This is a genomic window from Mycobacteroides sp. LB1 (assembly GCF_013449725.1).
Taxonomy (GTDB): domain Bacteria; phylum Actinomycetota; class Actinomycetes; order Mycobacteriales; family Mycobacteriaceae; genus Mycobacterium.
The window spans coordinates 1,421,390-1,536,732 of sequence record NZ_JACCFF010000001.1 but is presented as its reverse complement, the minus strand read 5'-3'; the positions used below and the strand labels follow the sequence as shown (position 1 = coordinate 1,536,732).

Genomic DNA, 115,343 nt, shown 5'->3' with positions numbered 1-115,343 from the left:
CAATACCCTGCCAACGGATCGATACCCGAAGGTCACACCTGTGATCGCTCCCATCGAGCCGGATCGGGTGGTGTGCCAGGCGTGGGAGAAGGACAACCCTGCTCCCGAATCCACGATGAGGCTGCTGATCGGTCACCGGCTGCCCATCCCGGAAGACGCGGCACCCGTGCAGTTGGCCACCGCCGATGGGAACGGGCCCGGACTGGACCAGGTCTACCTCAAACCGGGGACCGGCGAGTACATCGAGGCCATCGGAGGCGAGAAGGATTCACGCGCCAACGGTCCGATGTTCTATGTGGCCGACACCGGTCAGGCGTATCACATCAAGGACTTCCCCTCGGCCGACGCACTCGGTGTGACCGGTTGGATACCCACAGACAAGAAGGACCGGCAGCACCCTCAATCGGCTCCTTGGCCGATCATCAAACTGTTGCCGCCGGGCCCCGAACTATCGCAACAGGCCGCGCTCATCGCGCATGACGGGATGGCAGCAGATCCCAAGGGGCTGAAGATAACCCCGCCCAAGTAGTTCTGCCCGCTAGATCCGCATGTCCCGGGCGAATGAGTACAGCCGTACGATCCAGAAGCACAGCGGGAACACCAAGGCGATCGCCAGGTACTCCAGCAGCTCCACCCACCGGCGCATGACCGGTGAGAACTCCAGCAGGGGAGCCACCACACCGCAGGCAACCGCCAGCACGGCCACGATCACCAGGCCGAGGAGGGCGGTGACTTCCCAGCCGGGTAGGTACGCGGCCGTCTTGACCATCGCCGCCAATCCGATGAACAAGCCCGAACCGATCAGCGTGGCCGACTGCGTCAGATTGTGATGGCTCCGACCCCGCAGGCACAGCACGGTTGCCACTGCTATCGCGAAAACTGTTCCTTGCCAGAAGAACCCGTTGGACACGTCGACCGCCAGGTAGGCGCCGACAGCGGCGGCCACGGCTGCGGCGGCGAGAATCCCACTGAGATACTGGTTTGCGCGCGTGACGCGAACAACCATGCCTTCCTCGGTCGGGATGATCTGCTTGCCAATCGCGTTGACGCCCTCGACTGTTGTCCCACCCTGCGTTTCGATATCGTCGAGCGGCTCTCCGGCAGTGGGGACCCGGGGAATCGGGAGTTTGGACAGCACAATGGTCATCCGTGGCGAGAGATACACGGCGAGGACCGAGACCGTGGCGAGAACGGCGCCGACCGCCCGCGAGGGAGGTGCCAGGAGCACATTGGCCAGGGAAGCGCCGCCTGCCAGCACTGCCAGTGCGATGACGAAGGTGTGAAACGTTCGACCCTCCCGGCTGATTTGCAATGCCAGCAGTGACGCAAGAGCGGTCAGCGCGCACGCCATGGGCAGGGATATCGCCCCGAATCCGTCAGGAATGAGATAGAGGGCGCCGGCGAAAATCAGCGGCGTGGCGACCACCGACAGCCCGACCTCTACTCGCGGATCGACCTTGCGATGGGCCAGCACGGACCCGGTGACGAGCAGGGCGATCCCGCAGAGCACCGTTGCCAATCCGGCGATCATGTTGCCGGAGTACCGGTGCAGCAGCACGGCTGCTGAGAGCGATGCCGCCAGCCCCACCCCGAAGTACGTGAAGTATCGGCGATTACGTTCCCACAGGGTGGGGTCGGCCGCCCCCGGACGTCCTGTGCCGTCGAGCGCCTCCACATCGTCGAACAGCAGCGGTGCGGCGCTCTCTGCTATCTCCCGCAAAACCAGGACATCGCCGTCGTAGATATCCGCTTCGGAGAGTGATTTGGCCAGATCCACCGGCGCAGCGCCCAGCTTGGCCAGGCTCCAGCGGCCCTCGGTGTTGTCGAACGCGGTATCGCCGGGATCGGAACCGCTCCCGGCGTACTGCACCTGTAGTTGTTTATTTGCAATGTCAATGACGTCATCGATGAACGCGGCGATACCGACGTTCGCGGGCAGGCCTACATCCAGCTGCATCCCGCCGACCAGCAGCGTCAGCCGGCTGAGCTCCGGCTCCGATCCGGCATCGGGCTCGAGATCGGCAAGTGACGGCGGTAGCGTCATCGTCGAAATGCCTCCTTAATATGTTCTCGACTGTTTCATAAGTCTGGTATCCAGCCGGTAAGCGTTGCTGGATGGTGTGAGAATACCGACCAGGGCAGATCTACAGGGCATGTCGGGAGTGGGATTGGGAACACAGGGTTTCGTGCGGCGATCGCGGGTGGCGCCGCCACGTATGCCGGGTGGAGAAGTCAGCCTGCAGCCGCCGCCAGAGGTGCCGCGGATGATTCCGGGCAACCTCTTTATGAAGCTCATGCCGTTCGTGATGATCGTTGCGGTGGTCGGCATGATCGCGCTGATGTTCACCGTGGGTGGGCGCAGTATGGCCACCAACCCGATGTTCATGATGTTCCCGATGATGATGATCATGTCGATGGTCGGCATGTTCATGGGCGGCGGGGGACGGACCGGTAAGGCTGCTTCCGAACTCAACGAGGAACGCAAGGACTACTTCCGGTACCTCGCCAACCTTCGTGACGATTCCGATGTCACCGGGGACGCACAGCGCACCGCGCTGGAGTGGAGCCATCCCGATCCACGTGCGCTCGCGGATGTGGTGGGAACGCGCCGCATGTGGGAGCGACGGCCCTCTGATCCCGACTTCTGCCACGTCCGTGTCGGTATTGGCACCCATCGCCTCGCTTCGCGGCTGTTGGCACCGGAAACCGGTCCTCCCGAAGATTTGGAACCGGTATCGACGGTCGCGTTGCGCCGCTTCGTGAAAACGCACTCGGTGGTGCACGCCTTACCCACCGCGGTATCGCTACGCGCGTTTCCCGCCATCAATCTCGAAGGCGACCGCAAGCTCACCCAGCAGTTGGTGCGCTCGATGCTTCTGGAGCTCTGTGTGTTCCATGGGCCTGACCACGTTCAGATCGCCGTCGTGACGGCCAACCCCGACGGTGAGAACTGGGGTTGGGTCAAATGGCTTCCGCATGCCCAACATTCAACAGCTCGCGACGGTTTGGGTGCGGTCCGGTTGGTATTTCCGACACTGGAGCTGTTGGAGAATTCACTGGCGGCCGAGCTGGGAGAGCGGGGTCGCTTCACACGCAATGCCCAACCGGTACAAGGCATGAAGCATCTCGTCGTGGTGATCGACGACGGTTACACCTCTGGGGACGAGCGGCTGGTCACCGAGGCGGGGCTGGATAGCGTGACGGTTTTGGATCTCAACGCGCCGACCGACGGGGTGGCTGCACGACGTGGTCTGCAATTGGTTGTCGAACCCGGCGATATCGGGGCGAGGACCGCGGTGGGTGCGGAACGGTTTGCTACGCCCGATGCGCTTGCGGTTGCGGAGGCCGAGGCCACCGCGCGTCGGGTCGGGCGGTTCCGGCCCGCGAATGCGGCACACATCGTTAGCCTCGAATCCGAGTCGCGTGCCGTCGATCCGGGTTTGATGGCGCTACTGAAGATTCCCGATGCCACCGAGATCGACCCCGATCAGGTGTGGCGTCCCCGCTCGCCCCGGGAGCGCCTGCGGGTGCCGATCGGTATCACGCCCAACGGGCAGCCGTTGGAGCTGGATATCAAGGAGTCGGCGGAGAACGGTATGGGGCCGCACGGCCTGTGCATCGGTGCCACCGGATCCGGGAAGTCGGAGTTCCTGCGGACCCTGGTGTTGGCGATGATCACCTCGCACTCGCCGGATGCTCTGAACCTCGTCCTGGTCGACTTCAAAGGTGGCGCAACATTTCTGGGTCTGGATGGGGCACCACATGTGTCAGCCATCATCACCAACCTGGAGGACGAACTCATCCTTGTGGACCGCATGCGTGACGCGCTGGCCGGCGAGATGAATCGGCGCCAGGAGTTGCTACGTTCCGCCGGGAACTTCCCGAATGTCACGGAGTACGAACGTGCTCGCGTCAACGGCGCAGACTTGGACCCCCTCCCCGCGCTGTTCATCGTGGTGGACGAGTTCTCCGAATTGCTTTCGCAAAAACCTGATTTCGCGGAATTGTTCGTGATGATCGGACGCCTGGGCCGCTCTCTGCATGTTCACCTTTTGTTGGCTTCGCAGCGTCTGGAGGAAGGGAAGCTGCGCGGTCTCGACTCCCACTTGTCGTACCGGATTGGCCTCAAGACGTTTTCCGCCGGAGAATCTCGCAGTGTTCTCGGCGTTCCGGATGCCTACCACTTGCCCAGCGTTCCCGGCTCGGCCTACCTTAAGACCGATGCGTCCGAGCCGACTCGGTTCAACGCGTCCTATGTATCCGGCGAGTATGTGAAGCCCAGGGGAGCGTCGCGCTCTGGTCGCGTGTCACAGCTGGGTGCACTGGCGCCGAAGCTCTTCACCGCGTCGCCGGTCGCCAAGGATCCCAAGCCGGCGACCTCGGTGCAGAAGGCTCAGGAAGAAGCGGTAGCGGTCGTGCAGTCGCCGACGAAGACGACCCTGCTCGATGTCGTGGTGGGTCGAATCAGGGGGCATGGGCGTCCCGCGCACGAGGTGTGGCTGCCGCCGCTCGATGAGAGCCCCGCAGTCAATCAGCTTCTGCCCGAGCCCGAATGGAATGCCCCGGAGAACGTCAACGGCCGCCTCGTCATGCCGATGGGCGTTATCGATCGACCGTATGACCAGCGCCGCGACGTGATGATGGTCGATCTGGCCGGCGCCAACGGCAACGTGGTCGTGGTGGGTGGCCCGCAGTCGGGCAAGTCCACGGCCCTGCGAACGCTCATCGTCGCCGGTGCCGCCACACACACTCCCGAACAGCTGCAGTTCGTGTGTCTCGACTTCGGTGGTGGCACGCTGACGAGTCTGACCAATCTTCCGCACGTGAGTTCCGTGGCCGGCCGTATGGATGCCGATCGGATCCGACGGACCGTCGCCGAGGTATCGGGTCTGCTACGGGCACGTGAGCTTCGCTTCCGCGACCTGGGTATCGAGTCGATGCGTGATTTCCGGCAACGCAAGGCCCATCTGGCGACGCTACCCCCCGCGGAAGCGGCTCAGGACCCGTTGAGCCAAGACAAGTTCGGTGACCTGGTGCTCGTCATCGATGGCTGGGCCTCGATCCGCAGCGATTTCGAGATCCTTGAGCCTGTCCTGCAATCCATTGCGATCCAGGGACTTTCATACGGTATCCACCTGGCAATCTCGGCGTCACGCTGGATGGAGATCAGGCCCGCCGTGAAAGACATGCTGGGCACCCGCATCGAATTGCGCCTCGGCGATCCGATCGACAGCGAGATGGGGCGCAAGTTCGCCGAGCTGGTCCCCGTCGGCAGACCGGGCCGCGGTATCAACGCTGAGAAGCTGCATGTTCTGATGGCGTTGCCACGCCTGGACTCGAGCTCGGACGTCGAGGATCTGCCTCAGGGCGTCGCGGCGACCGTGGAGATGATGCGGGACCACTACCTCGGGCGGGGCGCGCAACAGGTACGGATGCTGCCCCTGGACCTGGATCGAAACCTGGTCATCGATTCGGCGCGTCGGACCGGTCGACTGTCCAAATCGAAGATCCCGATCGGTATCGACGAAGCGGAATTGGCGCCTGTTGTAGTCGATTTCGATGCCCAACCGCATTTCGTCGCCTTCGCCGACATCGAATGCGGCAAGACCTCATTCCTGCGCAATATTGCGCAGGGCGTTATGGAGAATGCGACGCCGGAGGAAGCCAAGCTGGTCCTGGTGGACTTCCGCAGGTCCATGCTCGGTGCGGTGGACGGCGACCACCTGGGTGGGTACGCCACCGCTGCTCAATCATGTGGTGAGCTCATGACGAGTCTCGCGAGCTCGCTACGGGACCGGCTGCCCGCCAACGACATCACGCAACAGCAGCTCAAGGACAGGTCATGGTGGAGCGGTCCTGAGATCTTCGTGTTGATCGACGACTACGACCTGGTGGCGATCAACAACATGAACAACCCACTCGCGCCGATTGCCGAATTCCTGCCGCAGGCGCGCGATATCGGCTTACGCGTGGTGGTCACACGGCGCAGCGGTGGTGCGGGGAAGGCGATGTTCGACCCGTTCATCGGCCGCATGCGCGACTTGTCCTGCAACGCGTTAGTCATGAGTGGATCCAAGGAAGAGGGCGCATTGTTCGGCGGTTACAAGGCGATGCAGATGCCGCCGGGGCGTGGCATGTTGATCTCGCGCACGATGTCGAGCGGGGTCATCCAACTTTCCCGGATGCCCGACCTGTGACCGGTATCAGGGAACTGGCCCAGTCCCAGATACTGACCGCGGCCGCCGAGCACGTCCGTGTCTCGGTCTTCGGCGGTAGGACTCAGCTGGATATCGCTCTGCCCCTGGATCTTCCGATCGCCGCATTCGTACCCGAGTTGGCCAAGCTGGTTTCCTCGCGTGATGTGAAACGTGACGAGGACGTGACGCCGCGCGAGGACCGTAAGAATCACTGGGTGCTGCGGCGCGTGGAGTCGGATATCCCGCTCACACCTGAATCGACCCTGCGTGACGCCGGGATCGGGCATGGGGACTTGTTGTATCTGTCCTCGGAACGAACACTTGATGCTCCGACGCTGTATGACGATGTCGTCGATGCCGCAGCCAAACTCAACCGATCCTCGTACGCGCCTTGGGATGCCGCATCGGCACGGATCATGGGTGTAGCGGGCCTGTACCTCGTCTCGGCAGCGTTCGTCTATTTCCTGGTCGACCTCTCCTTCCGTCCGCAGTGGGCGGTGGTGGCCGCGCTGTCGGTCATCATGGTCGGGGTGCTGCTCGCCGGGGCGACCGTCGCGTACCGCTCATATGAGCGCACCGATATCGCGTCCGCACTCACCTGGGCCAGTATCCCCATCGCGGCGGGAACCTGTTGGGCGTTCCTGCATGTGTTCGGGCATCTCGGGGTGGCAGGCGGTTGCCTGGCGATGCTGGTGTTCAACTTTGCCGCGTACCGGCTCGTCGGCACCGGAAACTGGGGATTCCTTTGTAGCTCTGTGGTTTTTGCCTTGTGCGGATTGGCATTGATCGCACAGGGGGCCTGGTCTCCAGACGCTTCCGTCACCGGCGCCGCCCTCGCGGTGACTGCCACATTGCTGACTCTCACCGTGCCCTGGTTGACGGCCTCGCTGGGCAGATTTGACCCGCCGACCGCGGATGCACCCGTTGATGGGGAGCTGTTCGAGAATCCGTTCAACAGATCATCGGACAAGGACTCTCCGAACGATTCGACCTCGGCCGAGTCCATTCCGACCGCCGAGAACGCCAGGGAGCGAGTGAAGATGGCCGTGGCCACGCGGTCGGCTCTGTTCAGTGGTCTGGGAATCGCAGCGGGTTCGGGAATCGTCGTAAGCCTCTCCCCCGCGAGCCAGGTGGCATGGGCGCCAATGGTTTTGGCGGCGTTGGTGGCCGGGGTGCTTGGCCTGCGCGCACGCCCCCGTCTCGCCGGGTTTGAGAAGGCATCTCTCGGGGTTCCCGCCGTGGCAATCACGATCTTGACCTGTGTGCTTGCCCAGTCCGGCTCCACCTTGATCGGGGTTGTGGCATTCGGGGTGCTACTTGGGCTGGGTGTCGTAGCCGCGCTGGTCGGCGTCCTTTTCGCGGGAGGGCGCAGAATGGGCCGCCTCACCGCAGGATTGGCGTATGTCGAGTATCTGATGGTGGCTTCGCTCATACCCGTCGGGTTATGGGTGGCGGGGGCCTACCGTCATTTCAGCGGGGTTCCATGGTGAACCCGGCGCTGCGGGGGGCCGCCGTGCTGGCCACGGTCGGCTTGGTGGCGCTGCTGGCACCGCCACCGGCGCAAGCCATCGGACCACCGATCGTCGAACCGGGCCCGCCTCCCGCCGGCAGTGTCGGCCCGACGGAGCCCACCGAACAGAAGCAGGTGTGTGCCGTCACCGGCCTCTTACCGGGTACCGACGCCAGGCTGCAAACGGCCGCCGACATGATGCTGAATTATGAAGGAGCGCGGCAGTTCTCCCGGGGATTTGGGCAGAAGGTTGCGGTCATCGACACCGGTGTCAGTCCCCACCCACGACTACGGGTGGAGCCCGGCGGCGACTATGTGTCGAACTCCGACGGGCTCCAGGACTGCGATGCGCACGGCACCCTGGTCGCCGGCATCATCGCCGCCGCTCCGTCAGATACCGACAATTTCGCGGGTGTCGCACCCGAGGCGACGATCCTGTCGATCCGTCAGAACAGCAGTTCATTTGCCATCAAGGGCAGCGGATCGAATAAGGACGATCCCAATTCCAACTCAGCGGGCTATGGCAACACGACAACCCTGGCGTTCGCGATTACCCGCGCCGTCGAGCTGGGTGCCACGGTCATCAACCTTTCCGAAGTCGCGTGTGCCCCAGAAGGTGTACACATCGACGACAACGCGGTGGGCAGAGCGGTGCGCTACGCGTACGAGCGCAATGTGGTGGTGGTGGCGGCGGCTGGGAACGTCGGTAAGGACGGCGCCTGTAAGACGCAGAACGACATGACCGATCCCAACCGTTCCATGGAGACCGCCTGGCCGACCGTCAAAACTGTTGCCTCACCGGCCTACTTCTCTCAGTATGTGCTGACGGTCGCCGCCTTGGACAAGGAAGCCGAACCTGCCGAATTCAGCCTGCGGGGGCCGTGGATCGGTGTCGCCGCGCCGGGTGAGGGCATTCTGTCGCTAGACCCATTTGGGCCCGGTGTTATCAACGGCATCATGGGGCAACAGGGCCTGGCGCCGATCAACGGCACCAGCTTCGCCGCACCGTTCGTTTCCGGGCTGGTGGCTCTCGTGCGTTCGCAACGACCGGATCTCAACGCGGGTCAGGTGATCGAATTGATTAAACGCACCGCGCGCACACCGGGTAACGGCCCCAACATTGCGTCCGGTTACGGCATGATCGACCCGGTGGCGGCGCTGTCCGCCGAAGTGCCCCCCGCCGATCAGATGCCGGACCCCGATATGAACAAGGCGGTCGTGGAACTGCCGAAAACGGGTCATGCGGCGACCCTGGCGCGCAACGTCATGCTGATCGCCACCGCAACGTGCATCGCCGCAATGGTCGCCGTCTGGGCGCTGTTCTTACCCAGCCGGCGACGCGAGGAAGCTACGGCGCCGGTCAACGATATCGACGCCGTCACCTCCGTCGATATCAAGCGTTAGCCGACCGATAGCCAGAACTCCAGGATCGCGGCCGCCTGCTGCTCTGGATTGCCTTCATGGGGGCGCAGCACCAGGTCGGCCCTCTCGGGAGCCTCGTAGGGAGCATTGACTCCGGTGAAATCGCTGATCTCGCCGGCACGGGCCTTGGCGTACATGCCCTTCGGATCGCGCTGCTCGCAGATCTCCACCGGGGTGTCGACGAATATCTCGACGAACGGCAGCCCGGCCTTCTCGTGCTGGTCCCGGATCTTGTCACGATCGGCTCGATACGGACTGATGAGCGCGGCCACCGCGACAACGCCCGAGTCGGAGAGGATCTGGGCGACGGCACCGACACGGCGCACGTTCTCGGCGCGGTCGGTCGCGGAGAATCCGAGATCGGCGTTGAGGCCGTGTCGCAGATTGTCGCCGTCGAGTCGATAGGCGGGAATGCCCATCGCAACCAAGCGTCGCTCCAATTCTACTGCCACGGTGGATTTTCCGGAGGCCGAAAGCCCGGTGATCCAGATCGTCCCACCCTTGGTGGAGCGTTCCTCCCGCGAAACCGCGGACGAGTGCCAAACCACCTTGGACTGGTGCAGCGTGGGTCCGGAAATCATGCCCGCCGCAACGGTGTTGTTGGTCGCCTCGTCGATCAGGATGAAGCTGCCGGTGGTCCGGTTGCGTCGGTACGGGTCGAACATGATCGGTCGCTGCAGTCGTAGCTGCACACGACCGATCTCGTTGAGCTTCAGCTCTTTTGCTTCCTGGTCGCGGTGCAGGCTGTTGACATCGAGACGGTAGTCGAGCCCTGCGATGGCGACCTTCACCGTCGAATTCGCGTGCTGCATCACGAACCGTGACCCCTCGGACAGCGTGGACACATCGGTGAACCAGCACACCATGGCATCGATCTGCGCACCGACCAGCGGCCGGTTGTTCGGACGGCAGAGCATGTCACCGCGGCCCAGGTCCAGCTGATCGGCGAGTTGCACACTGACCGCGCTCCCGGCGAAGGCCTCGTCCACGACCGAACCGCCCGGCCCCCAGATCGCCGATACGGTTGAGGTGAAACCGGAAGGCAGCGCCACGATCTCGTCACCAGGTTTGAACACGCCGCTGGCGACGGTTCCGGCGACGGCACGGAAATCGTGCAGGTCGGTGATCTGCTCGGCACCGTGTGCTGCCGCACCACCCTGGGGACGGATGACGTACTGGATGGGGAAGCGAGCGTCGATCAGGTTGCGGTCCGACGAAATGTGTACCTGCTCAATATGATGCAGCAGCGACGGGCCCTCGTACCACGGGGTATTGGTAGACCGGGTGACGATGTTATCGCCGAGAAGCGCCGATACCGGAATGACGGTGAGGTCGTGCAGTTCTAGCTTCGTTGCGAATCGCCGGAACTCCTCCTTGATTTCGTCGAATCGCTGAGGGGACCAGTCGACCAGGTCCATTTTGTTGATGCACAGCACCACATGCTCGACACCGAGCAACGAGGTGATGAACGCATGCCGACGGGTCTGCTGGGTCAGGCCGTTACGCGCGTCGACCAGAATGATCGCCAGGTCTGCGGTGGAGGCGCCGGTCACCATATTGCGCGTGTACTGCTCGTGGCCTGGGGTATCGGCGATGATGAATTTACGCACGGGCGTGGAGAAATAGCGGTGCGCGACGTCGATGGTGATGCCCTGCTCGCGCTCGGCCCGTAGGCCGTCGGTGAGCAGCGCGAGGTTGGTATGCGTTTCGCCCTTGGCCTTGCTGGTGGCTTCCACGGCGGCCAGCTGATCGGCGAAGATCGACTTCGAGTCATAGAGCAGGCGGCCGATGAGGGTGGACTTGCCGTCGTCGACGCTGCCCGCGGTGGCGACGCGGATGAGCTCCTGAGCCGGCTCGGCGGTTTCTATCACGGTGCCCATCAGAAGTACCCTTCCTTCTTGCGGTCTTCCATACCGGCCTCGGAGATCCGGTCGTCGGCTCGGGTGGCTCCCCGCTCCGTGATGCGTGTGGCGGCAATCTCTTCCACCACCGCGCTGGGCGTCGACGCGACGGACTCAACAGCGCCCGTGCAGGTGGCGTCGCCGATGGTTCTAAAGCGCACCGACTTCTCGACAAGTTCCTCACCCGGTTGCAGGGTAAGGAACCTGGTGTCTGACAAGAGCATTCCGTCGCGCTCCACTACACGGCGAGTGTGCGCGTAATAGAGAGGGGGCAGCGCCAGGCCATTGCGGCTCTCCGATTCGATGTACTGCCAGATGTCCAGCTCGGTCCAGTTGGACAGCGGGAACACACGGATGTGCTCACCCTTGCGGTGGCGGCCGTTGTAGATGTTCCAGAGTTCGGGGCGCTGCGCGCGTGGATCCCACTGACCGAACTCATCGCGGAAGCTGAACACCCGCTCCTTGGCACGGGCCTTCTCCTCGTCGCGGCGGGCCCCACCAAACACCGCGTCGAAGCGGTGCTCGGTGATGCTGCGCAACAGAGTCGCGGTCTGCAGACGGTTACGGGTGGCGCCCGGCCCGGTTTCCTCGACCACCGCGCCGGAGTCGATGTCGTCCTGCACGCTGCCAACTTCCAGGCGCAGGTTGTACCGGCTCACGGTCTCGTCGCGAAAGGCGATGACCTCGTCGAAGTTGTGCCCGGTATCGATGTGCATGACCGGGAAGGGCAGCGGCGATGGCCAGAACGCCTTGGCCGCGACATGCAGCATGACGACGGAATCCTTGCCGCCGGAGAACAGCAGTACGGGCCTTTCGAAGGTTGCTGCAACCTCTCGGAATATGTAGACCGCCTCAGCCTCCAGGGCGTTCAAGTGCGACAACTCATACGAATCGGCCCGTGATGAGGCCCCCGCAAGCGGGAGGGACCCCCAGCTTGCGCGAAGAGCATCGGTATCTGCCGCCATCCTCGACTCCTTTAGTGGTCCAAATATGTACCGCATCGGTTCGTATTCGGTCCAGCCCAGATTAGAACGCGTTCTCGTCGGGTGTCAATGGCGAGTCGCCGGACGTCGAGTGTGAGTGTCAGCGCGCGAAAACCACCGAGTGTGGGCGCTGGTGCGCACACTCGGCAGAAAAGGTGCAGCTAGGCGGGCTTGATGCCGCCGATGTGTTCGGTGATCCCGTGCGCGGTGCGAACCAGCGCCTTGGCCCGCGCGGTGATCTCCGCGTCCGTGAGGTCGGCGGCGATATAGAGGCTCGCGACCATGGCTTGCTTGCCGTTGTGGTCGTAGACCGGTGCCGACATGACATTTACCCGGTGGCGCGCCTTCGCCCCCGAGCCGACGGTGTAGTTCTCACTGCGCAGGTAGACCCGCTCGCCGATTCCCGAGACGATCTCCCCGAGTAGGGCGCGTAGCTCATTGGGTATGTCGCCGGGCACCCCGGCCATGAGGGAGTACAGCTGCCGGCCGGCGGGGGTCAACAGCTCGACGAGGTAGCCGTCGGTGCGACATTCCTCGATCACCTTGCGGAGACGATCATCTGCGGTGCGGCCGGGTGCGGTGGGGTCCTTGGCCAGCCAGGAGGTGATGGTCTCGTCGGTATCCCAGAGGACGAACATGAGGCCCACCGGAGGGGTGAACGGATAGCTCTGGCCGACCTCGACACGGACGGGGTGATCGGGGTCGCTGACCACTTCCAGCACAGTGACCCGGTCGCTGACCACTGCGGACAATGCCGCAGTATGGCCGAATTCGCGTGTCAGCGCCAACAATTGATCGCGGCTCGCGGGCTTGGCGCGCAGTGACTCCTGGGCGGCTCTGCCGATGCGGATGAGCGCCGGGCCCAGGCTGTACGTCTTATCGCGGTCGTCCCGGATGAGGTACCCCGACTCGGCGAGGGTGGTGACGATGCCCAGGCAGGTGGGCTTGCTCAGGCCGAGTCGACGCGCCAACTCGGAGAGTCCGAATCGTTCGGTGCGATGCCGCGCCATGAAGTCGAGTACGGCCATCACGCGTTCGGTGGGAGGGGACGTCCTGCCGGCCCCATTGTCCCGATCCTCGACCACTGGTGAAACCTCCTGTGCCCCTCCGTAGTTCCTGGCATTCTTGACGTACCTGTGCATGGCGCTCTAGTGTCGGAGGAATTCTACCACTGCGGTACAAATTTGTACCAGTCAGGAGCGCCATGTACAGCGAGGCATTCACTTCTGCGATCGCGGAAGCGGAGGAGCTGATTGTCGCGGCACCCCATATCGAAACCGAAGCCGACCTGCTTGAGGGGTTGCAATATCTGGCCCAGGGGATTGCGGCCTGCACTCATGTGGCGTTCCACACCGACCGCGATCATCCGTTTCTGCTCTCCGGCACAGGGCCATTCACGAAAATGGGGTTGGACAACCCGGACACTCTGTACTTTGGCGCCCGTGTCAACGGCGAGCACGAGTATGTCGTCACCGGAAAGCGCGGCACCACTGCCGATTTGAGCTTCCAGGTGCTCGGGGGCGGTGACTACACCGACAAGAATGTGCCGGGCAGCGCCATCGCTTTCGATGACCGTGAGATCCATATCGAGAGCGACGGCAGCTTCGAGGTCCGTTTCGGGCCCGGGCCGGCGAGCGAATCGCGGCCCAACTACTTCGCCCTCGGGCCGGGTCCGGCGCAGCTGGTCATGCGTGAGGTGTACAGCGACTGGCGCGCGCAGCGCGGCACCCTTGCCATCGCACGGGTGGACACTGCAGGCACGGCGCCAGCCCCATTGACGAAAGAACAGATCGAAAAGCGTTATGCCAGTGCAGGTAAGCAACTGGTGAACCGTGTCAAGACATGGCTGCAGTTCCCCAAATGGTTCTACGACAATCTGCCTGTCAACACCATGACCGAGCCTCGACTCACCCCAGGCGGCCTCGCCACCCAGTTCTCCTCGGTGGGGCACTACGACCTCGCCGACGATCAGGCGATGATCATCACCGTTCCCAAGTCCGATGCGCCGTACCAGGGTTTCCAGCTGGGCAGCCTCTGGTACATCTCGTTGGATTACGTCAACCATCAGACTTCGCTGAACTCCAGCCAGGCCCAAGTCGACCCGGATGGCAATATCCGGATGGTAGTGAGCAATGCCAATCCCAGTGTTACCAACTGGATTGAGACGTTGGGTCATCGGCGTGCGTATCTCCAGTTCCGGTGGCAACGGGCGGACAGGAAGCTCACCGCTAGCGATGGGCCGACGGTCGAGGTGGTCGGCATCGACGAAATCGCCACCGCGTTACCGCATTACCCGCTCAATCAGATCAGCGCGGAGGGCTGGCGCAGTCGTATCGCGGAGCGCCAGACTGCCATCGGGGCAAGGATGTTGGGCTGATGAGTCTCTCGGGCGAAGAAGCGACAACTGGTATGGGTCTCCTCAACTTTCACGGCAAGGTTGCCGTGGTATCTGGTATCGGTCCGGGTCTCGGCGCCACGTTGGCCGTCAAGTTCGCCGAGGCGGGCGCGGATGTGGTTCTCGCCGCACGTACTCAATCGCGCCTCGACGAGGTGGCCAAACAGGTCACCGCCACTGGGCGCAAGGCGCTCACCGTGGCGACGGATATCACCGACGAGGCCAGCGTCGCCAATCTTGTCGAACGTGCGAGGGAAACCTTCGGCAGCATTGACGTTCTCGTCAACAACGCCTTCAGCATTCCCTCGATGAAGTCGTTGGAGAAGACGGACTATCAGCAGATTCGCGATAGCGTCGAGCTCACTGTGGTCGGCACGCTGCGTTTGACGCAGGGGCTCTCGGGCGCGCTGGCCCAATCGAAGGGTTCGGTGGTCAACATCAACTCAATGGTCATCCGGCACTCGCAGATCCGCTATGGCAGCTACAAGATTGCCAAGGCCGCACTGCTGGCCATGTCCCAATCGTTGGCCACGGAATTGGGTCCGCAAGGGGTTCGGGTGAATTCGGTTGTACCCGGATACATGTGGGGTGAGAACCTCAAGGGGTACTTCGAACACCAGGCCAAGAAATACGGCGGCACCGTCGAGCAGATCTACGAGTACACAGCCGCAAACTCGGATCTCAAGCGCCTGCCGACCACCGACGAGGTGGCCAATGCCGTGTTGTTCCTTGCCTCCGACCTGGCGAGCGGGATCACCGGGCAGGCTCTCGATGTCAACTGCGGCGAGTTCCACGCCTAGCCACAAGGAGGATCCAATGAGTACAGAGCGCACCAGCGTCGGCACCGTCGACGATCTACACGAGTCGGCCACCCGGCTGATCGGCCTCGAGGACTTCGGGGACGGGTCGGTTGACAACTACCGCGAAGCACTCGGCGTCCTACTGGACTCCTATCAGCGTGAGGCCGGGCTGACTCCGCTGGGCTCCAAGATGTCTCGGGTATTCCTGCGGGGCGCGCTGGGCGCGCGGCTGCTCAGTGAGGCCGCATTCAAGGCGCATCCCGACTACGCGCAGGTGGCCATCGATCGGCCGATCTTCGTCACCGGCCTACCGCGTACCGGCACCACCGCGCTGCATCGTCTCCTCAATGCCGATCCGATGCACCAGGGCCTGGAGATGTGGCTGGCTGATTTCCCGCAGCCGCGGCCTGCGCGCGACTCCTGGGATACCAATCCGGTGTACCAACAGCTGGAAACGCAGTTTTCGCAGCACCATGTGGCGAACCCGGAGTTCATGGGCCTGCATTACATGTCAGCCAGCGAGGTGGAGGAATGCTGGCAGCTGCTGCGTCAGTCGGTGCACTCCGTGTCGTATGAATGTCTTGCCCATGTGCCGTCATACGCACAGTGGCTGGATCAACAGGACTGGACACCGGCATACCGTCGCTACAAGGCCAATCTGCAGCTGATCGGTCTCAATGACATCGAAAAGCGCTGGGTGCTCAAGAATCCGAGCCATCTGTTTGCCCTCGACGCGCTCATGGAGGTGTACCCGGACGCGTTGGTTATTCAGACTCATCGCCCCGCCGAGACCATAATCGCGTCGGTATGCTCGCTCAACGAACATGCAACGGCGGGTTGGTCGGAGACATTTGTCGGTGCCACCCTTGGCGCCGATCAGCTGGACACCTGGGCCCGCGGCCTGGAGTCGTTCAAGGCGGCTCGCACCAAGTACGACGAGGCCCAATTCTGCGATATCGACTACTTCGACTTCATCTCCGACCCGATCGGCACCGTCGAATCCATCTACCGGCATTTTGGACTGGAGCTCTCGGCGTCTGCGCTGGTGGAGATGCAGAAGATGAATGACGAAAGCCAAAAGGGCCCGCGCGCACCGAAGCACGTCTACTCGCTCGCCGACTATGGGCTGAGCAAGGAAGCGGTGACGGAGCGCTTCTCCGGGCTGTGATGTTGGTCTTCGCGCAAGCGGCTCATCCGGTGTTATTGGTCTTCGCGCAAGCGGCTCATCTGTGACACACGTTGCCGTCGTGGGTGCAGGTGCCGCCGGAACAATGGCGGCGCTGCACTTGCTGCGGCGCAAAGACTCACGGGCATTGCGTCTCAGCCTGATCGATCCCGAGACAGGTACCGGACCCGGAGTTCCGTACCGTACGGCAGATCCGCGGCATCTCCTCAACGTTCCGGCGGGAAAGCTCAGTGCTGATGTGACTGTGCCGCTGGAGTTCGTGAAGTGGTTGGGGAACAACGGCCTACCGGGCGCAGGCCCCGAGGATTTCGTTCCGAGGGGACTGTTCGGGCGTTATCTCTCAGGTGAATTCGAGGGAGCGCGGGATGATCGCGTGACCCGTATCCATCGTCGAGCCGTCGCGGTGACGCGGCAGGGTGACGGGCTCTCGGTAGCCTTGGGTAACGGCGATAACGTGCAGGCAGACGCCGTGATCCTGGCCGCGGGCCCCAACATTCCCGGAACATCCTGGGCCCCAACCTGGTTGCGTGACAGCACAGTATTCGTCGACGACCCCTGGCGTCCGGGTGCGCTCGACGATATTCCCGAGGGCGGGGATCTGCTGCTGGTGGGAACCGGTCTGACGATGGCCGATATGGCGTGCACGCTACGAAGCCCCGGTCGCGTCGTGCACGCCATATCCCGCAGCGGACTGCTACCCAGAGCGCATCGACCGCGACCGTCATCGCCGGTGTCTGCCCCTACGTTCACCATGGATCGCGGCCACGTGTTGGAGCGTTCCGTGCGCTACATCCAGGACGTGATCGCCGAGGGCGGCGATGCGTGTGCGGCCGTGGATGCGCTGCGCCCCCGTGCCGGCGTGCTCTGGGCCGGTATGACCGTCGATGAGCACGAGCAGTTCCTGCGAAAGTATCGCAGGCTGTGGGATATTCACCGGCACCGGATGGCCCCGCAGACCGCTGCTCGGATCGACGATGACATCGCCGACGGTGCGCTGCGTATCCATCGTGCGGAGTTGCGGGATTCCGCGGCCTCCGGCGTGGGAGCCAGGGTGACGTTGTCGACGGGGCAGGTTCTCGATGTATGCAGGGTGATCAATTGCACGGGCCCGCAATATGACATCACGACAGGTACCGATCCACTGTGGAGCCGGCTGCTTGCCAGTGGCTTGGTGCGACCCGGCCCGCTCAACCTCGGACTGGATACCGACCCGGACGGGAAGCTTGCCCCGGGGGACGCACCGATGTGGACGCTCGGGCCGCTTCGGCGCGGAAATCTATGGGAAACAACAGCATTCGTTGAGATCAGGGCGCAGGCGGAGGGGCTTGCGGCGCTGATAGGCTCGTAGCGTGCGTGTTCTGGTGCAGCGGGTCGCGTCCGCAACCGTATCCGTGGACGGGGAAGTGGTCGGGGAGATCCGGCCCGAAGGTCAGGGGCTGCTGGCACTGGTGGGCGTCACCCACGACGACGATGCGGCGAAGGCGGCACAGCTCGCCGAGAAGCTATGGCAACTAAGGATTCTCGACGACGAGAAGTCCGCGGCTGACCTCTGTGCGCCGATATTGGTGGTCAGTCAGTTCACCCTATACGCCAATACGAAGAAGGGGCGTCGTCCGGCGTGGAACGCGGCGGCACCCGGAAGTGTCGCCGAACCCATCGTGACGGCATTCGCCGACGCCTTACGGCTGCTTGGTGCACAGGTGGAAACCGGAGTGTTCGGCGCGCATATGCGGGTTGAGCTGATCAACGACGGTCCGGTGACCGTACTGTTGGAGCTCTAGTTCAGCCGTCTCCGGGCGGGGGAGCCGTGCAGATCGGGTCGAGGCAGCCCTCAGCGACGGCGTGGGAGATGCTGTCGGAGAGGCGCGGGCACCCACGCACCCTCGCGGTGTTGGTACCTTCCTCACGCATTTGCGCGAAGAAGGCGCATCTCCCGGCCGCTGCGGTATTCCATTGCACGGCAGTTTGATTGATGCCCAGCTTCTTTACCATCACCGAGCCATGGCAGAACCGGCAGTCGACCTCCTGCAAGCCCGAGGTCAAATACCGCTGCTTGTCGCCCTCGGTTGCCTCGTGTAGCCGGGCGGCCCGTTCTGGATCGTGCTCGAATGCGGGCGCTTTCGACCATTGGCCGTTCGGCCGACCGGATTCAGCGGAGTCATGAGCGGCGTCTCCCTCGTGGGCACCATGCAATGCCAGCATCGACTGAGCCAGCTCCTCCACAGAGGGAGGACCGGTGTTTTTCCCAGTCACGGAAGACGCCGCCGAAACTTCGGTCATGGCACTAGCTTTGCGTCGCCTCGGCATGAGATTCGGCCTCGGCCGCAGCCTTCTCTTCTGCTTGGCGTTTGAGGTTTTCGTCGACTTCTCCGTGCCAGAATTCGTTGGCTTTGGTGGTGTCGATTTCCAGCTCGAACCGGTCGGTCATTTCCGGGGTGACATCGGCCTTATCGACGTAGAACTGCGAGTACCAGCGACGCATCTGATAGACGGCACCGTCCTCCTCGACAAGCAGGGGATTGTCGATGCGGGTCTTGTTCTTCCAGATCACGACGTCCTGTAAAAAGCCTTGTCCCACACCCTTGGTCATCGCCCGCGAGAGCTTGCCGGTCATCTTCTCGTCCATGCCCTCGGGCTTTTGGACCATGACGCCGTATTGGAGCACAAAGGAATTCTGGTCGATGGGGTAGTGGCAGTTGATCAGGATCGACTCGGCTTTGTAGCCGGCGTAGTTGTTGTGCAGCCAGTTGATCATGAACGAGGGCCCGAAGTAGGAGGCCTCCGAATCGAGGATCTGCTCACCGGTGTACTGCGAGGAGCCGCCCAGCGTGACGTCCGGGCGCCCGACGGTACGCAGATATTGCGAGGCGATATGGCCCTCGAAGACGTTCTTGAAGAACGTCGGGAAGCCGAAGTGGATGTAGTAGAAGTGCGCCATATCGGTGACGTTGTCCACGATTTCGCGGCAGTTGGAACCCTCGATGACGATGGTGTTCCAGTCCCAGGTGGTCCAGCCGTCGTCGTGATACTCCGGGACTTCCGGAATCGCAACGTCATCCGTGGGGCCATTGCCCTCGGCGTCGTGCCAGACGAACAGCAGGCCGCTCTTGACGTCGGTGGTCCAGCTGCGGGTACGGGCCAGCTTCGGGGTGCGCTTGGCGTAAGGCACCAGCTTGCATTTGCCGTCGCCGCCCCAGCGCCAATCGTGGAACGGGCACGCGACGTTATCGCCCTTGACGGAGCCCTGGGAGAGGTCGCCGCCCATGTGGCGGCAGTATCCGTCCAGCACCTTGATATCGCCGTGGGAATCGGCGAACACCACCAGCTTGGTGCCGAAGGCATCGATCGCATGGGGTTCGCCGTCCCTGAAGCTCTCGGCGACGCCCAGGCAGTGCCAACCGCGGGCATAGCGCGTTGGTAGCTCGCCGACGTCGATCTCGCGGACAGTGTTTCCTTCGGAAACGGGCCGAGTATCTGTGCTCATGGCGGGGCTGCCTCCAGTGTTTCGATGCTGGCCGCCCTAGCGGCCATCTCCAACTAGAACATGTTACAGTTTTGCCACCCTCGGGCGCAAGAATTATGCCTGCCACAAGCAGAAATAGATGCTTTGGCTAGGGTCTGCGCATGCCTTTGTACTCACTCGACGGAAAAAGCCCGAGCGTCCACCCCGAGGCGTTTGTCGCGCCGACCGCCTGTCTTATCGGCGATGTCACGGTGGAGGCCGGTGCATCGATCTGGTTCAACACGGTCCTCCGCGCCGATTACGCGCCGATTGTCATCCGCGCGGGTGCCAACATTCAGGACGGGTCGGTGCTGCACAGCGACCCGGGGATGCCGGTCGATATCGGCGAGGGAGCCACTGTGGCTCATATGTGCCTGGTGCACAGCTGCACCGTCGGCGACGGTGCTTTGATCGGAAATCACGCGACGGTGCTCGACGGGGCCTCCATCGGTTCCCGCAGCATGGTGGCCGCAGGATCGCTGGTCCTCGGCGGCGCTCAGATCCCCGAGGACGTGCTGGTCATGGGCTCGCCCGCCAAGGTCAAGGGGCCCGTCGCGGGAACCCCGGCGGAGTTCCTGACTAAGGGCGTTCCAGCCGCGTACCAGGCGCTGGGCAAGCGCTACCTGGCCGGTTTGGACACGTAGTCCAGCACCGTCAGGTCCTCGTCAGTTGTAGGCATTCGGGGACGTTGAACAGCCGCAGCATTCGCAGCTCCTTGGCCGGGAGCTGTGACCGCACCCCGGCGGTGGGGACCACCCTCGGGTTGGTCAGACCGAGATGCTCGCCGGCCCGGAGTAGCTCGGCGCCGCCGTGGGCGGTCACGTTGCGTACCCAGTCGGCCGTCTGCCCGTAAGGCAGGAGTATCACCACGGTGCCGTCGGCGGCATCGAAGACCTCGACCGGGGTCTCGTACGCATGGCCGCTACGCCCACCGGTGTGCCGGATGATGGCGGGCGAGCTGGCGGTGGTCCCGGCGGTGGCCATGATCCTCGGGTTGGTCACGGCGTGATTGAACCGGCGGATTGCATTGAGAATCGGGCGGATCTGCAGCCGGATGCCCGCCACGAGAAGCGTGAACAGGACGAGCGGCACCAACACGATGGCGCCGACGACGATTAATGCAATTGCCACGTGATCAGGCTACTGAGATCCGATGGCGGTGTGACGGGGATCTCGGGACGTGCGTCCCACTTCCTGAGGAATTATATTTAGGCTTGCCTTACCTAAGCGATTTCCTAAATCAAAGAGGATGGGCATGAGGAAGATTCGAGTTGCGGTCGTTGGCGCAGGTCCGGCAGGCATTTATGCCGCCGATATCCTCACCAAGGAGTACGAGCAGGCACAGGTCGATGTCTTCGACCGGCTGCCGGCGCCGTACGGCCTGGTGCGCTACGGTGTGGCTCCCGATCATCCGCGGATCAAGGAGATCATCAAGGCCCTGCGCCGCGTACTTTCGCGTGACGAGATTCGGTTCATCGGCAACGTCCACTACGGCACCGATATCAAGCTGTCCGACTTGCGGCGCTTCTATGACGCGGTGATCTTCTCCACCGGTGCGCGCGCCGACCGTGAACTCGATATCCCGGGTGTAGACCTCCCAGAGAGTTATGGCGCCGCCGACTTCGTCTCCTGGTACGACGGTCACCCCGATGTCCCGCGCGAGTGGCCGCTGACAGCCAAGAGCGTCGCGGTTCTGGGCGTAGGGAATGTCGCGCTGGATATCGCGCGCATGCTCGCCAAGCCGGCGGACGAGCAGCTCACTACCGAGATCCCGGCCAACGTCTACCAAGGATTGGCGCTCAACCAGGCAACGGACATTCACGTGTTCGCGCGGCGTGGTCCGGCGCAGATCAAGTTCAGTCCCATGGAGTTTCGCGAGCTCTCGCACTCGCCGAGTGTGGATGTCATCGTGCACCCGGAAGGATTCGAGATCGACGAGGGCAGTCAGCAGGCCATCAACTCCAGCAAGGCCACCAAGCTTGTCGTCGACACCATGATGAAGTACCTCGATCAGGAGCCCACCGGTGCACCGCATCGCATTCACATCCACCTCTGCCAGTCACCGGCCGAGGTGCTGGGAACAGACTGTGTGGAGGGCCTGCGGACCGAGCGGACCGAGCTGATTGGCGACGGAACCGTCAGGGGTACCGGAGAATTCACCGATTGGCCGGTTCAGGCGGTGTACCGCGCGGTCGGGTACATATCCTCGCATCTGGCGGACCTGCCGTTCGATCATCACGCCGGGGTTGTCCCGCATGATGCCGGGCGGGTGCTCGATATCGATAGCATCCCGATTGAATCCACCTATGTCACCGGGTGGGTTAAGCGCGGGCCCGTCGGATTGATTGGGCACACCAAATCCGATGCCGCCGAGACGATTGCGAGCCTGCTCGCGGACCTCCCGGGTATTCAACCCGCTGAAATCTCCGACCCCGATGCGATCTTCGCGCATCTACAGGGAAGCGGGATTGACTACACCACCTGGGAGGAGTGGGAACGGCTCGATGCCCATGAGGTCGCATTGGGTGAGGAACAGGGCCGCGAACGCATCAAAGTGGTGCCCCGCGAGGAGATGATCAGCGCCGGACGCCAGGCCTCCTAGCGGGAAGACATAAAGGCCCCCGACGCTCCGGGCGTGGGGGCCTTTATGTGTGTCCGGCGGGCGGGTTAGACCTTCTTCGCGGTCCCGGCGACTTTGTCGAACTCCCAGTAGGCGCGCAGCACTACGAGCTTGCCCTCGTCGTTGGCCTGGTAAGTGAACACACCCTCGGCGGTCATCTGGTAGCCGTTCATGGTCGTCACGATCCGGCCCACATTGGCCTGATGGGTGCCACAGTCGTAGGTGGCGTCGAAGATAAAGTCCAGCTTCTCGGTGGGCGCAATGATGTTGTCCCAGAAGGCTGCAATGGCCTCCTTGCCGCGATGTCCGTTGCCTTCGGTATCGAACGGCGACGGACCCACCGGATCCTGGACCACGCCGTCCTCGGCGAAGTTGTCGACCCACGCCTGCTTGTCGCGGGCGTCTACGGCCTCCCGGGACCGACGTCCGGCTTCATCGGCAAGGCTCATGCTGGCTGCACCTCCGGTTTTTCGCTTCCAACGACCCACATCGAGTAGTACTGCGAGCCACCTCCGTAGGCGTGGCCCAATGCCTTCTTCGCGCCCGGTACCTGATGGTCACCGGCCTTGCCCATCACCTGGATGGCCGCCTCGGCAAACCGGATAAGACCCGAGGCCCCAATCGGATTCGAGGAGAGCACGCCACCGGAGGCGTTGACGGGGATCTTGCCGCCGATCGCGGTCTCACCGGCCTGGGTCAGTTTCCAACCCTCGCCCTCGGCCGCAAATCCCAGGTTCTCCAGCCACATCGGCTCGAACCAGGAGAACGGTACATAGATCTCCGCAGCGTCGATCTCGTCGATCGGGCTGGTGATACCCGCATCACGCCACAGTGCCGCCGCGGCGTCGCGTCCGGCTTGCGGGTTCACGCGGTCACGTCCGGTGTAGTCGAGGGGCTCGGTGCGCAGCGCGGTGGCGTGCACCCAGGCGACCGTATGGCCCTCGGCAATACGGCGATCCGCAGTCTCTTCGTTCGCCACGACGATTGCGCAAGCGCCGTCTGAGGACGGGCAGGTCTCGTCGAACCGGATCGGATCCCACAGCATCGGCGAGGCCATCACCTTCTCCACGGTGATATCGGGCTGATGCAGGTGTGCCAGCGGATTCTTGGCCGCATTGAGCCGGTCCTTCACCGCGACGATGGCTCCGGTGTCCAACGGCGCCTTGGAGCGTTCGATGTACGCACGCACGTGCGGGGCGAAGTAGCCGCCCGCACCTGCACCCACGGGGACCGAGAACGGCACCGGAATCGACAACGCCCACATGGCATTCGACTCGGACTGCTTCTCCCAAGCCAGCGCCAGCACTCGCCGATACTTGCCCGACTGCACCAGGCTGGCTGCAACCACACCGGTGGAGCCGCCGACCGAACCAGCGGTATGCACCCGGATCATCGGCTTGCCGGTCGCACCGATCGCATCCGCCATGAATAGCTCGGGCATCATGACGCCCTCGAAGAAGTCGGGGGCCTTGCCCACGACGACGGCGTCGATATCGTCCCAGCCGACACCCGCGTCGGCCATCGCGCGGTCAATCGACTCGCGCACCAGACCGTTCATGGAAACGTCGTGGCGCTTGGCAACGTACTTGGTCTGCCCAGTGCCGATAACGGCAGCGAGGTTCTTAGATGTACCCACTGTTATTTGCCTTCCAGCACGGCGACAAGGTTCTGCTGAAGCACCGGCCCACTGGTCGCGTGAGCCAGCACCCGCTGTGCCGAACCGTTCCAGATATGTTGTGCTGCAAAGCCGATCCGTTCCAGCCCGGCCGAGAACATTGGATTGGCCACCAGTGCACCACCCGACGGGTTGATCGTCGTGGTCTCTTTGAGGCCGATGGCCTCGGCGAGAATCAGCTGCTGATGGCTGAACGGGGCATGCAGTTCGGCGATGTCGATGGAACCGGTATCGCCACCGGTTGCAGCCGCGGCGGAGGCCGCCGTGGACGGTGACACGGTGATATCCCGGCCGCCGATCGCGGGAGAGTCGATGCGATGTTCAAACCCGGTAATCCAGGCCGGGTTTTCGCGCAGCTCGCGTGCGCGGTCGCCCGCGGCCAGCACCATGATCGAAGCGCCGTCGGAAATGGGCGCGATGTCGTGTTTATGCAGCGGATCGGCGAAGTAGTCCCGAGTCAGCAGCTCCTCGACGCTGGCTGCTGTGGGTTCGGTGTCGACGCGTTGCGCCCGGCTGAAGGCGTCGAGGGCAACCTGTGCCATCTGTTCCTTGGTCCACTTGCCCGAATCCAGGCCGAGCCGCGCCTGTAGCGCGGCCATCGATACCGAATCGGGCCACAGCGGGGCGACGGTGTACGGATCTGTTTGCAGAGCAAGGGCTCTGCGGAGAATTCCGGCGGAGGACTTTCCGAATCCGTAGACGAGAGCGGTCTCGACCTGCCCGCTCAGGATCTTGATGTAGGCCTCGTACAGCGCCCAGGCGGCGTCCATCTCGACATGGGATTCGTTGATCGGCGGCACCGCACCGATCGAATCGATGGCAGAGATGAAGGAGAACGCGCGCCCGGCCAGGTAATCCGATGAGCCGGAGCACCAGAAGCCGATGTCCGACTTGGTGATTCCGAGATCACCGTAGATCTGACGGAAACAGGGGACCAGCATCTCGACGCCATTGGTGGTGGCATCGGTGGACCGCACATGGGGTGCATGGGCGAAGCCCACTACTGCGATGTCTGTCATTACATCCGGTCCTTGTAGGTCTCGTAGTCGGCGTCGGGTTCACCGGTTGGGCGGAAGTACTGGATGTTGTCGATCCCGTATCCCCACTCTTCCTTAGGTTTCCACACAGCCTGGACCCGCATGCCCATGCGGACATCCGCCGCGTCGATGTCATAGACCAGATGCAGGAACGGAATATCGGCGCCGTCGAGCAGCACGTAGGCGGCCACATAGGGTGGTTTGATGCGCTGCCCGGGGAACGGGATGTTGATGATTGCGAAGGTGGTGACGAGGCCCTTGTCGGACACCTGCACCAGATCGGAGGTTGGCTCGCCGGTAAGCGGATCGGCACCGCGTGCCGGGAAGTAAACCCGCCCACCGGAACCCGTACGCCCGCCGAGCAGCTTGCCCTCTGCCAGCGCGCGCAGATAGGCGCTCTCTTCGGGGGAGGTGATGTGCTGAACCTCAAGACGGATCGGAGTGACCTGCATGGTCACCGGCTCCTGATCCGAAACGGGTGCCGGAACATCCACCGGTCGATCCCCGAGCGCGAAGTAGGCGATATCGGTGATGGCGCCGACGGTCTCGTCCGCCCACACCGCATGCACGCGGGCGCCGGTCTCGATCGCGCCGGGTTCCCCCGCATTGACAGCGTGTAGCAGCGAGGTGTCCGCTCCGTCGAGCTTGATCAATGCCCAGGCGAAAGGCTTCGCGAGCGGCTGGCCCTCCAGCGGTTCGGGCTGCCATGACCACGACTGAACGGTGCCGACGCTCGATACCGAGACCACTTCGGTCAGCGGTGCGTAGGTCACCGGGTCGTACTCGGCTGCCGGTACATGCACCCGGCCGTCGCTGCCGCGGGTGCCGACGATGTGTCGATCGCGCAGGGCGGTGAAGAACTTCGACAGGGTCGGGCCCACCGAACGGGTGTAATCAAAAGACAGTTCGAGGGGGGCGGTCAGGAGGGGTAATTGCCCCGATGTGCTGCTTTGGCTTGCTGTCACACCTCCGAGTAGAACAAGTTCTAGTTTTTTTCGCAAGGGCGGTGGTCATGGCATATCCCGCCGGTTACAGTCGGGCCATGAAATTCGGATTGCAGCTGGGGTACTGGGCGGCCTCACCGCCGGACAATGCGGCCGAACTGGTGACTGCGGCAGAGGAGGGCGGGTTTGACGCCGTCTTCACCGCCGAGGCCTGGGGTTCGGACGCGTACACCCCGCTGGCCTGGTGGGGATCCGATACCAGCCGAATTCGCCTGGGCACCTCGGTGGTTCAGCTCTCGGCGCGCACACCCACCGCCTGTGCGATGGCGGCGCTGACGTTGGATCATCTGTCCGGCGGCCGGCACATTCTGGGCCTGGGTGTCTCGGGCCCGCAGGTAGTGGAGGGCTGGTACGGGCAGTCGTTCCCCAAGCCCCTGGCCCGCACGCGTGAATACATCGACATCATCCGGCAGGTACTGGCCCGTGAGGCCCCCGTGCGCAGCGACGGGCCGCACTATCCGCTGCCGCTGACTGGGGGCAGCGCCACCGGGCTGGGTAAGCCGCTCAAGCCGATCGTGCACCCGCTGCGGTCTGATCTGCCCATCTTCCTCGGCGCCGAGGGACCCAAGAATGTGGCCTTGACGGCGGAGATCGCCGACGGCTGGCTGCCCATGTTCTATGCGCCGCGGCTGGCCGATATGTACAACGAATGGCTTGACGAGGGCTTCGCGCGCCCCGGCGCGCGGCGCAGCCGCGAGGATTTCGAGATCGCCGCCACCGCGCAGGTGATCGTCACCGACGACCGCCGCTCGGTGCTCGATCAACTGAAGCCGTTCTCCGCCTTGTACATCGGCGGCATGGGGGCCGTCGAGCTGAACTTCCACGCAGAGGTGTACCGACGCATGGGATACGGCGAAGTGGTCGATGCGGTCACCGAGCTCTTCCGCACCAACCGCAAGGACAAAGCCGCCGAAGTGATTCCGGACGAGCTGGTGCTCGACACCACGATCGTCGGAACCGAGGCCGAGGTGCGCGAGCAGATCAAGGCGTGGGAGGCCGCCGGGGTCACCATGCTGGTGGTCGGCTGCCGCAGTGTCGAACACGTCAAGCAGCTGGCGGCGCTGACCTAGCCGTTAGCGCTCCGATTCGCGGAAGTCGAGCATCGCGTTGACGGTATCCACCGCTTCGTTCAGGGCGGCCACCCGGGCTGTCAGTGTTGAGGCGGCGACCACGGCGTACCGGTCGGCCTGACCCATCGGTACGCGAGATGCCAACGCGTACAGTCGCTTTTCCGCGCCGCTCGGCAGGCCGGTAGCGATCGACCATCGGCGGGGGAGGCGCACCTGCTGCACGGTCGCGACGCGCCGTAACAGATCCTCGATACGTGCCTGCAGCTCGTTGAGGGCACTCAAGGGCAGTACACGGTCGTCGGGCTCATCGGGCCAGGGTTCGATATCGGCCCGCGGGTAGGGGTCGTCCTCTAGCCACTTGTTGATGCGGATCCGATACGCACCCTCACAGCGCACCGCGAAGCGTTCGGCCCCGAGTGACTCGCAGTCGAGGACACGGGCGGCAGTCCCGATGTCATGGCGGACGTCTCCGCCCCCGACCTCCCGGCCGCGCGCGATCAGCACGACACCGAAGATGCGGTCCGTGGCCATGACGTCGCGGACGAGGGCGACATAGCGCGGCTCGAAGATGCGCAGCGGTAGGGGCTCACCGGGCAGCAGTACCGACTGCAGCGGGAACATGGGCGTCACCCGCCCACACTATGCGTGGTGTCTTATGTCCCGGTGAAGTTGGGGGCGCGCTTCTCGGCAAAGGCGCGTGGACCTTCCTTGGCGTCGTTACTGGTGAAGACGCCGATGCCGACCTTGGTGTCCGCCTTGAATGCCTCGTTCTCGTGCAGGCCCTCCGAATCGCGGATCGTCTTGAGCACGGCCTGTACCGCGACAGGTCCATTTGCGGCGATCATCGCCGCGAGCTCCAGGGCCTTCTCCAGCGCCTGACCATCGGGAACCACATGTCCAATGAGCCCGATCTCCTTGGCCTCCAGGGCCTTGATGTGACGTCCGGTGAGCAGAATGTCGGCGGCCACGGTGTACGGGATCTGTCGGGGAAGGCGCACTGCCGACCCGCCCATCGGGTACAGGCTCCACTTCACCTCGGAGACGCCGAACTTGGCGCTCTCACCCGCGACACGGATATCGGTGGCCTGCAGGATCTCGGTGCCACCGGCGATCGCGGGGCCCTCCACCGCCGCAATCAGAGGCTTGGTAAGGCGCCGCCCCTTGAGTAGTCCGGGGATGACCGAGGGGTCGTAGCTGCCGTCGGCGAACTGGTCACCGGGGGCGCGCTTGTTCATGGCCTTGAGGTCGGCGCCAGCGCAGAAGTACCCGCCCGCGCCGGTCAGGATGCAGACGCGAACATCGGGATCGTTATCGACGCGGTCCCAGGCCTGCGTCATGATCTCCAGCATTTCGCCCGAGAGGGCATTGCGCGCGTGCGGACGGTTCATCGTCACGATCAGCACGTGGTCGCGAAGCTCGACGAGGGCGTGTGGGGCGTCCTGTGCGGTCGCTGTCTCAGTCATGGTTTTCCTCCACCAGGATGCCCCTGAACGGGGGCGGGGCTTGTCTAACAGTGCTTGCCAAAAAATGTAACACGTTCTAATTTATGGACATGGCCCTTAACATTGCCGACCTCACCGAGCATGCAATCGACACTATGCCCGATCGTGTCGCCATCATTTCTGGCGATCGGAAGCTGACATACGCCGAGCTTGAGGAGCAGGCCAACCGTCTAGGTCATTTCCTGCAGAGCCAGGGTGTCGGCCCCGGCGACAAGGTAGGCCTGTATTGCCGAAACGGTATCGAGATCGTCGTCGCGCTCGTTGCGCTTGTGAAGATCCGCGCGATCTCGGTCAACGTCAACTATCGCTACGTCGAGTCCGAGCTGCATTACCTCTTCGAGAACTCCGACATGGTCGCGTTGGTGCACGAGCGGCGGTACAGCGACAAGGTCGCCAACGTGCTGCCGAGCACGCCGAACGTCAAGACGGCGGTCGTTGTGGAAGACGGGACCGAGGGCGACTCCGCGTCCTATGGCGGGGTCGCGTTCGCCGACGCGCTCGCCCAGGGCTCCCCGGAGCGTGACTTCGGCGAGCGCAGCCCCGATGACATCTTCCTCATTTACACCGGCGGCACCACCGGCTTCCCCAAGGGCGTGATGTGGCGGCACGAGGACATCTACCGATCCCTGTTCGGCGGTATCAACTACGTCACCGGGGAGGTTGTGGAGGGTGAATGGGATCTGGCCAAGCAGGGTGCCGAGGCCGCGCCGTTCATCGGGTTCCCGATCCCGCCGATGATCCACGGCGCCACCCAGGCCGCCACCTTCATGGCCTTGTTCAGCGGCCGGACCACGGTGCTGGCACCGGAATTCGATCCCGACGGTGTGTGGGACACCATCGAGAAGAACAAGGTCAACATGCTGTTCTTCGCCGGGGATGCCATCGCCCGCCCGCTCATCGATGCGCTGGACACCGATAAGGGCCGGGCGCGTGATCTGTCCTCGCTGTGGGTGCTGGCCAGCAGCGCCGCGCTCTTCTCGCAGACGGTCAAGGAGCGCTACCTTGAGCTGCTGCCCAACCGGATGATCACCGATGCCATCGGTTCCTCGGAGACGGGCACCGGCGGCCTGAGCAGCGTGGCGAAGGGGCAGATGCATCCGGGCGGCCCGACGGTCAAGATCAGCTCCACCACAACGGTTCTCGACGAGGAAGGCAACCCGATCGAACCGGGTTCAGGGGTGCGGGGCCTTATCGCCAAGAGCGGCCACATCCCGGTCGGATACCTCAAGGATGAGAAGAAGACCGCCGAGACATTCAAGACATTCAATGGGGTCCGGTACGCGATTCCGGGTGACTGGGCGACCGTCGAGGCCGACGGCACCGTCACGATGCTCGGCCGTGGGTCCGTCTCCATCAACACCGGTGGCGAGAAGGTGTTCCCCGAGGAGGTCGAGAGCGTTCTCAAGGGCCACCCCGCGGTGTTCGACGCGATTGTCGTCGGTGTTCCGGACGAGAAGTGGGGCCAGCACGTAGGCGCGGTCGTCTCTGTCCGGGACGGCGTGGAACTCACTTTTGAGGGTCTGGATGCGCACGCGCGCAAGGAGATCGCCGGATACAAGGTGCCGCGCAGCGTGTGGATCGTGGACACGGTTAAGCGGAACCCCGCGGGCAAGGCCGACTACCGCTGGGCGAAGGAAGTCTCGGAGACCGAGAAGGTAGACCTGGTCAACACCAAACACGTCAACACCGGGGCCTGAGTCATGCACACCGACCTCTGTGAACGGTTTGGGATCCGTTACCCCATATTCGGTTTCACGCCGTCGGAGAAGGTTGCCGCCGCAATTACCCGCGCGGGAGGCATGGGCGTGCTCGGCTGTGTCCGCTTCAACGACCCAGACGAGCTTGACGCCGTGCTGAGCTGGATGGACGAGAACACCGACGGTAAGCCGTATGGCGTCGACATCGTGATGCCGGCCAAGGTGCCCACTGAGGGTTCCGCGGTCGATATCGAAAAGCTGATCCCGCAGGGGCACAAGGACTTCGTCCAGAAGACGCTCGCCGATCTGGGTGTGCCGCCGCTGCCGGGTGAACGCGAGTCGGCCGGTGTGCTTGGCTGGCTGCATTCGGTGGCCCGATCACATGTGGAGGTCGCGCTCAAGCACCCCATCAAGCTGATCGCCAACGCGTTGGGCTCGCCGCCGAAAGATGTCATCGACCAGGCCCATGAGCATGGCGTGCCGGTGGCGGCGTTGGCGGGCAAGGCCGAACACGCCAAGCGGCATGTCGAGAACGGCGTGGATATCGTGGTGGCCCAGGGGTATGAGGCCGGTGGACACACCGGCGACGTGGCATCCATGGTGCTGTGGCCGGAGATCGTGGATGCGCTCGACGGCAGCGCCCCAGTGCTGGCGGCCGGCGGTATCGGTAGCGGCAGGCAGGCTGCGGCGGCCCTGGCGTTGGGCGCCTCCGGGGTGTGGACCGGGTCGATCTGGTTGACCGCGGCCGAGTACGACCTGGGAACTGTTACGTCGGGCGGGGATTCGGTGGTGCAGCAGGCGCTGCTCAAGGCGACCTCCAGTGACACCGTGCGCACCCGCATCTACACCGGTAAGCCCGCGCGGCTGCTGAAGACCAAATGGACGCAGGCCTGGGACGCCGAGGACGCGCCGACCCCGCTGCCGATGCCGCTGCAGAACATTCTGGTGAGCGAGGCGCATGAACGGATGAACCGCGCGCACGACCCGGAAACAGTCTGCTTCCCGGCAGGGCAGATCGTCGGGCGGATGAACGAGATCCGGCCCGCCGCCGAGATCGTGGCCGATCTGGTGTCCGGTTTCGAGAGCACGGTCGACAGGCTGAATCAGATCCGCGGCTAGCTGCGGACCTCGCTACCGTTACCGCCGAGTGTGCGGACTGTGTCGATTTTCGGCGAGATTTCGACCGGATCCGCACACTCGACTTACGCGGCCAGGGTGGTGCGGAATGCCTCCGCGACTCGCGAGACGATCGTTCCTGCGCGATGGCGGACCATGTCGGAGCTCACCCGAATGACACGCCACCCTTCGTCCGCGAGCTCCGTGGCGCGATCAATATCCCTGGTCCGTTGAGCCGCACTCGTCCAATGCTGCGCCCCGTCGAATTCGATGCCCACCTTGCGGTTTTTCCACCCCATATCAAGACGGGCGATGAAGTCGCCGAAGCGGTTACGGACGACAAGTTGTGTCTGGGTCGGAGGAAATCCCGCGCGCACCACGATGAGTCGGGTGCGTGTCTCCCACGGTGACTCGGCGCCGCCGTCGACGAAGCCCAGCACCTTGGCGAGTTGGTTGAGACCCCGCGCTCCGCGGTGTCGTGCCGCTATGGTCTCGATATCGGCGACCGCGATTCCCGTGGTGTTCATCAGCGCATCCAGGCGTTCCACTGCTAGGTCAATTCCCGTGCGCCGTCCGATGTCGAACGCGGTCCGTGCGGGGGTTGTGACGGGGAGACCGTCGGCTATCTCCCACTCGCCCGAGCCCAGGGTGTCGCTCCATAGCGATATGCCTTGCGGAGCGCGACGATTGGTATGGATGAGTTGCGCGGGAGCATCCTGCGGTAGCCACTTGGTGCCGTGGATGGCAGTGGCAGATATGCCGGCAAGACGCCTCGTCGCCGGGACCATAGCCACGCTGCCTCTGCTCGCTTGAGCGGTGTGACATCCACACCTGTCGGTACGTAGACGGTGGGGTACAGCGCGCTGAATCGCCGGAGGGCGTATCCGGTGACGAGACCGCTAGCCAGTGCCTCATCCCTAACGAACGGCCACGGTACGTCCCCCATGGTCGCAGCCTTGCACCGACCACCGACAGTCCTCGAGTGTGCGGATTGTGTCGATTTTCGGAGAGATTTCGACCGGATCCACACACTCGGCGGAAGGAAAGTGGGCTAGTGGGGCGTGTAGGTGCCGTTCGTCAACGTCCAGACGGGATCGCCGGTCTCCAGCGCCTGGGCGGACAGCTGTCGTTTGATCACCTTGAAGGTCGCGGTTCGTGGCAGTGACTCGGCAACTCGCACATAAGACGGCCATTGCTTGGGCCCGAGATCCTCTTGGGCGGCTAGGAATTCACCGAGCGAGCCAGGGTTGAAATCCGAATCGACGACAAGCGCCGCCATCACCTGATCCCCGACGGTCGGATCCGGTATGCCGTAGACGGCGACCTCGGTGATGCCGGGATGGCGCAGGAGCACCCGCTCGATAGGAGCGGTGCCCAGGTTCTCGCCATCGACACGCAACCAATCGCCCAGTCGTCCGGCGAAATACACGTAGCCGTTCTCATCGGCATACGCCAGGTCACCGCTGCGGTACTTGCCGTCGACCATGCGCTCGGCGTCGGCTTCGGGATTCTTGTAGTAGCCGGTGAACCGCCCGGGCCCCGTAACGTTCACCAGCTCGCCGGTCGCCTCGGCGGCATTCATCAACTTGCCGCTGTCATCGAAAATCGCAGGGGGGCAGGATTTTCCGTTGTTGATGTCAAGAATCTGGACGTCTGGCGTGAGTGGCCCGATCGCGCCGCTCGGAGTGCCGGGTGCCCAACCGAGGGCCACCCCGCCCTCGGTCGATCCGAATCCGTCGACGACAAATGCGCCGAACCGCTTGGCGAATCGGTCGGTATCTCCGGATGCCGCCTCGTTGCCGTACATGATCTTTAGAGTGTTTTCGGCGTCGTCGGGCTGTTCCGGTGTCGCCAGCACATACGACATCGGCTTGCCGACGTAGTTGGCATACGTTGCACCGTATTTGCGCACATCATCGAGGAAGCCGGATGCGGAGAACCTGCGTCGCAAAGTAATCGACGCGCCCGCCGCGACCGCTACCGACCAGCCCGCGAGTACCGCATTGGAGTGGAACATCGGCATCGACAGATAGCAGACGTCTGCGGGACCGAGGCCGAACCGCGAGGACAGCATGATTCCCGCGGAGGCCACCTTGGAGTGCGTGATCTGGACGGCCTTGGGATCGCCGCTGGTGCCCGAGGTGAAGATGAGCATGAACAGATCACCCGGGAGCACATCAGGGATCTCCAAGGGCGCCGTGGATGCCCGGAATTCTGTAGCGAGGGAATCGATATCGACGTAGTCGACGCCGTCCAGCAGGTCCGAGCTCGCGGAGTCGGTGAGTATCAATTGACAGTCGGCCAGGTCAACATCCCGCTGCAGTGCCGTGCCGCGCCGGGTGGGATTGAGCCCCACCAACACCAGGCCGCCGAGTGCGGCGGCGCCCAACAGATACGAGAAGGTCGGGGTGTTCTCCAGCAGGACAGCGATATGCGGCGGCTTCTCCGGATCCAGACGTGCACGCAGTACGGATGCGAGACGGCGGCTTTCGGCCACATGATCACGCCACGACGTGAACGAACCCTCGAAGTGCAACCCCCGGTCCTCGACATCGGCCAAGCCCAACAGCAGCTGAGTGACCGTCGTTTCTGGGTCCCCCGGGGGAAGGCTCACCACTGGAATACTAGGCAGGGGTGTCGGCGAGCTCACGCCCGATGCGGCGCAGCTGCTCCGTCGCGCTACCAGACGCGAACTCGCCGTGCTTCGCGGCCAGGAAGTAGCGATGTATCGGATGGTCTTCGTCGATGCCGACACCGCCGTGTACATGTACCGCGGTGTGCGCGACACGGTGCCCGGCATCGGAAGCCCAGAACTTCGCCGTCGCAACGTCGACATCGGCGGGCAGGTCCTCGGACACCCGCCATGCGGCCTGCCACAAGGTCAGTCGCAGCCCCTTGACGTCGATGTACCCGTCGGCCAGTCGCTGTGCCACCGCCTGGAAGCCACCGATCGGCTTACCGAACTGCTCGCGGGTACGCGCGTAGTCGGCTGTCAGCTCCAGGGCCCGCTCCAGCACGCCGAGCTGGTAAGCGCTGTGGCCCAAGGACTCCCGCTGTCGCAGCCACGTAACCACTGCCTCTCCGCCGACCCTGCGATCGGCCGAGACGGGGACCTCGGACAGGATGAGTTCCGCGGAGCTGTCCTTACCGGTGGTGTCCAGGGTCTCCTGGGTGACGCCGGCGTCGTCGGCGGCCACAAGAAAGACCGCGGTACCGGTCTCGGTCTCGGCGGACACCAGATAAGCATCGGCCTCCACCCCAAACGGCACCAAGGTGCGATTGCCGGTCAGGACGTAGCCTGCGCCCTCGGTACGCGCGGCCACCGGGCCCTCGCCCGGCTCGCCGTCGAGCGCGATCGTCAGTACTTTCTTGCCGGCGACAGCCGGTGCGGCCCAATCATTCTGTAGCGCCTCGGACCCGAAGGCGGCGAGTGCGCCTGCAGCCAGCACCACCGACTCCAGGTACGGCACGGCAGCCAGTTCGCGGCCCAGTTCGACAAGAATCGACGACTGCTCCAGAACACCGAAACCGCCACCGCCCACAGGCTCGGGGGCCGCGGTGGACAGGATGTCCGCCTCGGCGAGCTTGGCCCAGAGCTGCCAGTCAAACCGGCTGTCCTGCTTGTCGAGTTCCTTCTGCCGCTCCGGCGTACTAACCGCCGACGCGATGGTGCGAGTCAGGCCGGCGAGGTCGGTCTGTGCCTCGGTAAGGGAGAAATCCATAGTGTGTGGAGCCCTTCTAGTTTGTAAGAGCTAGCGTGTCGCGGCAGGCTGGCCGAGTGCGGTCATCGCGATGATGTCGCGCTGAACCTCATTGGTGCCACCGCCGAATGTGAGGATCAAGCAGGCCCGGTGCATCCGCTCGACGCGGCCGCGCAGCTGCGCGCCCGGGGAGCCCTGACGGAGCGTTGCGGCCGTTCCGAGAACCTCCATGAGAAGGCGGTAGGCCTCGGTGGCAAGTTCGGTACCGAAGACCTTGGTAGCCGAGGCGTCGGCGGGGGAGGGGGCGGCGGTGGTGGACGCCAGTTCCCAGTTGATGAGCTTGAGGTATTCGACCTTGGCATGCACCTTGGCCAGGTTCAGCTGAACCCATTCCGAATCGATGATTCGGCCACCCGGGCCCTTGGTGTTCTGGGCCCACTCGCGGACCTCGCGCAGCGCGGTGACGATTGGTGCCGACGACACCAGTGCGACACGCTCGTGGTTCAGCTGGTTGGTCACCAGCTTCCAGCCCGCGTTCTCCTCACCAACCCGGCTCGTCGCCGGTACGCGCACATCCTGGTAGTAGGTGGCGCTGGTGCCGGGTCCGGCCATGGTGCGCACCTTGGTGTACGAGAAGCCCTCGGCGGTAGTGGGCACGATGAGCATCGAGATACCACGGTGCTTCTTCACTTCGGTGTTGGTACGCACCGCCAGCCAGATGTAGTCGGCGTACTCGATGAGGCTGGTCCACATCTTCTGGCCGTTGATGACGTAGTCGTCACCGTCGCGGACCGCCGATGTACGCAGTGAGGCGAGGTCGGTGCCCGCGCCAGGCTCGGAGTAACCGATGGAGAAGTGCAGCTGTCCCGCAGCGATCTTGGGCAGGAAGAACTTCTTCTGCTCTTCGCTGCCGAAGTGCATGATGGTCGGCGCGACGCTGTTGATCGTCAGGAACGGCACCGGGGCACCGGCGACGGCGGCCTCATCGGTGAAGATCAGCTGATCCATCACCGAACGGCCTTGGCCGCCAAACTCCTTGGGCCAGCCCAGGGCCAGCCAGCCATCGGCGCCCATCTGCTCAACGGTCTCGCGGTAGACGTTTCCGCTGCCGTACTCACCTTGATTCGACGCGAGGGCCTCGCGACGCTCCGGGGTCAGCAGTTTGTCGAAGTACGCGCGCAGTTCGCGGCGCAGCTCTTCCTGCTCGGGCGTGTAAGCGATGTGCATGTGTGACCTCCGCTGCCGTGGCTCTCAGGTGTGACCCACGTTGACACAAGATTTGTAACACGTTCTAGTCTAGGGAGTCCAGACGCGACTTCACTGCACAAACCCTGCCCAGCGATCCTGGCGTCACGGGGGTTGTGTCGACGGTCACGTGTCGTAGTCTGGCGATACAGCCCAGTTTGAACGATGGCGTCGGCTCGGAGAGTCGGAAAGCGTCGGAATGCCCCAATGAGGAGGTTTCCTATGCGTGTCGGTGCAGTTCCTGACCGGTGTGAAGGCAACTTGGTATGCCTTGGGATCGCTCCGGAGGTATTCGACGTCGATGACGACGACTATGTCGTCATCCTGCAGGAGGAAGTACCGGCCGATCAGGAAGATTTGGTCGAGCAGGCGATCGCGGAGTGCCCGCGCGCCGCATTGATTCGCAAAGACTAGAGGCATTCGTAAACCACCCGGTCCGTTGAGTTCGAACGAACGGAGCCGGCGTGGTCGGGTGCGTCCGGAAAGCATGGACTGAAGGGATATATCTATGAGCGCGATTGCTGATGCCGATCTAAGTGGTCGGGTCGCCATTGTCACCGGAGCGGCCGCTGGTCTCGGCCGCGCCGAGGCGATCGGTCTGGCCCGGTCCGGAGCGACGGTCGTCGTCAACGACATCGCGCCCGCCCTAGAGAAGAGCGATGTGCTCGACGAGATCGCGGCGGTGGGATCCAAGGGAGTGACCGTCGCGGGCGATATCGGTGAGCGCACCACGGCCGACGAGCTGATCTCCACCGCCGAATCACTTGGTGGAGTGCATGTTGTGGTCAACAACGCGGGTATCACCCGTGACCGGATGCTCTTCAACATGTCGGACGAGGAGTTCGACGCCGTTATCCGTGTGCACCTTCGTGGCCACTTCCTGCTGACCCGTAACGCGGCCACCTACTGGCGCAATGCAGCGAAGGCCGCGGGCGCCCCCGTATACGGACGCCTAATTAATACGTCTTCGGAGGCAGGCCTGTTGGGGCCGGAGGGTCAGGCCAACTACGGCGCCGCCAAGGCGGGTATCACCGCGCTGACGTTGTCGGCGGCGCGTGCCCTCGGCCGCTCCGGAGTGCGCGCCAATGCCATCGCCCCGCGTGCCCGTACGGCGATGACCGCCGACGTCTTCGGTGAGGCACCGGAGGGTTCTGTCGACCCGTTGTCACCCGAGCATGTGGTGTCCCTGGTGCGGTACCTCGCCTCGCCCGCCGCCGAAGCCGTGAACGGTCAGCTGTTCATCGTGTACGGGCCGACCGTGACGCTGCTGGCTGCGCCTACAGTGGAAGCGAAGTTCACCGCAGAGTCGGACGCATGGGATCCGTCGGCACTCAATTCGGCCCTGGCTGATTTCTTTGCTGGACATGATCCCAAGAGGACATTTTCGGCGACCGCACTGATGGTCGAAGATTAAGGAACGATGAGGGTGGCGGTGCGATCCGGAATAGAACCAGTTCTAGATATCGCATCAAAATCCCAGCGCAAAGTGGACGCGGTGTGCGATTTGCCCGCCCATAGATGAATTGACACTAAGAATTTTTTCTCGTTAATATGATGCGCCTCACAGCGTGGTAGGTACACGTCGATCGTTAACCGAGTTGTCGGGCGAGGCAGCGATGTGTGAGACAGGAGCAAAGGTTGAAGCAGCAGCTCGCGGCGCCAGCGCGTGCCGTCGGCGGCTTCGTCTCCATGTCGTTGGCCACGTTTCGGAACATGTTCCGCCGCCCGTTCCAGGGGCAGGAGTTCCTGGACCAGACATGGTTCATCGCACGGGTCTCGTTGGTGCCGACGCTTTTGGTCGCCATCCCCTTCACCGTGCTGGTCGCCTTCACGCTCAACATCCTGCTGCGCGAGATCGGTGCCGCAGACCTGTCCGGTGCGGCCACGGCCTTCGGCACCGTGACGCAGCTTGGCCCGGTGGTGACGGTGCTCGTCGTCGCGGGCGCCGGTGCCACGGCGATCTGCGCCGACCTGGGTGCCCGCACCATCCGCGAGGAGATCGACGCGATGCAGGTGCTGGGCATCGATCCGATCCAGCGGCTCGTGGTGCCGCGGGTGCTGGCGTCGACGTTCGTCGCACTGCTGCTGAACGGCCTGGTGTGTGCCATCGGCATGGTCGGCGGCTATGTGTTCTCGGTCTTTCTGCAGGGCGTCAACCCGGGAGCCTTCATCAACGGCCTGACGGTGCTCACCGGTCTGGGCGAGCTGATGATCTCGGAGGTAAAGGCGTTCCTGTTCGGCGTCTTCGCCGGTCTTGTCGGCTGTTATCGCGGACTTACCGTCAAGGGTGGGCCTAAGGGCGTGGGCGATGCGGTCAACGAGACCGTCGTCTACTCCTTTATTTGTTTGTTCGTCATCAATGTGGTCATGACGGCCATCGGCGTCCGGGTCCTGGTGAAGCACTGATGAGCGACTTGCGCGAAGAAGCAAGTTCGCTGATGAGCGACTTGCGCAAAGAGGCGACTATCTAGTGGCCGGACCGTATCTTTCGACGCACACGCTTACCTCCTATACCGTTCGGTATATGCGTGGTCTGGGGCGCTCATTCGACAAGTTCGGTGCGCAGGCTCTCTTCTATGCGGAGTCCCTGAGCTACATCCCCGCGGCGTTGACGAAGTACCGCAAGGAAACCATCCGGGTGCTTGCCGAGATCACCATGGGCACGGGCGCCCTGGTGATGATCGGCGGCACCGTGGGCGTCGCGGTGTTCCTGACGCTGGCCTCCGGTGGCGTTATCGCGGTGCAGGGCTACTCCTCACTCGGCAACATCGGTATCGAGGCGCTCACCGGCTTCCTATCGGCCTTCCTCAACGTGCGCATCATCGCGCCGGTGGTGGCAGGTATCGCGATGGCGGCGACGATCGGTGCCGGAACGACCGCTCAGCTCGGTGCCATGCGGGTTGCCGAAGAGATCGATGCGCTGGAAACCATGGCGGTGCATGCGATTTCGTATCTGGTGTCCACCCGCTTGGTAGCCGGGCTAATCGCCATCGTTCCGCTGTATTCGCTGTCGGTGCTGGCGGCGTTCTTCGCGTCCCGCGCGACCACAGTGGTGATCAACGGCCAGTCCCCGGGTGTGTACGACCACTACTTCAACACCTTCCTGGTACCCACCGACCTGCTGTGGTCATTCCTGCAGGCGATCGTCATGTCGGTGGTGGTGATGCTGGTGCACACCAACTACGGATTCAACGCCTCCGGCGGACCGGTCGGTGTGGGCGTTGCTGTCGGTCAGGCCGTACGTACCTCTCTCATCGTGGTCGTGCTCGTCACCCTGTTCATCTCGCTCGCCGTGTACGGCGGGTCCGGCCACTTCAACCTTTCGGGCTAGGGACCAGATGTCATCCGCAGACTCATCGCGTCGATCCGTCCGGCTTGCCGGCACGGTGTTGGCTGCGCTGCTGGTGGGGTTCACCGCGCTGACCTATTTCGCTTACAACGACGCCTTTTCGGATACCAAGTCCATCACCGTCGTCTCGCCGCGGGCCGGTCTGGTGATGGAGGAGGGCGGCAAGGTCAAGTTCCATGGCCTGCAGATCGGCAAGGTCAAGTCGATCACCTATGCCAGCGAGCAGGCGAAGCTGGAACTCGCCGTCAACACCAAAGACCTCAGGTTGATTCCGTCGAACGCCACTGTCCGCATCGCGGGTACCACGGTGTTCGGCGCCAAGTCGGTGGAATTCCTCGCTCCGCAACAGCCTTCGGATTCATCGCTGCGACCGGGTGCGACGGTGACCGCCGAGTCGGTGGCCCTCGAAGTCAACACCGTGTTCGAGAACCTCGCCCGATTGCTCGGCAAGATCGACCCGGTCAACCTCAACGCCACCCTGACCGCCGTCGGTGAAGGATTGCGCGGGAACGGGGACAACTTCGGGCAGGGCCTTGTTGAGCTCGATCAATACCTGGATCAGCTGAATCCGAAACTTCCTGTGCTGCAGCAAGATTTCCAGAAGGCCGCGCAGGTGGGACAGATCTACGGCGACTCCGCGCAGGACATCGTGCGCATCCTCGACAATGTGCCTACCCTGAGCCGCACGATCGTCGACCAGCAGCAGGACCTCAAGCAGACGCTGCTGGCCGCCATCGGGTTGGGCAATAACGGATACGAAACCCTTGCCCCCGCAGAGAAAGACCTCACGGCGGCGCTGCAGCGGTTACGGGCCCCCACCACACTGCTCGGCAGGTACTCGCCGGAAATTCCCTGCACGCTGCAGGCGATCTCCAAAGCGCTGGTGACCTTCACACCGCTGATCGGTGGCGTTCGGCCAGGTCTGTTCCTGAGCAACAGTTTTCCGTTGGGTGCGCCGGTATACACGTATCCGGACAGCCTGCCCATCGTGAACGGCTCAGGCGGACCCAATTGCCGTGGCCTACCGAATATTCCGACGAAGGCGCAGAACGGTTCCTGGTACCGATCGCCCTTCCTGGTGACCGATAACGCCTACATCCCGTACAAGCCGGTGGAAGAACTGCAAGTCAACGCTCCCGACACCCTGCAGTACCTCTACAACGGCTCCTTCGCGAAGCGAAGTGAGTTCTAAATGAGGAACAGAAGCACACAGGTCAAGGTCATCGTCTTCACCGTGGTCATGCTGCTGGTGGCGGCGGGTCTGATCATCACCTTCGGTGAGTTTCGGTTCGGTGCGGGCAAGCGCTATCACGCAATCTTCACCACGGCATCCGATTTGAGATCCGGGCAGAAGGTCCGCATTGCCGGCGTCCCGGTGGGGCGCGTCAAGGATGTGTCTCTCAGCCGGGACAACAATGTCGACGTCACCTTCGACGTCGATTCGAAATACCAGCTCTACAGCTCTAGCCGGGCGATCATCAGGTACGAGAACCTGGTCGGCGACCGGTATCTGGAGATCTCCTCAGGTCCTGGAGAGCTGCGCAAGCTGCCCGACGGCGGAACGCTCGACAAGGAGCACACCCAGCCCGCCCTCGATCTGGATGCGCTACTCGGCGGACTTCGGCCGGTGGTCAAGGGATTCGACGCCGCGAAGGTCAACGAGATCAGCAACGCGTTCATTCAGATCCTGCAGGGCCAGGGTGGGACGCTTTCCCAATTGCTGGGCGACACCTCCTCATTCACCTCAGGACTGGCCGAACGCGATCAGCTGATCGGCGATGTGATCAACCATTTGAACGAAGTGCTTGCCACCCTCGATTCGAAGAGCAGCCAGTTCTCATCGAGCGTCGATCAGCTGCAGCAGCTGGTCTCCGGCTTGGCACAACAACGCGACGTGATTGCCGGCGCCTTGCCGCCGCTTGCTTCGACGGCCTCATCGCTGGAATCGGTGCTCAAGGACACCCGCCCGTATATCAAGGGCACCATCGAACAAACGCGCCAGCTGGCCACCCGGATGGACGAGCGTAAGGCCGATATCAACGTCGTCGTCGAGAACTTGGCCGAGAACTACCTGCGGCTCAACGCTCTTGGCGCCTACGGATCCTTCTTCAACATCTTTTACTGCTCCATCCGGATCAAGGTCAACGGACCCGTCGGAACCGATTGGTTGATCCCGTTTGGTGGACCGCCCGACCCATCGAAGGGCAGGTGTTCCTTCAAGAATGAGTGACATAGGGGAGAAAGATCCGGTACGGACCGGCATCTTCGGTATCGCCGCGGTGACGATGGTGGTGCTCGTCGCCTTCGGCTACACGGGCCTGCCCTTCTGGCCGCAAGGCAGGGAGTACACCGGGTATTTCGCGGACTCCGGAGGCATCGAGGCGGGCGGCAACGTCTTCGTCTCGGGCATCAAGGTGGGTCAAGTTAAGAATGTGTCCTTGACGGGCAACAAGGTTCGTGTGACCTTCACGGTGGATCGTTCCATCCATCTCGGCGACCAGTCACTGGCCGCGATCAGGACCAGCACCGTGCTGGGCGAGAAATCGGTTTCGGTCACCCCGCTTGGGTCGGGTCGCATCACCGAGATCCCGCTTGGTCGCACCACGACTCCGTACACGCTCAACACCGCGCTGAGCGACCTGGGCGGAGCCGCTGGGGGGATAGACAAGGCGCAGCTGGACCAGTCGCTGCAGGTCCTTACCGACGCGATGCGTGATGCCACACCGCAATTGCGTGGCGCTCTGGACGGTGTCGCTTCCCTGTCGCGCACGCTGAACGCCCGCGATGCCGCGCTCGAACAACTATTGGCGCGCGCCAAATCGGTCAGTGGGATCCTGTCCGAACGTGCCGGGCAGGTGAACAAGCTTGTCACCGACGGCAATCAACTGTTCGCCGCGCTCGATGAGCGACGTCTGGCCATCAGTGAGCTGATCAACCGAGTCCAGGGACTCTCGCAGCAGATCAGCGGATTCGTGGCCGATAACCGCCAAGAGTTCCGGCCCACCATGGAGAAGCTGGGCGTGGTGCTGGACGATCTGCTCCAGCGGAAGGCGCACATCAGCGAGGCACTCAAACGCCTACCCGGATACGGCACAGCCCTTGGTGAGGTTGTGTCCTCTGGACCGGGCTTCCATGTCAACGTTTACGGCTTCCCGCCCGCCACGCTGACCGCCGTCATGTTCGACACCTACTTCCAGCCCGGCAAGCTGCCTGCCAGCCTCTCGGACTACCTGAACGGTCTGATCGGTGAACGCCAAGTGATGAGGCCGAAATCGCCATGACAGCATCAAAGACTTGGCTCAAGCGGAGCGCCTTCGCGATGCTTGCCGTCGCTCTGGTGGGCGGCCTGCTGTATTGGGTGTGGCCCAGCCGCGGGACGCACAAACTCGTCGGTCACTTCACCTCTGCCATCGCGCTGTACCCGGGCGATGATGTTCGGATTCTCGGCGTGAAGGCCGGGCGCATTAGCGCCGTCGAGCCGCGTGAAGGTGACGTGAAGGTCACCATGGAGATCCCCGACGAGTTCAAGGTGCCTCAGGGGGCTCAAGCGATCATCATGGCCCCGAACCTGGTGAGTGCCAGGTTTGTTCAGCTGACCCCTGCCTACACCGAGGGGCCGGCGCTGGGCGACGGGGCGTCGTTGGGGCTGGATAAGACCGCGGTCCCGATCGAGTGGGACGAGGTCAAGACCGAACTGGCCAAGCTCAGCGATAGCTTGGGGCCACAAGGCGAATCTAAAGGTCCGGTAAGCGATTTCATCAACCAGGCGGCCAGCACTTTCGACGGCAACGGTGACTCGTTCCGCAATTCGGTCCGTGAGCTCTCACAAGCGGCCGGGCGGCTGGGGGACTCGCGCACGGATCTGTTCGGCACCATCAAGAACCTTCAGGTGCTGGTAGATGCATTGGCGAACTCCAACGAGCAAGTCGTACAGTTCAGCACCCATCTGGCGTCGGTCTCCAAGGTGCTGGCGGCCAGCACCGAGAACCTCGGTCCCACCCTTGGCGCGCTCAACCAGGCACTCACCGATGTGCGAGGTTTCCTGGGAGACACCAACTCCGCGCTCATTGACTCGGTGAACAAACTGAGCGATTTCGTGAAGATCTTCTCCGACCAGAGCGACGACGTCGAGCAGATCCTCCACGTCGCACCGAACGGCCTCGCCAACTTCTACAACATCTACAACCCGGCAGCCGGCACGTTGAACGGAATGCTCTCGATTCCGAACCTGGCCAATCCGGTTCAGTTCATCTGCGGTGGTGTGTTCGAAACAGGTACCAAGACCGAGTATCTGAAGCGGGCCGAGATCTGCCGTGAACGGATGGGTCCCGTGCTGCGCCGCGCGACCTTCAACTACGCCCCGATCCTGCTGCACCCGATCAACCAGATCTCGGCGTACAAGGGACAGATCATCTACGACACCCCCGAGACCGAAGCGAAGTCCGAGGCGCCGCGTGAGGACCTGGTCTGGGTTCGCCCCAACGGCGCGCCGCCGCCGCCCAAGCCGTCACCCCAGGACCTCAGCGCACTGATGCTCGGGCCCGATGAGGTCAACGCACCGCCGCCTCCCGGTACAGAACTGCGTCCCGCTGAGCCGGGGCCGGTGCCACCGGGATTCCCCGCAGCTCCAGCGGCGGATCAGGCAACGCCCATGATTCCGGGAGCGCCACGATGAGCCGAAACATATTGCGTGGCATGGCGCTCAGTGTTGGTGTCGCCGTAGTCGCGAGCGGATGTCAGTTCAATGGGCTCAACTCGCTGACTCTTCCGGGAACTGCAGGACACGGCTCACACTCCTACACGATCACCGTCGAACTACCCGATGTCACCACGTTGCCGCAGAACTCCCCGGTCATGGTGGACGACGTCACTGTGGGCAGTGTCTCCGGTATCGATGCCGCCCAAAAACCCGATGGGTCTTGGTATGCGGCGGTCAAGGTGGCATTGGGCCCGCAAGTCCAGCTGCCTGCCAATGCTGTTGCGAAGGTCGCCCAGACCAGTCTTCTCGGCTCGCAGCACATCGAGCTGGCCGCCCCCACTGCGGAGCCCGCGGAGGGGCGGTTGAAGGGTGGCGCGACCATTCCGCTGAGTCGGACCGGTAAGTACCCCAGCACCGAAGAGGTGCTGTCTGCATTGTCCGTCGTGGTGAACAAGGGCAATCTCGGTGCGATACAAGACATCACGGACGAGGCCTACAACATGTTCAAGGGGCGCACCGGGAACCTGACCCAGGTGCTGCCCAAGCTTGCCACGCTGATCTCCTCGCTGAACGCTCAGCGCGGTGACATCGTTTCGGCGATCGAGGGCATCGACAAGTTCTCGCGAGTCCTGGCTGAGCACAAGGAAAGCCTTGGGCGTGCAATCGATTCGATCGAGCCCGCGCTGAAGGTGCTCAACGAGAACCGCGCCAATATCGTGGAGGCGTTCCGTTCGGTAGGAAACCTCGCGAAGGTCACCGACCGGGTGCTCCGGACCGCAAAAGAAGATCTCGTCGCCGATCTCAAGGGGCTGTACCCGGTGGTTCGGGCATTGGCAGAGAACCGCGACGTATTGATCGACTCCCTCGACCTGCTGCCCACGTTCCCGTTCAGCACCAAGTACCTGAGGAACGCGGTGCGCGGCGACTATCTCAACGTGTTCGTGACGTTCGATCTGACCGCACGGCGCCTGGGTGAAACGCTTTTCACCACATCGTTCTTCGATCCGAACATGCAGCATTTCAACGACGTTGTGAACCCGCCGGAATGGCTGATCGGATCGATGGCCAACCTGAACGGCAAGGAGACCAGCCCGTTCGATTTGCCTGCACCGGCCGCTCCGCAGGGAGGTGGTCGCTGATGGAGAAACTGATCAAGACGCAGTTGGTGATCTTCGCCGTGGTAACGGTGATCAGCGTGGCCCTGATGGCCATCTTCTATCTGCGGTTGCCGTCGGCCCTCGGTATCGGCAATCACGAGGTAAAGGCAAAATTCGTCGCGACGGGCGGCTTGTACGAGAACGCGAACGTCACCTACCGCGGTGTGCAGATCGGCCGCGTGACCAACGTTGAGCTGACTCCTGAGGGCGTTACCGCCAACATGCGGCTCAACGACAATGTGAAGGTGCCGGGCAATGTCCTGGCCGCTGTCAAGAGCGTGTCCGCCATCGGTGAGCAGTACGTGGATCTGACCCCGCCTCCCACGGGTGCGGCCGGGAGTCTCCGTCACGGCGATGTCATCGGTACCGACCGCACCTCCATTCCCACCGACGTCTCCACCTTGTTGCGTCAGGCGGACGGCCTGGTGAACACCGTGGCCGATACCCGGCTGCGCGAGGTGCTGGCCGAGGCATTCAAGGCGTTCAACGGATCCGGTCAGGAGCTTTCCCGGCTGATCGATTCATCACGGCTGCTGATCCAAGAGGCCAACACCAACTACGACAGCACCACCAAATTGATCGATCAGGTGGGGCCGCTGCTGGACGCCCAGATCCGCAGCGGTGACAACATCCGCGGTGGCGTGTCCAGTCTGGCGGCGTTGACTGATCATTTCGTCAAGGCCGATCCGCAGCTGCGGCAGTTCCTCAAGGTGGCGCCGGGCGCTGCCGAGCAAGCCTCCGAACTGTTCGCGGGTATCCGTCCGTCGTTCCCGGTCCTCGCGGCGAGCCTGGCCAATTTGGGTCGTGTCGGCGTTATCTACAACAAGTCGATCGAGCAGTCACTGGTGATTCTCCCGGCGCTGTTCTCGGCGCTGTTGACCGTGGCGGGTGGTGCGCCGATGGACGAGGGCGCGAAGTTGGACTTCCGGCTGAACCTGGGTGATCCGCCGCCGTGCCTGACCGGTTTCGTGCCGCCGCCGCTGATGCGCACCCCGGCCGATGAGACGCTGCGCGAACTGCCCAACGACATGTACTGCAAGACCGCACAGAACGATCCGAGCGCGGTGCGCGGTGCCAGGAACTACCCGTGCCAGGAATTCCCCGGTAAGCGGGCACCGACCATTCAGCTGTGCCGCGATCCGCGCGGATACGTGCCGATCGGCACTAACCCGTGGCGTGGCCCGCCGGTACCGTACGGCACCCCGGTGGAGGATCCTCGGAACATCCTGCCGCCCAATAAGTTCCCGAACATCCCGCCGGATGCCGAGCCGGACCCGGGTACACCGACACTGCTGCCGCCGCCGGCACCGGCACCGCCGCAGGTGGCGGGCGATGCGACGCCGGTGGCAGCGAAATCGGAGCCGATGGTCGCCCGTGCCTATGATCCGAAGAGCGGCGTCTTTCTCGACGGCAATAATCAGCCAAGCGTCTATGCGCCCGCGCTGGACCGTGGCAGTGAGGCGGAGACGTGGGCGGATCTGATGTTGGGGCCGAAGCCGGTATGACCCAAGAAGATATGACCCAAGAAGATATGACGGAGCCACCGCAGCCTGATGGTCTTCGCGCAAGTGGCTCATCATCGGTGACCCGGCGCCGGGCGGCTCGACCTGCCGGCCCGACGGGTGAGATCGGTGCCGAGCCCATCAGTGTTTCGTTGGGCCGCACCGAGGCCCGGTCGAAACCCGAGCCCTCCGTTGCGGCTTCACGGCGTACCGGTAACGCGCGCGCGGTGGCCCGGGTCGCGGCGGTGGCCGCGGTAGTGCTCATCGGTGCCTTAGGGGTGGCGGTAGCGCTCATGGGCCGCGCTCAGCATCGCGATGACCTTCAGGCCGCGCGCGATCAGCGCTTCGTAGACACCGCCGTGCAGACGGTGACGAACATGATGACTTACGGCCAGGACAGCATTGACAAGAATGTCGACCAGTTCGTTAACAGCACCAGCGGACCGTTGCGGGGCACGTTCAACCCCGACAACACTGCCAATCTCAAAGCGCTGTACCACCAAACCGGGTCCAGCTCGGAGGTGGTGATCAAGAAGGCGAGCCTGGAGAGTGTCGACGAGGTGAGCAAGAAGGCCTCGATACTCATCTCCGCGCGCGTGACCCTCACCAACGCCGACTCGGGGGTCAACGAGCCCTCCAAGTCGTACCGCATGCGGATGATCGTCGCCGAGGATCAGCAGGGCAACATGACGGCGTATGACCTGCGGTGGCCGGACGGGCAGAGCTGATGCGCTGGTTGACAAGAGTATTCGTCGCGACCGTGGTGCTCGCCGTGATCGGGTTGTCGGCCGTCGCAGGCGGAATGTACTGGCACAGGGTCGACACGAAGGCCAGTCGGGCCGCCGGTGAAACACTGATCAAGCAGGCCGGCAAGCAGGTTGGAAGTATCTTCGGATACGACTACCAGACCGTCGAACGCAGTCTCGACCAACAGTACGCGGGGCTGACTCCTGAGTACCGGCGCGAGTTCCAAGACAAGGCCAACAGGGAGATCATCCCGCAGGCCAAACAGCGCAAGATCGTCAGCCAGACAAGCATCGTAGGTACCGGAATCATTGCCGCACATAGAGACTCGGCGCAGGTGGTGGTGTACATGAACCGCACCATCACCGACCAGTCGCGCACTCCGGTGTATGACTCGTCGTCGATTCAGGTGAACTATGAGCGTGTCGGCGACAAGTGGTTGATCGCCTACATCACGCCACTCTAGAGAGGCTCGCCGCCCAATACCGCGGGCTGCTCCGGTGCGATCGAGTCACCGGTGGCGGGAGTCGCCAGCGCCTCGAGAAATGCGCGCGCCCACCGATCCACGTCGTGAGCGAGTACCTGGCGGCGTAGCGCCCGCATCCGGCGCCGCCCTTCCTCCGGGGCCTGGTTGAGCGCAGACTCGATACCGTCCTTCACGCCGTCGATATCGTGCGGATTGACCAGGTATGCCTGGCGTAATTCCGCTGCGGCGCCTGTGAATTCGGAGAGGATCAGCGAGCCGCCCAGATCGCTGCGGCAGGCGACGTACTCCTTGGCCACCAGGTTCATACCGTCACGCAGGGGTGTCACCAACATGACATCGGCGGCGACGAAGAATGCAATGAGATCCTCGCGCGGCACCGGTCGATGCAGGTAATGCACCACCGGATGTCCGACTTCGCCGAACTCTCCGTTGATGTGACCCACCTGCTGTTCCACATCGCCGCGCATCTTCTTGTAGCTCTCGACGCGTTCGCGACTGGGGGTGGCGAGCTGGACGAATACCGTGTCCCGGCTGCTGGCTCTGCCCTCGGCGAGTAGTTCCTCGTAGGCGTGCAGTCGAATATCGATGCCCTTGGTGTAGTCGAGCCTGTCCACGCCCAGCAGGATCTTGCGCGGTCCACCGAGCTCGGCGCGAATCTCCTTGGCGCGCTGGCGTATCTGCTTGCTGCGGGACACATTGTCGAGCTGCGTCGAGTCGATGGAGATGGGAAATGCGCCCACTTTCACCGTGCGGAAGCCCACTCGGATCTCGCCGAACCGCGAGCGCACACCGATGGAGGCGCGAGATGTGCTGGCGCCCACCAATCTTCGCGCTAAGTACATGAAGTTCTGGGCACCGCCGGCCAGATGGAATCCGATGAGGTCGGCGCCCAGTAGGCCGTCGACGATCTCGGTGCGCCACGGCATCTGCATGAACAGCTCGACGGGCGGGAAGGGGATATGCAGAAAGAAGCCGATGGTCAGATCGGGGCGCAGCATGCGAAGCATCTTGGGCACCAGCTGGAGCTGATAGTCCTGCACCCAGATTGTGGCGCCCTCCGCTGCGACTGCCGCGGTTGCCTCCGCGAACTTGCGGTTGACGTCGACGTAGGTCTGCCACCACTCGCGGTGATATTCCGGTTTGACGATCACATCGTGATAAAGCGGCCACAGGGTGGCGTTGGAGAAGCCTTCGTAGTACTCGGCGACTTCTTCGGTGGAGAGGCGCACCGAGTAGAGGACCATGTCGTCCTCTGAGACCGGCTCAACGTCGGTGTCAGGGACCCCGGGCCAGCCCACCCAGGCGCCGCGGCGCTTGCGTAGCAGCGGCTCCATCGCGGTGACGAGCCCACCGGGGCTGCGCTTCCAGCTATTGGAGCCGTCGGGCAGCTTCACTAGGTCGATCGGGAGGCGATTGGCGACGACGACGAAGTCGGAGGTGCCGGCAATAGCCTCTACCGGCGATCGTTCATCCGATCGAGGCTTCATTGATTCCTAAATGGAAACGTATCTGCTACGCGTCGACCTTGGTTGGCCCGATACCCAGCATCGCGAGCAGCATGCGGCATTCATCGGCATCGTTGGCGTAGGCGGCGACGACGCGCTGCGCCTGATGTGCAGTCTCGTCGGCCAGCGGCTCGAATTCTTCGTCGGCGGCCGGTTCGGTCTTGGCTGGCATACACCCAGTCTAGGCGACGAATGGTCGGCGGCCCACACGAGGAATGCCCAGACGGCCGGATCGGGTTGCTCCGCACATGACGACGCTCCAGGGTGATCCTGCTCAGTTCGGTCCCAATGCGCCGGGATACGCGTGGAAATCGGCTGCCGATGTCGAGCCGATCGAACTCTTTCCGGGGGTGACCATTCAACCGCTCTGGGAGGGTGAGAATGGTGCGAAAGCGCTGATCACGACCATCGCGCCCGGAGCGGTATGGGTGGGAGAGGACCACCATCGCCCCGGGCCGGAGGAGGTGTACGTCGTCTCCGGGGTGCTCAATGACGGGGTCAACGATTACCCCGCGGGCACCTTCCTGCATGCACCCGCGGCGTCTTGGCACATTCCCCAGTCTGAGCAGGGCTGCGTGCTTTTCCTCTTCTATCCCGAGGGGTGATGTTTGACTTGCCCCGGTGCGGAACGCGGGGGTTGTGATCTGGCTGATTTGTGCGGTGGCTCTCGGTGCCTGTGCCGAGCCCCCGCGGCAGGATCCCAGGCCGCTGACGCTCGAACCGCACCACCGGACGGTTTCCGATCGCGACCGATGACGCCGCTGATGCCGTGCGGGTGGCGCTAGGCCGCGTTGCTCGCTGAGCGGCCGCCGCCGGAGTTCGAGTGATCGCCCGAGTTGGAGTGGTCACTCGGGTTGGCGTGGTTGGGGGATCCGGAGTCACTGGCGTTTCCGGTGTCACCTGTTCCCTTGTTGGTGCTCGTGTCCGGGCCGGTGTTTGTCTCGGTGCCACCAGTGGTGGTGGTGCTGGGTGCCTTGCTGATACCCAGGCCCGGAATCGACTTGAGGCTGTCTCTGATTGACGGGAGTTTCGGGTTCTTCGGGGTCGTCCCGGACTGTGACGCAGGAAGTTTTGGAAGTCGCAGGGTGGGCTTTGTGGTGTTCGTCGGTTTGTCGGTGTCCTTGACGGACGTCAGCGTGGGCTTTTGATCGGGCTTCTCATCGGCCTTTGCTTCCGGCTTGGTTTCAGGCTTCGCCTCGGTCGTCGGCGCGGAGGCCGTACCGGTTACGGCGGGGGTGGCGTTCACGATTTCCGGCGTCGTCCGTGTGGTGGCGCTGACTGCGATGGCGGTGGGATCGGGGACTTTGGTCGGCGCCGGGGGAGTGGTCGGCTCGGATGTGGTGAGGGTGAGGACCGGCGCCTTGGGGGCCTCGGGTGCGGGTTTCTGGGCTGCGGGTGGCGTGGCCTTCGCTGGGTCCGCAGGGGGATTGGCGGGCTTGTCGGCCGGTGCGGGTTGCTTGGGAGCCGAGCCGGTCAGTCCGTTCTGGAAGTTCTCGGCGCCTTCCTCGATGGCGCCGGGGAGCTTCTTGAATGCGTCGATGATGTTCTTAGTTGGGGTGAAGAGGCTGAACGGTTTTACGGTGCCCGGGCTGGTCTCGCGGTCGTAGGCCATGTCGATGAACACCCGCAGGGTGGGTTCGATGGCATCGAGCACGAAGGAGGCGCCTATCGGATTGGTGAGAGCGCGCAGCGGCTGCAGCAGCGGGAGGTGTTCGGTATGCACCACGTAGTAGGTGGATGTGGAGCCGTTCGCGTTGGCGATAACGGTCTTGGTCGTGCCATCTTCGTAGTGGAACGTGGTCTTGTTGCCTTCCGTCTGGGTTTTATCCGGAATGGCGTCGGCGTTGTCGTACTTGTTCAGATCGGTGTTGTCGTAGAACTGGTCAGGATGTGTATACGGAAATGCCACAAGGGCATTGGCGACGGCGAGCGGATTGAAGTATGCGGGGAAGTCGCCGATGGTGTCGTACTCGTTGGTGACGTCCGTCGTAGTGAAGATGCCTGGTTTCGCAGGCTCGGTCGAGTAGATGTCCATGAACGGAATCCAGATACCTGGGAGGCGGGCCAGAATGCCCCCGTTGGGCTTGTAAGCGTTAGAGATCAGGACGAATTTGATGTCCGGGTTTCCCTCAGGCCCGTACTGCTTTCCGAGGTCCTTGCGTGACTCGTTGACGACTACAGCACCGAGTGAATAGCCAACGATGACCTTCTCCCCTGGATGCGTTGCGATTTCTTGAGCAAGTGCGGTGTGCCCTTCCGTGACAGATTGGCGAAAGGTCTTGTCTTGCAGACTGTCGACGGGCCACATCGTCCCCGGATATGCGACGGGGACGTACGTATCGGAGGACGAGTTGTAGAAGCCGTCGAGGCCACCGAGCTTGGCGGGAATGTTCGCACTCGGGCCATCACCACGGCCGCCGACTCCGATGACATAGGACACGAGCGTCGAGGCGATGGTTCGCGACTCTATTGCGACTGGTGCCAGGACGGTGCATGTCGCCGCCACCGCGGCAGCAGTCGCTATCGAGCGCTTGAGTGAGCGACGTTTCCCCAAAACAGAATGCTGCGCAGCCATACCAAGCCCTCCCGTGGCAACATTCGGCGCCGATGCCGAATGCGGTGGCCTGAGAGTAGAAAGGGCAAAGCTTTTTCGCCATAGCCTGAACGGTCAAAACGGGCAATCGGCGCAAATTTGCCACTACACGTGTAGTTGGCGCTGATCTGCGATTTTAGGTAGCTTTGCGTAGTCAAATTAACTGGCTGGCCCCTGGTTGCCCGGCTGTGGGCGGGCAAATTTTGTGAGAGTTCAGCCGAGTATCGCCGCGTACCCGTCGTTGAGGCGTTGCCAGTCGTGTTCCATGGCGCCCATGCTGACCACTCGGCCACGCGGTTTCCCGTCAACGGCGAGGGTGAGCGTGTCCAGGCAGATATGCCAACCGCCGGCGTTTCCGGAGGCATTGCCGCGATCGGACATCGAATGCTCCAGGGTGAGTCGGCATCCGGTTTCCGTGGGTTCGATTCGCCAGCGCAGAGTGTCGTCGGGACCCCAGCGGTGGATGAGCTCGCGCGGTGGATCGACGGTGAGTACTTCGCCGTCGAGCACCGGATCGGCCGAGGTTTCCTGAACGTGCGCGGCCCCCACGGAATCCAGTGGACGATCGGGTACGGCGGGTGACCACTGGCGCAGTTTGTCGGGGTCGACGAGCCAGCGCCAGACCTTCTCCGGCGGGTGGTGCAAGTCGCGGGACATGGCGAGAACCCACTTGCCCTCGTGGTCATCGCAGGGGGCGAGGGTAGCGGCCAGGGGATTGGTCACGGTCATCTTCTTCCTTGTCGTCATCGCTGTCGATGAGAAATGTCAGGCGGTCGAGCGCATTGGCCCACTTGCGGTGATAGGGCGTCACCCACGCCAGCACGGCGGGCAGGGGATCTTCGGCCAAGTGGTAGACGCGATGTTTTCCGGCGACCTCCACTCGCACCGTGCCGGCGTCGCGTAGGACGCCGAGGTGCTTGGACACCAGGGACTGTGAAAGGTCGAGCCGCTCGATCAATGTCGTGACATCGGCTGCCCCTTCACGAAGGGTGTCGATGATCCGGCGCCGGGTCGGATCTGCGATCACCATGAAGGCGTCCATGGATTCATATCACCATAAAGTCATATGAATATCAAGGGATATGTTCCCCGCTGCCCGAGAGAACATCTGCGCAGACATCGGCCGAATAACACCGTGTGTGAATGTCCACTCGGCCCGGGGCAACTACTGTGGACCAGAGGTACCGGTGAGTGCTGCTCGCCGAGGTCGTGGTGGGTGCGCGATCGTTGGCTCAATGCCCGAGGTGAGGATTTTTCTTGACGAAACCGCTACGTATGCGGGTGGCCGTGATCGGCGTGTTTGCATCGTTCGGCCTGGTGGTGGCTACCTGGGCGGTGCACCTGCCCACGATGAAACAGGCCGCGGGCATGTCCTCCTCAATGCTCGGCGTCGTGGTGTTGGTTCTGGGGTGCGGTGCCCTCGCGGGTATGCAACTCAGCGGTCTGCTCGTCGACCGTTTCGGTAGTGGTCCCATCGCCGTCGCCGGAGGCGCCGCCATGGCGATCGGCGTCAACTTCCCGCTGTCGGCGCACACGATGTTGGCCGCAGCGATCGGCGCGTTCCTATGTGGCGTCGCGGTCGGTGTCACCGATGTGGCGATGAACGCCGCCGCGGTCGATGTCGAACGCTTCTACGGTCGGCCCATCATGGCCTCGTTCCACGGGGTGTTCTCCGTCGGCAATGTGGTGGGAGCAGGCATCGGGTCGGGTGCCTTCGCGCTGCACATCCCCATTTTGGTGACCGTTCTCGGCGTCACCGTGCTGTGCCTGGCGGTGCTTGCATGCGCTGGGACGGTGCTGTTGCGGGGCAGGCTACGAGCGGGTGAGACAGAAGCGCCGGACACGATGCCGTACACGATGCCTCCGGCTGTCGCCTATCGCCGCAGCCAGGTGTGGATACTCGGCCTCCTGGCGTTCCTGCTCATGCTCTCTGAGGGCTCGGCGACGGACTGGAGCAGCCTGCATGCGCAGGAGCATCTGGGCGCCTCTCATTCCCAGGGAGCCTTCACGTTCGGGGTGTTCATGGCCGCCATGACGGTCGGTCGGTTCACCGTCGACAAGCTGGTGGCACGTGTGGGTCGGGTGCTGGTGGTGCGCTGGGGTTGCGCGCTGGCCGCGGTCGGCCTGGTGGTCGTGATCGCCTCACCGATGCTGCCGCTCACATTGGTGGGATGGGCGGCCGTCGGCCTCGGTCTCGCAGGCGGTGTCCCCCAGGTGTTCACGGTGGCGGGCAATATCGACGAACAGCACGAGGGCAGGGTGCTCTCGCGAGTGGTCGGGACGGGATACGTCGCGGTGCTGGGCGGCCCGGCCCTTATCGGCTGGTTGGCCGATGCGTTCTCGCTGAACACTGCTCTGGTGCTGCCGATCTTGGCGGTACTCGTCTGCGGCTGCTTGGCGAGCAACCTTGCGATGATCAAACCGCCGACTAAACCGGTGGCCAAGCCCCGGCGTACCGTCAAGCCATGACGGATGCAACCGCGGCGGCCTCAGCGCGGGAACTGTTGCGTGACAGCTTCACTCGGATCATCGAACATGTCGGCGAGGTGACCGACGGTGTTCCCGATGAGGGGTTGGTCCATCGCCCCACTCCGACCGCGAACAGCATCGCCTGGCTGATCTGGCATTCGGCGCGGTGTCAGGACGCGCAGATCTGCGCCATCACCGGTGAGGAGCCGGTGTGGACGGCCGGCGGCTGGGAACCGCGCTTCGGTCTCGATCTGCCGGCCGACTCCAACGGGTACGGACACACGCCGGAGGACGTGGCCAAGGTCATCGCGACAGCCGACCAGCTGAGCGGCTACTACCGTGACGTGCACGAGATGACGCTGCGCTACGTCGAGACCCTGACCGATGCGGAACTCGCGCGCGTCGTCGACGAACATTGGGATCCCCCGGTCACGGCCAGCGTCCGGTTGGTCAGCATCGTCGACGATTGCGCACAACACCTGGGGCAGGCCGCGTACCTGCGCGGAATCATCCCGCGGGGCTAGTGCGTCGCGAGTCTGCGCTGAGCGCGGAGAATCCGCCGGAATCTCGCACTGGACGCAGGCTCGGGAGCGAGCTGGGGGTGCGACTTATGTCACCTCATGCCTAGACTCACACAATGACAACGACGTCTGAAAATCCCGTCACTGCTGCCCGCAACATGACCCATGACGTGCGCAATCCCGCGAATGGGCAGGTTGTCGGCCAGGTGAACTGGACCGATCCGTCGGATATCCCCGTGATCACCGCGCAACTGGCGAAGGCGCAGCCGTCCTGGGAACGCCTCGGCCCTGAGGGGCGTGGCAAGGTGCTGGCGCGGTTCGCGCAGTGGCTGACCGATAACACCCCGCGTATCGAGGCTCAGCTGATCGCCGAGACCGGCAAGTCGAAGATCGACGCGGGCATCGAAATTCCGTCGATCCTGGCCATCATCGCGTACTACGCGCCGCGTGCCGCGGAATTCCTGGCGCCCGAGTCGCGACCCGCCTCCTCAATCGCGATGAACACCAAGAAGATCACGCTGCACCAGCGGCCCCGCAAGGTCGTCGGTGTCATATCGCCCTGGAATTACCCTGTGGCGCTTGGATACTGGGATGTTGTACCGGCGCTACTGGCGGGCTGTTCGGTGCTACTGAAGCCTTCCGAACGCACCCCACTCGCCGATGAACTCATTGCCCGCGGCTGGGAGGAGATCGGTGCGCCGCCCGTGTTCGAGATCGTCCACGGCGCGCGTGAGGTGGGGGAGGCACTTATCGACAACGTCGACTTCATCCAATTCACCGGGTCCACGGCCACCGGAAAGAAGATCATGGAGCGCGCCGCGCGTCGGCTCACCCCGGTCAGCTTGGAACTCGGTGGCAAGGACCCGATGTTGGTGCTCTCCGACGCTGACGTCAAGCGCGCCGCGCATGCCGCGGTGTGGGGCAGCATGTTCAACGCCGGCCAGACCTGCGTATCCGTCGAGCGGGTGTACGTCCACGACTCGATCTACGAGCAGTTCGTCGACCTGGTGGTCGATGAGGTCCGGAGCCTGGAGATCGGTGCCGGGCTGGACCACAGTGTCGGCGCGATTATCGACGAGGCCCAGCTCGAAGTCGTGGACCAGCATGTGCGCCAGGCCGTCTCGGCGGGTGCGCGAGCGCTTACCGGCGGTGCGCGGGTCCCGGGCGGAGGCAGCTTCTACGCCCCGACCGTGCTGGTAGACGTCGACCATTCGATGGACTGCATGCGCGAGGAGACCTTTGGGCCGACACTGCCGATCATGCGGTTCTCCGAGGAATCCAAGGCGATCGCGCTGGCGAATGACAGCCAGTACGGCCTCTCGGCGAGCGTCTGGTCCAAGGATCGTAAGCGTGCCGAACGTGTTGCACTGCAACTTGATTGCGGCACCGTCAATATCAACGACGTAATCATGAACCTGTCCTGCCTCACCGCGCCGCATGGCGGCTGGAAGGGTTCGGGTATGGGCTCTCGCTTCGGCGGCGCCAGCGGCCTGCTCAAGTACTGCCGCACCGAGGCCATTGTCGACACCCGGGTGACTCTGCCCAGTGAGCCGCTTTGGTACAGCGGGCCGAGCTGGCTGGCACCAGTGGCGCTCAAGAGCCTCACCAAGCTCTCCAACAAGGCGTTGCGCCCCTTCCGGCGGTGATGAGCCTCCTGCGCGAAGAACCTCGAGCGTGACACCTCACGTTCATTCACCGGCCATCCACGCGACGGTTGGTGCGGTTAGTTTCCGCTGGTGACCGACACCATTACCGCCGCCGCACAGGGCTACACCGTCGACGATGACGATGACGATGATCCGGTACTCATTTCACCCGACGGTGTCGCGGTAGACACGTGGCGGGAGAACTATCCGTACGACGAGCGGATGAGCCGCCAGCAGTACGAGCTGGAAAAGCGGCTGCTGCAGATCGAGCTGCTCAAGCTGCAGAACTGGAGCAAGCGCACCGGTGCCCGGCACGTCATCCTCTTCGAGGGTCGCGACGCGGCGGGTAAGGGCGGCACCATCAAGCGGTTCATGGAGCACCTCAACCCGCGCGGTGCCCGCGTCGTCGCGCTGGAGAAGCCCAGCGAGCGCGAGCGCACCCAGTGGTATTTCCAGCGGTATGTGCCGCATCTGCCCGCTGCGGGGGAGATGGTGTTCTTCGACCGGTCCTGGTACAACCGGGCCGGTGTCGAGCGGGTCATGGGATTCTGCTCCGACCAGCAGCACTCTGAATTCATCCACCAGGCACCGCTTTTCGAGCAGATGCTGGTGGACGACGGCGTCAGCCTGACCAAGCTGTGGTTCTCCGTTTCGTCAGCCGAGCAGCGCACCCGTTTCGCGATCCGGCAGGTTGATCCGGTGCGGCAATGGAAGCTCTCGCCGATGGACCTGGCATCGCTCGACAAGTGGGACGCCTACACCAAGGCGAAGGAAGAGATGTTCTCGCTCACCGACACCGACCACGCACCGTGGATCGTGGTGAAGAGCAACGACAAGAAGCGGGCCCGCGTCAACGCGATGCGGCACGTTCTGGGCAAATTCGACTACGACGACAAGGATGTCGAAGTTGTCGGCCAAGCCGATCCACTGATCCTGGGACGCGCGCTCACGGACTAGATCCCCAAAGTCGCTTCGCTCCCGCCCGCCGGACTAACCTGGGGTCAATGCGATTCCTCTTCGCGGTCCTGCTGTGGCTGCTGACCACCGCCGCACTGGCCGTGACAGTGGCGGCGGCCTGGGCACAGTCCGGGATTGTCGACGAGAACGGCTACGTAGCGCTGACGGCACCGGCGGCAGCCGATCCGAAGGTCCAGCACGCGATCGCCGAGGAGCTCACCACCCAGATCGTATCGCTGGGTAAGAAACAAGGTTCGCGCGTCAACGAGACCCAGGTCGCCGCACTCACCGCCGCGTACACCAGTGGGCCGCAGTTCCGTGACGACTTCGCGTCTGTGAATCGGGTGGCGCACCAATGGGTGTTCACGAACTCCAGCTCGGCGCACCGTGATTCGCAGGGCAGTTGGCAGATTGACCTGGCGCCGATGATCAAGAGCATGGTGCCGCAAGGTCTTTCCATCAAGGCGCCGGAGACGCTGAGGGTCTCGGTTACCGATGACAATCTGGGTGGCCTGACCCCGGGGCGTTTGGTGCCGGTGGCACGCTTCGGCCAGCTCGTCGTGTGGATATCCCTCGGTCTGACCCTCGTTCTCGCCGGGCTCACCCAGCTGGCGGTGCATAGCCGCGCCAAGGGTCTTGCCGGGCTCGGTATTTCGGCGCTACTCGTGGGTGCGGCCGGCTGGGCGGGGCTGGAGATCGGTCGGCGCTACCTGGATCGGCCGTTGAACCGGATAACCGACAATCTCCGCGATGTGGCCGACAGCCTGGTCACCCAGGCGGTGAGCAACGCTCATCATTGGCTGAGCCTCACGATGGCCGCCGGTGGCCTGGTGATCGCGATCGGCGTCGTCTCTGGGGTGCTAGGCGGATTGCTGCGCCGCTAGCCGGATCTTCACCATGTGCTCCACTGCGGCAGCCCGGTCGATATCCGACTGATCGAAGCTTCCGTCGGGATTGCGTCGCACATTGTGATATTTGGCATCTCGAGGCACCCGCTGCAGCAGGTCGGCCAACGGTCCGGCGATCTGAGGTCCGGTAAACAGCTCGGCCGTGCCGTGCAGCTTCTTGCCGCGTATCAGTGCCGTCACAGGCCGGCCGTCTCGCAGATTTTTCGCCCAGGTCCTGTCCGTGAATACCGTCAGGACGTCGCCGTCGAGAACGTAGGTCGCGGCGACGTTGTATTCCGTACCGCTCTTACGTCCGGTGAATGTGAACAGCGCGATATTGCTGCTGATCACGGGATGCAGTGGGCTGCGGAGCACGCCCTTGACCATCTTGTTGACCCATGGTGGAACGGTATTGGTTTCACTCATGCCGTCATTCTGCCGACGCGGCGCAGTGGCCGCATCGGGGATCGCCCTGAGATTTCGGCTCAGGGTGCGAGCTGCCGCCAGAGGAACTCGATGGCTAACGCGGCCTTGAAAGCGGACTGGTCGTTGTTGGCCGCTCCGCCATGGCCGCCCTCGATGTTCTCGTAGTACCAGACCGGTTTCCCGGCCTCCTGCAGTGCCGCGGTCATCTTGCGTGCATGTCCGGGATGCACTCGATCATCGCGGGTCGAGGTGGTTATCAGAACTGGCGGGTACCGTCGATCTGACGAAATATTTTGGTAGGGGGAGTATTTCGAGATGAACTCCCAATCGTCGGGATTGTCCGGGTCGCCGTACTCGGCAACCCAGGAGGCGCCGGCCAGGAGCAGGTGATAGCGCCGCATATCCAGCAGCGGCACCTGGCACACCAACGCACCGAACAGCTCCGGGTAGGCCGTGAGCATCACGCCCATCAGCAGGCCGCCGTTGCTTCCGCCCTGTGCGCCCAGCTGTGCCGCGGTGGTGATGCCTCGCACCACCAGATCCCGCGCGACGGCGGCGAAGTCCTCGTACACGAGATGGCGACCCTCGCGCATCGCCTGCGTGTGCCATACGGGCCCGTACTCGCCGCCTCCGCGGATGTTGGCCAGCACGTACGTGCCGCCGCGGGATAGCCACAGCTTGCCCAGTACACCGTCGTACCCGGGAGTCCTGGCGACCTCGAAGCCGCCGTAGCCGCCGAGCAGGGTGGGACCCGATCCGTCGGAACCCTTGGGGCGCACCACAAAATACGGAACCGACGTCCCGTCGTCGGACTGTGCGAAATGCTGAGCCACTTCAAAGGACTCACCGTCGAAGAAGGCCGGTGCCGACTTGATGGGCTGTACTGAGGCCTCCGCGGTGCTTGCTTCACCGCGTAGCAGCGTTGACGGCTGAGTGAAACCCGAAGTGTCAAGGAATATCTCGTCGCCCAGGTCGTCGACGGCGACAATCTGTGTGGTGGCGTTCTCAGGTACCCCGGTCAGCGGCCCCGAGTCCCAGGTACCCGGGGTGAACACCAGGATCTCGCTGGCCACATCACGCAGGATCGCGACGGTGAGCCTGTCTTGGGTCCACGCGTAGTGATGCAGGCTCCGGTGCTCGTCGGGAACAAACACCGGGGTCACGGTGCGATTGCCGGCAAGGAAGTCGGCATAGTTGGCCGCCAGCAGCGTCCCCGCCGAAAACTCGACGGCATCCAGCTGCCACGGCGATTTGAGCTCGACGAGCAGCCACTCGCGGTGAACCGAGACGGAGGCGTCGGTGGGCACGTCGATGCGCCGCAGCTCGCCATCGACACTCAGCTCATGCACTTCCGAGTTGAAGAAATCGGTGGCCCTGCTGATCAGGGTCCGCTCGAAGCCCGGGGTGTCGTCAAAGCCGGCACCCACCATCACGTCTGAAGATTCACCGCTGAACACCAATTCGGCGTCGTCGACAGGCTGCCCGCGCTTCCAGCGCTTGACCAGACGTGGATACCCCGAGTCCGTGAGGCTGTCGGGTCCGAATTCGGTGCCCACGAACACGGTATCGGCGTCGATCCAACCGATCTGAGTCTTGGCCTCGGGAAGCGCGAAACCTTCCGACACGAACTGCCGTGTTTCCAGATCGAATTCACGCACCACCACCGCGTCCGAACCGCCGCGCGACAAACTGACCAGCGCCCTGCGGTACTCGGGGCGCAGCGCGGTCGCGCCGGCCCAGACCCAGTTCTCTCCCTCGGCGGCTGCCAGGGCGTCGACGTCGATGATGACGTCCCACTGTGGATCGTCCAGGCGGTATCGATCCAATGTGGTTCGCCGCCAAAGGCCGCGAGAGTTATTGGCGTCGCGCCAGAAGTTATAGAGGTACGAGCCCCGGCGGCGCACGTAGGGGATCTGCGCGTCCGTGTTGAGAATCGCCAGCGCCTCGCCGCGCATCGCCTCGAAACGTGCCCCGGAAAACTCGCTGGTAGTTATCGCGTTGCGTTCGCGTACCCAGGTCAGCGGTTCGTCGCCGCCGATGTCCTCAAGCCAGAGATATGGGTCCGGGGAGCGGCGCGCCGAGGTCATGTGAGCAAGTGTGCCAGGGACCGCAGTATGGTCGGAGGTGGCCCGGGGGCGTAAATAAACACCGAGCAGGAGCTTTGTCGTGATACCACTGCCACGCGCGCAGGTTGTAGCTAGCGCGATGCTGCTGGGGATAGCAGTAGGACTCGGCGTCGGAATGTCGGGCACCTTGATCGTGCACGAGGCGGTCCGACCCGACCTCGTTATCGGTCTCGTCGTCGCGGTACCCAGCCTGATTGGGTTCCTGATCTTGATTGCGTCCACGCGCAAATGGATGACGGCGGTGGCGGCATTCGTTCTGGCGATCTCTCCCGGGTGGTTCGGGATTCTGGCGGCGATACAGGTGATTCACGGTGTCTGACAGCGAAAAGACGACTGACAAGAAGGTCGATACCAGCGAGTTGGTGGACCAGGTGGAGAAGCCCAGCCTCGTCGAGGGCGATCTCGCCGATCCGCTGGAAGTGCAGATCGATAACGATGCACCCGAGCCTGTAGCGGTGACCGCGTTCTCGGCCATGCCCGAGACGGACACTGGAGGCATCGATGGCGTCAAGATCAGGGACGGTCTGGATACCTCCACGTTCACCGCGTTCTCAGCGTTCAAGGACGACGACCTTGAACGAACCGGCCGCCTGGACACCGACGCGTTGCCGCTGACCCAAGCGTTCGACGTCGGCGCCGACCGCACCGGTGCGATGCCGGCGACGTCGGCCGAGTCGATGACTCCCGACCCGCTCACCGGCGCGGTACCCGTGGTCGCCGACGAGCCCGCCAAGCCCATCCGGGTTTTCGCCGAGCGAGAACCTGCGTTCCTGAAGCGCTGGGTGCTGCTACTCGTGCTGCTGGGGGTATGGATTCCCGCCGGCGCGATTGGACTACTGCTGTACCAGCATTGGTTCGAGACACTGCTCCCGCGTGACCGGCTCGTTTCGGTCGCCTACGTGCTGATCTGGGTGTTTACCTGTGTGTTGGTCGCGCTGCTGCTGGCCATGGTGGAACCGCGTCCCATAGTCGTTGCCCTGGCCCTCGCCATATTGACGGCACCGGCCATTTCGGTGGCGGCCGCAGGCTTCAAGTACGGATACGTGGCGTGCACCGCGCCCTCGTACCCCGGTGTCCAATCACTGTGCCCGGAGCCGCTGCGCACCTGGGGCATGCAGTACCGAGACCGCTGACCTACCCCGGGTAGCGGTGCCCTACTAGGGTGGGGATCGTGACTGCACACTATGACGTCGTCGTTCTCGGAGCCGGTCCCGGTGGCTATGTTGCGGCTATTCGCGCAGCCCAACTGGGCCTAAAGACAGCCATCGTCGAGGAGAAGTACTGGGGCGGAGTCTGCCTCAATGTCGGGTGCATCCCGTCCAAGGCGCTGCTACGCAACGCAGAGCTGGCTCACATCTTCACCAAGGAGGCCAAGACCTTTGGCATCAGCGGTGAGGCCACCTTCGACTTCGGTGCCGCATTCGATCGCAGCCGCAAGGTCGCCGAGGGCCGTGTCGCCGGTGTGCACTTCCTGATGAAGAAGAACAAGATCACCGAGTACGAGGGCGTCGGCACCTTCACCGATGCCAACACACTGTCGGTCAAGCTGACGGATGGTTCGGCCGAGACGCTGACCTTCTCCAACGTGATCCTCGCCACCGGCAGCAGTGTGCGGCTGGTACCCGGGACCTCGCTCTCGGAGAACGTGGTCACCTACGAGAAGCAGATCCTCACCCGCGAGCTGCCCGGGTCGATCATCATCGCGGGCGCCGGTGCCATCGGTATGGAGTTCGCGTACGTCCTCAAGAACTATGGCGTGGACGTCACCATCGTCGAGTTCCTGCCGCGGGCGCTGCCCAACGAGGACGCCGAGGTGTCCAAGGAGATCGAGAAGCAGTACAAGAAGCTGGGTGTCAAGATCCTCACCGGCACCAAGGTGGAGTCGATCACCGATAGTGGTTCCCAGGTCACCGTTCGCGTCAGCAAGGACGGGCAGGAGAGTGAGCTCGTCGCCGATAAGGTGCTGCAGGCCATCGGCTTTGCGCCGAATGTCGAGGGCTTTGGTCTGGAGAAGACCGGTGTCGCGCTGACCGACCGCGGCGCGATCGCCATCGACGAGCGGATGCGCACCAACGTGCCGCACATCTACGCGATCGGTGACGTCACCGCCAAGCTGCAGCTGGCCCACGTGGCCGAGGCCCAAGCCGTCGTCGCCGCCGAAACCATCGCCGGTGCAGAGACTTTGGAGCTCGGCGATTACCGGATGATGCCGCGCGCGACGTTCTGTCAGCCGCAGGTCGCCAGCTTCGGGCTGACCGAGGAGCAGGCGCGCGCCGAGGGGTACGACGTCAAGGTGGCCAAGTTCCCGTTCACCGCGAACGGCAAGGCACACGGCCTCGCCGACCCGACCGGTTTCGTGAAGCTCATCGCCGACGCCAAGTACGGTGAGCTGATTGGCGGGCACCTGATCGGCCCGGATGTCTCCGAGCTGCTGCCCGAGCTGACGCTGGCACAGAAGTGGGATTTGACGGTCAACGAGCTGACCCGCAACGTGCACACGCACCCGACGTTGTCCGAGGCGCTGCAGGAAGCGCTGCACGGCCTCGCGGGACACATGATCAACTTCTGATCTTCCGGACCCCTTCTCGCGAGCAGACGCTTATTGCACATGCCACCTGGCAGCTCTGTGCAATAAGCGTCTGTTCGCGGTTGAGGCCTTAGCTCCCGCATCCTTGGATCAGGGCGTTCGTAACCGTTGACGACGCGGGGACGGGTTCATACCGTCGCGTCATGTCGACCACTGACGAACTGCTTGACAATGCCAAGGCGTACGCGGCCAGCTTCGACAAGGGTGGTCTGCCGCTGCCGCCGGGCAGGAAGATCGCGGTCCTCGCGTGCATGGATGCCCGGCTGAATCCCTATGGGTTGCTGGGGCTGCGGGAGGGTGATGCCCATGTCATCCGTAACGCCGGTGGCGTTGTCACGGAGGACGAGATCCGGTCATTGGCCATCTCCCAGCGGTTGCTCGGCACGGAGGAGATCATCCTCATCCACCACACCGACTGCGGGATGCTGACTTTCACCGACGACGCCTTCAAACGCTCGATTCAGGACGAGACGGGGATCAAGCCGCCGTGGTCCGCCGAGGCCTTCACCGATCTGGACGAGGATGTCCGCCAATCCATTGCGCGTATCAAGGACAATCCGTTTGTTCCGCGGAAGGACAGCGTGCGTGGCTTCGTGTACGACGTCACCGACGGAACGCTGCGCGAGGTTGTCGCAGTCGAGGGCTAGCGCGCTAGGGCAGCGGGTGTGCGCACCGGAGCCGGCCAGGGTAGACCCAGGTGTTCGCGCAGTGTCGACCCGGTGTAGTCGGCGCGGAAGATGCCCCGGCGCACCAATATCGGCACCACCTGCTCGGTGAAAAGCTCGAACTGACCGGGCAATCCCGAGGTGCTCAGGATGAACCCGTCGGCGGCCCCTTCGGTGAACCATCGCTCGATCTCGTCGGCCACACGCTCGGCGGAGCCGACGAACCGGGTTCCGAATGCGTTCAGGGTGCGGTACAGGAACTCCCGAACCGTCGGATTACCCACGGTGGCAAGGTGCTTGTACCCCGCGAGTGCGGTCCGATGGGTCTCGGTGCTCTCCGGGAAGGCGGATGCGGGAACGGGTCCGTCCAGGTCGGCCCCGATCACATCGACATCCACCTCGAGTAGCCACCCCGCCTGGTACTCGGGGATGAAGTGTTCGTAGACGGTCGATTCGACAGCTTGTGCCTCGGCGTCGGTGGATCCGACTACCACCCCGAGCGAGGGTGTGACGAGAGGAAAGCTGGTCCTTCCCGCGGCGCGGGCCTCTTGGCTGAGTTGCCGATAAAAGTTCTTGGCGCGGTCGATATCGGTCTGACCCGTGAACACCACCTCGGCGTGCTTGGCGGCGAAGGCTCTTCCCGTGGCGGACGATCCGGCCTGGAAGATGACCGGCTGCCCTTGTTGGGACGGCGTAACCCCAAGTGGACCTTTGACCTGATGGAACTCGCCGTCATGATTGGCGACGTGAATCTTGCTGATATCGCTATAGATTCCGCCGGTTCGGTCTTCGACAACGGTGCCTGATTCGAACGAGTGCCACAGGGTCTTGATGACGTGCAGCGTTTCCTCGGCCAGTCGGTAGCGCTCATCGTGTGGCAGGAAACCGCGGTCACCGAAGTTGGCGGCAGCCGCCTGCGCGAAGCTGGTGACCAGATTCCATCCGGCGCGGCCGGAACTGAGGTGGTCGAGGGATAACAGTTGGCGTGCCAGGTGGTATGGCGGCTGGAATGTGGAAGAGCCGGTGACTACCAACCCCAGACGCTCGGTAACCGCGGCCAGATACGAGGTGGTGGTGAGTGGTTCGAAGTCCTCGGTGGACTTGTGTGCCCAGGTGGCTTCCGGGCCGAAGTTGAGCCCGTCGGCGAAGAAGATGGCATCGAACTTGGCCGCCTCGGCAGCTTTGGCGGTCTTGACCAGTGTGTCCAGCTGATTGGCAGGGCCGTTCTGCACGCCGGGCAGCCGCCACGCGCCACCCGAACGCACGTTTCCGAATGCGAGAAGATGAAGTTGACGGGTGCTCATGGCGCTCCTAGAAATTGGTACCGGCGAAAGGCTTTGCACCGGTAGAGAACAGCGTGTCGGCGGTGTCGAATGCCCCGGCCGAATGTGCGGAGACCAATCCGGTCCGGCCCAGTTGTGTCCAGGTGCTGCCGCCGAGATAGACCGAGGCAAGGGCCGCGGCGTCGAGCGATACGTCCGGGATGTGCTGGGTGCGACGGACCTTGTCGGAACCTACGGCGAACCGTGCCGAGTTGTGTGGCAGCAGGTCATCCCGGACTTCGATCACCACGGGTGCAGTGTCCGCGTACGTGCGGGCTGCCAATGCCGCCTCGACATCGACCAACCGCAGCCAGGTCTCGTCGCGGATGCCAGTGACCTCTATCGCACGGGGGTCGGTCACCAGGTGGGGAAGTGGATCGTCGACTGGGCGTGGGGCGAGTTCGATGACATCGACCAGATCAAGCCCGAGCAGATGGCCGATAAGCGCTTGGTAAGCCTTATCGCTATGTGCAACAAGATCATCAACGGTTACCGTCCGCGCGCTGCTGGTGAACCAGCTGGAGGTGTCCAGCGGCCGGTACCGTACGTAGCCGTCCTCGTGTGTGACCACGTACGGCTTGACGGGGTCACCTGTGTCGATGAGCTCGTGTAGCCGCCACCACTGCGGTGGGCGGGCGATGGATCCCGTCCACGCGGCGCGTTCGTAGATCGATGACAGTAGTTCCGCTGTGGCCGCGGTATCGAGCAGCGTGATGGGGCCACCGTCAATCACGTTCTGCGGCAATGCTCGCCGCCGCTGTATGCGGTACGTCGCGCTGCTGGTCGCGACGCCGTACCCGAAGCGCCGGTAGATCAACGCTTCGGAGGCACGCAGGCTCGCGACGATTTCTCCGCGCGCGGCGATATCGGTGAGCTGTTGGGTGACCAATGAGGTGAGGATGCCGCGCCGGGTGTGCGTGGGCAGCACCCCGATGTGTGTGACGGCGGCATGCGGAACCCGAGAGCCGCCTGGGACGGTGAGCCAGCTGGTATACGAATCGGCCCCGCCGACAATCTCCTCGCCGTCGAAGGCGCCCAAATATCTTCCGGTTTCCAGTAACTCGTCGACAGCGACATCACCCAAGGGTGGCAGCCCCACCATGGACCGCCAGAACACCGCGAAGGCGCGCTCGCGTTCCGCCGGTGTCTGCAGGAACCGGACGTCCGTCACGAAGCCTTGCCCTGGGTGGTATTCGCGAGACGGCCGAGGCCGTTGAGGCTGCGCGGTAACGGCCACTCATCGGTCAGTAGGTAACGCCCGATCTCCCGCTGCCGGTACGGCAGCGGATCGTGGGTGGTGTGCGTGCGCACATTGCGCCAATAGATATCCAGTCCAACGGAATTGGCCGTCGACCGGGCGCCGGTTGCCTGGTAGATATTATGTGTCACGTCCAGGGATATCTGAGTGGACACGGATTTGGCCTGGTCCACCCGGATCGCCAGCTCACCCCACTGCACTGCGGTGAGCGCCTCACCGAGTGCCAGCGTCTGCTCGAACTCATATGTCACCGCGTCGGCAAGCGCGATTCCCGCGGCGATCCCCGCGGAGAGCTGGCCCAGCAGTTGCAGGTGGTACGGATCCTCGGTCACCTCCGTGGAGTGCGCCTCCGGCCACGGACGGCCCTTTTCTCGGATGTAGGTGACGGCGGCGGCCAGTGCGCCCTCGGCGATCCCGAGGTACAGGTGCACGAAGATCAGCTGGCTGAACAGCGTGCGGAGCCCGTCGCGGCGCTCCTGGTCTCCGCTGAATTCTGCGAGGCCAGTGAGTACCTCGTCATCGCGTAACAACACATTGTGGAATTCGACGCTGCCGCTGGCAGTAAGCCGCTGCCCCAGGTTGTCCCAATCATCGTTGAACCGCAGCCCTTCCCGGTCGCGGGGAATGATCGCATTGACCGGCTTGTCCTCATAGAGCAGCACGGTGATCAGATCCGCGACAGCGACACCGGTGGCGAAGGTGCGCTTACCGTTGACCCGGTAACCCTCATCCGTGTGGATGACGGTGATACCGGGGTCGCGCGGATTGCTCACGCTGCCTTGGAACCAGCCCTGCTCGCCGACCCCGCGTGCGATGTACTCGCGCTGCGCCGGGGACCCGAGAATGTAGGTCCAGACACCATTCGAATAGTGGTAGAGCAGCAGCTGGCCGATCGACCCGTCCGCGGCTGCGATGATGCGGCTGAGCTGCAGGGCTTGTCCCAGACTTCCCCCGGCGCCGCCGAATTCGCGAGGAGTGGCGAAGGACAACAGCCCGCCGTCACGCAGCAGCGCGATCTCGGCGATGGGACTCTGGTTGGCCCGGTCCCGTTCGAGCGCGGTCTCGGCAAGCTCGCCGGCGACTCGCTGGGCGACGTGCGTCCACTCGTCGAACTCGGTATCGTTCACTCCCTGATACGGGGTGGCATCGGGGGCGGCGGCGATAGTCATTTGACGAGGACTCCTGAATCGGCGGCGGCTGAGGGTTCTGGCTCGGCTTCCTGCTTCTCGTGGATTTCTTCGTGCAGGACTTCAAGGATGCCGAGCTCGGCCAATCGTTCTTGTTCGTCCTCGGAAAGCGTTTGGATGGAACCGATCCGGGCCGCCACCTCGGGGCGTCGTGCCCGTAGGTACCAGTAACGCAGCAGCCCGGCGAGCAGGATCGTGCCGAAGATGAGCGGCAGAATGTTGAACGGGAACGTGGGCACAGGATAGAAGTTGCTGAAGATCACGTATCCGATCGCCAGGGTGGCGGCGACGGATACCGCCAGGCGGGCCGGAGTCAGTGCCTTGATCCGGTACAACCAGATCGGGGTGGCCACCACCACAAGTAGGTAACTCGTGAGAAAGCCCCAATTCGCAACGTAATTGCCGTACACGTCGAATACGAGACGGCCGACCGAGCTGAGCGTTGCGGTGACCGAGAAGGCTGCCGCGATGATCCCGATGAGGACGATACCCGCAATCGGGGTCTTGTAGACGGGATGCACGCGGGTGAGAACCGTCGGCAGTGCACCTTCATGTGCGAGGGTGAACAATCCGCGTGCCGCCGAGCTGATGACGGCGGTGACGAACACGATGAACGCGATGGTCACCGCGAGACTGATCGGGTAAATAGCCCACGCGACACCGGAATTCGTGGCGACCTGCGGGAGTATCGCGCTGTCGCCGTCGATGTTCCTGAACTGCAGGATCTGGGGGTAGGTCGCGAGGATGTAGAGCGCGCCGATGATCAACACCACGCGCAGCAGGGAGCGGGCGATGGTGCGGTGCGGATCTCGGGATTCGGCGCCCAGAGATGCCACGCTTTCGAACCCCGCGTACGCACCCACCGCGGTGACTGCGGCGATGAAGGTGGTGCTGTTACCGAGGTTGGACAAGGACCACTGTTCGGTATCTATGTGCCAGCCGTAGCTGACGTATGAGGCCACGATAATGATGAAAATCAGTGCGGTGGCGATTATTTCGAAGACGAGCTCGTACTTGGCGGAGATGGAGACTCCGCGGTAGGGCAGGTAGACGGCCACCGCGACTATCACCGCGACCAGCGCGAGTTTGAATCCGGTTGCTTCCGAGTGGATTCCGAAGGCTTCGAGGAAGGACTCGAAGTAGAGCACTCCGCCCAGGGTGCCGGTGGTGGCGAAGGTGATGTACCCGATGAGCAGGCTGAATCCCGCGGCGTACCCGACACCGGGTCCCAGCCCGTTGCCGGCATAGGTGCCCAACGAACCGGAGGACACCGTTCGTTTGGCTTGGAAGCTGATGGTGGTGGCGATCAGGATGACCGCCACCAGGCCGATGACGGCGGCCCAGGCGGCGCCTTTGCCTGCCGCCACGAACAGCGAAAACGGCACCGTCGCGACGGCGACGCTGGGTGCGGCCGCCGCCAGGCCCTGCGCGAAGACACCCCAGGAGCCCACGGCATTGCGTTCGAGTCCGTGGGATTCGGCGGCATGCAGGGATCTGCCGTTGACAGTGAGCTGACGGTGCGGAGCAGACATGCTGAGAAGGGCCCTTCGATTACGGGAGGTGAACTGAAACAGTCAGCGCGCAAATGAGATTGCGCGCCTAGCTACAGTCCGGGGCCAAGCGCATGAACCGATGGTGAGGTGCCGTCAAGAAGGTGTCAACGGCGCTCCCGGCGTCGTCGCCGGTACCTGCGACGACTTTCGTCGCGTCCTGCGCTTTTCTGTCCGATCCGAGTGAGTCGAGCTTGGCCTTGACCTGGAGTCGACTCCAGGTTCTACCGTGGCAGCTGTGAGCACAGATGCAGGGTTTCCCATCTCGCACGTCGCCCAGCGGACCGGTCTGTCGATCGATGCGCTGCGCTGGTTCGAACGCGAAGGTCTGTTTCCCCGGGTAGCACGCGATGCGGGAGGCCGTCGCCGGTTCAGCGATAACGACATCGAACGTGTTGAGCTGATGCTGCGGTTACGCCGCACCGGTATGCCGGTTCGCGATATGCGCAGGTTCATCGAGCTGTTAGTGGGCGGCGAAGAGACCCATGCCGAGCGTCTGGAGCTGCTGTTCGCGCAGCGCGTCCGGATCCTGGCGGCGATGGAAAGGCTTACCGAGGATCTCAGGGTCGTGGATTTCAAGGTTGCGTATTACACCGAGTCGGTCAACGGTGCCTCGGCTCAATCCGCTGGAGGAAAGAAGAACTGATATGAAGTACACGCAGATCGGTGAGCTGAAAGTATCGCGAATTGGCTTGGGCGCCATGTCGATGTCATCGGGGTATCAACCCCTCGACACGGATAAGGGTCCAGACGCCGATCGGTCCATTCAGGCCATCCGCCGTGCGCTCGATGTGGGAATCACCCTGATCGACACCGCAGAAATCTACGGCCCGTATGTCAACGAGGAGCTTGTCGGCAAGGCAATCTCGGACCGCCGGGATGACGTGGTGTTGGCCACGAAGTTCGGATTGATTTCGCATGCCACCGGTGCGACGTTCCAGCCGGATAGCTCGCCGGCGAATATCGCTGTTGCGGTCGAGGGATCGTTGCGCCGACTTGGGACCGACCACATCGACCTGTACTACCAGCATCGCGTCGATCCCTCGATTCCGATCGAGGAGGTTATCGGCGCAGTCGCCGAATTGGTGACGCAGGGCAAGGTTCGCCATATCGGGTTGTCGGAAGCGTCGGCGGCGACTATCCGCCGCGCTCATGCCGTACATCCGATAGCGGCGGTCCAGTCGGAGTACTCGTTGTGGACACGTGATGTCGAGTCCGCGGTGCTGCCGACTCTGCGGGAGCTGGGTATCGGTCTGGTGCCGTACTCGCCGCTGGGCCGTGGGTTCCTGGCAGGCGCCATCCGGTCGGCGGACCAGTTGGCAGACGGTGACTTCCGTAAGAACCTGCCGAGGTTCAGTCAGCAGAACCTCGACACGAACCGTGCGATCGTCGGCGCCGTGGAATCCGTCGCGGCCGAGACAGGGGCGACAGCGGCTCAGGTTGCGCTGGCCTGGCTGCTCTCTCGTGGCGAGGAAATCGTGCCAATTCCCGGGACTACGAAGGCCGCTCGTGTCGAGGAGAACGCCGCTGCCACGGATGTGACCCTCTCCGATGCGCAGTTATCGCAATTGGAGACTGTCGCTCCCGCGGTGGGCGACCGCTACAACGAGGATCTGATGGCCATGCTCGACTGGGGGCACCTCCCACTTGTGGGGGACTAGTGGTCCAGCGGGATCCGCAGCGATGACATGGTCGCGGCCAGACCGTCGTACTGGGTAACCAACAGTGTGAAGCCGATGAGCTGGCGACTATCCAGGAACTTCGAGAGCTCCTCCCACGCCTGGTCGGAAAGCGTTCTTGTGGTGAGGATTTCGTCGACGCCGGTGATGAGCGCGCGTTCCTTGTCGGAGAGGCCTTCGGAGCCGGCCCCGGCGAAGATGCGGTCCTGATGTGCGGCGTCGATCCCTGCGGACTTCGCGATCCGGGTGTGGTGCTGTAGCTCGTACTCGCATTCGCGCACATGGGCCACTCGGAGAATGACCACCTCGGTGTCTCGGGTGGAGAGCTTGGTGCCGCGCAGGATGGCGCCGGAATAGGCCAGCCACGGCCAGAACCGGGTGCCCGTCTGTCCGAGTGTGGTCGCCAGGTGCATTTCGGGAGCGTTGACGGCACGCGCCATGCCCTTGGCGATCAGCCAGTTGATGGGGCCCAGCTCGCGGAGCCCTGGGGACGGGATACGGCCTTCGGTGCTCTTGCTCACTGGCGGGCTCCTTCTTGTCGGTCTTCGCGCATGCTGGGGGTCCCTCCCGCTTGCGGGGGCCTCATCCTTCTTGCTGGACGAGGTATGGCGACACCGTACTGCGATGCTCGTCGAGGTCGAGTGCCCGGCCAAGCGCCGGGAAGGCACGCTGGGGGCACTTGTCCCGCTCGCAGACTCGACAGCCCACGCCGATCGGTGTCGTCGCACCCTCCGACGACAGATCAAGACCTTCGGAATAGACCAGTCGATGTGCATGCCGCAGCTCGCAGCCCAGGCCTATCGCGAACGTCTTACCCGGCTGGCCGTACCGGGACGCGCGCCGCTCGACGGTGCGCGCCACCCATAGATAGTTGCGTCCGTCGGGCATCTGCGCCACCTGGACCAGGATTTTGCCCGGGTTGCCGAAGGTCTCGTACACGTTCCACAGCGGGCAGGTGCCCCCGCTGGAGGAGAAGTGAAAACCGGTCGCGGACTGGCGTTTGGACATGTTCCCGGCGCGGTCCACCCGGACGAACGAGAACGGCACGCCGCGCATCGACGGGCGCTGCAGCGTGGACAGTCGATGGCAGACGGTCTCGTAGCTCACCGAGTAGAACGCCGAGAGTCGTTCGATGTCGTACCGGAAGTCCTCGGCCACACCGTGGAACTGTCGGTAAGGGAGGACAGTGGCGGCGGCGAAGTAGTTGGCCAACCCCAGCCGCGCCAGCTTGCGTGATTCCTCGGAGGTGAACTTGCCGTCGTCCACCATCGTGTCGATGAGATCGCCGTACTCCAGGTAGGCCAGCTCGGCGGCCAGCTTGAAAACCTGTTGCCCCCCGGAGAGGTGATTGCTGATCTCCAGTGTCTTAGTTCCCGGGTCGTACTTGTGCAGGACGCTGTCGCCCAGGTCGATGCGCCGGGCAATCTGTATGCCGTGTACCTCGGTGAGCCGGCCGGCGATCTCTCTGGCCAGGTCCGCGCGGTGCATGCGCATCCGGACCGTCAGGTCTTCGGCGGCGGTGTCGAGCTCGTGTAGATAGTTGTGCCGCTGATAGAAGTAGTCGCGCACTTCCTCGTGCGGCATGGTGATGGAGCCGCTGCCGCTGCCGTCGGAGTACCGGTCCTCGGTGGCAGCCGCGAGCTGTGTAGTGGTGATCCGGTAGCGGCGGTGCAGGTTGACGATGGCGCGTGCCAACGCGGGATGCCCGGCGACGACATCGGCGATCTCGGCGGGGTCGACATCGATATCCAGGTCCTTGTCCTGCACCACCTCGCGCAGCTCGGCGATGAGGCGGCTGTCGTCCTGGGAAGAGAAGAACGTCGCGTCGACGCCGAACACCTCGGTGATGCGTAACAGCACCGCGACGGTCAGTGGCCGGACGTCATGCTCGATTTGGTTGAGATAGCTCGGGGAGATCTCCAGCATCTGGGCGAGTGCGGCCTGGCTGAACCCGCGTTCGCTCCGGAGTTGACGAAGGCGCCCACCAACGTACGTTTTGGACACGTTGACCAGCGTACGCGCCTTGCAAACTCCATCTTCGCAGTCTTGGCAAGGTCCCCCGATCCAATCCTGGATCCTCGTCTTCGCCGAGAAGGGTGAGCCAGATATCACGGAGCGATCAAGCAGGTTTGCTTTCTGGGCCTACCAGGATTGAGTCGACCGGCGAACATGGCTGGCTGAGCTGCTTCTCGCTATGACCGGCGCCACTGTGGCCGGTTGTTCGGCCCGGAGGTCACAAAGAGGGCTCCCAGCTGCTGATTAGCCATCTGTTCGCCCATTCGCACGAAATGGCAAAACCGGTCACCGTAGTTGCCCGCGTGAGAGTGCAGTAAATCTGTACACGCTCGTATCCTAAATAGCGTGCTACTCATCGCATATCGGGTGTGCAACGGGCACATACGCGGCTCTCATGCATGGTCTAATCTTTAACGGCCGGGAGCACCGCTGAGGTGTTCGGCGTTTTGCAATTGGGATGTATATGTCCGAGCATGGTGCCGGATGCGGAGATAGACGAGGAGGGTTACGATTCTTCGGCTTTTGATGCGTCTGTGGATTCCACTACTTGTGCTTGCGGTAATTGGCGCCGGTGGATTTACTGTGTCGCGGCTGCACGGCGTTTTCGGATCTGAGAACCGTCCGTCGTATGCCGATACGAATGTCAGTGATGCCCAATCGTTTAACCCCAAGAAAATGTCGTATGAAGTCTTCGGTTCGCCGGGGACCGTGGCTGATATCAGCTATTTCGACGTCAACGGCGAACCGCTATACATTCAGAAAATCACATTGCCGTGGTCGGTGAAATTCGACATCACCAAGACGAGCGCCGTGGGAAGCATCATGGCGCAGGGCGATAGTCACACCATCGGCTGCCGTATCACCGTGGATGATGAGGTTAAATCCGAGAAGGTGACAAATCAGACGAATGCCTTTACCTCCTGCCTTCTGAAGGCCGCATGAGCAAGGAAGACGGCGGCAAAGTTCGATCGCACCGGCCGATAATGGCGACCATTATCCGCCGGGGGGCCCCGCTCATTATCCTGGGCTGGCTTGCGATCACTGTCCTGTTGAGCGTCACGGTGCCGCCGCTGGAGATCGTCGAAAGAGAACATTCGGTTTCGCTAAGCCCGCCCGATGCGCCGTCCGTCAAAGCGATGACGCAGATGGGGAAGGTCTTCCAGGAATCCAATTCCGAGAGCGTCGCGGTGATCGTGCTCGAGGGGGATCAGCCTCTTGGCGACGATGCGCATAAGTACTACGACGCCGTCGTTCGTCAATTGAAGGACGACCCAAAGCACGTGCAGCACGTTCAGGACTTTTGGGGTGACCCACTGACCGCTGGCGCAGCGCAAAGTGCCGACGGAAAAGCCACGTACGTTCAACTGAATCTCACCGGTCGCTTTGGCCAGGCCGAAGCGAACGAGTCCGTACTCGCCGTCCAGAACATCGTGAAGAACACTCCCGGGCTGCCTCCGGGGGTAAAGACGTACGTCACGGGTCCGGCGGCCATCGTCTCGGACATGGCGGAGAGCGGTAACCGGACGGTCATCCTCATCACCTTGGTGAGCGTCGGGGTGATTTTCCTGATGCTGCTCCTGCTCTATCGGTCCTTCTTCACCGTCATCATCTTGTTGTTCACGGTCGGCATCGAGCTGCAAGTCGCGCGAGGACTTGTCGCGTTCCTCGGCATGCACGGGATCGTGGGTCTGACCACCTTCGTCGTCAATCTGTTGGTCTCCGTGGGTATCGCCGCAGGTACGGACTACGGCATCTTCTTCGCCGGGCGGTATCAAGAGGCTCGCCAGGCGGGCGAAGATCGTGAAACCGCCTACTACACCGCCTATCGCGGGGTGGCCAAGGTCGTCTTGGCATCCGGCCTGACCATCGCGGGAGCGATTGCCTGCCTGCATTTCACCCGCCTGCCCTACTTCCAGCCGCTGGGTATCCCCGGTGCGGTGGGCATCTTGGTCGCGGTGGCGGTTGCGCTCACCCTGGTGCCGGCGTGCATTGCCGCCGGCAGTCGCGTCGGGCTATTCGATCCCAAGCGGCAGGTGACAACGCGCCGGTGGCGGCGGATCGGCACAGCGATCGTGCGGTGGCCGGGACCCATTCTCGCCGCCACGGTGGCGATCGCGCTCATCGGGCTCTTGACGCTCCCCGGATATAGCCCGAGCTACACCGACGCGAAGTACATCCCGCAGGACATCCCCGCGACTCAGGGTCTCATCGCCGCCTCACGGCATTTCCCGGAATCGAAGATGTCCACGCCCGACATTCTGTTGATCGAGGCCAATCACGATATGCGTAACTCGGCCGACCTGCTGGTGTTGAACAGGCTGGCCAAGGCGGTTTTCGCGGTTCCTGGCATTGCCAACGTGCAGTCCATCACGCGGCCCGAGGGAACGCAGATTGAGCACTCGTCGGTGCCGTTCATGCTCAGCATGTCGAATGCGAGTCAGCGGCTGAGTCTGCCGTTCCAGAGAGCACGCATGGAAGACATGCTCAAGCAGGCCGACGATATGTCGACAACGATCGCGCTCATGCAACGCATGGCCGACCTGATGAAACAGATGGTGGACACAACCCACCGTATGGTCGGTACCACGAAGGACCTGCAGGCGGATATGTCCACGTTGCGGGACCATATCGAGGATTTCGAAGATTTCTGGCGGCCGATCCGAAACTACTTCTATTGGGAGAAGCACTGTTTCGACATCCCCATCTGCTGGTCGTTCAGGTCCATATTCGATGCGCTCGACGGCATCGATCAGGTGACCGACAAGATGCAGGTTCTGATCGGTGATCTGGACGAGCTGGACAAGCTCATGCCGCAGATGCTCGAGCAGTTCCCCGTGATGATCGCCACCATGAAGAGCACGCGCGAATCCATGTTGACGATGCACAGCACAATGTCCGGCATCTTCGCCCAAATGGATGAGTCAACCGAGAATTCGACCGCCATGGGCAAGGCGTTCGACGCTTCGAAGAACGATGACTCCTTCTATCTGCCGCCTGACGTTCTGAAGAACAAGGACTTCCAGCGGGTCATGAAGATCTTTATGTCGCCCGACGGAAAGTCCTCGCGGATGCTGATATCGCAGCGCGGAGATCCGGCGACGCCCGAGGGCATTTCGCGGGTGGAGCCGATCAAGACCGCGGCCGAGGAAGCGCTCAAGGGGACCCCGCTCGAGCACGCCAAGGTCTCCCTGGCCGGCACGGCGGCGGGTGTGAAGGAGCTGGTCGATGGATCAAAATACGATCTCTTGATCGCCGGTGTGGCAGCTCTGTGCCTCATTTTCATCATCATGCTGCTGATGACCCGGAGCCTGGTTGCGGCGCTGGTGATCGTCGGTACGGTGGCGCTCTCGCTGGGCGCGTCCTTCGGGCTGTCCGTGCTGGTCTGGCAACACATTTGCGGTATCCAGATCAACTGGGTGGTGCTGGCCATGTCCGTCATCGTGCTGCTGGCGGTGGGGTCTGACTACAACCTGCTGCTGGTATCGCGAATGAAGGAGGAGCTGGGCGCCGGCCTCAACACGGGCATCATTCGGGCGATGGGTGGCACCGGCAAGGTCGTGACGGCCGCGGGCCTGGTGTTCGCCGCCACGATGGGATCGATGATCGTCAGCGATCTGCTCACCATCGGGCAGGTGGGAACCACGATCGGTCTGGGTCTGCTGTTCGACACCTTGATCGTGCGCGCGTTCATGACGCCGGCCATTGCCGCGCTACTGGGCCGATGGTTCTGGTGGCCGCTGAAAGTGGGTCCCCGCCCGGCCGGTGTGGTTCACGGCTGGAAGGGGCCTCGCCCACTGGTGCGTTCCCTGTTGCAGAGGGACTAGCGGAGCCGCATGAGAACCGAGCACTCGCGGCCGTTCATCGCGCGAACCATACGAACGCTGTCGCCCCTGATCATTCTGGGGTGGCTGGCGCTGATTCTGTTTACCACCTTGAGCTCAGTCAATTGGAATTGGGCGAAGGCGATCCCGGCACTGGAGACGGTGGCGGAGGAGCGCTCCGTATCGCTGATGCCACAGGATGCGCCGGCCGTGAAGGCCATCTTGCGTATGGGCCAGGACTTCAACGAATCGAACTCGGACAGCTCCGCGATGATCGTGCTGGAGGGGCAGGATCCACTCGGCGAGGATGCACATAAGTACTACGCGGAACTGGTCCGCGAGCTGCGAAACGATCCCAAACATGTGGAGCATGTGCAGGATCTATGGGGCGATCGACTGACATCCTCGAGCGTGCAGAGCCCCGACGAGAAGGCCGCGTACGTTCAGTTGAATCTCGTCGGCAATCAGGGCACCGCCCTCGGCGACGAATCGGTGGCGGCGGTCCGCGCGATCGTGGATCGGACGGCGCCGTCGGCTCCCGTCAATGTCAAGGTCTATGTGGCCGGTGCCGCGCCATTGGCCTCGGACATGCAGCACTCCGGCAACAATTCCATTCTGAAGATCACGGCGGTCACTGTCGTCATCATCTTCACGTTGCTGCTCATCCTCTACCGCTCGGTCGTCACGGTGATCCTGCTGCTGACGATGGTGGGTATCGAGTTAGCGGCGGCCCGCGGCATTGTCGCGTTTCTTGGCTACCACGACATGTTCGTGCTCTCGACTTTTGCCGTCAACATGCTGGTCTTCCTCAGCATCGCCGCCGGCACCGATTACGGCATCTTCTTCTTCGGTCGGTATCAGGAGGCGCGCCAGGCCGGTGAAGACCGGGAGACCGCCTACTACACCACGTATCGCAGTGTGGCCCCTGTTGTATTGGCATCCGGACTGACCATCGCCGGAGCCATCCTGTGTCTGCATTTCACGCGTCTGCCCTACTTCCAGACCATGGGTATCCCGTGTGCCGTCGGGATGTTGGCGGCGGTCGCGGTCGCGGTGACGCTGGTTCCCGCGGGCATTGCGGTGGCCAGCCGATTCGGGCTACTGGAACCCAAGCGCAAGCTGCGGGTTCAGCGGTGGCGCGGAATCGGTACGGCAGTCGTCCGCTGGCCGGCGCCCATCCTGGTTGCCTCGTTGGCAATAGCCCTGGTCGGCCTATCCACGCTCCCGGGTTATAAGACGAGCTATAACGACCGGCTCTACATCTCCAGCGATATCCCGGCCAATCAGGGGTTCGCTGCCGCACAGCGCCATTTCTCCGAGTCGCGCCTGACGCCCGACGTTCTCTTGGTTGAGACCGACCGTGATGTGCGGAATCCGGCCGATTTCCTGGTTTTGAACAAGCTGGCGAAGGCGCTTTTCAAGATTCGTGGAGTCTCTCGGGTACAGGGGATAACCCGCCCCGAGGGAACACCGATCGCTAACACGTCTGTGCCCTTCCTGCTCAGCTTGCAGAGTGCCGGCCAAGTACAGGCGACGCGATTTCAGAAGAAACGTATCGCCGACATGCAAAAACAGACCGACGATATGACCACGATGATCAAGACGATGCAGCGCACATACGAAGTGATGAAGCGGATGTCGGAAACCACGCACAGGATGACGACCCATACGCACGAGATCCAGCAGCTTACCGACGACCTGCGGGGCAGTATCGCGCTCTTCGACGACTTCCTTCGACCGATTCGCAACTATTTCTATTGGGAGAAGCACTGTTTCGACATTCCCATCTGCTGGTCGATCAGGTCCATTTTCGATGCGTTGGATGGAGCCGACGTACTTAACGACGGGCTGATCGTTCTCGTCAAGAACATGGACGAGTTGGACGCGATCATGCCGCAGCTGATGGTTCAGTTCCCTCAAATGATCGAGGTCATGCAGAGCATGCGGACCTTGATGCTCACCATGTACGCCACCATGTCGGGGCAGTTCGCCCAGATGGACGAAACCACTGACGACGTCATGGCCATGGGGCAGGCTTTCGACGCCTCCAAGAACGACGATTCGTTCTTCCTGCCCCCGGAGGTGTTCAAGAACGCGGACTTCCAGCGTGCGATGAGTTCTTTCATCTCGTCCGACGGAAAGACGGTGCGGTTCATCATCTCCCACAACGGTGACCCCATGTCGCCGGAGGGTATTACGCGGATCGAGCAGATTCGGAACGCGGCAGAGGAAGCGCTCAAGGGAACGCCCCTGGTGGGCAGCAAGATTTATCTTGCCGGCGCGGCATCGACCGCGAAGGACTGGAAAGACGGCTCGACCTACGATCTCCTGATCGCGGGGATCGCCGCGATCTGTCTGGTTTTCATCATCATGCTCATCACCACCCGGAGCTTCATCGCGGCGCTGGTGATCGTCGGTACGGTGGCCCTCTCGCTGGGCGCGTCCTTTGGTATGTCGGTGTTGCTATGGCAGTACATCCTGGGGATCAATCTGCACTGGATGGTGCTGGCGATGTCTGTGATCATCCTTTTGGCGGTCGGGTCCGACTACAACTTGCTACTGGTCTCGCGGATGAAGGAGGAGCTGGGCGCCGGCCTCAATACGGGCATCATCCGAGCGATGGGCGGCACCGGAAAGGTGGTCACCTCAGCAGGATTGGTGTTCGCGGCCACGATGGCCTCGATGGTTGTCAGCGATTTGCAAATCATCGGTCAGATCGGCACCACCATCGGTTTGGGTCTGTTATTCGACACGCTAATCGTCCGTTCGTTCATGACCCCGTCGATCGCGGCACTTCTGGGGCGTTGGTTCTGGTGGCCACAGCGAGTGCGGCCAAAGCCGGTGAGCGCTCTCCGTGAGCCCGTCGGTGCGCATGCGAGGGCATCTGCTGCGCCTGGAACCGATCCGCGCCGTGAGGATGACGAGCCGACCACGGAGCTTCCGCGGCTATCCGAGTAGTTTGTGTTGCCGTTCAAGCGGTTCCGCGTCGACGTGGCAGACCAACGCACGAAGGGCCGGGCACGAGAGGTTCTCGTGCCCGGCCCTTCGGGTTTGTCTAGGTGATCTCAGTACTTGTGGCAGGCGCGCACCATCTGCTGGAACACCGGTATGACGTACTCGATCCCCTGATTACCCCTGACTTGGTTAATCATGCTCACCCGCTTGTCCTTTGGTGAACCGAGGAACTCTTGCATGAACTGCTGATTCGCTGGCGATTGGTCGAAATACTGCGCGGCCGTGGGGTTCTCCGCGTGTAGCGCCGCATTCGCCTGATCGTACGTACAGGTGGTGTTCACCATCTCGTCAGTAACCGGGTCAGCGGATGCGAGACCGGCTCCAGCGCTCAGGGCCAGTGCCACACCGCCCACAGTCGCCGCAATTTTCGTCAGTGACAGTTTCATCATATTTCAATCGCCTCCTAGTACCGGCCACATCAACTCTAGCCATTCAGCCGAGCTCACGCCGCATGTCAAGCCCTTGCTGTCTTATCTTCCCAATATTCAATTGTGTTACTGCGTTGGTTATTTCCGCTCCAAAAGCTGGAGTAGGTAACCGCCGTATCCAGATTTGAGTAGTTCCTGAGCGCGGGCCGCGAGCTGGTCATCGTTGATGAACCCGGCCCGCCATGCGATTTCTTCGGGCACGCCGATTTTCAGGCCTTGGCGCCGTTCGATGGTTCGGACATAATCGCTCGCGTCTAGCAGCGAGTCGAATGTGCCGGTGTCCAGCCATGCGGTCCCGCGCGGAAGCACCTCGACCGAGAGCTGCCCTCGATCCAGGTAGATCTGGTTGATCTCGGTGATCTCGTATTCGCCCCGAGCCGACTTGCGCAGCGATCGGGCGATGTCGATGACGTCGTTATCGTAGAAGTACAACCCCGGAACCGCGTAGTTGGATTTCGGCTTGGCCGGTTTCTCCTCCAGGGACAGTGGGACCCCGTCGATGCTGAACTCGACCACACCGTACGCAGACGGGTTGGCCACCCAGTACGCGAAAATCGCACCACCGCTGACGTTCTCGAATCTGCGCAGACTGGTGCCCAACCTGGGCCCGTAGAACACGTTATCGCCCAACGCCAGCATCACCGTGTCGGAACCGATGTGGTCGGCACCGATGATGAACGCCTGGGCCAGCCCCTCAGGTTCTGGCTGAACCGCGTAGCGCAAGTTGATACCGAAGGCTGAGCCGTCACCGAGGAGTCGCTCGAATGCCGGGGCGTCGGCAGGCGTGGTTATTATCAGGATATCGCGAATACCGGCCATGATCAGCGTCGATAACGGATAGTAGACGAGCGGTTTGTCGTACACCGGCAGTAGCTGCTTGCTGACACCCATCGTTATCGGATGCAGACGAGTGCCCGAGCCGCCTGCGAGAATGATGCCGCGCATATGTGCTCCTACTCGACGACAAATACGAAGGGTTCGTTGAGTTCGGTTGCAGCGGGGACACTTTCTACGTTGTCCTGGCGCAACACGTAGGCCACCATATCGCGTATGTAGATGGAATGCCGACGGAATCGAACCTCGGGAAGCCGGCGTGCGGGCAGCATCGGTGAACGATGTGCCGCGACGAGTCTGTCAAGACGGTTTCGGCTCGCACCCCTTCGTGCATGGATATCGGGATCGCCCGCGGGCTCAGGCTGGCTCGTACTTGTATTGCCGCCTCCGATTGAGGCAGTTGTTTTACGTGTGGCAACCTATGAAACGGAATTCATTCAGCCGTAGCTGTAATGATGTTCTGGAATTTGGAGACATGCGTTCCCCCATTGTCTTGAGGCTATCCGTGGCGCGCGAAATCGGGTAATAATGACCGACAGCACTGATGGCAATTCTGCGAGTACAGACACACATCGGGGAGGTCGATACCGTCATGAAATTTGCCATGGCAAGTTATGGCACCCGCGGCGATATCGAGCCTGCCGTTGCTGTCGGGAGGGAACTGCAGCGTAGGGGTCATGAAGTGCGCATGGCCGTCCCGCCCGACTTGGTTGGCTTCGTGGAGTCGGTAGGGCTTTCCGCGGTGCCTTATGGCATTCATGTGGGGCCGCAGCTCGATGAATACCGAGACTTATGGATGTCGTGGACCCGTCATTTTTGGAGGGTCCAGGATCTGGTTGCATTGTGTCGGCAGGCCCTGAAACTGGTTACCGAACAGTGGGCAGAAATGAGTAGGGCACTCGTGTCAGTGGCAGACGGGGCGGACCTGCTGTCGACCAGCGTGGGTTATGAGGAGCCGGCGGCCAACGTTGCGGAGTTCTATGGGATCCCGCTGGTTGCCTTGCACACCATGCCGTGGCGTCCCAACGGTCAGCTCTTTCCGGTTCTGCCGCCGCTGCTGACGCGTACAGCGATGACCGCATACGACTGGCTGACCTGGCGGGTGACCAAGAAGGCGGAGGATGCGCAACGGCGTGAGCTCGGCCTGCCCAAGGCGACGCGCCCTTCGCCGCAGCGGATCGGCCAGCGCGGATCGCTGGAAATTCAAGCGTACGACGATATTTGCTTCCACGGACTGGCGGACGAGTGGGCGAAATATGACGGGCGAAGGCCCTTCGTGGGTGCGCTCACCATGGAGTTGACGACCGAGGCTGATAACGAGGTCATGTCGTGGATCGCCGCGGGGTCCCCGCCCATCTGCTTCGCTTCGGGGAGTATCCCTATCGATTCTCCGGGGGAGACAGTCGAGATGATCAGTTCAGCGTGCGCAGAATTGGGGGAGCGCGCGTTGGTGTGCGCGGGCGCGACCGACTTCAGCGGCGTCCGAACTTCCGGGCACGTGAAGGTGGTCGGGGTGGTGAACTACGCGGCGATCTTTCCGGTGAGCCGGGCGGTCGTTCATCACGGTGGTTCGGGCACCACGGCGGCCAGCCTGCGTGCCGGCGTGCCGACCTTGGTTCTCTGGACTGTTGGTGATCAGCCATTCTGGGGAAATCAGCTCAAGCGCATGAAAGTGGGGACGTCCCGGCGGTTTTCGACCACGACCCGAGAGTCATTGGTCTCGGACCTGCGGCAGATCCTCACCCCGGAATGTGCCATTCGGGCTCGGGCGATCGCTCCCCACATGACTAAGCCGCACGAAAGTGTCGGCAAAGCCGCCGACCTGCTGGAGGCGAGGGCCGCCAGTGCCTAACTCGATCGCCGCCTCACGGCAGCCCATGACGGATAGAGTTCCGCACGGTGACAACTAGACCATCGATATCATTGACCCGGAACGCATTACCGATGCGTGCCGGTCACCTAGCTGCTCTGTAAAGAACGGGAGGCGTCGGCTTTGTCAACATCCGTGCTCATTTCCGGTGGTGCAGGATTCATCGGATCCACGCTGTCGAACCGGCTCGTCCAAGCGGGGTACGACGTCGCGGTGATGGACGTCTTGCACCCCCAGGTGCACGCGAGAGGCCGAGAGATCGATCTCCCGCCCTCAGTGCGGCTGTTCACGGGCGACGTCACCCATGCCCCTGACTGGGATGCTGTACTGCGGTTGTTCGAACCCTCCCAAATCGTCCATTTGGCTGCGGAGACGGGTACGGCGCAATCGCTTTCGGAGGCGACGCGCCACGGCTTGGTCAACGTGGTGGGCACAACCCAACTCCTTGATGCACTGAGCCGTTCGGCACTTGTGCCGGACCAGCTCGTGCTGGCGTCGTCGAGAGCGGTGTACGGCGAAGGCGCGTGGAATTCCGGCGGACAGGTCTTCTATCCGCGCCCGCGCAGCCATGCACAGCTACTTGCCGGCGAGTGGGACCCGCAAGGACTCGCCGGTGAACTGTCGGAGCCGCTTCCCAGCTGTGCCAGCCGAACCGAACCCCGTCCGACCAACATCTATGCGAGTACAAAACTTGCCCAGGAACATCTGTTGGCATCGTGGGCAGCCGCGCACGACACCAACCTGAGTGTCTTGCGCCTACAGAATGTTTACGGGCCCGGCCAGTCGTTGACCAATTCGTACACCGGAATCGTCACCCTCTTCGCACGGCTGGCACGCGAGAAACAGTCGTTGGAGGTCTACGAAGACGGCCGGATAGTCCGTGATTTCGTCTTCATCGATGATGTTGTCGACGCACTCTTCGCTGCGGTGCACGCACCGGCTGCCGAGCGACGCACCCTCGACATCGGTTCTGGCACTGCAACAACCATTCATGAGTTGGCCCGTAAGGTCGCCGACGTCTGTGCGGCGCCCGAACCCGTTGTCGTCGGGAAATTTCGAGACGGGGATGTGCGCGCGGCAAGCTGCGATATCGGGTCAGCCGTCGAACAGCTCGAATGGAGCCCGAAATGGACGCTTGAGGACGGGTTGCACGCGCTACTCGAATGGATTGACAAGGACTGCCCGAATCGCTTTTGAGCTCGCCTTCGCGTAACCGTGCTGTGGCGGCCGGCGCATCCGCCCTGATAGTGAATCATTAGTTGCGACAATGTTTTCCAACTACATGTGGAAACGTCGGAAAGCCTGATCTTAGACAGAGATGACGATACGATGACGCTCCCGGCGAAGAGTGGTGGAGGCGAATGAAGCTCGGTTCCGTATTTGATCCGAAAAATAACGCGCTGAACGCATGTCGACTCGCTTTGGCGACCGAGGTGATCCTCTTCCACTCGTTCCCACTGACGGGGCACGTCGTGGAATCGAAGGCGGTACTCCAACTGCTGTTCTCGGTGGGAGTTGACGGATTCTTTGCCCTTTCAGGCTTTCTGATCACCGCGAGTTGGCTCCGTAACCCCAGCGCGCGCGACTACTTCATCGCACGAGCTCTCCGCATCTTGCCGGGGTATTACGTCGTGCTGGCGGTGACGGCGTTTGTCATCGCTCCACTGAGTGTGTTGATCCAGGGGGGCTCTGCCGCGAGGCTGCTGTTCTCCAGCGCGCCGATCGAATACATGCTGAAGAACAGCGCGTTGATCCAGCTTCAGTTCGATGTGGGTGGGACACCACGCGATATCCCGTACCCAGGAATCTGGAACGCGTCCCTATGGTCGCTTGTCTTTGAGGTGATGTGCTACATCGCCGTGGCCGGGCTTGGGTTACTCGGGCTCGCCAGCCGCCGTTGGACAGCGCCGGTGATACTGATACTGGCAACGATTGCGGCAATCCTCCTGCCGCCGCTGACCTTCCCCGGGCTATGGACCATCCCGCAGCTCGCGGTGCGGAGCGCCATCATGTTCTCCGCTGGTGCGCTGCTGTATCAGTGGCGAGACGTGATACCCGCCCGATGGTCACTTGTGGTGGCGAGCGTCGCGATTGTGCTGGCCTCGGGCATGCTGCCCGACTATCGGGTGGTCGGTGCGCTCCCGCTCGCATATGCCGTCGTCGTTTCGGGTGTGCTGATCAAGAACAAGCGCATGAACATACACACGGACCTGTCGTACGGCGTCTACATCTACGCCTCGCCGACACAGCAGTTTTTGGCTGTTGCAGGTTTAGCCAGCCTGAATCCGTTTGCTTTCTTTGTTGTTTCGGCGGGTGCGACGCTAGTGCCCGCCGCATTCAGTTGGTTCCTGGTTGAGAAGCGCGCACTGGCGCTCAAATCGCGCCTCAAACGCAAGAAGGCCGATCCGACGGAGACGCGGGCCGGGCCGGTGGATTCGGAGAGTCCGGAACTGCGAGAACGGGCGTTGTCGCCGCGCGAGGACAGATAACGCAGAGGTGTCACCATGAAGATGTCGGTAGGCTGATTTCTATGGCGTTTCGGGATTCGGAGAATGTGCCCTGTTCTTTGAATATCAAAGAACAGCAAAGGATTTCGTGACCATGCCGCTCTTTCGCCTGGTGTTACAGCGTAAACCGCCGTTCATAGCGCGGCGTTATCCGTACGGGGGTCGTCGTCGGATGCTTGATGCGTTGGGCCCAGACCTGGCCCGAACGGTCTCGATGCAGGCCGATGACTCCGCACCCGTCGACACCCCGATCGGACGGATTTTCGAGAACGCCGACAACGTCCACAAGCTGCGTCATTATCTGCCGATCTATCAAAGCGCTCTCGCTCGGACCGAGCGAATGCTCGAAATCGGGGTGGATCGGGGCGGATCCCTGCAGATGTGGCGAGAACACCTGCCAAACGCCACCATCGTGGGCCTCGATATCAACCCCGCGTCCGCGCAGCACGACGATCCCGAGCGCCATATTCATGTGCGGATCGGTGATCAGACTGATACCCGCTTTCTAGGGGCCGTGGTCGATGAGTTCGGGCAGTTCGACAGTGTTCTGGATGACGGCGGGCACACCCCCAAACAGATGATCGGTTCGTTCAGGTACCTGTTTCCGCGCCTGCGGCCCGGCGGGGTGTACATCGTCGAGGACGTTTGCGCTAACTACTGGACGATCTATCGCGACCAACGCGAATCGTTCATCGACTTCACGAAGTGGCTGATGGATGCGATGCACGCCCACTACCTGGAGATGAAGTCGGTCTACCAGATCATGGAGAACCACCCCAAGCGGGCTGAGGAAGTCCAGGTGCCGTTCGCGGCGACCATCATCGACCGGATTGAGGTGTTCGACTCCGTGGTCGTGATTCACCGTGCGGAGGAACCCAAGCGGCTGCCCCGTGCAGTATTCCGATGAGAGTGAATTTAACTCAAAGATGACTGACTCATCGCCAGGCAACGGGCTGCAGATATCTGGCTACATCTGTTCATAAGAATTCTTGACAGATACCGCCGAAAATGCCTTGCCTGCAAGGGGAGTGGTCAGTACCGAAACGTGTCGAAGGGGTCGCGGGAAGGCTATTCTTGACGCCGGGACGGGGTCCTGGCATTTTGAGATAGGGGCTGTTCTTGACCGTGACCGATTACGACACTCGATCCGCATATCTGGACCTGCTTCGGCAGGACCTCACTCGATACGGAGTCGACGAACTTGTGCCAGTGGGTTGGAACTGGCTGCACCGTCCCTTTCTCAAATTCGGCGACTACGTGCTGGTGCGCAAGCGCCCGTTCGATGCGCACAAGCGCGACTTGGGCCTGGACTGGCCGGCAGATGCGCTGACGATGATTGGAATGGGGCGGCTGACGAGTCTGCAGCAGTGCGTCGAGACTGCGCTCGCCGATGACGTGCCCGGAGACCTGGTCGAATGTGGAGTATGGCGCGGGGGCGCGTCCATCCTGATGCGCGCGGTCTTGGCCGCATACGGGGATACGACACGAAACGTCTGGCTCTGCGATTCGTTTGAGGGTGTGCCTCCTCCGGATACCGCGAATTACAAGGCAGACAAGGGAGATAGGCTGCACCTCGCGGCGCCCATCCTGGCGGTGACCGAAAAGAATGTCAGGGCGAATTTCCAGCGCTATGGTTTGTTGGACAACCAGGTGCGTTTTGTTCCCGGCTGGTTCAAGGACACACTGCACGATGCCCCGATTGAACAAATCGCGGTATTGCGGCTTGACGGTGACCTCTATGAATCTACAATCCAGGCGCTCGACGGGCTCTACGCGCGTTTATCTCCCAGAGGTTTTTGCATCATTGACGATTACCACGCGCTGGACTCGTGCAAGCAGGCCGTCACGGATTACCGTACGAAGCATGGGATAACCGCGGAGATCGTCGAAATTGACGGTACGGGTGTGTTTTGGCGCAAGGAATGAGGACCGTTCCGACTCCACTACACCGGGACACCTGAAAGGCGTTAGAGGCCGTGAAATTTGTGCTGGCCAGTTATGGAACGCGAGGCGATATCGAGCCTTCTGTCGTTGTCGCTCGTGAGCTGCAGCGTAGGGGCCACGATGTGGTGATGGCCGTCCCGCCCGACCTGATGGGGTTTACGGAGGCGGCCGGGCTGGAGACGGTTTCCTACGGGTTGGACACGAAGACCTGGTTGGACGTGTACCGCAATTTCTGGACGTTCTTCTTCCACACCTTCTGGCGGGTTCGGGACATCCGGAGAATGTGGCGTCAGATGTGGGAGCTCAGCGATCAGTGCTGGGCGCAGATGAACACCACGTTGATGTCGGCGGCCGAGGATGCCGATGTGTTGTTCGCCGGGCAGAGCTATCAGGAGCCGGCCGCCAACGTCGCTGAATACCACGACATTCCATTGGTCACGTTGCATCACATCCCGATGCGGCCCAATGGCCAGCTCGTCACCATCCTGCCGTCCCGATTGGGCCGTCTGGCGATGACGGTATTCGATTGGCTGGCTTGGCGTCTGAACAGGAAGGTGGAGGACACGCAGCGACGTGAACTTCGCCTACCGAAGGCGTCGGCGCCCTCCCCGGAGCGGATCGCCGAACGCAGATCGCTGGAGATTCAGGGTTACGACGAGGTGTGTTTTCCGGGGTTGGCCGCCGAGTGGACAAAATGGGATGGCCTGCGACCGTTTGTCGGCTCGCTGACGATGGAGTTGACCGCCGAAGCCGATAAAGATGTCGCATCGTGGATCTCCTCGGGAACGCCGCCGATCTTCTTTGGGTTCGGCAGCATGCCCGTCGAATCTCCGGCCGCCGCACTCGAAATGATCGGCTCGGCCTGTGCGGAATTGGGCGAGCGGGCCCTGGTGGGCGCCGGGTGGAGTGACTTCAGCGATACGCAGCTGCCCGATCACGTCAAGGTTGTGGGAGCCGTCAATTTCGCGACGGTTTTTCCGTCCTGCCGGGCGGTCGTACATCACGGTGGTTCGGGTACCACGGCTGCAAGCCTGCGTGCGGGAGTCCCCACCCTGATCCTATCGATGGACCCCAATCAAACGCTCTGGGGCGGTCAGGTCAAGCGTCTGAAAGTAGGTACCACACGCCGCTTTTCGGCCGCTACCAGAGATTCATTGGTCGAGGACCTGCGGCAGATCCTTGCTCCGGACTACGTCGCCCGGGCCCGTGAGCTTGCGAGCGGAATGACGAAACCCAGCGAGAGTGCGGTGGCCGCCGCCGATGCCATGGAGCAGTTCGCGCGCTCGAGGTGTTCCGCGTGAGTCGAGGAGACGGACCGCAACCGGCCGGGAACTCCACGCTTGGCCGGGTGTTCGACCCACGAAACAACGCGCTGAACGCGTGGCGGTTGGTGCTGGCGGTGAGCGTCATCTACTGGCATTCCTGGCCGCTCACTGGTCGAACGATCACCTACCGGCCATTCGAGCAGCTCATTGAACAGGTTGGGGTGGACGGTTTTTTCGCCATCTCGGGATTTCTCATCACCGCGAGCTGGTTACGTAAGCCCAAGCTTCGAGACTTCGCCATTGCCCGAGGATTACGAATATTTCCCGGTCTGTGGGTATGTCTGCTGGTCATTGCGTTCGTCATCGCCCCCATCAGCGTTCTCATCCAGCATGGTTCGGTTGCGAATCTGATGTCCTCGCACAAACCCATCGAGTACGTCCTCAACAACGGTCTGATGAACGTGTACTACGCCGGCGTCGACGGAACACCGCGAGGAGTCCCGTGGCCCGGTGTGTGGAACGGATCGATTTGGACACTGGTCTTTGAACTGATCTGTTACATCGCCGTGGCGGTCTTGGGTGTGCTCGGATTACTGAAACGGCAATGGGTTGTTCCGGCAGCCTTCGTGCTATTCCTTTGTGCCACGGCGTATCTCTCGTACCCGGTCTTCGCCGCGACGACCATTCCGCAGATGGTGGCTCGGTTCGCCGTCATGTTCGCGGCCGGGGCCCTGCTGAACCAGTGCAAAGACGTCATCCCCGCGCGATGGTCGCTCGTTGCGGTAAGCGTCGTCATCGTCCTGGCCTCCGGTCTGTTGGAGAACTATCGAGATATCGCGGCGCTGCCCTTGGCGTACGCGGTCATCGTCTCTGGCGCACTCATTCACAATCAACGATTGAATCTGCGCAACGACCTGTCTTACGGCATGTACATCTATGCCTATCCCGTGCAGCAGCTATTGGTTGTCTTGGGTCTGGGCAGCCTGAATCTGTTGCTGTTCTTCGGTATTGCGACGGCGGTCACGGTGCCGCTAGCGGCCTTCAGTTGGTTCGTAGTGGAAAAGCACGCGATCTCGCTGAAGTCTCGGCTCACGCGGAAGCGCCCTGCGGTGGTCAGCGAGCCATCGGCGGTACCTGTGGATCGCGACGTTGGTTAGACGGCCCGTTCCTGAGGTTGGGGTGTTCATCGTGAGCCGAACATGCTATACAAGCCGATCGGCTTGTGAGCCACGGTGATTCGCATAACTTGGCATCGACTTACGTGTCCGGTTCCTCGCCATCGCCGTACCCGCGAATGCTATCGTTTCCGTTGTGGCAGATGAGCTATCGCTCCGTACCCGTATTTGGCTATGGGCGGTGCGCAAAGAATACGGGCTTGCGCGCAAGCTCTTACCGGATGTCTATTCGAATGATGCGCTGATCTGTTTCAACAGTCATGCTTTTATGGATGATCCGGAGTTTCAGCGCGCATATCAGCGCGGTGTCCGTGCTCTCGGTGGCACGGACTGGTATCAGTGGCACTGGCGGGTGCATGTCGGGTTGTGGGCCGCGGCAAGCGCCAGCAAGGTAGAGGGCGATTTCGTCGAGTGTGGTGTCAGCTACGGGTTTTTGAGCAGCGCCATCATGGAGTACCTCGATTGGGATCGGTTGGGCAAGACGTTCTACCTGCTCGATACCTTCGCTGGACTCGATCCGCGCTTCGTCAGCGCGGGTGAACGCGACGCCGGGGCGCTCGAGAAGAGCGAAGAGCTCGTACGAAACGGCATGTACGTGAGCTCGGTGGACAGCGTCAAGGCGAACTTCGCGCAGTGGAAGAATCAGCGTGTCATCGCCGGAGCCGTTCCCGAAACGCTTGAGGAAGTCGACGCGGACGCGGTGGCGTTCCTGCACATCGACATGAACTGTGCCCCGCCCGAAATCGCCACGCTCCGTCATTTCTGGCCACGACTTTCGCCGGGAGCGTTCGTGCTCCTGGACGATTACGCGAACCGCGGGCGTGACGAGCAGCGCCTCGCCATTGATGAGTTGGCACGCGAGCTGGGCGTGTACGTCGTTGCATTACCCACGGGTCAGGGTCTCATCATCAAGCCGCCACGCTAGCGACTAAATCCTTTACCCAGCCTTGCGGAGGGCGGCGGCTTCGAAGAGATCGGCCGCCTTCGTGACGCTTTCGGTGGGTGTTGTCATCCGGGAGGCGAGCTCGCGGGCGTTGGCGGCGCACTCCGGGGTAAGGATCCGGCGCAGGTCGGCTACCAACGATTCGCGGGTAGTGGACGAGAAGCGCCGGGCTGCACCGACTTTCAAGCGGCCGAGCTGATTGCCCCAATACGGCTGATCGGCCGAGCTCCACAGGATCAGGGTGGGAATTCCAGCGCGAAGGCTTGCCGCAGTGGTACCCGATCCGCCGTGATGCACGATGGCGCGTGAGGCGGCGAACACCGTCGCGTAGTTCACGGCACCCACCACCTTCACATGGTCGGAAGTTTCGATGTCGCCGAAGTCGGTCCCGCCGGCGCAGACCAACGCCCGCTCGCCCAGTTCTGCGCAGGCCGAGCTGATCATTTCGACTGTGTCGGCGGGAGATTCGACCGGGATACTCCCGGTCGCGAAACAGATCGGCGGTGTGCCCGCGGCAATCCACGAGGCCACGCCCTCATCGGCATCGGTAGTGAGTCCCATCGTGAGCGCACCCACAAAGGGGCGTTGGCCATTCCACTTCTTCCATTCGGCTGCCAGGCCCGGGACGCAAATATCGTCGTAGGCCTGGATTTCCAACGAGCCTCGTTCGGCGATCCGCCGCGGTGAGGAGCTGGTCGCTCTCGGCAAGCCCAGCTCACGCCGTTGCGCGTCCTCGGCGTCCTTCGTCGAGCGCCAGAACAACCATTCGGATGCGGCCGCTCCGGAGCGGACGAGAGCAGCGGGCAGCGCCGGGATCAGTCGGCCATTGGGCCGCATCGGAAAGTGGTGCAGCATGACCAACGGAATGTCGTAGTACTCGGCGACATTGGCGGCAGATTGTTCGAAATTCAGTCCGGTCGACAACAGATCGGCCCCGTCTGCCAGCGATGTCAGCGTCGCGCCTGTTTCTGCCCAATATCGAGCAATGGGTTCCCAGAGCTCGCGCAACGAGCCAACAGGATTTCGGATCACCTGAGCCCAGAAGTTTCGGAGGAAATCCTCGCGCAGGAACGCCTGTATCTCGGGGCCGTACGCGACTGTCTTGAGTCCTGCGGCCTGCGAGAAATCAATGAGGTCGGGCGGGACGGCCAGGTGCACGTCGTGCCCCCGGCGCAGCAGCTCGCGTCCAATACTGACGGACGGCTCGACATCGCCGCGAGTGCCGTAACACGCCAGCGCAAACTTCATACCGTTCCTGGCCCTTCAGTTGTGGTCGATGGTGGACCGAGTACTCGGTCATTATCTCTGGTTCTCCAACTGTCGCAAGGCAGTTCGGAGTTCGATAAGTAAGTCCGGAACTCGGAACTCTGTCATACTCCGTTTATGGCACGCAGTAATCAGGTGCGAAAGTCGCGAGACTGGGTCCTGTTCAAGCTGAACGAGCAGTTCACCCAGGGAGTCCAGAAGTTCATTTACCGGTATGCCACCGGCAGGCTTGAATCCGATGACGTCAGGTTCCTCAATTACGGTTACGAAGAGGATCCGGTAATGGATGTGCAGCTCGCGGCTTCCGATGAGCCCGACCGGTATTCCATTCAGCTTTATCACAGCACCGCCGCTCAAGCGGACCTCAATGGTAAACGGGTGTTGGAGGTCGGTTGTGGCCACGGCGGAGGAGCCTCGTACCTCGTGCGTACCGCGCATCCCGCCTCATACACCGGGCTAGACCTCAACCCCGTGGGTATCGACTTCTGTCGGAGGAGACACGATCTCCCGGGCTTGGAGTTCAGACAGGGAGATGCTGAGGATCTACCGTTTGCCGATCAATCTTTCGATGCGGTAATCAATATCGAATCCTCGCATCTATATCCACGCTTTCCGGTCTTCCTTACCGAGGTGGCACGTGTGCTGCGCCCGGGCGGATATTTCCTCTATGCAGATGCGCGTAGCTCTCAGGAGGTCGCCGGTTGGAAGGTGGCGCTCGCGAACGCGCCGCTGCGGATGGTCTCGGAGCGGCCGATCAACGCCGAGGTTAGGCGCGGGATGGAGAAGCACCTGGATCGGTGGCAATACGTGATCGACCGAGCGACTCCCGCACTCCTGCGCGGGTTGGTTCGTAGGTTCGCCCCAGCCCGGCGTGCTTACGAGGACCTGCGGAGTGGAGGTTCGGTGGAGTACCGGATGTACAGCTTCACCAAGGTCTAGGTGGAGCGGCAGATTCGTCTTGCGCCAGGGAATTTCATCGGTTGTCTACCCATCGCGTAGGTATAGTCGACCCATGAACGTCGTCGATTCAATTGAACGCGGTCTGGATTGGCTGGCGACGCCCAGGCACCTACCCGGACGCCTGGAGATGGAGACTCGGCGGGGGAGGCGTCTGGAACTCGAGGTTGTGTCTCTCGCGATCCGGATGCCTATCGCCGGAGGGGTCATGGTGCGGATCCCGGTGTTCATGATGTTGATGCCGGCCGGGTCATCGCCCATTGAGGGATCCCATGCTCGCTCCGAGCATCCAGATGACTAACTAATTTTCCGTAACGCCGCGCCACGTATCGCCTATAGGCCTGGTATATCGCCGACGCGGCGGCACCTCAAAGGCCTCCCCAGCATCTCTCTGGGTTTATGACTCGGACCTTGCCGGTGTCCGTGATCGCAGAACCTGTGAACTTGGTCTGCGCGACGTAATGCAGAACGGTATGGAAGACCGGTACGCTAGTGACCGAACCCTGCATAACAATGTTTTTCATGGAGTTTGTTGTGGCGTCGATGGAGGCCGTTGAGGTGGTCAAACGACGGTGGAAATCTGCGGTATTTCTTATAGATAAGAACTTAATTCGTAGTGGTATGTCACCACATTTACTTCTCGGCGGCTGCAGTCGTGGCACATCCTGTTGCTAGAACTGTCCTCCTGGTGTCAATTTGAAGATGAATCTTAATTCAGGTCGCCGTGAGTTCATTGGATGCGCACCAAGCCGTAACACTCTCGGCAAGACTCGCAATGTGGCGATGCCGACCTAGCCGTCTTTGAACTCGGAAAACTGTTCAAGCATTGAAGTATTGGCTACTTCTTCAAGCTACTTAATCAATACGCGCAGCGAGGTTTCATATTGGGTAACGCCCGTCTCCAGTTCTGGTGCAGTACTTTGCTGAATCGAGGCGATATTGACAGCAATCTAGTTGCTCTCGCGCGCGGACCGAAGTCCGACTTACGTGGCGGGCATAGACTTGGTATACTCGTGTGTGCAATCATCGCAACAGTTTGATGTATCTATAATGCTTTCTGACCTGGCTATATACTGAAATAATAAAATCATGGCTAATTGCTTGCAGTAGCGAACAGGGATGTGTCAAAGTTACGAAGATTAGAACTTTATGAAACCCCGTACGCTGCTATAAATTCAGTCGTATGTTTGCGATGTCCACCCAAGCAACCTGGAGAAAGCGTGAGCATCAATCCATTTGATGACGACAAGGGCAGTTTTTTCGTCCTGGTCAACGACGAGGAGCAGCACAGCCTGTGGCCGGGCTTTGCCGAGGTGCCCGACGGTTGGCGGGTGGTTTTTGGTGAAGCGGACCGCGCCGCATGTCTCGAGTACATCGAACAAAACTGGACCGATATCCGGCCGAAGAGCCTGCGAGAGAGATTGGCGCAGGGTGGGGGTCTCGAGCGCTGAACCTTCGGAGAGGGGGCAGTCGAATGTTGGAATCTGAAGGCGGTGCATTACCGCTTTCGCGCGGACAATTGGATATCTGGCTTTCACAGGAAAGCGGACTTGTCGGCGCAGAGTGGCAGCTCGGCCTTTTGGTTCGGATCGAGGGAAAAGTAGAACGAGTTCTACTTGAGCGGGCCATCCGTCAGGCAATGACGGAGGCTGAACCCGCTCGCGCGGCCTTCTTCGAGGTAAACGGTCAGATAGTTCAGAGGCCGATCGATCATTCGGATCTCGAGCTGGTCTTCGATGATCTGCGTGATTCAGATGATCCGGTCGCGCGGGCCCGCGAGATGGCATCGTCTATCCAACGCTCGCTGATGCCATTGACCGGCCAGCTGTTGAAATTCGCGTTGTACCGGACAGCGGAGGATGAGTACTACCTGTTCGGACTGTGCCATCACATCAACCTGGATGGGTTGGGCATGGCCGTGCTGAGCCGCCGATCCGCATCGATCTACACGGCGATGGTCGCAGGCGAACCCATTCCTCCCGCGTACTTCGGCACGCTGCAGGACCTGGTCGATTTGGAGTCGGAGTATGTCGCGTCCGGTGACTACGCCGAAGATAAGGAGTACTGGAGCCGCAACCTTCCCCCGGAAAGCGGGCTCGATTACCGGATGCCGCACGCCACGGAGGATTCCGACGGCTACAAGCCATCGGACTCCGCTCAGATGGCTGACAGCACGGTCGGCCAAATAAAAGACCTGACAAAGGTTTTGCGCATTCGCCGATACTCGGTCATCACCGCCGCATGCGCGTTGTTGGTGCGGGGATGGTCCACGACCGGCTCAGAGGTGGCCCTCGATTTTCCGGTGAGCAGGCGTGTCCGGCCGGAGTCCAAGACGCTCCCCGGCATGCTGGCCGGGGTGGTGCCGCTGGTACTCAACGCCCCGCCGGAATCCACGGTCGCCGAATTCTGCCGCCATGTTGACACGCGCATTCGCGAGCTGCTGAAACACCAGCGGTTCCCCGTGCACACTCTCGAGGACGGGGAATTCGGGCTCCGGGGCCCCCGGCATGCGGGAAATCGTGTCGCCGTCAACTTCATTCCGTCCAGACTCACCTTGGACCTCGGCGGTGCTCCCGCGACGGCGACGTTCACCAACCACGGCCCCATGGGTCACTTCGGGCTCTTCTTTATTGGAGCCAGTGATCAGCTGGTCCTCAGCTCATCGGGTGACGGGGAGCCGTTCGCGCAGTTCGGAGTGCCGAATCTGGCGGTCCGGTTGCAGCGCCTGCTATCTGAGATGGCTGCCGACCCAGATCGTCGACTTTCTACGCTGGACTCACTCGTCGGCGACGAGCGCGCCGGACTGAATGAGCTCGGCAACACGGCCGTGTTGACCCGGCCCGCGCCTACGCGAATATCGATTCCGGAACTATTCGCACAACAAGTGGCCGCCGATCCCGGGGCCGCTGCACTCACCTTCGCGGACCGCACCCTGACGTACCGTGAGCTCGATGACGCCGCCGACCGATTGGCGAGTCGGCTTGTGGCCCAAGGAGTGGGCCCCGGCGAACGGGTGGTCCTGCTCTCGGAGCGGTCGGCCAATGCGGTCATAGGAATATTGGCTGTACTCAAGACCGGGGCGGCGTACCTGCCGATCGACCCGGCGGTGCCGGCGTCGCGGCTGGAGTTCATCCTCGCCGACGCCGCGCCGATCGCGGCGATCACCACTGCCGGGCTAAGAACGCGCCTACAAGATTTCGACCTCGCCGTCATCGATCTCGATGAACCCGTCGCCGACACCGAACGCGGCGCCGTGCTGTCGGCGTCCACGCCCGGCCCAAGCGCAGATGACATCGCGTACATCATCTACACCTCGGGTACCACCGGAGCTCCCAAAGGCGTTGCCGTCACCCACCACGGCGTCACTCAGCTGATGGTTTCGCTGGATGCCGGTCTGCTCAACCCCGGGGTGTGGCCGCTCTGCCACTCCTTGGCGTTCGACGCTTCGGTCTGGGAGATCTGCGGTTCGCTGTTGCGTGGCGGCCGGTTGGTCGTGGTGCCCGAATCGGTCGCGGGGGCGCCCGAAGATTTCCAGGACATGCTGGTCGCGGAACAGGTCACCGTGCTCACACAGACCCCATCTGCCGTGGCGATGCTTTCGCCGGAAGGTCTGGAGTCCACGGCGCTGGTGGTGGTGGGCGAGGCCTGCCCTGCCGCCGTCGTTGACCGGTGGGCACCCGGCCGGGTGATGATCAACGCCTACGGCCCGACCGAGACCACCATGTGCGTGGCGATCAGTGCTCCTCTGAAAGCAGAGCAGCCGGGTTCGGGTGTGGTGCCGATTGGCTCGCCGGTGCCCGGGGCGGCGCTGTTCGTGTTGGACACCTGGATGCAACCGGTGCCCGCCGGTGTCGTCGGCGAACTGTATGTCGCCGGTGACGGCGTCGCGTGTGGATACATCGGCCGATCCGATCTGACGGCGTCGCGCTTTGTGGCCTGCCCGTTCGGGGAGCCGGGTACACGCATGTATCGCACTGGAGATCTGGTGTCCTGGGGCGATGATGGGCAGCTGCAGTATCTGGGCCGCGCCGACGAGCAGGTCAAGATCCGCGGGTACCGCATCGAGCTCGGCGAGGTCCAAACCGCGTTGAGTGCCCTCGACGGGGTGGATCAGGCGGCAGTGATCGCCCGTGAGGACCGACCTGGGGACAAACGCCTCGTCGGCTATATCACGGGTACCGCGGATCCTGTCGAAGTGCGCAGCACGCTGGCGAAACACCTTCCGCCCTATATGGTTCCGGCCGTGGTGGTGGTGCTTCAGGCGCTGCCACTGACCTCCAATAACAAACTGAACACCCGCGCTTTGCCGGCTCCCGAATATGGCGGCCTGGGTACCGACTACCGGCCTCCCGGTACTGCGGTGGAAGAGATCCTGGCCGGTGTCTACGCCCAGGTGCTCGGTGTCGAGCGCGTCGGAATCGATGACTCCTTCTTCGATCTGGGCGGCGACAGCATCCTGTCTATGCAGGTGGTCGCCCGTGCTCGGGCGGCGGGGGTGCTATGCCGACCGCGTGACGTTTTCATCGAGCAGACCGTGGCGCGGCTGGCCGTGGTGGCCGAAATCTCTGGTGGCGAAGCCGATGTCGTGGACGAAGGCCTCGGTCCCGTGGAAGTCACCCCGATCATGCGCTGGCTGCATGGCGTGCAGGATGCCGCTGGCTCGATCAACGAGTTCAATCAAACTCTCGTGGTGCAGGCACCTTCCGAGGTGACTGAGTACGACGTGACTGTCGTATTGCAGGCGCTGTTGGATCGGCATGCCACCCTGCGACTCCGCGTGCAGGAAGAGGTTGCGGACAATGGCGGCGGATGGTCGCTTCTGGTCCCGGAGACGGGATCGGTAGACGCCCGCGATTGCCTGCGTGTAGTCGACGCGTTATCTGATGAGGCGTTGGTGGCGGCACGTTCTCGGTTGAATCCGGCCACCGGATCGATGCTCAGCGCGGTGTGGGATCCCGGCGCCGGTCAGTTGGCATTGGTGATTCACCACCTGGCCGTCGACGGGGTGTCGTGGCGAATTCTGTTGGAAGACCTGAACATCGCCTGGGCACAGCATCACAGCGGAGGGGATGTGGTGCTGCCGACCGGCGGAATCTCATTCGCCCGCTGGTCGTCACTGCTGTCCGAGCATGCGCGTTCCGCGGATGTGGTGGGGCATGCCGATGCCTGGCGGCAGGTCTTGACCACCCCGACGCGGGTGTCGGCGGTGCAACCGGGTACGGACACCTATGCCAACGCCGGACGATTGTCGGTGTCATTGGATGCCGAGACCACGCGACAACTGCTGGGTGAGGTACCTGCGGCGTTTCACGCTGGGGTGCAAGACATTCTGCTGATCGCGTTCGGGCTGGCTTGGAACGAATTCCTGGGTGCCGGCGGAGCGCCGGTCGGATTCGATGTCGAGGGCCATGGGCGTCAGGAAGAGATCGGCGGGGCTGCTCATCGGCACCTTGACCTGTCGCGCACGGTTGGGTGGTTCACCACCAAGTACCCCGTGTCACTGGCTGTGGGTGAGCTGTCGTGGGCACAGGTGGCGGCTGGCGAGGCTGTTCTCGGCCAGGTGATCAAGGCCGCGAAGGAACAGCTGCGTGCGCTACCCGACGGCTTGACCTATGGGCTGCTGCGTTACCTGAACCCTGATGTCGATCTGAGCGAGTCGGAGCCGACCATTGGGTTCAACTACCTCGGGCGCCTGGGTGCGGGAGCGTCCGACCTCTCCGAGGAATTCTGGCGGATAAGCCAAGACAGTCTGTCGATGACCGATGTGGCCGCGGCGATTTCGATGCCGTTGGCGCACTCGGTGGAGCTCAACGCCGGAACAATGGATACCGAGTCTGGTCCTGAGCTCCGCGCCAACTGGTCCTGGGCACCTTCGGTGCTGGACGGTGCGCAGGCTGATCGGTTGAGCCAGTTGTGGTTCGACGCGTTGGCCGGGATCTGCGCACATGTGCGTTCCGGCGGAGGCGGACTGACGCCGTCCGATGTGTCACCGGCCCGACTGACCCAACAGCAGATCGATATGTTGGTGCAGCAGTACGAGATCGCCGACGTCCTCCCGCTGACCCCGCTACAGCAAGGGCTGCTGTTCCAGGCCGGTTTTGCTGAGGCAACTGGGGATTCGGTTGACGATGATGTGTATGCGGTGCAGCTGGCTCTTACCGTGACCGGTCCTCTTGATCCGGGCCGTCTGCACGATGCGGTGTACACCGTGGTGAAACGACACCCGAATCTTGCTGCTCGATTCAGCGAGGAGTACGGGGAGCCGGTGCAGATTATGCTTGCCGAGCCCGTAATCGCTTGGCAGCATGTTGAATTGAACGGCGATGTCGATGAGCAGGTGGAGCAGCTGTGCGCTGCCGAGCGTGCCGCGGTCTGCCAGATTTTCACCGAACCGGTCTTCCGGGCGACGCTCATCTCGGGGCTCGGCGGTCCAGCTGAGAACCGGCACCGGCTCGTGTTGACCGCGCACCACATCGTGATCGACGGCTGGTCGCTGCCGATCCTGTTGCAGGAAATCTTCACCGCCTACTACGGGCAGCGCTTGCCCACGGCTACGCCGTATCGCAACTTCGTCACCTGGTTGGCAGGGCAGGATCGCGATGCGGCGCAAGCGGTATGGGGCGCAGCTCTCGACGGCTTCGAGACCCCCACACTCGTGGGTTCGCTCGCCACGGCAGGACGCCGAGGTGTCGAGTCCTACCGGATGTCCGAGCAGGTCACCCGGTCACTCACCGAGCTGGCACGAGCACAGCGCACCACTGTCAACACGGTGCTGCAGGCCGCGTGGGCTCAAGTGCTGACATGGCTGACCGGTCAGCATGACGTCGCATTCGGCACCGCGGTGTCGGGCCGCCCCGCCGACTTGGCCGGAGCGGACTCGATAGTCGGCCTGCTGATCAACACGGTGCCGGTGCGCGCGAACATCACGGCGGCCACCACCGTCGCCGATCTTCTGGATCAGCTGCAACGTACCCACAACGACACCGTCGAGCACGAGCACCTGGCGCTCAACGAGATTCACCACGCCGTTGGTCTCGACCGACTTTTCGACACCCTTTTTGTGTACGAGAACTACCCGATCGACGCGGGCGCGCTGTTGGGTGTGCAGGAGTTGGCCATCACCGACTTCACCAGCCGTGAATACAACCACTACCCGTTGTCGGTCGTTGCCATGCCGGGCCACGAGTTGGGTCTACGTGTCGAATTCGATACGGATGTATTCGAATTGGCCGAAATCGAGACCCTTGTCGACAGGCTGCGTCAGGTGCTCACGGCCATGACTGCCGATCCCGCCACACGACTGTCCTCCATCGATCTGCTGGATTCCGGTGAACACGACCGGTTGGACCAGTGGGGTAACCGCGCGGTGCTGACCCGTCCGGAATCGGTATTGACGTCGATTCCGGAGCTCTTCGCCGCACAGGTCGCGCGCGCCCCGGAGGCGGTCGCGATCACTTGTGGCGAGAGGTCTTGGACCTACGGCGAATTGGATGTGAAAGCCAACCGGTTGGCGAACCATTTGGCAGGCTGCGGTGCCGGCCCGGGTGAGCGGGTGGCGCTGCTGCTTCCCCGTACCGGTGAGGCGATCGCCGCGATACTGGCCGTGCTGAAAACCGGGGCGGCGTATCTGCCGATCGACCCGGCGCACCCGGACTCGCGGATCGAGTTCGTGCTGCGCGACGCAGCGCCGATCGCCGCGGTCACGGCAGCGGACCTGTTGCCGCGGCTTAGCGCGTCCGGTGTGCCCGCGATCGATATCGACGATCCTGCCGTGAACATGCAGCTGGACACCGCATTGCCCCTGCCGGCCGTGGACGACATCGCGTACATCATCTACACCTCGGGGACCACCGGCGCACCCAAGGGTGTTGCGGTCACCCACCGCAATGTCGCCCAGCTGTTGGAATCGCTTGACGCTGAACTGGCCTTGGGGCAGGTCTGGACGCAATGCCATTCTCTGGCCTTCGACTACTCGGTGTGGGAAATCTGGGGTGCGCTGCTCTACGGCGGGCGACTGCTCATCGTGCCCGACGCGGTCGTCCGCTCCCCGGAAGAGCTGCACGCCTTGCTCGTCAGCGAGCAAGTCAGTGTCCTGAGTCAGACGCCTTCGGCGTTCTACGCGTTGCAAACCGCCGATGCGCTGCAGCCCGAAATGGGGCAGCAGCTCAAACTGCAGACAGTGGTATTCGGTGGAGAAGCGCTTGAACCGCAGCGCCTTTCCTCTTGGTTCGATAGCCACCCGGGGCTGCCGCGCATGATCAACATGTACGGCATCACCGAGACGACAGTGCACGCCTCGTTCCGCGAGATCGGTGACGGGGATGTCGATAGCAACAGCAGCCCAATCGGCGTGCCGTTAGAGCATCTCGCCTTCTTCGTTCTGGATGGCTGGCTGCGACAGGTGCCGGTGGGCGTCGTCGGTGAGTTGTACGTGGCAGGTTCCGGACAGGCGAGCGGATACCTCGGCCGTTCGGATCTGACGACAACCCGGTTCGTCGCATGCCCATTCGGGGCGCCGGGCTCGCGGATGTACCGCACCGGGGACCTGGTGCAGTGGGGCGAAGACGGACAGCTGCGGTACGTGGGACGTGCCGACAAGCAGGTGAAGATCCGCGGGTACCGCATCGAACTCGGTGAAGTCCACGCGGCACTCGCCCGCGTGGACGGCGTAGACCAAGCGGCGGTGATCGCCCGCGAGGACCGCCCCGGCGACAAACGACTGGTCGGCTACTTCACCGAATCCGTCACCGGGACTTTGGATCCCGCCACAGTGCGTGCCGCGCTGGTCGAACGCCTGCCTGCTTATATGGTTCCGGCCGCAGTCGTGCTGTTGGACGCCTTGCCGTTGACTGTCAATGGCAAGCTCGACACCCGTGCGCTGCCGGCACCCGAGTATCAGGATGCCGACCACTACCGTGCCCCAGCGGATGCGATCGAGGAGATCCTGGCTGGTATCTATGCCCAGGTGCTGGGTGTCGAGCAGATCGGGGTCGACGATTCGTTCTTCGACCTTGGCGGCGACAGCATTTCGTCCATGCAGGTGGTGGCTCGTGCGCGAGCTGCTGGTCTGCTGCTGCGGCCGCGCGATATCTTCGTAGAGCAGACTGTGGCACGGCTGGCCCACGTAGCCACGTTTGCCGACGGTCAGACTGCCGTCGTCGACGCGGGCACCGGTGCGGTGGTGGCCACCCCGATCATCCGGTGGCTGCACGGGCTCGGCAATCCGAGTGGCTCTGTGGCCGAGTTCAACCAGACGGTCGTGCTGCAAGCTCCCGCGGGAGTCACCGACGACGATGTGGTCACCGTGCTGCAGGCCCTGCTGGATCGGCATGCCACCCTAAGGTTGCGCGCGGAAGGCAATGGCGAAACCGGTAGCGCCGCGGGATGGTCGCTGACCGTGCCCGAGGCGGGATCGGTTGATGCACGTGAGTGCCTGCTGTCGGTGGATGTGCTCTCCGATGAGGCGCTGTTGGAGGCCCGGTCGCGTTTGAACCTGGCCACCGGGTCGATGCTCAGCGGGTTGTGGGAACGCGGCCGCAGCAGGCTGATATTGATAGTCCACCATCTGGCGGTTGACGCGGTTTCATGGCGAATTCTCTTGGAAGACTTCAACATCGCCTGGGCGCAGCATCATGGCGGTCAGCCGGTGGAGCTGCCGTCCGGCGGGACATCTTTCGCCCGGTGGGCGACGCTGCTCGACGAGCGCGCGCGCTCTGCCGACGTGGTGGCGTTGGCAGACACCTGGCGGCAGGTGGAGGCGATTCCGGCCGCGCTCCCGGCGGTGCAACCCACGATGGATACATACGCCAGCGCGGGACAGTTATCGGTATCGCTGGACTCCGACCTCACTCGACAGCTCCTGGGTGAGGTGCCCACTGCGTTCCACGCTGGGGTGCAAGACATTCTGCTGATCGCTTTCGCCTTGGCGTGGAACGAATTCCTCGGCTCGGGTGGCACGCCGATCGGCATCGACGTCGAAGGACACGGCCGTCAGGAAGAGCTCGGCGACGCCGATCTCTCGCGCACAGTGGGCTGGTTCACCAGTAAGTACCCGGTGTCGTTGGCAGTGGCTGAGCTGTCCTGGGCACAGGTGGTGGCCGGCGATGCTGCTCTAGGTCCAATCATCAAGGGCGCCAAGGAACAACTGCGCGCCTTGCCGGACGGACTGACCTATGGGCTGCTGCGGTACTTGAACTCTGATGTCGACGTCGCAGGCCCGGACCCGGCGATCGGATTCAACTACCTGGGCAGGCTCGGCGCCGGTGGTGCCGACCTCACCGATGATCTGTGGCGGATTGACCAGGACGGGGTGTCGATCACCGCCGCGGCGACGGCAGTGCCCACACCGTTGGGACACACCGTCGAACTCAACGCCGGTGTGATGGAAGGCGCCTCGGCCGACTCAGGTCGTTTGCATGCGACCTGGACGTGGGCGCTCTCGGCGTTGAGCCACGACCAGATCGACAGGATCAGTCGGCTCTGGTTCGACTCGCTGGCCGGGATCTGCGCGCATGTGCGTGCCGGTGGTGGCGGCCTGACTCCGTCCGATGTCGTCCCGGCCCGACTGAGCCAGCGGCAGATCGACGAGCTACACGAACAACATCAGATCGCCGACGTGTTGCCGTTGACCCCGCTGCAGCAGGGACTGTTGTTCCACTCGAATCTGGCGCCAGACGCCGGCCCAGATGGTCTGGACGGCAGCGATGACCTCTATGCGGTGCAGCTAGATGTCGCATTGAGCGGCCCGCTCGATCCGCAACGGTTACGCGAGGCGGTGCACACCGCGATCAAACGTCGCCCGAACGTGGTGGCGACGTTCTACGAAGAGTTCGGCGAGCCGGTGCAGCTCATCCCCGCTGATCCCGAGCTGGCGTGGCAATTTGTCGAGCTGGACGGCGCTGATGTCGAGGAGCAGGTCGAACTACTCGCGGCCACCGAACGGGCGGCGGTATGCGACCTGACTGGCCAACCGGCCTTCCGGGCAGCGTTGGCCAGGACCGGAGCAGACCAGTACCGGTTCTTGCTCACCAATCACCACATCGTGCTCGATGGATGGTCCAAGCCGATCCTGCTGCAGGAGATCTTCGCCAGCTACTTCGGTGAGCGCTTGCCTGCGCCGGTGTCGTACCGCCGGTTTGTCACCTGGCTGGCCGGACAGGACAACACCGCGGCAAGATCGGCCTGGCACAAGGTGTTTGACGGTTTCGAGACTCCGACGCTCGTCGGACCGGCGGGCCGGATGACGCTTGGACGGCGAGGCGTCGAATCCTTCCAGGTATCCGCCGAGACCACGCAGGCCCTCGGCGAACTGGCGCGCTCCTGCCGAACCACGGTCAGCACGGTGTTGCAGGCCGCGTGGGCGCAACTGCTGATCTGGCTGACCGGCCAGCACGACGTCGCGTTCGGCACCGCGGTGTCGGGCAGGCCGACCGATCTCGTAGGCGCGGAATCGATGGTGGGCCTGTTGATCAACACGGTGCCGGTCCGCGCAACCATCACTCCTACCACTACCATCGCCGACCTGTTGAACCAGCTGCAAGGCGCCTACGGAGACACGTTGGAGCATCAGCACCTGGCGCTCAACGAGATTCACCATGTCGTCGGACACGACCAGCTGTTCGACACGATGTTCGTATACGAGAACTACCCGATCGACACGGCCGCACTGTCGCGGGTGCACGAGTTATCGATCACCGCGTTCAGCAATCGTGAATACAACCACTATCCGCTGGCGGTTCAGGCGACACCGGGGCACGAGCTGGGTCTTCGCGTCGAATTCGACACCGATGTCTTCGACGTCGTCCGTATTGGGAAGTTGGTCAAGAGGTTCCAGCGCGTGCTGGAGGCCATGACATCCGATGTAAAAGGGAAGCAGAAGGAGCCGTCATGAGCGCCGACCCCAGCCGGACGTTGTTGTCGATGGATCTTCTCGACGACGGTGAACACGACCGACTCGACGAGTGGGGTAACCGGGCGGTACTCACCGAGCCCGCGCCCGTGGCGGTCTCGATCCCGGTGCTGTTCGACACGCAGGTGGAGCGCGCTCCGGAGACCGTGGCGTTGGTATGCAGAGATCGGTCGTGGACCTACCGCCAGCTGGACCAGGTGACCAATCGCTTGGCCCACCTGTTGGCCGGGCAGGGTGCGGGCCCGGGTGAGGTTGTGGCGCTGCTAGTTCCGCGTTCGGGCGAGGCAATCATCGGGCTTTTGGCGGTGCTCAAGACCGGCGCGGCATATCTGCCGATCGACCCCGCCCATCCGGACGAACGCATCAGGTTCATGGTCTCTGATGCGGAACCGATAGCGACACTGACCACCTCGGACTTGAGCTCGCGGTTCGACGGACTCGATGTGCCGGTTGTCGAGATCGACGATCCGGTGGTCGACGGCCAACCAAGCTCTGCGCTTTCGGCACCGGAACCCGATGACCTCGCCTACATGACCTACACCTCTGGCACGACGGGTGTGCCCAAGGCGGTGGCGGTCACCCATCACAACGTCACCCAGTTGGTGGATGCGGTGCGTGCCGATCTGCCCGCCGGGCCGGGGCAAGTGTGGTCGCAGTGGCATTCGCTGGTCTTCGATGTTTCAGTGTGGGAGATATGGGGCGCGCTGTTGCACGGTGGCCGGCTGGTGGTGGTACCCGAATCGATCGCATCCTCGCCGGACGATCTCCACGATCTGTTGATCAACGAAAAAGTCAGCGTCCTCTGCCAAACCCCTTCGGCAGCAGGGATGTTATCGCCGGAACGGTTGGAGTCGACAACTCTCATCGTCGCCGGTGAAGCCTGCCCGACCGAGCTGGTGGATCGATGGGCCACAAGCGGACGAACGATGATCAACGCTTACGGTCCGACCGAATCGACGATCTATGCGGCGATGAGCGGACCGCTGACACCGGGATCCAATGTGGCTCCGATTGGTTCGCCGGTGCCCGGGGCGGCGCTGTTCGTTCTGGACAAGTGGCTGCGACCGTCGCCGGAGGGTGTGGTCGGCGAACTGTATGTGGCCGGTAATGGGGTGGCGTCCGGGTACGCGCATCGCTCCGGGCTGACCGCATCGCGGTTCCTTGCCTGCCCGTTCGGTGGCCCGGGTGCGCGGATGTACCGCACCGGCGACCTGGTGCAGTGGGGTGAGGACGGCCAGCTGCAGTATCTGGGCCGCGCGGACGAGCAGGTGAAAATCCGCGGCTATCGCATCGAACTCGGGGAGATCCAGGCAGCACTGGCGCGGCTGGATGGGGTGGAGCAGGCGGTGGTGATCGCCCGTGAGGACCGTCCCGGCGACAAGCGCCTCGTCGGCTACATCATGGGAACCGCCGATCCGCTCGAAGCCCGCACCGCACTCGCCGAACGACTGCCGGCGTATATGGTTCCGGCCTCAGTGGTGGTGCTCGAGACTCTGCCATTGACGGTGAACGGCAAATTGGACAAGCGCGCCCTACCGGCACCCGAATACCGCAGTGTTGGTACGGATTACCGGGCGCCGTCCGGCCCGGTCGAGAAAATCTTGGCTGATATCTATGCCCAGGTTCTCGGGGTGGACCGCGTGGGCGTCGATGAATCATTCTTCGATCTGGGTGGCGACAGCATCCTGTCGATGCAGGTGGTGGCGCGGGCACGTGCGGCCGGGGTGCTGTGCCGGCCGCGCGACATCTTCGTCGAGCAAACCGTCGCCGGGGTAGCCGGGGTGGCTTCCCTCTCGGATGGCCAGGCCGATGTCGTCGATGAGGGTATCGGCGCGGTGCAGGCCACCCCGATCATGCATTGGCTCCACGGCGTGCAGGGGCCCGTAGACCAGTTCAACCAGACATTGGTTCTGCAGGCTCCGGCCGGGGTGAACGAGGACGACGTAGTCGTGGTGCTGCAGGCGCTATTGGATCGGCATGCGACCCTGCGGTTGCGCACGCAGGACGACGGTGCTTCCGAGAACGGAGCATGGTCGCTGCTGGTCCCGGAGAAGGGTGCGGTGGATGCGCGTGAATGCCTACGCGTTGCCGAAACCCTTTCCGACGCATCGTTGGTGGCGGCCCGTTCGCGCTTGAACCCGGCCGCCGGGGCGATGCTGAGCGCGGTGTGGGTGCCCGAGACCGGGCAATTGGCGTTGATGATCCACCACCTCGCTGTCGACGGTGTGTCGTGGCGAATTCTTTTGGAAGACTTGAACATCGCCTGGGTGCAGCACCACAGCGGCCAGCCGGTGGAGCTGCCAACGGGCGGGACGTCATTCGCCCGTTGGGCTTCGCTGCTCGAGGAGCACGCGCGTTCTGCGGAGGTGGTGGCCCAGGCCGATACCTGGCGAGAGGTGACGGCGGTTCCCGCGGCATTGCCCGCGGTGTTACCCGAGTTGGACACCTACGCCACGGCGAAAACGTTGTCGGTGTCGCTCGACACCGAGACAACCCGGGAGCTGCTGGGTGATGTGCCGGCGGCGTTTCACGCTGGGGTGCAAGACATTCTGCTGATTGCGTTCGGATTGGCCTGGAACGAATTCCTGGACTCCAACGCCGCCTCGATCGGCATCGGCGTTGAAGGCCACGGGCGTCACGAAGAGCTGGCAGACGATGTCGATCTGTCGCGCACCGTCGGCTGGTTCACCACCAAATACCCGGTGGTCCTGAGCGTCGGTGGACTTTCCTGGGAAGAGGTAGCGGGCGGAGCGGCCACCTTGGGGCCAATCGTCAAGGGCGCCAAGGAACAGTTGCGTGCACTTCCGGACTCGTTGACCTATGGCTTACTGCGCTATTTGAACCCCGACGTCGATCTGTCCGCGTCGGAGCCGACCATCGGATTCAACTACCTCGGGCGCCTCGGCGCCGGTGCCGCGGATCTCACCGACGAGCTATGGCGGATCAACGAGGACAGTCTGTCCTCGACCGGTGTGGCCTCATCCGTGTCCATGCCGCTGATGTACACAGTGGATCTCAACGCCGGAATCGTCGAGGGGCATGCCGAGGCGGGCGCAGATACCGACTCCGGACCGCATCTGCGAGCGGGCTGGACGTGGGCACCCTCGTCAGTCACCGAGCCTCAGGTGCAGCGGCTGAGTCAGCTGTGGTTCGAGGCACTCGCCGGGATCTGCGCACATGTTCGCAGTGGTGGCGGTGGGTTGACTCCCTCCGATATCGCTCCCGCCCAGCTGAGCCAGCACCAGATCGACGAGCTGCACGAAGAGCACAACATCGTCGATGTGCTGCCGTTGACACCCATACAACAGGGCTTGCTCTTCCACACCACGTTCGCACGCGCGGCCGGGGTGCTGGGGGACGACGCGGCAGGAATCGACTTCTATGCGGTGCAGCTCGATATCACGGTGACCGGTCTTGTCGACCAGCTCCGGCTCCGCGACGCGGTTCACTCCGTCGTCCGCCGTCATCCCAACCTTGCCGCCCGCTTCTTCACTCAGTTCGGCGAGCCGGTACAGGTGATTCTTGCCGACCCGGTGATCGCCTGGCGATACCTCGACCTTCGTGGTGACGATCTGACCCCCGATGAGGAGATTCAGCAGCTCTGCGCCGCCGAGCGCGCCGCGGTCTGCGATCTCGCGGACCGGCCGACCCTCCGTGCGGCGTTGATTCGGACAGAAGGGAACCAGCACCGGTTCGTCCTGACGTTCCACCACGTCGTGATCGACGGCTGGTCGCTCCCGATCCTGCTGCAGGAGATCTTCGCGAGCTACTTCGGGCAGCGCCTTCCGGCGCCTGCGTCGTACCGCAACTTCGTCGGCTGGCTGGATAATCAGGATCGCGACGCCGCGCGAGCGGCATGGGCCAAGGCTCTCGAAGGCTTCGATGCCCCGACGCTTGTCGCCGCACCGGCCCCGCCGGGACCGCGAGGCGTCGAGTCCTATCGGGTGTCCGCCGAGATCACCCAGGCTCTCGGCGATCTCGCGCGGTCACAGCACACCACCATCAGCACGGTGTTGCAGGCCGCGTGGGCGCAGCTGCTCATGGTGGCGACCGGCCAGCAAGACGTCGCTTTCGGTACTGCGGTCTCGGGGCGGCCGGCGGAGTTGGTCGGGGCAGACTCGATTGTGGGCCTGCTGATCAATACGGTGCCGGTGCGAGCGCGTGCCACGGCGAACACGACGGTCGCGGAGCTGCTGGAGCAGCTGCAACACGCCCGCAACGACACACTCGAACACGAGCATCTAGCGCTCAACGACATCCACCATATTGCCGGGCACGAGCTGTTGTTCGACACTCTCTTTCTGTACGAGAGCTATCCGATCGACACCAGCGCGTTCATGGGCGTGCAGGAGTTGGCCGTCACCGAGTTCACCACCCGCGAGTACAACCACTACCCGCTGTCGGTGATGGCATTGCCGGGTCATGAGTTGGGTATTCGCGTCGAGTACGACACCGACAAGTTCGATGTGGCCGGCATCGCAGCGCTGATCGAGCGGTTGCAGCGGGTGCTGATTTCCATGACCGTCGACCCCACCCAACGGCTCTCGTCGATGGATGTATTGGACGCCGGTGAGCAGGAGCAGCTCGATGACTGGGGTAACCGGTCGGTTTTGGCCACGGGGTCGGAGCCGGTGCTGTCCATTCCGGAGGTCTTCGCCCAGCAGGTGGATCGGGCTCCGGAGGCGGTGGCGCTGACATTCGAGGGTCGCTCGATGACTTATGGCGAGCTCGACGAGGCCGCCAACCGGCTGGCCAATCTCCTCGCCGTCTACGGTGCCGGTCCCGGTGAATCGGTGGCGCATTTCATGCCGCGCTCCGACAAGGCAATCGTGGCTATGTTGGCGATCCTCAAGACGGGGGCGTCGTATCTGCCGATCGATCCATCGGTGCCGGACGCACGGCTGGAGTTCATGCTCACCGACGCCGTGCCGATCGCAGCCGTCACCACCGGTGATCTGCGCGCCCGGTTGGACGTGTCCGGCGTGCCGATCGTCGAATTCGATGATCCTGACGAGGATCTCACCGGTGCCATCTTCGGCAGCACCACGTTGTTGACCCCAGCTCCCGACGACATTGCGTACACGATCTACACCTCGGGTACCACGGGCGTCCCCAAGGGCGTGGCTATAGCGCACGGCAACGTGACGCAGGCGCTGAAGTTGCCGCTCACGCACATGCCCACGGGACCGGGTGAGGTGTGGACGCAGGCGGGGTCTCTGGTTTTCGACATCACCGTCTGGGAGATCTTTGGCGCGCTGCTGCACGGTGGCCGACTGGTTATCGTGCCGGATTCGGTGGTTCGCTCGCCTGATGACTTCCGTGACTTGCTGATCGCCGAACGAGTCACCGTCTTGTTCCAGACTCCGTCAGCAGTCGGAATGTTGTCACCGGAGGGACTGGACGGCATCACGCTAATTGTTGCCGGTGAGGCGTGCCCGATCGAGCTGGTGGATAAGTGGGCGCCCGGGCGGGTGATGATCAACGGCTACGGACCGACAGAGACGACGATCTACGCCACGTTCGGAGAACTGACAGCGGGATCGGGCGCGGTGCCGATCGGTACCCCGGTGCCCGATGCCGGATTGTTCGTGTTGGACAGATGGATGCGGCCGGTGCCGGCCGGTGTGGTCGGCGAGTTGTACGTGGCAGGCCTTGGCGTCGGTATCGGGTATGTACGCCGCCCCGGGTTGACCGCGTCTCGGTTTACGGCCTGCCCGTTTGGGGAGCCGGGGGCGCGCATGTACCGCACCGGAGATTTGGTGCGGTGGGGTGTCTCAGGTGCTACGGCTGGGCAGCTCGAGTATCTGGGCCGCGCCGATGAGCAGGTGAAGATCCGCGGCTTCCGCATCGAGCTGGGTGAGATTCAGGCAGCCTTGGCGGACCTTGATGGGGTGGAGCAGGCGGTGGTGATCGCCCGTGAGGACCGCCCCGGCGACAAGCGCTTGGTCGGTTACTTCGTCGGGAACGCCGACTCGGCCGAGTTGCGCAGCGCGTTGGCGAAGCGACTTCCGCCGTACATGGTGCCCGCCGCGGTGGTGGCACTGGAGGCTCTGCCGCTGACGGTCAACGGCAAACTTGACAGGCGCGCCCTGCCTGCACCCGATTACGACGACGCCACGCGTTACCGTGCCCCGGCGACGGCGGTTGAGGAGACCCTGGTTGGCATCTATGCCCAGATCCTGGGTATCGAGCGGGTCGGGACCGATGACTCCTTCTTCGATCTGGGCGGGGACTCGATATCCGCGATGAGGTTGGTTGCCGCGATCAACACGGCCTTCGATGCCCAACTGGCGGTACGAACCTTGTTCGAGGCACCGTCCGTGCGCAGCCTGAGCGTGCATGTGGACGCCGCCGCCGGTGCCGAAGCCAGCGGACCGAGCTACGCGTCCGTGCATGGGCCCGGTGCCACCGAGGTGAGGGCCAGCGACCTCACGCTGGACAAGTTCATCGATGACGAGACGTTGCAGATCGCTCCGACGCTGCCCCGCGCCGGCACGACCGTGCGGACCGTACTGCTGACCGGGGCGACCGGATTCCTCGGCCGCTACCTGGTCCTGCAATGGCTGAAAGAGCTGGAACAGGTTGACGGCACGCTCATTTGCCTGGTGCGGGCCAAGTCTGAGGAAGACGCGCGGCGCCGCCTTGACAACACCTTCGACAGCGGCGATCTAGAGCTCATCCGGGTTTACGAAGCTCTCGCGACTAACCGCCTGCAGGTGATTGCCGGCGATAAGGCAGAACCCAGCCTGGGTCTGGACGAAGACACCTGGCAGCGGCTGGCCGACACCGTCGACCTGATCGTCGATTCCGCGGCATTGGTCAACAGTGTTCTGCCCTACAGCGAGCTGTTCGGACCCAACGTGGTGGGCACGGCGGAGCTGATCCGGTTCGCGCTGACTGCGAAGCTCAAGCCGTACACGTTCGTCTCGACAGCCGATGTCGGTCGCGAGATCGAGAAATCGACGTTCCTCGAGGACGCCGATATCCGGCTGATCAGCTCCACCCGGCCCTCCGACGGGAGTTACGCCAACGGCTACGGCAACAGCAAGTGGGCGGGCGAGGTATTGCTCCGTGAGGCCCACGAGCAGGTTGGGCTGCCGGTCACGGTGTTCCGCTCGGGCATGATCATGGTCGGCACCAGTTACGCGGGCCAAGTGAACGCCTCTGACACGGTCGCCCGGATGGTGCTGAGCATCGTCGCCACCGGCGTGGCACCCCATTCCGTCTACCGGCTCGCCGATGACGGCAATCGTCAGCGTGCGCACTTCGACGGGCTGCCCGTGGAATTCGTTGCGGAGGCGATCACCACGCTGGGAGGCCAGGCCGCCGGTTCATCCGCCGGATCCTTCACGGGATTCGAGACCTACCACGTGATGAACCCCCACGATGACGGTATCGGGATCGATGAGTACGTTGACTGGCTGATCGAGGCCGGTCACCCGATCGAGCGCATCAGCGATTTCAGCGAGTGGGTGACGCGGTTCGAGGCCGGCTTGCATGCCTTGCCGGATCATCAACGCCAGGGATCCGTGTTGCAGATGTTGAAGATCTTGCAGGATCACGGTTGGGACGGGAAGCCGCCGGAGCCCTCGCGGGGGTCCATGGCTCCGGCGGACAGGTTCCAGGCTGCCGTGCGACAGGCGAAAATCGGCTCCGGTCACGACATTCCGCAAGTCTCGGCGCCGATTATCGCCAAATATGCCAGCGACTTACAATTGCATGGATTGCTCTAGAGTGCGAGAAATGGTTGGGGCCGCAACGCAAGTTTTTCCATGATGGCTAAGTCAATTGAGCCGCCTTCTGTTGGAATGATTCGCTATCTATCGAATGCGCACAAAGCAATTCGGCGAATTTCGACTGGAGATGCCATTATCGAGCAAACAGAGTAAGGTTATCGGCATGTGGCGCGAATTGTTGGGATTGGCATTCCTGATGTCACTCAATCCCGTGCTGCTTGGCCTGATCTTGGTGGTGATCTCCCGGCCTCGGCCAGTGCAAAATCTCCTGGCCTTCTGGGTCGGTGCGCTGATTGTGAACGTGCCGTCCTTTGTGATTGCACTTTTCGCATTGCATCTCGTACCAAGTTTTGCTTCCTTCGCAAAGGAACTGGCGACGGCGGATCCGGGCTCGTCCGTCAAGCCCCTTCAACTCGCGACTGGTGTGCTCGCACTCGTGGTCGCGGGCTTCCTTGCGGTGCGGCTTTGGGTGCGTCAGCGTGCTCAGCAGCCCGTGGCGAGTGGTGCGAGTGGGGATTCTTCTGTCTTGGTACTTGATCCGGAGACGCCGCCGGCTACCGCTCGGCCGGTCGGCAGGATTAGGAATGCGATATCGGGCATCGGATCTAGGATCCGGCGACTTCTCCATCTGGGCAAGGGCGCATGGGAGAACGGCGCCCTCTGGGTCGCCTTGGTGCTCGGTATCGGATACATGCCGCCACCCCCGCTGGTCCTATTGGTGGACACCATCATCGTGGGCTCGGGAACCGCGATGGGTACCCAAGTTCTCGCCGCCGTCGTATTCGTCTTCGCGATGCTTGTGGTCTTCGAGCTCGCTCTTATCAGCTATGTGATCGCTCCGGCGCGGACCCAAGCGGTCCTCGAACCGGTCCACAATTGGGCGCTTGCTCACCGCAGCTTGGTCCTGCTGATCCTCTTCGCGGTGGTCGGGACCTGGCAGGTGCTCACCGGTGTCGGCCTCGTCTAACTGCTGGATTTAGCTGCCCCGGAACGTCCGTCGGTAGTGGGTGGGGCTCATTCCGAACCCGCGGCGCAGGTGATGCCGCAGATTCGCGGCCGAGCCGAGGCCTGAACGCCGGGCCACCTCGTCCACGGCAAGGTCGTGCGACTCCAACAGCGCTCTGGCGCATTCGACGCGCTGCTGCCGTACCCAGTCGCCGGGGGCGAGTCCGGTCTCGCCGCGGAACCGCCGATTGAAAGTCCGCACACTCATGCGGGAATGATCGGCCAGCTGCTGCACGGTCAACGGTTCGGTCAGATTCGCCAGCGCCCAGGTGCGGGCGGATGCCGTTGAATCCCCGGTGTATTCGGGAAGCGGCCGGTCGATGAACTGTGCCTGACCGCCCTCTCGCCACGGTGGCACCACGCAGTACCGCGCGACGTCATTGGCCACCGCGGTGCCGTGGTCTTGCCGAATAATATGTAGGCACAAGTCAATTCCCGAGGCGAGCCCCGCCGATGTCAGGATGTCGCCGTCGTCGATGAACAGGACCGTTTCGTCCAGCAGCACCCGTGGATACAGCGCACGGAAATCGTCCGCCTTGTGCCAATGTGTGGTGGCGCGGCGGCCGTCGAGCAGTCCGGCGGCACCCAGTACGAAGGCTCCGGTGCAGATGGACACGATGCGGGTACCCGGTCGGATGGTGTTGAGCGCGGCACCGAGTTCCGCGGTCAACTCGCCATGTTCCCGTGCCGGTCGATACCGAGTGCCAGGGATGATGACGGTGTCCGCACGGGCGAGCACGGCAGGACCCTCCTGTGGGGTGATCGCGTACCCCG

The 115,343-nt window shown here is 62.9% G+C and carries 89 protein-coding genes and 1 pseudogene (2 of these 90 running past the window's edge); 55 read left to right on the top strand and 35 right to left on the bottom strand.

Annotated elements, in window-relative coordinates; all coding sequences use genetic code 11:
• On the top strand, nt 1-529 hold the 3' portion of the coding sequence (eccB, locus tag MLB1_RS07560) for a type VII secretion protein EccB (RefSeq protein ID WP_180749012.1). It extends 1,001 nt beyond the left edge of the window; the window shows 529 of its 1,530 coding nt (coding positions 1,002-1,530); its start codon lies beyond the left edge, outside the window; the stop codon is at nt 527-529.
• Between the two features lie 9 nt (nt 530-538).
• Here the strand turns inward: eccB and eccD (MLB1_RS07555) are convergent, their stop codons facing one another.
• Nucleotides 539-2,044, bottom strand: a complete 1,506-nt coding sequence (eccD, locus tag MLB1_RS07555) for a type VII secretion integral membrane protein EccD (RefSeq protein ID WP_180749011.1) — start codon at nt 2,042-2,044, stop codon at nt 539-541.
• 124 nt (nt 2,045-2,168) lie between these two features.
• On the opposite strand from eccD (MLB1_RS07555), the gene eccCa reads away from it, so the two are divergent.
• Genes eccCa through mycP form a run of 3 tightly spaced genes read left to right on the top strand, consistent with a single transcriptional unit; the run spans nt 2,169 to nt 9,111 of the window.
• Entirely contained in the window at nt 2,169-6,197 is a 4,029-nt protein-coding gene (gene eccCa, locus MLB1_RS07550) for a type VII secretion protein EccCa (protein ID WP_180749747.1), read from the top strand.
• Nucleotides 6,194-7,687, top strand: a complete 1,494-nt coding sequence (eccD, locus tag MLB1_RS07545) for a type VII secretion integral membrane protein EccD (RefSeq protein WP_180749010.1) — start codon at nt 6,194-6,196, stop codon at nt 7,685-7,687. Before eccCa ends, eccD (MLB1_RS07545) begins: the two co-directional genes overlap by 4 nt.
• Complete coding sequence (mycP, locus tag MLB1_RS07540) at nt 7,681-9,111, top strand: type VII secretion-associated serine protease mycosin (RefSeq protein WP_180749009.1); 1,431 nt, start codon at nt 7,681-7,683, stop codon at nt 9,109-9,111. Before eccD (MLB1_RS07545) ends, mycP begins: the two co-directional genes overlap by 7 nt.
• Here the strand turns inward: mycP and cysC are convergent.
• The 3 genes from cysC to MLB1_RS07525 all read right to left on the bottom strand — a co-directional run bounded on the left by cysC (nt 9,108) and on the right by MLB1_RS07525 (nt 13,098).
• Nucleotides 9,108-11,009 (bottom strand): adenylyl-sulfate kinase, encoded by a 1,902-nt coding sequence (gene cysC / locus MLB1_RS07535; RefSeq protein ID WP_180749008.1) that lies wholly within the window; start codon nt 11,007-11,009, stop codon nt 9,108-9,110. The two genes, mycP and cysC, sit on opposite strands and share 4 nt — an antisense overlap.
• Entirely contained in the window at nt 11,009-11,995 is a 987-nt protein-coding gene (cysD, locus tag MLB1_RS07530) for a sulfate adenylyltransferase subunit CysD (protein WP_180749007.1), read from the bottom strand. Before cysD ends, cysC begins: the two co-directional genes overlap by 1 nt.
• A 179-nt stretch (nt 11,996-12,174) precedes the next feature.
• Nucleotides 12,175-13,098, bottom strand: coding sequence for a helix-turn-helix domain-containing protein (locus tag MLB1_RS07525; RefSeq protein ID WP_180749006.1), 924 nt, complete (start codon nt 13,096-13,098; stop codon nt 12,175-12,177).
• A 119-nt stretch (nt 13,099-13,217) separates the two neighbouring features.
• Here MLB1_RS07525 and MLB1_RS07520 point away from each other — a divergent pair, with 119 nt between their 5' ends.
• The 5 genes from MLB1_RS07520 to dtd all read left to right on the top strand — a co-directional run bounded on the left by MLB1_RS07520 (nt 13,218) and on the right by dtd (nt 18,175).
• Complete coding sequence (locus MLB1_RS07520; protein ID WP_180749005.1) at nt 13,218-14,390, top strand: DUF1214 domain-containing protein; 1,173 nt, start codon at nt 13,218-13,220, stop codon at nt 14,388-14,390.
• Between the two features lie 32 nt (nt 14,391-14,422).
• The gene (locus MLB1_RS07515; RefSeq protein ID WP_180749746.1) at nt 14,423-15,208 is read left to right on the top strand and encodes an SDR family oxidoreductase; all 786 of its coding nucleotides are present in this window, start codon (nt 14,423-14,425) and stop codon (nt 15,206-15,208) included.
• A gap of 16 nt (nt 15,209-15,224) precedes the next feature.
• The gene (locus MLB1_RS07510) at nt 15,225-16,376 is read left to right on the top strand and encodes a sulfotransferase (protein WP_180749004.1); all 1,152 of its coding nucleotides are present in this window, start codon (nt 15,225-15,227) and stop codon (nt 16,374-16,376) included.
• A gap of 61 nt (nt 16,377-16,437) precedes the next feature.
• On the top strand, nt 16,438-17,742 hold the full coding sequence (locus MLB1_RS07505) for an FAD/NAD(P)-binding protein (RefSeq protein WP_180749003.1): 1,305 nt from the start codon (nt 16,438-16,440) through the stop codon (nt 17,740-17,742).
• A 1-nt stretch (nt 17,743) separates the two neighbouring features.
• Entirely contained in the window at nt 17,744-18,175 is a 432-nt protein-coding gene (gene dtd / locus MLB1_RS07500; protein WP_180749002.1) for a D-aminoacyl-tRNA deacylase, read from the top strand.
• Between the two features lies 1 nt (nt 18,176).
• Here dtd and MLB1_RS07495 read toward each other — a convergent pair whose 3' ends face one another.
• Both MLB1_RS07495 and MLB1_RS07490 read right to left on the bottom strand, forming a co-directional pair.
• Nucleotides 18,177-18,617, bottom strand: coding sequence for a hypothetical protein (locus tag MLB1_RS07495; RefSeq protein ID WP_180749745.1), 441 nt, complete (start codon nt 18,615-18,617; stop codon nt 18,177-18,179).
• Nucleotides 18,618-18,678: 61 nt separating this feature from the next.
• Complete coding sequence (locus MLB1_RS07490; RefSeq protein ID WP_180749001.1) at nt 18,679-19,878, bottom strand: Rieske 2Fe-2S domain-containing protein; 1,200 nt, start codon at nt 19,876-19,878, stop codon at nt 18,679-18,681.
• 140 nt (nt 19,879-20,018) lie between these two features.
• On the opposite strand from MLB1_RS07490, the gene MLB1_RS07485 reads away from it, so the two are divergent.
• On the top strand, nt 20,019-20,540 hold the full coding sequence (locus MLB1_RS07485; protein WP_180749000.1) for a gamma carbonic anhydrase family protein: 522 nt from the start codon (nt 20,019-20,021) through the stop codon (nt 20,538-20,540).
• Between the two features lie 10 nt (nt 20,541-20,550).
• Here MLB1_RS07485 and MLB1_RS07480 read toward each other — a convergent pair whose 3' ends face one another.
• Nucleotides 20,551-21,027: a nitroreductase family deazaflavin-dependent oxidoreductase gene (locus MLB1_RS07480; RefSeq protein WP_180748999.1), complete on the bottom strand. Its 477-nt coding sequence runs from the start codon at nt 21,025-21,027 to the stop codon at nt 20,551-20,553.
• A 124-nt stretch (nt 21,028-21,151) separates the two neighbouring features.
• Between MLB1_RS07480 and MLB1_RS07475 the strand changes: the two genes are divergently transcribed.
• The gene (locus MLB1_RS07475) at nt 21,152-22,498 is read left to right on the top strand and encodes an FAD-dependent oxidoreductase (RefSeq protein WP_180748998.1); all 1,347 of its coding nucleotides are present in this window, start codon (nt 21,152-21,154) and stop codon (nt 22,496-22,498) included.
• 65 nt (nt 22,499-22,563) lie between these two features.
• Here the strand turns inward: MLB1_RS07475 and MLB1_RS07470 are convergent, their stop codons facing one another.
• From MLB1_RS07470 to MLB1_RS07455, 4 genes are read right to left on the bottom strand one after another with little or no spacing between them, the layout of a single operon-like run.
• On the bottom strand, nt 22,564-22,965 hold the full coding sequence (locus tag MLB1_RS07470) for a nuclear transport factor 2 family protein (protein ID WP_180748997.1): 402 nt from the start codon (nt 22,963-22,965) through the stop codon (nt 22,564-22,566).
• The gene (locus MLB1_RS07465) at nt 22,962-24,152 is read right to left on the bottom strand and encodes a thiolase domain-containing protein (RefSeq protein WP_180748996.1); all 1,191 of its coding nucleotides are present in this window, start codon (nt 24,150-24,152) and stop codon (nt 22,962-22,964) included. The genes MLB1_RS07470 and MLB1_RS07465 overlap by 4 nt, the downstream gene beginning before the upstream one ends.
• A gap of 2 nt (nt 24,153-24,154) precedes the next feature.
• Nucleotides 24,155-25,210, bottom strand: a complete 1,056-nt coding sequence (locus tag MLB1_RS07460) for a thiolase domain-containing protein (RefSeq protein WP_180748995.1) — start codon at nt 25,208-25,210, stop codon at nt 24,155-24,157.
• Entirely contained in the window at nt 25,210-26,193 is a 984-nt protein-coding gene (locus MLB1_RS07455; RefSeq protein ID WP_180748994.1) for an OB-fold nucleic acid binding domain-containing protein, read from the bottom strand. The genes MLB1_RS07460 and MLB1_RS07455 overlap by 1 nt, the downstream gene beginning before the upstream one ends.
• Before the next feature lie 77 nt (nt 26,194-26,270).
• On the opposite strand from MLB1_RS07455, the gene MLB1_RS07450 reads away from it, so the two are divergent.
• Nucleotides 26,271-27,302 carry an LLM class F420-dependent oxidoreductase gene (locus MLB1_RS07450; protein ID WP_180748993.1) on the top strand — a complete coding sequence of 344 codons (1,032 nt, stop codon included), beginning with the start codon at nt 26,271-26,273 and terminating at the stop codon, nt 27,300-27,302.
• Between the two features lie 3 nt (nt 27,303-27,305).
• On the opposite strand, the gene MLB1_RS07445 is transcribed toward MLB1_RS07450, so the two are convergent.
• Nucleotides 27,306-27,923 (bottom strand): LON peptidase substrate-binding domain-containing protein, encoded by a 618-nt coding sequence (locus MLB1_RS07445; RefSeq protein ID WP_180749744.1) that lies wholly within the window; start codon nt 27,921-27,923, stop codon nt 27,306-27,308.
• A gap of 32 nt (nt 27,924-27,955) precedes the next feature.
• A complete protein-coding gene (locus MLB1_RS07440) occupies nt 27,956-28,765 on the bottom strand; it encodes a crotonase/enoyl-CoA hydratase family protein (protein WP_180748992.1) in 810 nt (269 codons plus the stop codon).
• An 83-nt stretch (nt 28,766-28,848) separates the two neighbouring features.
• Here MLB1_RS07440 and MLB1_RS07435 point away from each other — a divergent pair, with 83 nt between their 5' ends.
• Together MLB1_RS07435 and MLB1_RS07430 are read left to right on the top strand one after the other, a co-directional pair.
• On the top strand, nt 28,849-30,501 hold the full coding sequence (locus tag MLB1_RS07435) for an acyl-CoA synthetase (protein WP_180748991.1): 1,653 nt from the start codon (nt 28,849-28,851) through the stop codon (nt 30,499-30,501).
• Nucleotides 30,502-30,504: 3 nt separating this feature from the next.
• Nucleotides 30,505-31,620 (top strand): nitronate monooxygenase family protein, encoded by a 1,116-nt coding sequence (locus tag MLB1_RS07430; RefSeq protein ID WP_180748990.1) that lies wholly within the window; start codon nt 30,505-30,507, stop codon nt 31,618-31,620.
• Between the two features lie 83 nt (nt 31,621-31,703).
• Here MLB1_RS07430 and MLB1_RS07425 read toward each other — a convergent pair.
• From MLB1_RS07425 to MLB1_RS07410, 4 genes and pseudogenes are all read right to left on the bottom strand, one after another.
• Nucleotides 31,704-32,563: pseudogene (locus MLB1_RS07425) on the bottom strand (DUF559 domain-containing protein).
• A gap of 105 nt (nt 32,564-32,668) precedes the next feature.
• Nucleotides 32,669-34,231 (bottom strand): long-chain-fatty-acid--CoA ligase, encoded by a 1,563-nt coding sequence (locus MLB1_RS07420; protein WP_180748989.1) that lies wholly within the window; start codon nt 34,229-34,231, stop codon nt 32,669-32,671.
• 10 nt (nt 34,232-34,241) lie between these two features.
• Entirely contained in the window at nt 34,242-35,339 is a 1,098-nt protein-coding gene (locus tag MLB1_RS07415; protein ID WP_180748988.1) for an acyl-CoA dehydrogenase family protein, read from the bottom strand.
• Between the two features lie 30 nt (nt 35,340-35,369).
• The gene (locus MLB1_RS07410; RefSeq protein ID WP_180748987.1) at nt 35,370-36,545 is read right to left on the bottom strand and encodes an acyl-CoA dehydrogenase family protein; all 1,176 of its coding nucleotides are present in this window, start codon (nt 36,543-36,545) and stop codon (nt 35,370-35,372) included.
• Between the two features lie 240 nt (nt 36,546-36,785).
• Between MLB1_RS07410 and MLB1_RS07405 the strand changes: the two genes are divergently transcribed.
• The 12 genes from MLB1_RS07405 (at nt 36,786) to MLB1_RS07350 (ending at nt 48,480) form a co-directional block, all read left to right on the top strand.
• Nucleotides 36,786-36,977: a ferredoxin gene (locus MLB1_RS07405; RefSeq protein ID WP_180748986.1), complete on the top strand. Its 192-nt coding sequence runs from the start codon at nt 36,786-36,788 to the stop codon at nt 36,975-36,977.
• Nucleotides 36,978-37,071: 94 nt separating this feature from the next.
• On the top strand, nt 37,072-37,977 hold the full coding sequence (locus MLB1_RS07400) for a 3-oxoacyl-ACP reductase (RefSeq protein WP_180748985.1): 906 nt from the start codon (nt 37,072-37,074) through the stop codon (nt 37,975-37,977).
• Between the two features lie 224 nt (nt 37,978-38,201).
• A complete protein-coding gene (locus tag MLB1_RS07395) occupies nt 38,202-38,969 on the top strand; it encodes an ABC transporter permease (protein ID WP_180748984.1) in 768 nt (255 codons plus the stop codon).
• A 118-nt stretch (nt 38,970-39,087) separates the two neighbouring features.
• Complete coding sequence (locus tag MLB1_RS07390; protein ID WP_180748983.1) at nt 39,088-39,894, top strand: ABC transporter permease; 807 nt, start codon at nt 39,088-39,090, stop codon at nt 39,892-39,894.
• 7 nt (nt 39,895-39,901) lie between these two features.
• Nucleotides 39,902-41,104: an MCE family protein gene (locus MLB1_RS07385; protein ID WP_180748982.1), complete on the top strand. Its 1,203-nt coding sequence runs from the start codon at nt 39,902-39,904 to the stop codon at nt 41,102-41,104.
• Nucleotides 41,105-42,142, top strand: a complete 1,038-nt coding sequence (locus MLB1_RS07380) for an MCE family protein (RefSeq protein ID WP_180748981.1) — start codon at nt 41,105-41,107, stop codon at nt 42,140-42,142.
• A complete protein-coding gene (locus MLB1_RS07375; RefSeq protein WP_180748980.1) occupies nt 42,135-43,193 on the top strand; it encodes an MCE family protein in 1,059 nt (352 codons plus the stop codon). Before MLB1_RS07380 ends, MLB1_RS07375 begins: the two co-directional genes overlap by 8 nt.
• Complete coding sequence (locus MLB1_RS07370; RefSeq protein ID WP_180748979.1) at nt 43,190-44,587, top strand: MCE family protein; 1,398 nt, start codon at nt 43,190-43,192, stop codon at nt 44,585-44,587. The genes MLB1_RS07375 and MLB1_RS07370 overlap by 4 nt, the downstream gene beginning before the upstream one ends.
• Nucleotides 44,584-45,750: an MCE family protein gene (locus MLB1_RS07365; protein WP_180748978.1), complete on the top strand. Its 1,167-nt coding sequence runs from the start codon at nt 44,584-44,586 to the stop codon at nt 45,748-45,750. The genes MLB1_RS07370 and MLB1_RS07365 overlap by 4 nt, the downstream gene beginning before the upstream one ends.
• The gene (locus MLB1_RS07360; protein WP_180748977.1) at nt 45,750-47,273 is read left to right on the top strand and encodes an MCE family protein; all 1,524 of its coding nucleotides are present in this window, start codon (nt 45,750-45,752) and stop codon (nt 47,271-47,273) included. Before MLB1_RS07365 ends, MLB1_RS07360 begins: the two co-directional genes overlap by 1 nt.
• A gap of 26 nt (nt 47,274-47,299) precedes the next feature.
• Nucleotides 47,300-47,998, top strand: a complete 699-nt coding sequence (locus tag MLB1_RS07355) for a mammalian cell entry protein (RefSeq protein WP_371750567.1) — start codon at nt 47,300-47,302, stop codon at nt 47,996-47,998.
• Nucleotides 47,977-48,480 (top strand): mammalian cell entry protein, encoded by a 504-nt coding sequence (locus tag MLB1_RS07350; RefSeq protein WP_180748975.1) that lies wholly within the window; start codon nt 47,977-47,979, stop codon nt 48,478-48,480. The genes MLB1_RS07355 and MLB1_RS07350 overlap by 22 nt, the downstream gene beginning before the upstream one ends.
• Here MLB1_RS07350 and MLB1_RS07345 read toward each other — a convergent pair.
• Both MLB1_RS07345 and MLB1_RS07340 read right to left on the bottom strand, forming a co-directional pair.
• Entirely contained in the window at nt 48,477-49,988 is a 1,512-nt protein-coding gene (locus MLB1_RS07345; RefSeq protein WP_180748974.1) for a trehalose-6-phosphate synthase, read from the bottom strand. The genes MLB1_RS07350 and MLB1_RS07345 overlap by 4 nt on opposite strands.
• 25 nt (nt 49,989-50,013) lie before the next feature.
• Nucleotides 50,014-50,178, bottom strand: a complete 165-nt coding sequence (locus tag MLB1_RS07340; protein ID WP_180748973.1) for a hypothetical protein — start codon at nt 50,176-50,178, stop codon at nt 50,014-50,016.
• Between the two features lie 76 nt (nt 50,179-50,254).
• Between MLB1_RS07340 and MLB1_RS07335 the strand changes: the two genes are divergently transcribed.
• Nucleotides 50,255-50,611 carry a cupin domain-containing protein gene (locus MLB1_RS07335; RefSeq protein ID WP_180748972.1) on the top strand — a complete coding sequence of 119 codons (357 nt, stop codon included), beginning with the start codon at nt 50,255-50,257 and terminating at the stop codon, nt 50,609-50,611.
• A gap of 176 nt (nt 50,612-50,787) precedes the next feature.
• Here the strand turns inward: MLB1_RS07335 and MLB1_RS07330 are convergent, their stop codons facing one another.
• From MLB1_RS07330 to MLB1_RS07320, 3 genes are all read right to left on the bottom strand, one after another.
• A complete protein-coding gene (locus MLB1_RS07330; protein WP_180748971.1) occupies nt 50,788-52,581 on the bottom strand; it encodes a PE-PPE domain-containing protein in 1,794 nt (597 codons plus the stop codon).
• 231 nt (nt 52,582-52,812) lie between these two features.
• The gene (locus MLB1_RS07325) at nt 52,813-53,256 is read right to left on the bottom strand and encodes an SRPBCC family protein (RefSeq protein ID WP_180749743.1); all 444 of its coding nucleotides are present in this window, start codon (nt 53,254-53,256) and stop codon (nt 52,813-52,815) included.
• Nucleotides 53,257-53,281: 25 nt separating this feature from the next.
• The gene (locus MLB1_RS07320; protein ID WP_180748970.1) at nt 53,282-53,641 is read right to left on the bottom strand and encodes a metalloregulator ArsR/SmtB family transcription factor; all 360 of its coding nucleotides are present in this window, start codon (nt 53,639-53,641) and stop codon (nt 53,282-53,284) included.
• 233 nt (nt 53,642-53,874) lie between these two features.
• On the opposite strand from MLB1_RS07320, the gene MLB1_RS07315 reads away from it, so the two are divergent.
• The 5 genes from MLB1_RS07315 to MLB1_RS07295 all read left to right on the top strand — a co-directional run bounded on the left by MLB1_RS07315 (nt 53,875) and on the right by MLB1_RS07295 (nt 59,076).
• A complete protein-coding gene (locus MLB1_RS07315; RefSeq protein ID WP_180749742.1) occupies nt 53,875-55,068 on the top strand; it encodes an MFS transporter in 1,194 nt (397 codons plus the stop codon).
• Nucleotides 55,065-55,592 (top strand): mycothiol transferase, encoded by a 528-nt coding sequence (locus tag MLB1_RS07310; protein WP_180748969.1) that lies wholly within the window; start codon nt 55,065-55,067, stop codon nt 55,590-55,592. Before MLB1_RS07315 ends, MLB1_RS07310 begins: the two co-directional genes overlap by 4 nt.
• Before the next feature lie 113 nt (nt 55,593-55,705).
• Entirely contained in the window at nt 55,706-57,235 is a 1,530-nt protein-coding gene (locus tag MLB1_RS07305; protein WP_180748968.1) for an aldehyde dehydrogenase family protein, read from the top strand.
• A 90-nt stretch (nt 57,236-57,325) separates the two neighbouring features.
• Nucleotides 57,326-58,192 carry a polyphosphate kinase 2 gene (gene ppk2 / locus MLB1_RS07300; protein ID WP_180748967.1) on the top strand — a complete coding sequence of 289 codons (867 nt, stop codon included), beginning with the start codon at nt 57,326-57,328 and terminating at the stop codon, nt 58,190-58,192.
• 47 nt (nt 58,193-58,239) lie between these two features.
• Nucleotides 58,240-59,076: a hypothetical protein gene (locus MLB1_RS07295; RefSeq protein ID WP_180748966.1), complete on the top strand. Its 837-nt coding sequence runs from the start codon at nt 58,240-58,242 to the stop codon at nt 59,074-59,076.
• Here MLB1_RS07295 and MLB1_RS07290 read toward each other — a convergent pair.
• Both MLB1_RS07290 and MLB1_RS07285 read right to left on the bottom strand, forming a co-directional pair.
• The gene (locus MLB1_RS07290) at nt 59,053-59,505 is read right to left on the bottom strand and encodes a hypothetical protein (RefSeq protein WP_180748965.1); all 453 of its coding nucleotides are present in this window, start codon (nt 59,503-59,505) and stop codon (nt 59,053-59,055) included. The two genes, MLB1_RS07295 and MLB1_RS07290, sit on opposite strands and share 24 nt — an antisense overlap.
• Before the next feature lie 59 nt (nt 59,506-59,564).
• Nucleotides 59,565-61,592: a prolyl oligopeptidase family serine peptidase gene (locus MLB1_RS07285; RefSeq protein ID WP_180748964.1), complete on the bottom strand. Its 2,028-nt coding sequence runs from the start codon at nt 61,590-61,592 to the stop codon at nt 59,565-59,567.
• A 79-nt stretch (nt 61,593-61,671) separates the two neighbouring features.
• Between MLB1_RS07285 and MLB1_RS07280 the strand changes: the two genes are divergently transcribed.
• The 4 genes from MLB1_RS07280 (at nt 61,672) to MLB1_RS07265 (ending at nt 64,865) form a co-directional block, all read left to right on the top strand.
• Complete coding sequence (locus MLB1_RS07280) at nt 61,672-61,950, top strand: putative holin (RefSeq protein ID WP_180748963.1); 279 nt, start codon at nt 61,672-61,674, stop codon at nt 61,948-61,950.
• Complete coding sequence (locus MLB1_RS07275; protein WP_371750566.1) at nt 61,943-62,764, top strand: hypothetical protein; 822 nt, start codon at nt 61,943-61,945, stop codon at nt 62,762-62,764. Before MLB1_RS07280 ends, MLB1_RS07275 begins: the two co-directional genes overlap by 8 nt.
• Nucleotides 62,765-62,802: 38 nt before the next feature.
• The gene (lpdA, locus tag MLB1_RS07270) at nt 62,803-64,200 is read left to right on the top strand and encodes a dihydrolipoyl dehydrogenase (RefSeq protein ID WP_180748962.1); all 1,398 of its coding nucleotides are present in this window, start codon (nt 62,803-62,805) and stop codon (nt 64,198-64,200) included.
• Between the two features lie 161 nt (nt 64,201-64,361).
• Nucleotides 64,362-64,865: a carbonic anhydrase gene (locus MLB1_RS07265; RefSeq protein WP_180748961.1), complete on the top strand. Its 504-nt coding sequence runs from the start codon at nt 64,362-64,364 to the stop codon at nt 64,863-64,865.
• Here the strand turns inward: MLB1_RS07265 and MLB1_RS07260 are convergent.
• The 4 genes from MLB1_RS07260 to MLB1_RS07245 are packed head-to-tail and all read right to left on the bottom strand — an operon-like array spanning nt 64,862 to nt 70,182.
• The gene (locus MLB1_RS07260) at nt 64,862-66,187 is read right to left on the bottom strand and encodes an NtaA/DmoA family FMN-dependent monooxygenase (RefSeq protein WP_180748960.1); all 1,326 of its coding nucleotides are present in this window, start codon (nt 66,185-66,187) and stop codon (nt 64,862-64,864) included. The genes MLB1_RS07265 and MLB1_RS07260 overlap by 4 nt on opposite strands.
• A 7-nt stretch (nt 66,188-66,194) precedes the next feature.
• Nucleotides 66,195-67,376, bottom strand: coding sequence for a GNAT family N-acetyltransferase (locus tag MLB1_RS07255; protein ID WP_180748959.1), 1,182 nt, complete (start codon nt 67,374-67,376; stop codon nt 66,195-66,197).
• Entirely contained in the window at nt 67,373-68,632 is a 1,260-nt protein-coding gene (locus MLB1_RS07250; RefSeq protein WP_180748958.1) for an acyl-CoA dehydrogenase family protein, read from the bottom strand. Before MLB1_RS07250 ends, MLB1_RS07255 begins: the two co-directional genes overlap by 4 nt.
• The gene (locus MLB1_RS07245) at nt 68,629-70,182 is read right to left on the bottom strand and encodes an amino acid permease (RefSeq protein ID WP_180748957.1); all 1,554 of its coding nucleotides are present in this window, start codon (nt 70,180-70,182) and stop codon (nt 68,629-68,631) included. The genes MLB1_RS07250 and MLB1_RS07245 overlap by 4 nt, the downstream gene beginning before the upstream one ends.
• Nucleotides 70,183-70,438: 256 nt before the next feature.
• Here MLB1_RS07245 and MLB1_RS07240 point away from each other — a divergent pair, with 256 nt between their 5' ends.
• A complete protein-coding gene (locus MLB1_RS07240) occupies nt 70,439-70,846 on the top strand; it encodes a MerR family transcriptional regulator (protein ID WP_358145152.1) in 408 nt (135 codons plus the stop codon).
• A 1-nt stretch (nt 70,847) separates the two neighbouring features.
• Nucleotides 70,848-71,861, top strand: a complete 1,014-nt coding sequence (locus tag MLB1_RS07235; protein WP_180748955.1) for an aldo/keto reductase — start codon at nt 70,848-70,850, stop codon at nt 71,859-71,861.
• Here the strand turns inward: MLB1_RS07235 and MLB1_RS07230 are convergent.
• Nucleotides 71,858-72,400, bottom strand: coding sequence for a carboxymuconolactone decarboxylase family protein (locus MLB1_RS07230; protein ID WP_180748954.1), 543 nt, complete (start codon nt 72,398-72,400; stop codon nt 71,858-71,860). The genes MLB1_RS07235 and MLB1_RS07230 overlap by 4 nt on opposite strands.
• Nucleotides 72,401-72,461: 61 nt before the next feature.
• Nucleotides 72,462-73,883 carry an acetate metabolism transcriptional regulator RamB gene (gene ramB / locus MLB1_RS07225; protein ID WP_180748953.1) on the bottom strand — a complete coding sequence of 474 codons (1,422 nt, stop codon included), beginning with the start codon at nt 73,881-73,883 and terminating at the stop codon, nt 72,462-72,464.
• A gap of 537 nt (nt 73,884-74,420) precedes the next feature.
• On the opposite strand from ramB, the gene MLB1_RS07220 reads away from it, so the two are divergent.
• Genes MLB1_RS07220 through MLB1_RS07210 form a run of 3 tightly spaced genes read left to right on the top strand, consistent with a single transcriptional unit; the run spans nt 74,421 to nt 80,674 of the window.
• Nucleotides 74,421-74,837, top strand: a complete 417-nt coding sequence (locus tag MLB1_RS07220) for an MmpS family protein (protein ID WP_180748952.1) — start codon at nt 74,421-74,423, stop codon at nt 74,835-74,837.
• Nucleotides 74,834-77,719, top strand: coding sequence for an RND family transporter (locus MLB1_RS07215; RefSeq protein ID WP_180748951.1), 2,886 nt, complete (start codon nt 74,834-74,836; stop codon nt 77,717-77,719). Before MLB1_RS07220 ends, MLB1_RS07215 begins: the two co-directional genes overlap by 4 nt.
• A gap of 9 nt (nt 77,720-77,728) precedes the next feature.
• Complete coding sequence (locus MLB1_RS07210) at nt 77,729-80,674, top strand: RND family transporter (RefSeq protein ID WP_180748950.1); 2,946 nt, start codon at nt 77,729-77,731, stop codon at nt 80,672-80,674.
• A 107-nt stretch (nt 80,675-80,781) separates the two neighbouring features.
• Here MLB1_RS07210 and MLB1_RS07205 read toward each other — a convergent pair whose 3' ends face one another.
• The 3 genes from MLB1_RS07205 to MLB1_RS07195 form a co-directional block, all read right to left on the bottom strand.
• Nucleotides 80,782-81,120 carry a hemophore-related protein gene (locus MLB1_RS07205; protein ID WP_180748949.1) on the bottom strand — a complete coding sequence of 113 codons (339 nt, stop codon included), beginning with the start codon at nt 81,118-81,120 and terminating at the stop codon, nt 80,782-80,784.
• Between the two features lie 117 nt (nt 81,121-81,237).
• Nucleotides 81,238-82,104: a glucose-1-phosphate thymidylyltransferase RfbA gene (rfbA, locus tag MLB1_RS07200; RefSeq protein ID WP_180748948.1), complete on the bottom strand. Its 867-nt coding sequence runs from the start codon at nt 82,102-82,104 to the stop codon at nt 81,238-81,240.
• Between the two features lie 8 nt (nt 82,105-82,112).
• A complete protein-coding gene (locus MLB1_RS07195) occupies nt 82,113-82,265 on the bottom strand; it encodes a hypothetical protein (protein WP_180748947.1) in 153 nt (50 codons plus the stop codon).
• A gap of 320 nt (nt 82,266-82,585) precedes the next feature.
• On the opposite strand from MLB1_RS07195, the gene MLB1_RS07190 reads away from it, so the two are divergent.
• From MLB1_RS07190 to MLB1_RS07155, 8 genes are all read left to right on the top strand, one after another.
• Entirely contained in the window at nt 82,586-83,845 is a 1,260-nt protein-coding gene (locus MLB1_RS07190; RefSeq protein WP_180748946.1) for a glycosyltransferase, read from the top strand.
• 153 nt (nt 83,846-83,998) lie between these two features.
• The gene (locus MLB1_RS07185; protein WP_180749741.1) at nt 83,999-85,060 is read left to right on the top strand and encodes an NAD-dependent epimerase/dehydratase family protein; all 1,062 of its coding nucleotides are present in this window, start codon (nt 83,999-84,001) and stop codon (nt 85,058-85,060) included.
• 164 nt (nt 85,061-85,224) lie between these two features.
• Nucleotides 85,225-86,352, top strand: coding sequence for an acyltransferase (locus MLB1_RS07180; RefSeq protein WP_180748945.1), 1,128 nt, complete (start codon nt 85,225-85,227; stop codon nt 86,350-86,352).
• A 190-nt stretch (nt 86,353-86,542) separates the two neighbouring features.
• Complete coding sequence (locus tag MLB1_RS07175) at nt 86,543-87,277, top strand: class I SAM-dependent methyltransferase (RefSeq protein ID WP_180749740.1); 735 nt, start codon at nt 86,543-86,545, stop codon at nt 87,275-87,277.
• A gap of 218 nt (nt 87,278-87,495) precedes the next feature.
• Entirely contained in the window at nt 87,496-88,296 is an 801-nt protein-coding gene (locus MLB1_RS07170) for a TylF/MycF family methyltransferase (RefSeq protein WP_180749739.1), read from the top strand.
• Between the two features lie 50 nt (nt 88,297-88,346).
• Nucleotides 88,347-89,615: a glycosyltransferase gene (locus MLB1_RS07165; RefSeq protein WP_180748944.1), complete on the top strand. Its 1,269-nt coding sequence runs from the start codon at nt 88,347-88,349 to the stop codon at nt 89,613-89,615.
• A complete protein-coding gene (locus tag MLB1_RS07160) occupies nt 89,612-90,736 on the top strand; it encodes an acyltransferase family protein (RefSeq protein ID WP_371750565.1) in 1,125 nt (374 codons plus the stop codon). The genes MLB1_RS07165 and MLB1_RS07160 overlap by 4 nt, the downstream gene beginning before the upstream one ends.
• A 154-nt stretch (nt 90,737-90,890) precedes the next feature.
• On the top strand, nt 90,891-91,679 hold the full coding sequence (locus MLB1_RS07155) for a TylF/MycF/NovP-related O-methyltransferase (protein WP_180748943.1): 789 nt from the start codon (nt 90,891-90,893) through the stop codon (nt 91,677-91,679).
• Nucleotides 91,680-91,691: 12 nt separating this feature from the next.
• On the opposite strand, the gene MLB1_RS07150 is transcribed toward MLB1_RS07155, so the two are convergent.
• Nucleotides 91,692-92,945: a glycosyltransferase gene (locus MLB1_RS07150; RefSeq protein ID WP_180748942.1), complete on the bottom strand. Its 1,254-nt coding sequence runs from the start codon at nt 92,943-92,945 to the stop codon at nt 91,692-91,694.
• 177 nt (nt 92,946-93,122) lie between these two features.
• On the opposite strand from MLB1_RS07150, the gene mtf2 reads away from it, so the two are divergent.
• From mtf2 to MLB1_RS07120, 6 genes are all read left to right on the top strand, one after another.
• The gene (gene mtf2, locus MLB1_RS07145; protein ID WP_180749737.1) at nt 93,123-93,902 is read left to right on the top strand and encodes a fatty-acid O-methyltransferase Mtf2; all 780 of its coding nucleotides are present in this window, start codon (nt 93,123-93,125) and stop codon (nt 93,900-93,902) included.
• A 73-nt stretch (nt 93,903-93,975) separates the two neighbouring features.
• A complete protein-coding gene (locus MLB1_RS07140; RefSeq protein WP_180748941.1) occupies nt 93,976-94,221 on the top strand; it encodes a hypothetical protein in 246 nt (81 codons plus the stop codon).
• 919 nt (nt 94,222-95,140) lie between these two features.
• Nucleotides 95,141-95,371: an MbtH family protein gene (locus MLB1_RS07135; protein ID WP_180748940.1), complete on the top strand. Its 231-nt coding sequence runs from the start codon at nt 95,141-95,143 to the stop codon at nt 95,369-95,371.
• A 23-nt stretch (nt 95,372-95,394) separates the two neighbouring features.
• Nucleotides 95,395-105,810 carry a non-ribosomal peptide synthetase gene (locus MLB1_RS07130; RefSeq protein ID WP_180748939.1) on the top strand — a complete coding sequence of 3,472 codons (10,416 nt, stop codon included), beginning with the start codon at nt 95,395-95,397 and terminating at the stop codon, nt 105,808-105,810.
• Nucleotides 105,807-113,561, top strand: a complete 7,755-nt coding sequence (locus MLB1_RS07125) for a non-ribosomal peptide synthetase (RefSeq protein ID WP_180748938.1) — start codon at nt 105,807-105,809, stop codon at nt 113,559-113,561. Before MLB1_RS07130 ends, MLB1_RS07125 begins: the two co-directional genes overlap by 4 nt.
• Nucleotides 113,562-113,727: 166 nt before the next feature.
• A complete protein-coding gene (locus MLB1_RS07120) occupies nt 113,728-114,531 on the top strand; it encodes a GAP family protein (RefSeq protein ID WP_180748937.1) in 804 nt (267 codons plus the stop codon).
• 9 nt (nt 114,532-114,540) lie between these two features.
• Here MLB1_RS07120 and MLB1_RS07115 read toward each other — a convergent pair whose 3' ends face one another.
• On the bottom strand, nt 114,541-115,343 hold the 3' portion of the coding sequence (locus MLB1_RS07115) for a helix-turn-helix domain-containing protein (RefSeq protein ID WP_180748936.1). The gene runs 145 nt beyond the window's last position; only the last 803 of its 948 coding nucleotides appear in the window; the start codon falls outside the window, past its right edge; the stop codon is at nt 114,541-114,543.

Coding starts and splice junctions, on each gene's coding strand:
- eccD (WP_180749011.1), bottom strand. CDS start 2,044: ATGACGCTACCGCCGTCACTTGCCGATCTCGAGCCCGATGCCGGATCG.
- mycP (WP_180749009.1), top strand. CDS start 7,681: ATGGTGAACCCGGCGCTGCGGGGGGCCGCCGTGCTGGCCACGGTCGGC.
- cysC (WP_180749008.1), bottom strand. CDS start 11,009: ATGGGCACCGTGATAGAAACCGCCGAGCCGGCTCAGGAGCTCATCCGC.
- cysD (WP_180749007.1), bottom strand. CDS start 11,995: ATGGCGGCAGATACCGATGCTCTTCGCGCAAGCTGGGGGTCCCTCCCG.
- MLB1_RS07520 (WP_180749005.1), top strand. CDS start 13,218: ATGTACAGCGAGGCATTCACTTCTGCGATCGCGGAAGCGGAGGAGCTG.
- MLB1_RS07515 (WP_180749746.1), top strand. CDS start 14,423: ATGGGTCTCCTCAACTTTCACGGCAAGGTTGCCGTGGTATCTGGTATC.
- MLB1_RS07510 (WP_180749004.1), top strand. CDS start 15,225: ATGAGTACAGAGCGCACCAGCGTCGGCACCGTCGACGATCTACACGAG.
- MLB1_RS07490 (WP_180749001.1), bottom strand. CDS start 19,878: ATGAGCACAGATACTCGGCCCGTTTCCGAAGGAAACACTGTCCGCGAG.
- MLB1_RS07485 (WP_180749000.1), top strand. CDS start 20,019: ATGCCTTTGTACTCACTCGACGGAAAAAGCCCGAGCGTCCACCCCGAG.
- MLB1_RS07475 (WP_180748998.1), top strand. CDS start 21,152: ATGAGGAAGATTCGAGTTGCGGTCGTTGGCGCAGGTCCGGCAGGCATT.
- MLB1_RS07470 (WP_180748997.1), bottom strand. CDS start 22,965: ATGAGCCTTGCCGATGAAGCCGGACGTCGGTCCCGGGAGGCCGTAGAC.
- MLB1_RS07460 (WP_180748995.1), bottom strand. CDS start 25,210: ATGACAGACATCGCAGTAGTGGGCTTCGCCCATGCACCCCATGTGCGG.
- MLB1_RS07450 (WP_180748993.1), top strand. CDS start 26,271: ATGAAATTCGGATTGCAGCTGGGGTACTGGGCGGCCTCACCGCCGGAC.
- MLB1_RS07445 (WP_180749744.1), bottom strand. CDS start 27,923: ATGTTCCCGCTGCAGTCGGTACTGCTGCCCGGTGAGCCCCTACCGCTG.
- MLB1_RS07440 (WP_180748992.1), bottom strand. CDS start 28,765: ATGACTGAGACAGCGACCGCACAGGACGCCCCACACGCCCTCGTCGAG.
- MLB1_RS07435 (WP_180748991.1), top strand. CDS start 28,849: ATGGACATGGCCCTTAACATTGCCGACCTCACCGAGCATGCAATCGAC.
- MLB1_RS07430 (WP_180748990.1), top strand. CDS start 30,505: ATGCACACCGACCTCTGTGAACGGTTTGGGATCCGTTACCCCATATTC.
- MLB1_RS07415 (WP_180748988.1), bottom strand. CDS start 35,339: ATGGATTTCTCCCTTACCGAGGCACAGACCGACCTCGCCGGCCTGACT.
- MLB1_RS07410 (WP_180748987.1), bottom strand. CDS start 36,545: ATGCACATCGCTTACACGCCCGAGCAGGAAGAGCTGCGCCGCGAACTG.
- MLB1_RS07405 (WP_180748986.1), top strand. CDS start 36,786: ATGCGTGTCGGTGCAGTTCCTGACCGGTGTGAAGGCAACTTGGTATGC.
- MLB1_RS07400 (WP_180748985.1), top strand. CDS start 37,072: ATGAGCGCGATTGCTGATGCCGATCTAAGTGGTCGGGTCGCCATTGTC.
- MLB1_RS07390 (WP_180748983.1), top strand. CDS start 39,088: ATGCGTGGTCTGGGGCGCTCATTCGACAAGTTCGGTGCGCAGGCTCTC.
- MLB1_RS07385 (WP_180748982.1), top strand. CDS start 39,902: ATGTCATCCGCAGACTCATCGCGTCGATCCGTCCGGCTTGCCGGCACG.
- MLB1_RS07380 (WP_180748981.1), top strand. CDS start 41,105: ATGAGGAACAGAAGCACACAGGTCAAGGTCATCGTCTTCACCGTGGTC.
- MLB1_RS07375 (WP_180748980.1), top strand. CDS start 42,135: ATGAGTGACATAGGGGAGAAAGATCCGGTACGGACCGGCATCTTCGGT.
- MLB1_RS07370 (WP_180748979.1), top strand. CDS start 43,190: ATGACAGCATCAAAGACTTGGCTCAAGCGGAGCGCCTTCGCGATGCTT.
- MLB1_RS07365 (WP_180748978.1), top strand. CDS start 44,584: ATGAGCCGAAACATATTGCGTGGCATGGCGCTCAGTGTTGGTGTCGCC.
- MLB1_RS07360 (WP_180748977.1), top strand. CDS start 45,750: ATGGAGAAACTGATCAAGACGCAGTTGGTGATCTTCGCCGTGGTAACG.
- MLB1_RS07355 (WP_371750567.1), top strand. CDS start 47,300: ATGACGGAGCCACCGCAGCCTGATGGTCTTCGCGCAAGTGGCTCATCA.
- MLB1_RS07345 (WP_180748974.1), bottom strand. CDS start 49,988: ATGAAGCCTCGATCGGATGAACGATCGCCGGTAGAGGCTATTGCCGGC.
- MLB1_RS07340 (WP_180748973.1), bottom strand. CDS start 50,178: ATGCCAGCCAAGACCGAACCGGCCGCCGACGAAGAATTCGAGCCGCTG.
- MLB1_RS07335 (WP_180748972.1), top strand. CDS start 50,255: ATGACGACGCTCCAGGGTGATCCTGCTCAGTTCGGTCCCAATGCGCCG.
- MLB1_RS07330 (WP_180748971.1), bottom strand. CDS start 52,581: ATGGCTGCGCAGCATTCTGTTTTGGGGAAACGTCGCTCACTCAAGCGC.
- MLB1_RS07325 (WP_180749743.1), bottom strand. CDS start 53,256: ATGTCCCGCGACTTGCACCACCCGCCGGAGAAGGTCTGGCGCTGGCTC.
- MLB1_RS07320 (WP_180748970.1), bottom strand. CDS start 53,641: ATGGACGCCTTCATGGTGATCGCAGATCCGACCCGGCGCCGGATCATC.
- MLB1_RS07315 (WP_180749742.1), top strand. CDS start 53,875: ATGCGGGTGGCCGTGATCGGCGTGTTTGCATCGTTCGGCCTGGTGGTG.
- MLB1_RS07310 (WP_180748969.1), top strand. CDS start 55,065: ATGACGGATGCAACCGCGGCGGCCTCAGCGCGGGAACTGTTGCGTGAC.
- MLB1_RS07305 (WP_180748968.1), top strand. CDS start 55,706: ATGACAACGACGTCTGAAAATCCCGTCACTGCTGCCCGCAACATGACC.
- MLB1_RS07295 (WP_180748966.1), top strand. CDS start 58,240: ATGCGATTCCTCTTCGCGGTCCTGCTGTGGCTGCTGACCACCGCCGCA.
- MLB1_RS07290 (WP_180748965.1), bottom strand. CDS start 59,505: ATGAGTGAAACCAATACCGTTCCACCATGGGTCAACAAGATGGTCAAG.
- MLB1_RS07285 (WP_180748964.1), bottom strand. CDS start 61,592: ATGACCTCGGCGCGCCGCTCCCCGGACCCATATCTCTGGCTTGAGGAC.
- MLB1_RS07265 (WP_180748961.1), top strand. CDS start 64,362: ATGTCGACCACTGACGAACTGCTTGACAATGCCAAGGCGTACGCGGCC.
- MLB1_RS07260 (WP_180748960.1), bottom strand. CDS start 66,187: ATGAGCACCCGTCAACTTCATCTTCTCGCATTCGGAAACGTGCGTTCG.
- MLB1_RS07250 (WP_180748958.1), bottom strand. CDS start 68,632: ATGACTATCGCCGCCGCCCCCGATGCCACCCCGTATCAGGGAGTGAAC.
- MLB1_RS07245 (WP_180748957.1), bottom strand. CDS start 70,182: ATGTCTGCTCCGCACCGTCAGCTCACTGTCAACGGCAGATCCCTGCAT.
- MLB1_RS07235 (WP_180748955.1), top strand. CDS start 70,848: ATGAAGTACACGCAGATCGGTGAGCTGAAAGTATCGCGAATTGGCTTG.
- MLB1_RS07220 (WP_180748952.1), top strand. CDS start 74,421: ATGCGTCTGTGGATTCCACTACTTGTGCTTGCGGTAATTGGCGCCGGT.
- MLB1_RS07215 (WP_180748951.1), top strand. CDS start 74,834: ATGAGCAAGGAAGACGGCGGCAAAGTTCGATCGCACCGGCCGATAATG.
- MLB1_RS07210 (WP_180748950.1), top strand. CDS start 77,729: ATGAGAACCGAGCACTCGCGGCCGTTCATCGCGCGAACCATACGAACG.
- MLB1_RS07205 (WP_180748949.1), bottom strand. CDS start 81,120: ATGATGAAACTGTCACTGACGAAAATTGCGGCGACTGTGGGCGGTGTG.
- rfbA (WP_180748948.1), bottom strand. CDS start 82,104: ATGCGCGGCATCATTCTCGCAGGCGGCTCGGGCACTCGTCTGCATCCG.
- MLB1_RS07195 (WP_180748947.1), bottom strand. CDS start 82,265: ATGCTGCCCGCACGCCGGCTTCCCGAGGTTCGATTCCGTCGGCATTCC.
- MLB1_RS07190 (WP_180748946.1), top strand. CDS start 82,586: ATGAAATTTGCCATGGCAAGTTATGGCACCCGCGGCGATATCGAGCCT.
- MLB1_RS07180 (WP_180748945.1), top strand. CDS start 85,225: ATGAAGCTCGGTTCCGTATTTGATCCGAAAAATAACGCGCTGAACGCA.
- MLB1_RS07175 (WP_180749740.1), top strand. CDS start 86,543: ATGCTTGATGCGTTGGGCCCAGACCTGGCCCGAACGGTCTCGATGCAG.
- MLB1_RS07150 (WP_180748942.1), bottom strand. CDS start 92,945: ATGAAGTTTGCGCTGGCGTGTTACGGCACTCGCGGCGATGTCGAGCCG.
- MLB1_RS07140 (WP_180748941.1), top strand. CDS start 93,976: ATGAACGTCGTCGATTCAATTGAACGCGGTCTGGATTGGCTGGCGACG.
- MLB1_RS07130 (WP_180748939.1), top strand. CDS start 95,395: ATGTTGGAATCTGAAGGCGGTGCATTACCGCTTTCGCGCGGACAATTG.
- MLB1_RS07125 (WP_180748938.1), top strand. CDS start 105,807: ATGAGCGCCGACCCCAGCCGGACGTTGTTGTCGATGGATCTTCTCGAC.
- MLB1_RS07120 (WP_180748937.1), top strand. CDS start 113,728: ATGTGGCGCGAATTGTTGGGATTGGCATTCCTGATGTCACTCAATCCC.